Genomic DNA, 92239 nt, shown 5'->3' with positions numbered 1-92239 from the left:
TCGCCGTTTGGGCGATGCTCTAGGTTTACACATATGTCTGCTGATGTTGCGGTGCTGATTCTTCGGGTGGTGCTCGGGCTGACGTTGGCCGCGCACGGGTTGAACAAGTTCTTCGGCGGCGGGCGCATCCCCGGGACCGCCCGCTGGTTCGAGAGCATCGGCATGAAGCCCGGCACTTTCCACGCGGTGGTCGCGGCGAGCACCGAGACGGCGGCCGGGCTGGGGCTGGCCGCCGGGTTGCTCACGCCGATCCCGGCGGCGGGCTTCGTGGCGCTGATGTTCACCGCCGCCTGGACGGTGCACCGCCACAACGGCTTCTTCATCGTCAAAGAGGGTTGGGAGTACAACCTGGTGCTGGCCGTGACCGCGGTGGTCATCGCCACGTGGGGCGCCGGACGCTACAGCCTGGATCAGGTGATCTTCGGGCACAATTGGTTGAACGGCTGGACCGGGTTGTGGTTGTCGCTGGGGTTGGGCCTGGCCGGGGCGATCGGACAGCTGGTGATCTTCTATCGCCCGCCGGCCAAGCAGGCCGGGTAAATCTCTGGCCGAGCAGACGCAAAAGTGCCCATTTCGAGCCGAAATTGGGCACTTTTGCGTCTGCTCACGCGTAGTTGGCTCAGTGCTCCCAGACGATGACCGGTTTGATCACCCGCCCGGCCGCCTGATCGGCGATCGCGATGTTGAAATCGCCGGGGGCGTAGCGGGTCACGAGCTTGTCGATGGGGAACGACCCGTCCTGATAGAGCTCGATCAACCGCGGGATGAATTCCTGAATCCGGGAGTCACCCTCGATACACCCGCGAATGGTCTTGCCGTTGAACAACAGATCCTGGACGTCGACGGTGACCTGCGCGGCACCCAGGCCGACCACCGTCAGCATCCCGGTCGCGGCCAGCGATGCGACGGCCTGGCTGATGACAGCCGGCAGCCCGGTGGTGTCGAGGGCGTGCGTGGCACCGCCGAGCACCCGTTCGGCGTCGGGATCGGTGGGATCGACTGCGACAGCACCGAATTCGGCTGCCAGGGCACGTCGCTGCTCGGATAAATCGACCGCGACGATCCGTTCGACGCCCACGGCGCGTGCGGCCAGCAGCGCGGCGAACCCGACGCTGCCCGTTCCGTAGATGACCAGGCGAGACGACGGGTCGGGCCGCAGCACGTTGAGGACCGCGCCGGCCCCGGTCTGGAATCCGCACCCGAGCGCGGCGATCACCGCCCGGTCCGCCGAGCCATCCACCACCACCACGTTGTCGGGATGGGCGAGGGCGTATTCGGCGAAGCTGGATTGGCCGAAAAAGTCGCCGCGCACCGGCGCACCGTCGCAGCTGATCCGGGCCGAGCCGTCGGCGCGATGCCCGAGCGCATTCAGCTCGGTACCGCGGTCGCAATAGGCGGGTTGCTGCTGCTGGCAGTACCCGCAGTCGCCGCAACTGCGGTAGCTCAGCACGACCTGGTCACCCGGGACGACGCCGGTCACGTCGCCACCGACGGCAACCACCACCCCGGCGCCCTCATGCCCGAACAGGCACGGTCCCAGCGCCGCGGGCACCCGTGACTTGAAGAACAGGTCGGTGTGGCAGATGCCGGTCGCGGCCAGCTTCACCAGGATTTCGTCATCGCGCGGTTCGTCGACCTCGACGCTGCGGATGTCGAACGGGGTGTCCGGGCCGGTGGAGACCGCCGCGAGTGCGCGCATCGGAGAAACGTAGCAGTCCGGCGGCTGCGTATAGTGCGGCTATGTCGCAGTTGTTCCCTGATTACCGTCCGAGCTGGGAGACCGACCAGCATCGCGATCTGCGCACCCACGCCGCGCAGTTTCTGCGCAAGGAAGCCACCCCGAACCAGGAACGCTGGATCGCTCAGCACGCCGTCGACCGTGACTTCTGGACCAAGGCGGGCGACGCCGGTCTGCTGGGTCTGGATCTACCCGAGGAGTTCGGTGGGACGGGCGGGGACTATGCGATGCACGTCGTCGTGCAGGAGGAACTGGTCTACGCCCACGACCAGTGCTTCGGGTTCTCGGTGCACTCGCCGATCGTCGCGCACTACCTCTACAGCTACGGCAACGAGGAGCAGCGCAAACGGTGGCTGCCCAAGGTCATCAGCGGCGAAGCGGTGCTGGCCGTCGCCATGACCGAACCGGGCACCGGATCGGACCTGCAGTCGGTGCGCACCACCGCGGTGCGCGAAGGCGACCACTACGTCATCAACGGCTCGAAGACGTTCATCTCCAACGGAACCCACTGCGACCTGCTGGTGATCGTCGCCAAGACCGATCCGGCCAAGGGAGCAGCCGGGGTGTCGCTGATCGTTGCCGAGACCGCCGAGCTGCCCGGATTCGAACGCGGCCGGGTGTTGCAGAAGATCGGCCAGCACGGGCAGGACACCCGCGAGCTGTTCTTCTCCGACATGCGGGTTCCGGTCGCCAACCTGCTCGGTGAGCAGGAGGGGCTGGGCTTCTACCAGCTGATGGAACAGTTGGCCCGCGAGCGGCTGATCATCGGTGCGCTGTGCTCGGCGCTGGCCGAGGCCGCGGTGCTGGAGGCGATCAAGTACTCCAAGGACCGCGAAGCGTTCGGGCGCCCGATCGGCAACTTCCAGAACACGAAATTCGTGCTGGCCGAATGCAAGACCGAGACGTTGGCCATCAAGACCCTGGTCGACTACGCCATCCAGCAGTACGTGGACGGCAAGAACGACCCGATGACGGCGTCGATGGCCAAACTGTTCGCCGCCGAGAAATGCGACCAGGTGGTGGACAAGTGTCTGCAGATCTTCGGCGGCTACGGCTACATGGCCGAGTACCCGATCGCCAACATGTACACCGGCTCGCGGGTGAACCGAATCTACGGTGGCACCAGCGAAATCATGAAGGAAATAATCAGTCGCTCACTGTGAGCGACTCGCAGTAGGCCGGCAGTCGGCCCGCCCGGTCGTGGTGTGCGGCCCGGATGCCGGCGGCCCCGACGACGATGCCGGTGCCGATCTCGGCGACAGCGCTGACCCAGGAGAACCACGTCACGTTGATGTGCGGTGCCGAGATGAAGCTGTCCTGAAGGGCCGGCCAAAACGTCGGCAACAGATGCGCATAGGTGAACAGCAATGCGCTGCCGAACCCGACGACGGACGCGACCCGCGGTGCGCGCGGGCGCTCCCGTAGCACCATGGTCACCGCGGCCACCACGAAGACGCCCTGCACCATGCCGCCGACCATGATCGCCGGGGGAGATGCCGACATGCCACGGCGCAGATGGTCGAGGCCGTGGCTGGCGAAGCCGGTCGCGAAAGCGATTGCAGCCCAGCGCAAAAACCGATCCGAAGTGTCCTGATCGCGCATCACGATCACCGTCCTGCGGGTAGGTGCGGATGGTGGCGGGGCCCCGCAACCCTTCTTACTACTACGGCTGGTAGTAGTCAAGGGTGGCTAGACGCAGAGTTCCAAGCGGTCCAGCCGCCGCACCAAGAGGCTGGGCAGCCACCGTCCCGCGTCCGCGACTCCGATCTGCGAAGTGCGCTGTAGGAGTTGACCGATGACAATGCGGGCTTCCAGCCGCGCCAGTGCGGCACCGACGCAAAAGTGGGCACCCTTGCCGAAAGCGAGATGGCCCTGCCGATCACGGTCCAGCCGGAATTCATTGGGCGCATCGAATCGTGACGGGTCCCGGTTGGCTGCTCCCCACAGCAGCAGCAGACGCGTCCCGGCCGGCAGGTCCACCCCACCCAGCGTGCTGTCGCGGCGGACGTGGCGATAGTGGCCCCGGAACGGTGATTCGGTCCGCAGCACCTCTTCCAGGAAGGGCCCGAGGAGTTCCGGTGCCTCGCGGACCCGGCGCTGTACATCCGGGCGGGTCGCCAAAGTCCATGCCGCCGAACCGATCAGCGATGCCGTCGATTCGCCGCCGGCCGCGAACAGCGTGATCATCATGACCTGGGCGGTGACGGTGTCCAACTCGCCGCCGGCGCACGCGGCGGCCAGATCGCCGAGCAGGTTGTCCTGCGGATCTGCGGCCGCACGCTGGAAGTGGTCGGTGATGTAGCCGCCGAGCTCCATCACGGCGACACCCGCGGCGGCCAGCTGATCGGCACTGACCAGCCCCTCCAACAGCTGGGTGCCCGCATAACCCCACTGCACCAGCTGATCGATGTCCTCGTCCGGGACGCCGATCAGCCTCCCGACAATCGTCATCGGCAGCCGATTGGCGACCGCCACCATCCACTCGATCCTCCCGTCCCGAACACCGTGCTGCCACAGCCGATCCATCGTTTCGGTGATGAACGGCTCCATTGCGTGAATGCGCTTGGCGGCCAGCTGTGGTACCAGCATCTTGCGGTGTGCCGCATGGGCCGGATCATCGGCGGTGGCCAGCACCTGGGTGGGCCCGTCGAGTCCGTCCATCTCGAACGTGCTCACCGTGCCGTCGGGTTGGTACAGCATCGTTCCGGTCAGGTTCGAGGAAAAGTCTTGCGGCCGAGCGAGCACCTCGACGATCGCGTCCCAGCTGCACACCGCGTAGAACCCGGACTCACCGACCGCATGCACCGGTCCACCGGCCAGCATCCGTTCATAGAGCGGGTACGGATCCTGGATTCCGGTGTCGCGAAACAACTCGAGGCCGATCGCGCCGGTGACGGTTGTCATTGCTCCAGGTTGATCGGTGGTTTCACCCGACGTCAACGGTGATCGGAAGGTTGAAAACGGCCGGCCGGGACGCTCGCGGCCGCCTGTCTCAGCGCAGGCGACGGACCTGGCACGTTGATGAGAATTTAGACGATATCTATCTCAGGATGAGATGCTGGTCCCAACGAGGTAGGAGGCCGGCAGGTGGCAGGACACGATTGGCTGGTGGGCGCCGAGCGGCGCGCCGTGGCCGCGGAACGCATCTACGACGCCGCCACCGAACTGATCGCGCGCGACGGTCTCGACGCCCTCGACATCGATGTGCTGGCCGCCCGCGTGCACTGCTCGCGCGCCACCATCTACCGCCATGCCGGCGGCAAGTCCGAGATCCGCGACGCCGTGCTGGCCCGCGCCGCGCAGCACATCATCGAGACCGTGCGGCACACCGTCGCCGGCCAAAGCGGAGCCGAGCGGGTAATCACCGCGATCTCGACCGCCCTGCAGCGGATCCGGTCGGACCCGCTGGGCAAGCTGATCGTCGGCTCGCTGCGCGGTTCCCGGGAGATGAGCTGGCTGGCGGGCTCCCCGATGCTGGCCGGATTCGCCGGTGACCTCAGCGGGCTGACCGAGGACGACCGGCTGGCCGCCGAGTGGATCGTTCGGCTGGTGCTGTCGCTGCTGTGCTGGCCGGTCGACGACGATGCGACCGAGCAGCAGCTGTTGGAACGCTTCGTCGCACCCGCATTCGACTCCCGAAGTTGATCGAGACCGGGCATTTTGCCGGGACCGGGCCGGTTTCTGCGCGGACATCTAGAACACGTTCTAATCTGTCGATCATGGGATTTCTCAAACAGGACACCCCCGAGATCAACTTCGAGGAGTGGAGCAAGGGCACCCGTGCGGAGAAGATCATCCCGATGGCCCGGCATTGGGCCGAAGTCGGCTTCGGCACCCCGGTGCTGCTGCACCTGTTCTACGTCGTCAAGATCGGGCTCTACATCCTGGGTGCGTGGCTGATCGCGCTGAGCACCCACGGAATCGAGGGCTTCACCAATGTCGCGCACTGGTACGCCGAGCCCATCGTGTTCGAGAAGGTCGTGCTGTACACGATGTTGTTCGAGGTCATCGGCCTCGGTTGCGGTTTCGGTCCGCTGAATAACCGGTTCTTCCCGCCGCTGGGGTCGATCCTGTACTGGCTGCGGCCCGGCACCATCCGGCTGCCACCCTGGCCGGCGCGGATCCCGCTGACCGCCGGTGATCGGCGCACCCCGATCGACGCCTTGCTGTACGGCGCGCTGCTGGTGCTGCTCGTCGTCGCGCTCTTCTCCGACGGCACCGGACCGGTGGCGGCGCTCGGCACCACTGTCGGGGCGCTGCCGGCCTGGCAGATCTGGGCGGTGCTGGGAGTGCTGGCGGTGCTGGGCCTGCGCGACAAGGTCATCTTCCTGGCCGCCCGCGGCGAGGTGTATGCGTCGTTCACCGTCGCCTTCCTGTTCGCCGGCTACGGCGTGGACCTGATCCTGGGCGCCAAACTGGTGTGCCTGGTCATCTGGCTGGGTGCGGCGACCTCCAAGCTCAACAAGCACTTCCCGTTCGTCATCTCGACGATGATGAGCAACAACCCGGTGTTTCGGCCGCGGTTCATCAAACGCCGGTTCTTCGAACACTTCCCGGACGACCTGCGCCCCGGCCGCGCCTCGCGCTGGCTCGCGCATTTTTCCACCATGATCGAAGGCCTGGTCCCGCTGGTGTTGTTCTTCAGCCACGGCGGGTGGCCCACCGCGGTCGCCGCGTTCGTCATGCTGTGCTTCCACTTCGGCATCCTGTCGGCGATTCCGATGGGGGTGCCGCTGGAGTGGAACGTCTTCATGATGTTTTCCGTGGTGGCGCTGTTCGTCGGGCACGCCGGGGTCGGGTTGGGTGACCTGACGACCCCGCTGCCGATCGTGTTGTTCGCCGTCGTCGCCGGGACGGTGGTGCTCGGAAACCTGTTCCCGCGCAAGGTGTCGTTTCTGCCCGGCATGCGCTACTACGCCGGTAACTGGGACACCACGCTGTGGTGCATCAAGCCGTCCGCTGACGCCAAGATCGCCGACGGCGTCATCGCGATCGCCAGCATGCCCGCCGCCCAATTGGAGAAGTTCTACGGCAGCAAGGAAGCCGCGCAGATCCCCATGTACATGGGGTATGCGTTCCGCGCCTTCAACACTCACGGTCGGGCGCTGTTCACCCTGGCGCACCGCGCGATGGCAGGCCAGAACGAGGATGACTACGTGTTGACCGACGGGGAGCGGATCACCAGCACCGCGATCGGCTGGAATTTCGGCGACGGGCACTTCAGCAACGAACAGTTGATCGCTGCGCTGCAGCAGCGCTGCGGCTTCGAGCCGGGGGAGGTGCGGGTGGTGATCCTCGACGCCCAGCCCATCCATCGCCAAACCCAGCAGTACCGGCTGGTCGATGCCGCCACCGGCGAGTTCGAGCGGGGTTACGTGCAGGTGGCCGACATGGTGACCCGCCAGCCCTGGGACGACACCGTGCCGGTGCATGTGGAGGCCCCTCCCCGCCGAGCGTGACGCCAGCCTCACTCTCGACGCCGACCGTGAACCTGGCTTCACGCTCGGCCGGGACACGGGCAGTGTGACGCAGATAACTGGTCCAACCAGTTGACCAGTTGTGGGTCGGGCCGCGACGATGAACCGCATGGACTTCGCCCCGATTCCCCGCACGGCGGTCTCCGACACCGTCTTCGCCCGCCTGGTCGAGGAAATCCTGACGGGGCGGCTGGCGGCCGACGAACCGATTCCCTCCGAACGCGAACTGTCGCTGGCGTTGCACGTCAACCGGCACGCGGTGCGCGAAGCGCTCAAGCGGCTGCAGCAGGCCGGTCTGGTCCGGATCAGCCACGGCGGGAAAACCCGGGTGCTGGATTGGCGGACCAGCGCGGGGCTGGACGCGCTGACCGGGTTGGCCTTCGCCGGGGTGATACCGGCCGGGCAGATCGTCGGTGATGTCGCGGTGATGCGCCGCTCCATCGGCGCCGACGCCGCCCGGTTGTGCGCGATACACGCCTCCGGGGACCAGCGTGCCGCGATTTCCGCCGCGGCCGATGCCTACCCCGAGACAGGCGCGCTGGATCAGATCGGGGACGTCGATCTGACGTTCTGGAGCGTGGTCGTCGACGGGTCGGGCAACATCGCCTACCGGCTGGCCCTGAATACCTTGGTGGCCGCATTCGACGACATCGGCTACGACATCATCCACGCCCTCGGGGCCGCGGAATTCACCGACCGCGCCGCCCACGTCGACCTCGCCGCCGCGATTGCCGCCCGCGACGCCGGCACCGCCCACCGGCTCGCCGAAGAGCTGCTGACCCGATTCGTCTCCGCCTGCCAGAGCGCAGCCGAAAGCCAGGAGTAGTCACCGTGTTCGACGTCATCCAGCACGCGATTCCCGTCTTCGTGATCTTCTTGATCCTGGAAATGGTGTCGTTGCGCGTGCTGCCCGACGACGACGAGCGCGGGTACGAATTGCGGGATACCCGAACCAGCCTCGCGATGGGTATCGGCAACGTGATCATCAACATCGGCTGGAAGCTCGCGGTCCTGGCGGCCTATAGCGGGGTGTACCTGCTGGCGCCGATTCACCTACCCGCCGACCATCCGCTGACCTGGATCGCGTTGTTCGTCGCCGACGACTTCGCCTACTACTGGTATCACCGCACCCACCACACCATCCGGGTGTTCTGGGCCAGCCATGTCGTGCACCACTCCAGCCGGCATTACAACCTGTCCACCGCCCTGCGCCAGACCTGGACACCGTTCACCTCGGTTCCGTTCTGGCTGCTGCTGGCGTTTGTCGGGTTCGCCCCGTGGATGATCCTGCTGCAACAGTCCATCAACCTGCTCTACCAGTTCTTCATCCACACCGAACGCATCGGAAAGCTCTGGCGTCCCCTCGAATTCGTCTTCAACACGCCGTCGCACCACCGTGTGCACCACGGATCGAACGCGGAGTACCTCGACAAGAATTACGGCGGCATCCTCATCGTGTGGGACCGGCTGTTCGGCACCTTCGAACCCGAGGGCGAGCGCGTGGTCTTCGGGCTGACCAAGAACATCGACACCTTCAATCCCGTGCGGGTCGCCACCCACGAGTACGTGGCCATCTGGCGAGACATCACCGCGGCAGGCAACTGGCGCGCCGTTCTCGGGCACCTGTTCCGCGGACCGGGCTGGCAGCCCGCCTCCTAGAACCCGCGCGTTGCGGGGTTGACTCTGCCCCAGGGGGAGACGCCAGACTCGAACGCGTGCCGACATTGTTGCCCATCGGGGACTTCTCCCGAATGACTTACCTCACCGTCAAGGCGTTGCGGCTCTACCACGAGCGCGGCCTGCTGGCGCCGGTCCAGGTCGATCCGTCCTCCGGCTACCGCTACTACAGTCCGGAGCAGGTGCCGATCGCCCAGGTTATCCGTAGGCTGCGGGACCTGGGGATGCCGTTGGATGAGCTGACCGAGGTGGTGCAGGCCGAACGGGTCACAGACCGCAACCGCGCGATCCTGGCGCATCTGCAGCGACTCCAGGACAGTTTGGCGCAGACCCAAGCCAGCGTTGCATCACTGCAGGCGCTCCTCGAACAGTCCAGCGGGACAGGTGAGGTCGATTATCGGTCCGTGCCGGCGACGCCCGCCGCGGCGATCGTCGAGCAGGTCGCCATGGCCGATATCGAGGACTGGTGGTCGGAGGCATTTGCCGAACTCGACGCGCTCGTCGGGAATCCCGCCGGAGTCCGGGGCGCCCTGTACTCGGCGGAGTTCTTCGAAGCCGGCCGCGGCGAGGTGGTGGCGTTCCGGCCGATCGACGCGTCGTGTGCCGCCCGAGGGCGGGTGAAGTCACTCCACGTTCCGGCCGCCGAACTTGCGGTGGCGTTGCACCGCGGATCGTTCGGCGAGCTCGATCGCACCTACGCCGCGCTGGGCACCCACGTCGCCGAACGCGAAATCGGTGTCGACGGGCCGATCCGCGAGCACTACCTGGTGTCCGGCTACGACACCGACGACGAGGCGGCGCACCGCACCGAGGTGTGCTGGCCGATCTTCCGCACCAAATCCTAACCACCCAAAAGGAGTTCGTTGATGAACATCACACTGCACACCGTCACATTCGACTGCGCCGACGCGGACAAGCTGGCGCGATTCTGGTCGGAGTTACTGCGCCGCCCAGTCGACGACGGCGCCACCGCCGAATTCGCGTCCATCGGCATGTCCGCCGAGGCGCACCCGCACCTGGCGTTCGTCCAGGTCCCGGAGGGCAAACAGGTGAAGAACCGGGTGCACGTCGATCTCGTCACCGACGACCTGGCCGCGGGGGTGGAGCGGGCCGTCGAACTCGGCGCCACCTGGCTGGCCGACCGTGCCGACGACGGCTACCGGTGGAGCACGCTGGCGGACCCCGAGGGCAACGAGTTCGACATCGCGGCGGCCTGAAATGTCACCGCTGGCACCGGCATTGATCGCAGCCGGACCCGCCGACGACCGGGCCGACGCCATGGGTCTCTACGGCTGGCTGGTCGGCCGCTGGAACCTGGACGTCACGGTGCACGAGGACGACGGTACGCAGCACTACACCGGCTGGATGGCCGCCGACTGGGTGCTCGACGGCTGCGCGGTCCAGGACGTGTGGCACGCGGAGGGTTTCTTCCACGGGACCACGCTGCGGATCTATGACCCTGCGGTAAGCGCCTGGCACATCCTGTGGATCGAGCCGCGGTTGGGAATCCGGCTCACCCAACTGGGGACAGCGGATTCGGAGGGCATCGTGCAGGACGGCATGCTGCCGGACGGATCCGCGATCCGGTGGAGTTTCCGGGACATCGGGCCGGATTCGTTCCGCTGGTGCGACGAACGCAGCAACGACGGGCGGAACTGGCGGCTGTACCAGGAGTACCGGGCCCGCCGGGTGTGACGGCTAGCTGCCCTGCACCCACTCGTCGTAGAACGCGGGCATCTCGGATGCTTTCCCGCCGAACTGCGGGTCGCGCTTCTGCAGAAACGCGCGGACGCCGTCGTTGCCGTCGCCGATGCTGGTGTAGAACATCGCCAGCGAATCGATCCGGTGCGCCTCGATGGGGTGCGGTTGGGCCGAATTGCGGTAGAGCATCTGGCGCATGAAGGCCACCGACACCGGCGAGCGATTCTTGGTCCATGCGTCGGCCAGCGCCCGGGCCTCGGTGAGCAGCGCCTCCGGTTCGTGAACCGCGCGAACCAGCCCGACGTCGTGCGCGGTGGCGGCGTCGAGAATGTCGGCGCTGTACACCAGATCCAAAGCCGTTGGCATCCCGACGATCCGGGGCAGGAACCACGTCGAGCACGCTTCCGGGACGATGCCCAGCTTGCCGAAGACCAGGCCGATGCGCGCGGTGGTCGACATCAGGCGGGCATCCATCGCCAGCGTCATCGTGGCGCCGATGCCCACCGCCGGCCCGTTGATCGCCGCAATCACCGGTTTGCGGCAGGCGTAGATCGCCAACGTCACCTGGCCGCCGGTGTCGCGTACCCGGCGCAGCTCCGGATCGTCGGGGTTGGCCATGTCGGCCAGCGACGGGGTTTTCGATCCGTCGAGACCGAACACGTTGCCGTCGCTGGACAGGTCCATGCCGGCGCAGAATGCGCGGCCCGCACCGGTGACGATCACCGCCCGCACCGCGTCCTCGTCGTTGACGGCGGTGAAGGTGTGCTGCAGCTCCGCAGCCATCTCGACGGTGAAGGCGTTCAGGTTGGCCGGGCGATCCAGAACGACGGTGAGGATGCCGTCCTCGATTTCATGCCGCATCGTGGTGAAGTCCATGCCCTGAGGCTAGTAGCTGGTCGGTTTCCCCCGGCGAGCAGACGCAGAATCGCACTGGGACGGCTGTTTGTGTGCGATTCTGCGTCTCTCTCGAAAATAGAGGTGACCCCAAGCGGGTGACCCGGTGGCCCCCGGGTGTTAGGCAGCGTCGGTGAGTGGTTCGAGAGTGACTTTGTATCCCAAGGACTCCAGTTGCTTGATGGCTTTGGTCTTGGTTCGCCCGGGCTGGTGGCGGGTGTAGTAGTCGGCGCCCGGGTCTTGGTAGAAAGCACCGTTTACCAGCATGTTCCAGGCGTCGGTGAGCATCTTGTGTTCGAGGCTGACGAGCGCGATCTGGGCCCGCCCCGACGGGCCGCGGGTGGTGCGCCGGGTCTGTAAGGGCCGGTTGCCGGCGATGCGCCGGAAGCGGGCGCTGTAGTAGGTGTCCTTGCTGCGGGCCGCTGAGAGGGCCGCGACGCCGAGGGCAGCCTTGAGGTGACGGTTACCGGGGCGAATGGCCGCGGATTTGACGCGGCCCGCTGATTCGTTGCAGCCTGGCGCTACCCCGGCCCACGACGCCAACCGCTCAGCGGTAGGGAACACGCTCATGTCAGCGCCGGTTTCGGCGATGAACACATCGGCAACGATGCAAGAAAACCCCGGGATGCTCATCAGCAGTTCCCGGACGCCACGAAAGGGCGCAATCGCCTCCTCGATGCGCTCGTCGAGGCGGGCAATGTCGGCGCTGTGGGCGTCGATGCGATCCAAATACAGCCGCGTCATGAACGCGTGATGCTCATTGAACCGTCCGCGCAGCGCCTCGGTCAGCGCGGGGATTTTCTCCCGCAGCCGCTGTTTGGCCAGATCAGCCAGCACCGCCGGATCACGCTGTCCCGCGATCAGCGCCTCCAACATCGCCCGCCCGGAAACCCCCACGATGTTGGAGGCCACCGCTGAGAGCTTGATCCCGGCATCTTCAAGCAGCTTCTCGAGCCGCTGGATCTCTTTGGTGCGCTCACGGGTGATCACCGTGCGCACCCGGGTCAGATCCCGCAACACACGAATCGGTTCCGGCGGCACAAACGACGCCCGTACCAGCCCGTGCGCCCCCAGATCGGCCAGCCACATCGCATCCGAGACATCGGTCTTACGGCCGGGCACGTTGCGCACCGCATGGGCGTTGACCAGCATCACGGGCAGCGCGTCGTGGAGCAGATAGTAAAACGGCTTCCAATAATCCGACGTCGACTCGATCACCACACAGCTCACCTGCTCAGCGATCAAATGCTCCCGCAACGCCAGAATCTGCTCGGTCGTTGACCCCCACGTGCTCACCGACGTCGTCGTGGCGCGCCGACCCCGGCCCTGAACCCGCACACACACCTTGACGTCCTTCTTGGAAACATCAAGACCAGCACACCGCGGATGAACCACCTCCATGACCGATCACCCCTTCCCGACAAAACTGTTGTTATCCAGCGTGTTCCGGGGAGAGCGAAACAGAAACAGGAGTCTCTCTCGCGTGCTCGCAGGCAACAATCCACCACCCCCGCACAACACAGGGGCGCCCTCCAGCCACCAAGCTGCTCGCCGTGCTCACCGGCAACACAGACGCAACGGGGTCAACCGAAACACCCCTCAAGCGTCAACCCGGCCGACGCCCGCTGCAACCACTTCACCAAGCCGAACGCCGCACCAAATTTTCAGACTCCACCACGGGGCCAAGCCCCCTGGATAGCTGCTCGCGCGGAGTGGCGGCGCGGTGGAGAACTAGACGCCGGTGCGGGCTTCCTTGGCCGCGGCGACCATGTTGCGCAGCGAATCGGTCACCTCGTCGGTCCTACGGGTCTTGAGCCCGCAGTCGGGATTGACCCACAGCCGTTGCGCGGGGACCGCGTTCAGCGCTGCGCGCAGCGACGCCGCCATCTCCTCGCTGCTGGGCACCCGTGGTGAGTGGATGTCGTAGACCCCGGGCCCGACGCTGTTGGAGAACCCGATCGCGTTGAGGTCGTCGAGCACCTCCATATGCGAGCGGGCCGCCTCGATCGAGGTGACGTCGGCGTCCAGGTCGGCGATCGCCCCGATGACCTCGCCGAACTCCGAGTAGCACAGGTGGGTGTGGATCTGTGTGGAGTCAGCGACCCCGGAGGTCGCCAACCGGAACGCACCGACCGCCCAGTTCAGGTAGGCGGCCTTGTCCGCGTCGCGCAGCGGCAACAGTTCGCGCAGCGCCGGCTCGTCGACCTGGATCACCGCGATGCCGGCGTCCTGCAGATCCACCGTCTCGTCGCGGATGGCCAGCGCCACCTGGTTGGCGGTGTCGGCCAGCGGCTGGTCGTCGCGGACGAACGACCAGGCCAGGATGGTTACCGGACCGGTCAACATGCCCTTGACCGGCTTGTCGGTCAGCGACTGCGCGTAGGTGGCCCACTGCACCGTCATCGGATGCGGGCGGGCGACGTCCCCGTAGAGCACCGGCGGACGCACGCAGCGGCTGCCGTAGGACTGCACCCAGCCGTTGGCGGTGGCGAAGAAGCCGTCCAGCTGCTCGGCGAAGTACTGCACCATGTCGTTGCGTTCCGGCTCGCCGTGTACCAGCACATCCAGGCCAAGCTGCTCCTGCAGCTCGATCACGGCGGCGATCTCGGCCTGCATCCGGCGGGTGTACTCCGCGTCGTCGATCTCCCCGGCGACCAGCGCGGCGCGGGCCTTGCGGATCTCGACGGTCTGCGGGAAGGACCCGATCGTGGTGGTTGGCAGCGGCGGCAGGTCCAGCCGCTCGTCCTGTGCCTCGCGGCGCGCCGTCGCCGATCCACGGTGGGCGCCGGCGGCGGTGATCGTCTCGATGCGCGCCCGCACCTGTCCGTTGTGCAGGCGTGGATCGGTTCGGCGCGACGCCACAGCGGCCGCCGAGGCGGCGAACTCGTCGGCGACCGCGTCACGCCCGTCGCGCAGGGCGCGCGCCAACGTCACCACTTCGGTGACCTTCTCGGCGCCGAACGCCAACCAGCTGCGCAGGTTGTCGTCCAGGCCGGTTTCGGCGTCCAGGGTGTAGGGCACGTGCAGCGTGGAACACGACGTAGACACAGCCACCGCGCCCGCGCTGCCGAGGGTGGACAGCTTGCCCAGCGCGGCTTCCAGGTCGGTGCGCCAGATGTTGCGTCCGTCGACCACCCCGGCGACCAGGGTCTTGCCGGCCAATTCGGGCACCGTGGCAACCGAGGCCCCAGAGCCGTAGACCAGGTCGACGCCGATCGCCTCCACCGGGGTGCGGGCCAGGGCCGCCAGCCCCGCGCCCGGCTCACCGAAGTAGGTGGCGACGAAGATCGCCGGCCGGTTGGCCGCCGAACCCAGCACGGTGTAGACCCGCTCGGCCAGGGCGGGCGCCTCCGCGGCGATGTCGGTGACCAGCACCGGCTCGTCCAGCTGCACCCAGTCCGCACCGGCCTCGGCCAGCTTGCCCAACAGCTCGGCGTAGATGTCGGTCAGTTCGTCGAGGCGGAAGATCGGTGCCGGCGCATCGTCGACGGCCTTGCTCAACAGCAGGAAGGTGATCGGGCCGATGATCACCGGGCGGGCCGGAATACCTTGATCCTGAGCCTCTTTGAGCTCCGTCAGCACCTTGGTCGGATTCAGCGCGAACTTCGTGTCAGGCCCGATCTCGGGCACGATGTAGTGGTAGTTGGTGTCGAACCATTTGGTCATCTCCAGCGGGGCGATCTCGTCGGTGCCCCGGGCCGCGGCGAAGTAGCGGTCGAGGTCGTCGGCGACACCGGCCACCCGGGCGGGCAGCGCACCCAACAGGACCGCGGTGTCGAGCATCTGGTCGTAGTAGGAGAAGGTGTTCACCGGCACCGAATCCAGACCCGCCTGCGCCAGCGCCGCCCAGGTGTCGCGGCGCAGGGTGGCGGCGGTCGATTCCAGGTCGGCGCGGCTGGTGCGACCGGCCCAGTAGCCCTCGGTTGCACGTTTGAGCTCGCGCCGCGGTCCGATGCGCGGTGAGCCGATGATGGTGGCGGTAAACGGTTGAGCGCTCACAAGTTCGTCCTTCACTCGCGGGGGTGGTCACCGCCGGCGGACGCAAACCGATCCGGTCACGGCCCATGCTGACGGGATAGCAGGTGCAACCGTGACGGCCGGACGCCCATTCCACGAGGCGGTAAGCCGCCGGACGCGGCGCGCCCGGCACAGCTGGCAGGTCTTCGGACTCACAGGCACGCACCGCTGGGTGCTCCTACTAGCCGTCGCTTCCCAGTCCTTCGACCAGTGCCGTTGACGGCGGTCGTTCCTGCTTACCGCTGCGGGACAGTCCCGGATTCTCACCGGGTTCCCTCTCGCGACGCATACGCCTCGCTCGATGCTGACGCCGCACAGGCGCCGTCAGCAGACCAGCTGCGCTTTGGAGATTACCCCGTGAACGCACTGCCGCGATCACCCCTCCGATTTTCCGGCGAGGCCTTCGCACGCGCCTCGAGTCAAAGGTCCCGTCGGCTGGCCAGCGCCTCGGCGATGGGCACGTCACCGTCGTTGAATTCGATTGTGCGCCGGATCGTCGTGCCGTCAGCCAGGGCGGCGGCGACGACCCGTGCGACGTTCTCCCGTGACACCTCACCTTTCCCGGCCTCCGGACCCAACGCGATGCCGCCGGTGGCCGGCTCCAGGGTGAGCCGGCTGGGCCCGAGCACCGTCCAGTCCAGATCGCTGGCCCGCAGATGAGCATCGGCGGCGGCCTTGGCCTCGGCGTACGGGAAGAAGGAGTTAGCCTCGGGCACACCGTGATCGGGCCCAGCGCCGAAATAGGACACCATCACGAACCGGCGCACACCGGCCTGCCCGGCGGCATCGACGACGCGGATCGCCGCGTCCCGGTCCACCGCATAGGTGCGGGCCGGGTTACCGCCGCCGGCACCCGCGCTGAACACCACGGCATCGTGGCCGGCCAGCAGGTCGGCCAGCGCGGCGGTGTCCAGTTGCTCGATGTCGGCTACCAGGGGAGTGGCGCCGGTTGCCGCGACCTCCTCGGCGTGGTCGGGGTTGCGGAAGACCGAGGTGACCTGGTCTCCGCGGTCGCTCAGGATGCGGGTCAGCTGCAGGGCGACCTTGCCGTGACCGCCGATAACGACAATGCGTGCCATGTACCCGACGCTACCCGCCACGACGTGGGCACGCGATCGGCCGGACCCTTCCGATGGGAACAAATATTAGTTTATAGTCTGGCGTGATCCGCAAAGGAGCCACCGCGAGATGTTGACCCTGCGCTTCGACATGCGCGCTCCCGCGGCGGGAGCGCCGACCGCGGAGCTGTACGCCGCAGCGATTGAGATGTGTGGCTGGGCAGAGACGCGCGGCGCGATCGCCGCGGTGCTTTCCGAGCATCACGGGACCGAGGACGGTCACCTGCCGTCGCCGCTGGTGCTGGCCGCGGCGATCGCCGCCCGCACGAACGCACTGGCGATCATGCTCGCCGCCGTGGTGCTGCCATTCTGGGATCCGGTCCGGCTGGCCGAAGAGATGAGCGTCCTGGACATCATCAGCAAGGGGCGCGTGGCCTACGCCTTCGGCCTGGGTCACCGTGCCGAGGAGTACGCACACTTCGGCATCGACATGCACCGGCGAGGCCGCTTGGCTGACGACAAGTTGACCCTGCTGCTGCACCTGTTGCGCGGTGAGCCGGTGCACCACGATGGCCGCCGCATCCATCTGACGCCGCCGTGCGTGACGCCCGGCGGTCCGTCCATCATGATCGCCGGCGGCAGCGCGCCGGCGGCCAGGAGAGCGGCTCGTCACGGACTGGGATTCATCGCCCAGACGAATTCCGGTGGTCTCAAACAAATTTACGAGGACCAGTGCAGGGCCCACGGCAGGGAGCCGGGGCCGGCGCGGTTTCCCGACGACGACGCGCCGACCACGGTGTTCGTCGCCGACGACGTGGACCGCGCCTGGTGCGAGCTCGGCCCGTATCTGCTCCACGACGCGGTGACCGCCGCACAGTACCGGCACGGCGACGACACGGTTGCCAGCATCTCGCGGGCCGCCAGCGTGGACGAATTGCGTGCCGCGCCGGGCCCCTACCGGATTTTCACCGTGGACGAAGCCGTCGGGCATCTGCGCACCGGCCGCAGCCTGCCGCTGCTGCCGCTGTGTGCCGGTCTGCCACCCGCATTGGCCTGGCCGTATCTGGAACGTGCGGCGTCGGCTGTGGCTCGAGCTGGGGGTCACGCATGAATCCGAAGACCCGAGTGGTCGTGTGGGCGACCGGAGGCGTCGGCTCCATCGCCATCGACGCTGTCCGGCGTCGCCCGGACCTGGAACTCATTGGCGTCTGGGTACATTCCGCGGACAAGGTCGGGCGCGACGCCGGCGAGCTGGCCGGAGGCACCGCGATCGGGGTCGCGGCGACCCAGGATGCCGAGGCGCTGATCGGGCTGCGGCCGGACTGCGTCGTCTACGCCGCAAACGGGCCCGACCGCGACGCCGGCGCGGTGCCCGACTATCTGCGGCTGCTCGAGGCCGGAATCAACGTCGTCTCGACGACGTCGACCAGCCTGGTGTACCCGCCGAGCTATTTTCATCCCACCTGGCGAGAACAGCTCGAATCCGCGGCGTTGGCCGGTGGCGCCTCGTTCTACGTCTCCGGTGTCTTCCCGGGATTCGGCTCGGATCAGCTGGCACTGGTGCTGGCCACCCAATCAAAGACGATCCGAACTGTGACGGTGACGGAGATCGCGCTCAACGACCACTACCCGGTCGCCGACGTCATGATGGACGGGATGGGATTCGGGCGCCCACTGGACTTCGAACCGATGCTGAGCACTCCCGGCTTCATCGAAATGGCCTGGAGTGCACCGATTCACCTCATCGCGCAGGGGCTGGGCGTTGAGGTAACCGAGGTTCGCGGCTCGCTGGAGCGCCGCGTCACCTCGCGCGAGATCGAGGTTGCCTTCGGCACGATCACGGCTGGAACGTGCGGTGCCGTGTGCACCAGGGCGGCCGGCGTCATCGACGGTCGGGAAGCCATCGTGGTCGAGCACATCATCCGGATGGCTCGCGACGTGGCACCTGAGTGGGCGACCTCGGAGTGCGATGCCACCTACTGTGTCGACATCGACGGCGAGCCCGACATCCACTGCTCGATGACGCTGGGAGCTGCCGAAGGCCACGGCGCCGGCAGGGGCGCGATGGCCGCCACCGCCATGCGCGTCGTCAACGCGGTGCCCTACGTGGTGGACGCGGCACCGGGACTACTGAGCTCGCTTGACCTGCCGATCACGCTGCCCCGCAACGCGATCTGAGGCTACCTGCCGGGCCCGTTGGGCCACTTGAGCAGTGAACCCCCATCGACGCGGATCTGTTGTCCGGTGATGTAGCGGGCGTCGTCGCTGGCCAGGAAGACCCCGAGGTTGGCCATGTCTTCGGGCTCGACATACGGGATCGGCATCGCCTGGAAGATGGTGAACAACGGCTCGGCGTCGGCACGGGTGGCCTTTTTGCCCTCATTGGTCAAATCGGGGCGGAACATGGAATACATGCCGTCGTTCTGCAGCAGGTGGGTGTTGCAGTTGGTCGGATGGATCGCGTTGATCCGGATCATCCGCGGCGCCAGGTGCAGGCACATCTGCTCGACGTAGTCCATCACGATGCGTTTGCTCCACCCGTAGCCGGCGCCGCCGGGGCCCATGTTCGGGTTGTCGGTGGTGCCGGTGATCATTCCGGCGGTCGACCCGGTGACGATGATCGACGAGCCGTCGGGCAGGTGCGGAATCGTGACCGCGACGGTGTTCATCACGCCCAGCAGGTCGACGTCGGAGGCGTCGACGAACTGCATCGGGTCGGGTTTGCCCATCGCCATCGGCAGGATGCCCGCATTGGCGACGACGATGTCGATCTTGCCCAGATCGGCAATGCCTGCCTCGACCGCGTCGCGCAACTCGTGGCGCTCGCGGACATCGGCGATGCGGGCCACCACGCGCCGGCCGAGTTCTTTGACCGCTCTTTCGGTTTCGGCGAGGTCATCGGGTGTGGCCAGGGGATAGGGGTTGGAATCGATCTGGCGGCAGATGTCGATCCCGATGATGTCGGCGCCTTCTTTGGCCATCGCGATCGCATGCGCGCGACCCTGGCCGCGCGCGGCGCCGGTGATGAATGCGACCTTGCCGCTGAGTTTCCCGGACATGCACCCTCCATGGTTGCTGAACGCAGACCGAACCTATGTGATGCAGGCGGTTTAATCAATACCTTCTGGAACAAAACTTTGGTAGCGCCCTATGCGCCTCCCGCGGAACCGCTATGCGCTGGCGTCGCGAACGGTCACTCCGCGGACCACGGTGTCGCGGGCCAGCAGCAACGCCGCCCGGGTCCCCTCGGTACGGACAATGTTCTCCGGCATCCACAGCACGTCCATCACGCAGCGGGACAGCAACTCCAGAGACGGCGTCTCGATACGGATGTCGCCGGATCGGGTCCCGTCGGAGAGCAGCGATTTCAGTTGTCGCAGCCGGGTGGTGAACGCCAGGCCGGGGTTGGGGCTGTCCGGGGGAGTGTGGCGCATCCAGGCCAGCTGAATCTTCCACTCGTCGGGGAACTGATCGAGTGCGTTGATGTTGACCCAGATCAGCGCGTCGAGCTTCTCGATGGGTGTGGCCTCGGTGCGCAGCACGGCGGCGAATCCACCGCCGGCCTTGGTGCCGAAGGACTCCATGATCGACGCCAGCAGCTCGTCCTTGGAGCCGATCAGCCGGTACACGGTTCCGGTCCCCATGCCGGCCGCGGCGGCGATGTCGCGGATGGTGGTGACCTCGTAGCCTTTGCGGCCGAACTCCGCGCGGGCCACCGCGCGGACGTGGGCGGCCTTGTCGTCGGCTGCCGAGGTATCGGCCCAGGTCGCGATGGCTTCCTCGGCCGCCGCGAACGCCGCGGAGGCGTCCAGTTGGTCATCGCTGTGGGGCTGGCTGGCCAGTCCCTGCAACATGATTCGGCATAAGAGTGCCGCGGTTTGGTCGGCCGCGGCCTTCTGGCGGATCACGTCGAGCCCGACATGCATCATCGACTGACACATCCGGTCGGCCAGGATCGCGAGATCGAGGTCCGGCCTGATGTAGCCGCTCCACTTGCCGGCCCGCAGCGTCTGCAGCATCGCCAGCTGGACAGCGGTCGGCGGCTCCTGGAGCAGCTTGATCAGCTCCGGGTTGGAGCTGGGCGCGTCGTAGAACGACATCTGCAGGGCGGCCCGGTGCGCGACCGCGCAGCGCGCGATCTCCGACCCCAGGGCGATGATCGCCTCAGGGACCGGCTGGGCTCCGGGTTGGTCGAGTTTGCCGTCGGCGAGTTCGCCGATGCGTTCCAGATCGGCGTGATAGCGCCGGACCAACTCGACCAGGATCGCTTCTTTGGATTCGAAGTGGTGATAGAGGCTGCCGGGCAGGATGCCGGCGGCGTCGGCGATCTCCTGCAGGGAGGTGCGCAGACCCGTCGCGGCGATCAGTGCGGCAGCCGTCTGCAGGATCTCGGTGCGGCGGGTGCCGTCGTCGTAGGCCCCGGCGGAGGTTGCCGCCCCGGATGACTTTTGGCGCCCCACAACACCTCCACTGCTCCCGCTATCAGCTGGGATTCACCCGGGCCGTTGCTGACCGAACATTTGGTAAAACGCTACCAGAAGGTAACTGCGTGACCGGTGCACTCGCGCCGACGGCCGAGCGTGAAGTTAGGTTCACGCTCGGCGGTAGGGTCGGCGGTTACCGTGGCTGGTTCGGCACACCCGGAAACAGCTGCTCGGTGGGTCCGGCGGTCACATACCCGCCCAGCTTGGTGACGAGGTGGGGAGCGAAGACCGCGCCGTACAAGCCGTTGCCGATGACGACGACCGCGACAATGGACAGCAGCGACGCCTGCAGCCGGGACTTGGCCCGGCTGTCGGCCCACATCTCGATCACATTGCGGCCCTGGGCATCCGTGCGACCCAGCAAGTAGGTGAAGACCATCATCTGCACCCCCATCGCCACCGAGTCGTAGATCGGGTACTGGTGCACCGTGCCTTCCCGTAGCGCCAGCCCGGGAATCACGTAGCCGTAGTGGAAGATACCGAGCCGGGCACCGAGCATGGCGTTGAAGAAGAGCGCCCAGCAGAAGCCGACGACGAAGCCCACGGTCAGCAGCGTGGTGGGTCTGCGGCAGTGGAACCGTGCTGCCACCCAGCGGCCGAGCGCCGCACCCAGCACGGCCGGCAGCACGAAGTAGGAGATGTAGCCGACCGGCACCGACGACGGCAAGCCGCCCCAGGTCATGTTCAACGGCCACCAGGAGGGCATCCGGGGGAGGGCGGCCGGGAACTGTGCGTACATCGCCCAGTCGTAGGGCGCCTCGATCCACGAGAACGAGATCGCCGAAATGCAGAGCAGCAGCAGCGGATGCAGACGGTGCTGGCGGATGCTCAGGTACCCACCGATGAGGACGAACGAGATGCCGCCGAGGTAGGCGAACGCCAGACCCGCCTTCACCAGCGGCGTCAACTCGGAGATCATCGCCGCGCCTCCGGGTCGTAGCGCAATACCAGGCCGAATATCAGAGCGATCAGCCCGAACAGCGTGCCCAGCATGATGAGAGCGCCCATGACCCCACCTCTTTCGATCAGGTAGATAGCAGATGCTATCTTAAGAGGGTGCATCCGTCGAGTGTGTTCTCGGGAGTGAAATCCGGTGCCTCAGGCAGATAGGGAGCAACGTCCGGCGACGCGCCGGCCCCGTGGCGCGCCGCGCGGCCTGCTGCTCGATGCGGCCCGAGATCTGTTCGCCCGCCAGGACTACCGCAGCACCACGACACGCGAAATCGCCCAGGCGGCAGGCGTCACCGAGGCTGCCCTGTTCCGCCATTTCGGTTCGAAGGCGGCGCTCTTCCGGGAGGCCCTGGTGCTGCCGTTCACCGGGTTCATCGACGAATTCGGCCGGACCTGGCAGTCGCTGGTCCCCGAAGAAACCAGCGAGGCGGAACTCGCGCGGCATTTCGTCGGCCAGCTCTACGATGTCTTTGTCGAACACCATGGTCTTCTGGTCACGCTGATGACAGCGGATGCGCTCAGCCCGGAGGACATGGCCGACGCCGGCATCGCCGATGTCCGGCAGGCACTGGCCCTACTCGGCCGGATCAGTGCCGAGGGTATGAACCTGCGCGACATCGGGTCGGCGCACCCCGACCTTCCCGCCCACTCGACAGTTTCGATGATCGCCGGAATGGCTGCGTTGCGGTCGACCTACTTCGGGTCCGACCAACCGCCGCGCGAGGTGATCGTCGAGGAACTCACCCAGGCCAGCCTGCACGGCTTCCTGCATCGCAACGACTGAGCACCCCCGAAGGGACCCGAGATGACCAACGCCGGCACGACCGAGCTGTACTACGACCCCTTCGACTACGGCATCGATGACAATCCGTATCCGGTGTGGCAGCGGATGCGTGAGGAAGCGCCGCTGTACTACAACGAAAAGTACGGCTTCTACGCGCTGAGCCGGTATGAGGACGTGGCGCGCGAGCTGCCGAACTGGCAGACCTACCGGTCCGGCCGCGGCACCACCGCCGACATCCTGTTAGCCAATCTGGAGGTGCCGCCGGGCATTCTGCTGTTCGAAGACCCCCCGCTGCACGATCTGCATCGCCGTCTGCTGTCGCGGGTGTTCACCCCGCGGCGCATGCTCGCGGTGGAGGACCTGGTCCGCGACTTCTGCGCCGGTGAACTGGATCCGTTCATCGGGGCCGGCGGATTCGACTTCGTGGCAGACCTCGGTGCGATGATGCCGATGCGGACCATCGGTTACCTGCTGGGCATCCCGGAAAAAGATCAAGAGGCCATCCGTGACCGCAACGGTTCGCTGATCGAGATGGCGCAAAGCGGCCAGCCGGGTGATCTCACTCAGAAGATTTTCCAGGACAGCGTGGTCATGTTCGCCGAGTACATCGAATGGCGCGCCGCGCACCCGTCGGACGACTTGATGACCGAGTTGCTGCAGGCACAGATCGACGAACCCGACGGCACTCGGCGCCCGCTGTCGCGCACCGAAGTGCTGTCCTACACCGCGATGATCGCGGGTGCGGGCAACGAGACCACCGCCCGGCTGATCGGCTACCTCGGACAACTGTTGGCGGAGAACCCCGATCAGCGCCGTGAACTCGTCGCCGATCCGACCCTGATCCCCGGTGCGATCGAGGAAACACTCCGCTACGAGGCCCCCTCCCCGGTGCAGGCCCGCTATGTGGCCCAGGACGCCGAGCACTACGGGCACCGGGTGCCGGAGGGTTCATTCATGCTGCTGCTGAACGGATCCGCCAACCGGGACCACCGCCACTTCACCGACCCGGACCGTTTCGACATCCACCGCCAGGGCAGTCACCTCAGCTTCGGGCAGGGGGTGCACTTCTGCCTCGGCTCGGCGCTGGCCCGGCTGGAGGCCCGCGTCGCCCTCGAGGAGGTTCTCAAGCGCTGGCCGGAATGGGATGTCGACTATGCGGCGGCCGAACGCGCGCACACCGCCAGCGTGCGCGGCTGGGCTCGGCTGCCGATCGTGACCCGATAGGCCGGTGTGCTGCTGAAATCGACGTCCTAATTGACTTATAGCCCCGGATATCGGCTGTTTTCGAAATTTACGCGTCGATCTCAGCGGAAACGGATCATACGGCGGTGACGCCGAGGCGTTCGCACACGCCGAACACCTCCGCGAAGATGGAGTCGGGCACCGTGAACGGCTCAGTCGCGGAGATCTCGGCCAGATGCGACGCGACATCGTCAGCAGTCGGGTCGCTTCCCGGCTCGGCCAGCCAGCCGTCACCGAGACCGACGAACACCCGCGCGAACCGCCCCGCGCAGGCGGAATAGTTGTGATGCGTCAGGGTGCAGTCGCGACTGGCCAGGTACGTCACCATCGGAACCACCAGCTCGGGCTGAATGATCTTCAGGAATCCGGCCTCCTCAAGGGCTTTCGGGTCGCCGACGGTTTCGGTGACCATCCGCGAGTAGCCGAACGGCAGCACCGTATTCGCCAGGATGCCATGGGGCGCGCCCTCGATCGCGATCACATTCGCCAGCCCGACCAGCCCGGCTTTGGCCGCCGCATAGTGGGCTTCCAGCGGTTGGCCGAACATGCCACCCGATGACGAGATGAAGACGAATCGGCCATAGCCCTGTGCTTTCATCGCGCGATAGGCGGGCTGGCTCAGAAAGAAGCCGCCGTCCAGGTGCACGCGCAGCATCCGCCGCCAGTCGTCCACCGACATTTCATCGAACGGAACACTGTTGAAGATGCCGGCGTTGCTCACCACCGCGTCCACGCGGCCGAAACGATCGAGCGCGGCCGCCACGATCGCGTCCCCGCCCTCGGGGGTGTCCACCGAATCGTGCGAGGCCACCGCCACGCCGCCGGCAGCCAGGATCTCCTCCACGACCAGGTCGGCCACCCGGGTGTCCGCGCCGTCTCCGTGCATCGTCCCGCCGAGATCATTGACCACCACCGACGCGCCGCGGCGGGCGAGTTCGATCGCGTAAAGCCGGCCCAGGCCCCGACCCGCGCCGGTGACGACAGCGACCTGGCCCGCGAAATCGATCATCGGAGCCACCTACTCCCGTCATTGACTGCGGTCGCAGCGGACTTTACGGTGGAACAATAATTTGGTCAACCGGAGGGGTGAGGGAACGCGTGGCGCACCAGCTGGACGGGGTCGATGCCCTCAAGCGGTGGAACATGCTGGCGTCGGCACTTTCCGGGCGCGCATTGCAGGTGGCCGGCGCCGACGCCGGTCAGCCGGCGTGGACCGACGGCAAGACGGTATTCGTCGACGCCACCGCCGACCCGGGCCGCCAGCTGCGCGCCGTCACCGTGCAGGCATGCCTGCTGGCGGCGGGCAGCCTGCACGCCGACATCGTCCGGAAGCTGAGCGGCCGCCGGACACTGGCGAACCGGTATCTGGCGATCGAGGGACACCGGGCGCTGGCGGCCAGCGGTGACCTGTTGCCGCCCGGACTGCGTTCGCTGGTCGACCACGACGTCGCCGCTCGCAGCGACGCCCCGGCCAGCTCGCTGGCGTTGGCGCGCAGCGGTGCCGACATCACCAGCTGCCCAGACGCATTCGGGGTCATCCGGCCGCGAAAACTGCTGACCGCACGCGGCGAGAGCGAGGCGAACGGTGCGGCGGGCACGCACGCGCCACGCAGGCAGACCGCGTCACCGGCCGACCTCGACGATGACCGCGACGAGGCCGAAGACGTGAGGGATCCCTTCTCCAGCCCGGTCGGCGGGTCAGGTGCCGCGGGTCGGCTGGTCGCCAAGATGCTGGGCGTCGTGCGGCGCCTCGGCGGCAACGGCCCGCCCGGCGCGGATGCACCCACGCACCGGACCCGATCGGGCAGGCGCGGCGCCGGCTCGGTGATCTCGACCGCCGGCTACGGCGCCGAAGAAGACAGCGCACCCAGCCGCGGGGCCGGGACCTCGTATCCGGAATGGGATGTTCACCGCGGCCGGTACCGGCCGAACTGGTGCACCGTGCTGGATGGCGCCCCGCGCCACAACGAAGCCGCCCCACTGCGGCTGACCGAGAGCGGATTGCGGCGCCCGCTGGCGCGGCTGGGCGTGGGACTGGACCGATACCACCGCCAGCCTCAGGGCGACGACGTCGATATCGACGCGGCGGTGGAGGCCAGGGTGGAGGCGATCGCCGGTTCGGCGCCCGACGAGGCCGTCTACCTGGACAGCCTGCGTCGCCGCCGCGATCTTTCGGTACTCATCCTGCTCGATGTCTCCGGCTCGTCGGCTGAACCCGGTGCCGCCGGTCACACCGTCCATGAACAGCAACGGGCCGTGGCCGCCGCGTTGGCGAAAGCGCTGCACGATCTGGGAGATCGCGTCGCGCTCTACGCGTTTCATTCCCAGGGCCGATCGGCGGTCCACGTCGCGCCGGTCAAGCAGTTCGACGACGCGCTTGACGCGTCGGCGTTGCGACGGCTGGCCGGGCTTTCGCCGGGCGCCTATTCGCGACTGGGCGCCGCGATCCGGCACGGTGCGGCCGTGCTGGAACGTCGCGGTGGCACCCCGCGACGACTACTCGTCGTCCTGTCCGACGGTTTGGCCTACGACCACGGCTACGAGCGGGCCTACGGCGCCGCCGATGCGCGCCGTGCGTTGGCGGAGGCCCGCCGCCGCGGCACCGGGTGCCTGTGTTTGACCATCGGTGCGGCCACCGACGTCGAGGAGTTGCGCCGGGTGTTCGGCAGCGCCGCGCACGCGACCATTCCTCGGCCGGACCAACTCCACCAGGTCATCGGGCCGCTGTTTCGTTCGGCGCTGCGGTCCGCCGATCTGCGACGACGTGTTGCGTGAGCAGAAGGGTATCCACGACATGGCAACTGCGGCACCCGGTCCGCGCCCGTACTACGTCCCCGTCGCCGACGAGGAGCACGTGTTCAAAGCGGCCTTCCGGCAAGGGCTGTCGATTGTGCTCAAAGGCCCGACCGGATGCGGGAAGACCCGGTTCGTGGAGGCGATGGCCTACGACCTGGACCGGCCGCTGATCACGGTGGCCTGCCACGACGATCTGACCACCGCAGACCTGGTGGGCCGCTATCTGCTGCGTGGCGGTGAGACCGAGTGGGTGGACGGCCCGTTGACGCGGGCCGTCCGCGAGGGGGCGATCTGCTATCTCGACGAGGTTGTCGAAGCCCGCCAGGACACCACGGTGGTGCTTCACCCGCTGGCCGATCATCGCCGCCAGCTGCCACTGGAGCGCCTGGGGGTGACCCTGCAGGCCGCGCCCGGGTTCGGCCTGGTGGTGTCGTACAACCCCGGTTACCAAAGTGTCCTCAAAGACCTCAAGGACTCCACTCGCCAGCGCATGGTCGCCATCGACTTCGGTTTCCCCACTCCCGACGTCGAGGAGAAGATCGTTGCGTGCGAAGCCGGCATCGCGCACGACCAGGCAGCCGACCTGGTGCGGCTGGGACAGGCGATCCGCCGGCTGGAGACCGGCGGGCTGCGTGAGGTGGCCTCGACGCGGGTGCTGATCGCCGCCGGACGGCTGATCGCCGAGGGACTGGGTCCACGAGAGGCGGCGCGGGCAGCGGTAGCCGGTCCGCTCACCGACGACTCCCTGGTCACCAGCGGACTGGTCGAGATGATCGACGTGTACCTGGCCGGCCAAGCCCGACAGGATGATTGACGATGCGGCAGTCCGCGCGCTAAGGTCTGAACAAATTTTAGGTTCACCGCGCGGCGAGAGGGCCACGGCGCCGCGTCGATGGAGGTGAGATGTCGTACGAGAGCTCCGCCGAGCCGATCAAAATCGGCTATCTGATGGATTTCCGGCTTCCTGAAGGCTTTCCGAAGACCTATTTCGAAGACCTGACCCAGCCCTTCGACCTGGTCTTCCAGCAGGCCACCGAACAGGGTCTGCTGGACCGGCCGGTCCAGATCATCTACCGCGAGGTCGAGGGCCTGCCCAAGGGGTCGGTCAAGGCGGTCATCGACGCGTACGGCGAACTGTGCGACGAGGGGTGTCTCGCGGTGTTCGGCCCGCATATCACGGACAACTGCGTGCCGACCCGCGAGGCCATCGAGGACCGCTTCAAGGTGCCCTGCCTGAGCGTCACCGGATCGGACGCCGCGCTGGGGGAGTGGTTCTTCTCCTTCCCGCAGGGATCGCTGACCGACGAGCCGATCTTCTGGACGGACCTGTTGGCCAAGGCCGGCCACACCGAGGTCGGGGTGCTCAAGGAGCAGTCGCTGGTCGGCGAGACCTACCTGCAGAACTTCCGGAAGGCGTGCCAGCGCAAGGGCATCCGCATCGTCGCCGAGGCGACCATCGCGCAGACCGCGCAGGATGTTTCGCAGGCGGTGCGCGCCCTGCATGAAGCCAAGGCGCCGGCGATCGTGCACTGCGGCTTCGGATTCGGGATCGTCTTCATCAACCCCGCCTTGCAGGAACTGAACTGGGACCCGCCCCGGTTCACCAGCACCGCGTTTCAGAATGCGTGGATCAACCCGATCATGTGGAACGCGTTCATGGGCTGGGTCGGCATCGACCAGTACGACGAGGGCAACGCGGTGGGTCAGAGTTTCCTCGACGAATACCAGCAGGCGTACGGCCGGCGCCCGGAGTGGTGCGTGTCGGTGGTGAACCGCGACGTCGCGATGACGCTGGTGCGGGCCCTCAGCGATGCGCATCCGCTCAGTCCGCGGGGCGTCAAAGAGGCCCTGGAACGGGTGAAGATGATGCCCGCCGCCTCCGGCGCACCGGGAACCCGGGTGTCGTTCGGCAACTGGACACGCCGGGCCTGGATGGGCGCCGGCTATCTGGTGGCCCGCAGGCTCGACGCCGACGGCGTCAACTCCCATCTCGTCGACCGTTTCGGAGAGGAATAGACCGATGACCGCAGAGCAGACAGCGCCGTCCGCCACCGCGTCAGCCGTCGAACCCAAACGCGGCTCGCCGTGGGTTCGGGTCTGGGCCCTGGCCGGGCTGGGTGTGCTGGTCTTCTTTCTCGCCAATGCCCGCACCGGGTTGGACTCCGACCGGGTCCGCGTGTCGCCGATCACCGGGCCACCGGAACGGCCGGTGAAGGTGTTGTTCGGATTCGAGCACTGGCTCGGGCTGCTGGAGGCGTTCACCGTCGTCGTGATGGTGCTCATCACGGTCACCTACGTGGTGGCGTGGCGTCGGCACCCGTATCACCCGATCCTGCTGATGGGGATCGTCACGACGCTGATCGTCTGGCAGGACCCGATCATGAACTGGGGGCCGTTCGCGGTCTACAACCCCGAACTGCATCACCTGCCCGAAGACTGGCCGCTGGTGTCGCTGTCGCCGACCGTCGAGCCGTTTGTGGTGCTGGGCTACATCATGTTCTACCTGGCGCCCTACTTCCCGGGGATCTGGCTGCTGCGCAAGATTCAGGCGCGCCGGCCCGTCGACTCGTTCGTGTGGCGTCACCCGCTGATCAGCCTGGCGATCTGCATCCTGCCGTTCGGGATGATCCTGGATGCGGCCCTGGAGATCACCCTGGTGCAGACCGGAATGTACATCTATTCCCAGGTTCCGATCGGGTCGATCTTCGTCGGCCAGACCCACCAATTCCCGTTGATCGTGGAGATTCTGGCGGTCAACTTCGTGATGGTGCCGGCCGGGGTGCTGCTGTACCGCGACGACACCGGGCGCACCGTGGCCGAGAAGCTCGCCCAACGGGCCAAGATCTTCGCCAGCCGGCCGACGCTGGGGATGTTCATGGTGATGCTGGTGCTGATCAACATCGGCTACTTCTGCTACGGCGGTACCTTCGCCCTGGTCAAAGCGGCGCATCTGTCCCGCACCGTTGCCTGCCCGTGGCCGTATCCGGAAGCCAAAATCTATGACCCACAAGGCTTCTACGAGAAGGAAGGCCAGCCGGGTCCATACTCGGTCGGCAAATGGGCGACCTGGCAAAGCGGCCAGCCGAACGGACGGCCGGATGTCCAGCCGCCGGCCGACGGCGGCCGGTGCGGGCCGGGCAATGGGTGAGACGCGCAGCGTCGTCATCACCGGCGCCTCGCGCGGGCTCGGCTTCGCCTCTGCGGTCGAGCTGTATCGCAGGGGGTGGCGGGTCGTCGCCGCCATGCGGTCCCCGGAGACCGGGCTGGCGGCACTGCGTGAAGCCACCGGCGCGCGCGACGACGACCCCCGGTTGATCGGTGTTCCGTTGGACCTGACCGACTCCGCATCGGTAGCTGCCGCCGCCAAGGCCATCGAGGCGGCCGTCGGTGCTCCGCATGCTGTGGTGCACAACGCCGGGATATCAGCCGCCGGCATGGCTGAGGAGACACCGGCGGACCTGTGGGAGAGGATGTTTCGCACATCCGTGTTCGGACCGGTGGCATTGACCAACGCGCTGCTACCGGCGATGCGCGCGGCGGGGCGGGGACGCATCGTCGTGGTGTCCAGCGCGGGCGGTGTCCGCGGCATGCCCGCCACCGCGGTGTATTCCGCGGCCAAGGGCGCATCGGAGCGGTGGGCTGAATCGCTGGCCAACGAGATCGCACCGTTCGGGCTGGGCGTGACCATCCTGGTGACCGGAACCTACGACACCGAGATCATCACCGATGCCGGGACCACGGATTGCCGCGATCTCACCGGCCCCTACGCGCGCCACCACGGCACCATGGATCGGCGAGGACGGGCCGCGATGAAGCGTGCCGCCCGCTCGCCGCAGCGGTTCGCGGCCGGACTCGCCGCTGCCCTGGAATCCAGGGCGGCGTTCGTTCGGCGGCCGGTGGGCCCCGACGCGCGCATGTTGCTGATCGCCAACCGCCTGCTGCCCGCGGCGGGATTTCATCACATCATCCGCCTCATGATGGGGCTGCCTCGATTCGGTGCTCTCACGGACAGGGATACACATGGCTGACACCCCTCGGTTCGAGTCCAGGATGATGATCGACGGCCGGCTCGTCGACGGCCAGGCGGGCACGTTCGTCAACCTCAACCCGGCGACCGAGGAGCCCCTCGGCGAGGTCGCCGATGCGTCGACAGCGGACATGCGTCGCGCCATCGACGCCGCCCGCCGCGCCTTCGACGACACCGACTGGGCGGTCAATCACGCGTTCCGGCAACGCTGTCTGCTGCAGCTCCAGGACGCGTTGGAAGCCGAGCAGGAGGAGCTGCGCGAGGAGCTCATCCTCGAAGTCGGTTGCCCGCGGGCCATCACCGCGGGCCCCCAGCTCGACGCACCGCTGTCGGACGGGCTGCGATACCCGGCCCAGCTGATCGACAGCTATCCGTGGGAGACCTCGCTGGGTGACGCGTTCGTTTCGGTGACCGGTGTCAACACCACCCGCAAAGTCTGGCGCGAAGCCGTCGGGGTGGTCGGGGCCATCGTGCCGTGGAACTTCCCCTTCGAAGTCACCATCCACAAGATCGGTCAGGCGCTGGCGACCGGCAACACCGTCGTGCTCAAGCCCGCACCCGACACCCCCTTCAACGCCACCCGGCTGGGGCGGCTGATCGCCGAAAACACCGACATCCCAGCGGGTGTGGTCAATGTAGTCACCGCCTCCGACCATCTCGTCGGCGAAGAGCTGACGCTCTCACCCAAGGTGGATCTGATCTCCTTCACCGGGTCCACCGTCGTCGGGCAGCGGATCATGGAAAAGGGGGCCGCGACCATGAAGCGGCTCTTCCTGGAACTCGGCGGCAAATCGGCGACAATCGTGCTGGAGGACGCCGATCTCGCGCTGGGCTGCATGATGGGTATCGCGCCGTGCATGCATGCCGGGCAGGGCTGCGCCAACCCGACGCGGCTGCTGCTGCCGCGGTCACGCTACGACGAAGGCGTCGCCATGCTGGAGGCGATGTATGCCGGCATCGCGCCGGGTGACCCGCAAGACGCCGCCACGCTGTGCGGACCCGTCATCTCGGACAAGCAGCGCAACCGGATTCGCGGCTACATCCAGAAGGGCATCGACGAGGGCGCCCGGTTGCTGGTCGGGGGAACCGAGGCTCCCGATGGTTTGGACCGCGGGTATTACGTCCGGCCGACGCTGTTCGTCGATGTCGACAACGCGATGACGATCGCCCAGGAAGAGATCTTCGGCCCGGTGCTCGCCGTCATTCCGTACGACGACGAAGACGACGCGGTGCGTATCGCCAACGACAGCCCCTACGGTCTGGCCGGCAACGTCATGTCCGGGAGCCTGGACCACGCGCTCGCGGTGGCCAAACGCCTGCGCGCCGGCTTCATCGGCCTCAACGGCGCGGCCGGCTACGGCGCCGACACGCCGTTCGGCGGCTACAAGGCCAGCGGCGTCGGACGTCAGAACGGTACCGCCGGATTCGACCAGTACACCGAGATCAAGTCCGTCGCATATCCCGCCGGATAAAGGAGCAATTGTGCAGTTGTTTGACGATCTGGACGATTTCGGCGCGTTCGACGATGTGGTGTCCGGCGATGTCCGCGACCCCTACACCGAACTCGCCCGGCTGCGCCGCGAAGAGCCCGTGCAGCGCATCGACATGTCGGTGCTGCCGCACGAGGAATCCAAACCGGTGTTCATCGTGTACCGCCACGAGGACGTCATCGCGATGCTGCGCGACAACGAGACGTTCTCCTCGTCGATCATCATCGACGCGTTCGGTGACGTGCTGGGCAAGCACGTGATGTTGGGTATGGATGAACCCCAACACGGCCGGCACCGCGCCCTGGTGTCAAAGGCGTTCTCCCAGAAGGCGCTGGCCCGCTGGGAAGACGAGCTGGTGGGCCGGGTCGGCAATGAGCTGATCGACCGGTTCGTCGGGCGCGGCAGCGCGGATCTGGTCAAGGAGTTCACCTTCGACTACCCGACCCAGATCATCGCCGGGCTGCTGGGCTTGCCGCAGCAGGACTTCCCGCAGTTTCAGCGCTGGTCGATCTCGCTGCTGTCGTTCACCATCAACCCCGAACGCGGCCGCGCCGCGTCGGAGGCGTTGCGCGACTACTTCAGCCCGATTCTCGCCGCCCGTCGCGATGACCCGCGCGATGATCTGATCAGCGGACTGGCGCAGGCTGAGATCGACGGGGAGAAGTTGTCCGACGAGGAGATCTTCTCGTTTCTGCGGCTGCTGCTGCCGGCGGGCATCGAAACCACCTATCGGGCCTTGGGCAATCTGTTGTTCGGCTTGCTCAGCCACCCCGATCAGCTCGACGCGTTGCGCGCCGACCGGTCGCTGCTGGGACAGGCGATCGAGGAGGGGGTGCGCTGGGAGCCGCCGCTACTGACGATCACCCGGGTCGCCGCCCGCGACACCGAACTGGGCGGCGTGGCGATCCCGGCCGGTTCTTCGGTGATGCCGATGATGGGTGCCGCCAACCGTCAAGAGGACCGACACCCCGATCCCGACCGGTTCGACATCATGCGCCAGGCCCGGTCGCACACGGCGTGGGGCCACGGCGTGCACGTCTGCCTCGGCATGCACCTGGCCCGGCTGGAGATGCGGGTCGCCCTCAACCTGCTGTTCGACCGGCTGCCGAATCTGCGGCTGGACCCCGAGGGTGGCGACGTCTACATCCGCGGCCAGGTATTCCGTTCGCCGACAGCGCTTCCGGTGCTGTTCGGAGACTCATGACCGAGCTGCGGTTCGACGGGCGCGTGGTGGCCATCACCGGCGCCGGCCGTGGGGTGGGGCGCAGCCACGCCCAGCTGCTGGCAGCCAAGGGCGCGTGCGTCATCGTCGCCGACAACGGGGGAGGCATCGACGGGAGCGGCACCTCCTCGGCGCCGGCCGACGACGTGGTGCGCGAGATCACCGCCGGCGGCGGAAGCGCGGTCGCCTGCTGCGCATCGGTCGCCGAACAGGAAGGTGCACAAGCTATTATCGGCACCGCGATCGAGGCATACGGCCGTATCGACGCGGTGATCAACAACGCCGGCATCCACGACCCCGGGCTGTTCGCGGACCTGTCGGCGGAGCAATTCCACAGCATGCTGAACGTTCACTTCATCGGTAGCCTGCTGGTCGCCCGGGCCGCCTGGCCGCACTTCGTGCAGGCGGGGTACGGGCGCGTCGTCAACACCGTGTCCGAAGCGATGCTGGGCGGCATCACCGAATTGACCAGCTACGGCGCTGCCAAGGGCGCTGTTTTCGGGCTCACCCGTAACCTGGCGACCGAAGGCGCCGCCCACGGCATCCGGGTCAACGCCATCGCGCCGCGCGCCTACACCCGCATGTCGGCGTCGCACTCGGACTCGGTGGCGGCCCAGCTGTCCATTCCCAAAGAGCTGATGGACACCGTCAATGCCAGCATGCCCCCGGACTTGTGCGCTCCGGCAGCCGCATTCCTGGCGCATCACGACTGCCCGCTCAACGGCGAAGTGCTGCAGATCGGGATGGGCAACGTCGCACGCATCGCCGTCGTACGCACCGCAGGGATCACGAAATCCCCGCTCACCGCCGAGGATATCGCCGAAAACCTCGACACCATCATGAACGTTTCGGACGCCCAGGTGGCCGAGGTCACCGAAATGGTGCTGTGACTGGCTCAGGAGGCCTGCAATGAGCGACTTCGACTCGATCGACTTCTTTACCGACCAGTCGTTGATCCCGGATCCGTACCCGTACTTCGACCATCTGCGGGCCAAGTGCCCGATGGTGCACGAGCCGCATCAGGGAGTGCTCGCGGTCACCGGTCACGCCGAAGCCCTTGCCGTGTACCGAGACCCGGCGTTCTCCTCGTGTGTGTCGGTGGCCGGGCCGTTCTCCGGGCTGCCGTTCGAACCGTCCGGCGACGATATCGGGGACCTCATCGAGGCGCACCGCGAGCAGATCCCGATGAGCGAGCACATCGTCACCCAGGACCCGCCGTTACACACCCGCACCCGCGGGTTGTTGAGCCGGCTGCTGACGCCCAAGCGGCTCAAGGAGAACGAGGACTTCATGTGGCGGCTGGCTGACGAACAGCTCGACGAGTTCGTCGCGCGCGGCCGCTGCGAGTTCATCGAGGACTACGCCAAACCGTTCTCGATGCTGGTCATCGCCGACCTGCTCGGGGTGCCCGCCGCCGACCACCACGAATTCCGCCGGGTGATGGCCAGCGAACTGGTCGGTGCGGTCGACGAGGACGATCCGGTCCACCACAACCCGCTGCAGTGGCTCGACGACAGGTTCTATGCCTACATCGACGACCGCCGCAATCAGCCGCGCGACGACGTGCTGACCGAGTTGGCGCAGGCCAAATACGAGGACGGGTCGACCCCCGAGATCATCGACGTGGTGCGGGTTTCCACCTTCCTGTTCGCCGCCGGCCAGGAAACCACGGTCAAGTTGCTCAGCGCCGGACTGCGGGTGATCGCGGAGCGTCCCGAGATCCAGGCGCTGTTGCGCAGCGAACGCGACCGCATCCCGGTGTTTCTGGAGGAGACGCTGCGCACCGAAAGCCCGGTCAAATCACACTTCCGGATGGCGCGAACCACAACGAAAGTCGGCGACACCACGGTGCCCGCCGGCACCACCGTGATGTTGTTGCCCGGGGCCAGCAACCGCGACCCGCGCAAGTTCGAGGACCCCGACCAGTTCCGCGTCGACCGGACCAACGTGCGCGAACACGTGGCGTTCGGTCGCGGGGTGCACTCGTGCCCGGGTGCGCCGCTGGCCCGCGCCGAGGGCCGGATCTCGCTGAACCGCATCCTGGACCGGATGGCCGATATCCGCATTGACGAAGAAGTGCACGGCCCGCCGCAAGCCCGCCGCTACAGCTACGAGCCGACGTTCATCATGCGCGGCCTGCAAGAGCTGCACCTGCGGTTCAGGCCGGTCGAGTGAGCAGCACCAACCAGATGGGCCGGTCGGCGGATTGACAGAATCTGGGCTGCCGTCGCGATGAGTTTCGCCCTCCGATGAAGTCTGATCTGCATGGGCACACTCATCTATGGCTTCAACGTGTCGGTGGACGGGTACATCGCCGACGCACAAGGCAGCATCGACTGGTCCGAGCCGAGCGAAGAACTGCACCAGTACTGGAACGATTTCGAGAGGGAGACCGCCCTGTCGTTCTACGGCCGGCGGCTCTATGAACTGATGTCCGCGTACTGGCCGACCGCCGACACGGCCCCGGATGCCACCCCCTTGATCGTTGATTTCGCCCGCATCTGGCGCGACATGCCCAAGGTCGTGTTCTCGCGCACCTTGGAGTCTGTCGACTGGAACTCCCGGCTGGAACGCGGCGACCCGGTCGAGGTGGTGACGAAGTTGAAAGCCGAGACCGACGGCAGGCTCGAGGTTGCCGGCGCGACGCTGGCGGCACCGATCGTGCAGGCCGGACTGGTGGACGAATACCGCATCGTGGTCGCGCCCACCGCCGTGGGTGGCGGAACCCCGTTCTTCCCGACCCTGCCGTCATGGATCTCGCTGCGACTGCTGGAGAACCGCACCTTCCCGGGTGGCGCGGTCCTGCTCCGCTACGAGGCGAAACACGACTGATCGGACGGGACAAACGTCGGGTCCTCGGCCACCCCGGCTGCGGCCCTCCCAACCCGTTGGTCAACAATCGGAGGCACACCGAACATAAGGAGTGTGTCATGGCTGACGCCGTCATCGTCGAGGCAGTGCGTTCCCCGATCGGCAAGCGCAACGGCGGCCTGTCCGGGGTGCATCCCGCCGAATTGTCCGCCCAGGTCCTCAACGGCCTGGTCGCCAAGGCCGGCGTCGACCCGGAGCTCGTCGACGACGTCATCTGGGGCTGCGTGATGCAGGCCGGGGAGCAGGCGCTCGACATCGGGCGGACCGCGCTGCTGGCGGCCGGCTGGCCGGAGACCGTTCCGGGTGTGACCGTGGACCGGCAGTGCGGATCCAGCCAGCAGTCGGTGCACTTCGCGGCCGCCGGTGTGGTCGCCGGCCACTACGACGTCGTCGTCGCCGGTGGGGTGGAGTCGATGTCGCGGACCCCGATGGGGGCGTCCCTGGCCAACGGCGGGCACCCCTACCCCGAGGCGTTCCGGACCCGCTACACCCAAACCCCCAACCAGGGCATCGGCGCGGAGATGATGGCCGCGCAGTGGGGCTTTGACCGCAGCGCCGTCGACGAGTTCTCGCTGGCCTCGCACGACAAGGCGGCGGCCGCCCAGGACGCGGGCGCCTTCGACGACGAGATCGTCGGCATCAAGGACGCTGACGGCAACGTGGTGCTCAAGGACGAGGGCATCCGCCGCGGCACCACGCTGGAGAAGATGGCCCAGCTCAAGCCGGCGTTCAAGGAAGACGGCGTGATCCACGCCGGTAACTCCAGCCAGATCTCCGACGGCTCGGCGGCGCTGCTGTTCATGTCGGCGGAGAAAGCCAAGGAGCTGGGGCTCAAGCCACTGGCGCGGGTGCACACCGCCACCCTGGCCGGCGCCGACCCGGTGATGATGCTCAGCGCGCCGATCCCGGCGACGCAGAAGGCACTGAAGCGCTCCGGGCTGTCCGTCGACGACATCGGTGCGTTCGAGGTCAACGAGGCGTTCGCCCCGGTCCCGATGGCCTGGTTGGCCGAGATCGGTGCCGCCCCAGAGCGGCTCAACCCCAAGGGCGGTGCGATCGCGCTGGGCCACCCGCTGGGCGGGTCCGGCGCCCGGATCATGACGACCCTGCTCTATCACATGCGGGACAAGGGAATTCAGTATGGCCTGCAGACCATGTGTGAGGGTGGCGGCCAGGCCAACGCCACCATCCTGGAGCTGCTGTGAGCGAGGCGGGTGCGCTCACCGAGCGCCGCGGGAACGTTCTGGTCATCACCATCAACCGGCCCGAGGCGCGCAACGCGATCAACGGCTCGGTGAGCATCGCCGTCGGCGACGCGCTGGCGCAGGCGCAAGACGACCCCGAGGTCCGTGCGGTGGTGATCACCGGCTCGGGTGACAAATCGTTTTGCGCGGGAGCCGATCTCAAGGCGATCTCCCGCGGGGAGAACCTGTATCACCCCGAGCACCCCGAGTGGGGATTTGCCGGCTACGTGCACCACTTCATCGACAAGCCCACCATCGCCGCGGTCAACGGCACCGCGCTGGGTGGGGGCACCGAGTTGGCGTTGGCCAGTGACCTGGTGGTGGCCGAGGAACGCGCGCAGTTCGGGCTGCCCGAGGTCAAGCGCGGCCTGATCGCCGGGGCTGGTGGCGTTTTCCGCATCGTGCACCAGCTGCCCCGCAAGGTGGCCCTGGAGATGCTGTTCACCGGCGAGCCGATCAGCGCCGCCGATGCTGCCCGGTGGGGGATGATCAATCAGGTCGTCCCGGACGGCACCGTGCTGGAGGCGGCGCTGGCGCTGGCCGAACGCATCACCGGCAACGCGCCGCTGTCGGTGCAGGCCAGCAAGCGCATCGCCTACGGTGCCGACGAGGGCGTCATCCCCGACGAGGAACCCGGCTGGGATCGCACCATGCGGGAGTTCCGCACGCTGCTCAAGACCGAGGACGCCAAGGAAGGTCCGTTGGCGTTCGCGCAGAAGCGGGCCCCGGTCTGGAAGGCCCGCTGACTGAAAACGGCCCCGTAGCTGACATACCACCCCGAAAATGGGGGGGTGCGCGGCTGGGGCGGCAATCTCAGTCAGGCCACCGGCGACCGCGGCAGCATGTTGGGCCGCAACAGGAACCGGGTGTCCAGGGTGGCGCCGCCGACACCACGCGCCGCGGAATTGGTCAACGGCATCACCGGCGGCACGCCGCCGGCCGCTTCGGCTGCACTGACTGCGGGGGTCGCGGCGCTCGGTAGTGCCGCCGACACCGGATGGACCGCGGATGTCGCCGCGGTCCAGGTCTGCGGCACCGACATCCACCCGACGGTGCCGGCTTGACCGAGCCCCGCCGACACCGGAGCGACGCTGCCGATGCCCAGGCCGGTCAGTGCGGTCGAGCCCAGCGCGTTGGCCGCGGTACTGGCGGCCACGGTGGATGCCGCCGCGCCCACCCCGGCACCCATCGTCTTTGCACCGGTGGTGCTGCCCTGCATCAGCATCCGCATCAGCATGCTCATCGGCATCATTGCCATCCGCAGCGGCATGGTCAGCGAACTCAGTGAGGACAGCGACCCCAGTGACGACGAGCCCGAGGCCGTGCCCGGGTCGGCGCCCGGCGCGGCCAGGCCGCTCAGCGTCTGCGGCATGGTGGACACCAGCTGCGACAGCGCACTCTGGGTGCCCGCGTCCATCGAGGTGCCCACGCCCTGGTCGACGGCAGCGGCCGGGTTGGCGACCTGCTGCGGCGCGGTGAACGGCGTCAGGGTGGTGGCGGCCGCCGAGTTGGCGGCATAGCCGTACATCGCCGTCGCATCCTGAGCCCACATCTGGGCGTAGTGGGCCTCGGTGGCCAGGATCGCCGGGGTGTTCTGGCCCAGCAGATTGCTGGCGACCAGCGACATCAACAGGGCGCGGTTGGCTTCGATCACCGGGGGCGGCACCGTCATCGCGAACGCCGCCTCGTAGGCGGCCGCGGCGGCACGGGCCTGGGTAGCTGCCTGTTCGGCCTGGGCTGCTGTGGTGTTCATCCACGTCGCGTAGGGGGCGGTCGCGGCGGTCATCGCCGCGTACGACGGTCCCGTCCACTGCACACCCAACCCGGAGATCACCGATGAGTAGGAGGCCGCCGTCGTCTGCAGGTTGGCGGCCATCTCGTCCCAAGCCGCCGCGGCAGCCAGCAGCGGACTAGCGCCGGGGCCGGAATACATTCGGGCCGAGTTGATTTCCGGCGGCAACGCCCCGAAATCCATGCGTTCACCCCCAGCTGTGTTGACCTGTCCCTCACACGCTACGAAGGTGCTGGTCAGCGGTCGGCTAGCGAAAGGTAAACGGGTGATTTACCTTCGCCGGAACCCGCTTTGATGTGGATATGATCGCCGGCATGGCGCAACTGCTGGTGGTCGAGGACGACGAGACCATCGGCCGACTGCTCAGCGAGGGTCTGCGCACGCACGGTCACGAGGTGCGCTGGTGCCGGTCGGGTCGCACCGCACTACGCGAAGCCGCCGTGCAGGAATTCGATCTGGCGTTGCTGGACCTGGGCCTGCCCGACCTGGACGGGGTCGAAGTCTGCCGGCAGCTGCGTACCGCCCAGCCGGGTTGCGTGCTGGTGATCCTGACCGCCCGCGACGCCGAGATCGATGTGGTCGTCGGTCTGGACGCCGGCGCCGACGACTACCTCACCAAGCCGTTCCGCTACGCCGAGCTGCTGGCCCGCGTCCGCGCCCATCTGCGTCGCGGCACCGCTGCGGTGGCCCCGGCGGAGGCCTACGTCGTCGGTGACCTGGTGGTCGATCCCGCAGCCCGTACCAGCAGCTACGGACGTCATCCAATTGAGCTGCGGCCCAGGGAGTTCGACCTGCTCGCCCGGCTGGCGGCCGAGGCTGACACGGCGCTGTCCCGGGAGACGCTGATCGCCGATGTGTGGGATGAGAACTGGTATGGCTCAACGAAAACCCTGGATGTGCACATCGGGATCCTGCGCCGAAAGCTGACCGCGGCGGCCAAACTGCACGGCGCGGATCCCGCGGCCGCGCCGCAGATCACCACCCTGCGCGGTTACGGCTACCGCCTCGATTCCCCCGGGCAAGGCGATGCGTAGGCGCATCGTCACGCTGGCCATGCTGGCGGCGACCCTGGCGACCAGCTTGTTCGGGGTCCCGTTGGCGCTGTCGGCGGCCCGCTACTACCGCGTCTCGGAAGGCAACAAGGTCGAACGCGCCGCGAACAAGGCGGCGATCCAGGTTGCCGCCGACATGTTCCACGGCCGCTTCGTCGACCAGATCCCGCAGTTCGAACCCGGCACCGGGGTGGCGATCTACACCGCCGACGGCCGGCTGGTCGCCGGTGAGGGCCCCGCCCCCGCCGATTCCATCGTCAGCCGCACCCTGGCCGACAAACGCGTCCACCGCTCCACCCGGGACGGGCAGATTACCGCCGCGGTCCCGATCACCGACGGTCCGCGCATCGTGTTCGTCGCGCGCTCCGCGTCCTCCACCGACGAGTTGCGCAGCCGGATCGCGCAGGCGTGGGCGCTGATGCTGGGCCTGGAAGCCGTCGTGCTGGCCGTGACGTGGCAACTCGCGCGCTGGCAAGCCCGACGGCTGGCCCGCCCGCTGGAACACCTGGCCGGTGCCGCCGGCGCGCTCGGCGACGGTGATTTCAGCGTTCGGGCCCAGCCCAGCGGCATACCCGAGATCGACGCCGCCGGCTGTGCCCTCACCCAGACCGCCGAACGCCTCGGTGACCTGGTCGAGCGGGAGCGGGCCATCACCGCCAACGCCTCCCATCAGCTGCGCACCCCGTTGACCGGGCTGCGGCTGGGGCTGGAAGCCGCGCTGGACTCGCCGCATGCCGACCACCGCCAAGCCATCGTCGACGCGGTGGCCACCACCGAACGCCTCGCCGACACCATCGAGGATCTGATCGCCCTGGCCCGCGACGACACCAGCGGCAGCGACCCGCTGGCGCTGGACAGCCTGCTTTCCGAGGTTTCCGAGACGTGGCGTCCTCGCCTGAGCGCCGCCGGGCGAGAACTGCAGGTATCGGCCGATCCGGGACTGCCGCCCACGCTGGCCTCGACCGCCGCCGTACGCCAGATCCTTGCCGTGCTGATCGACAACGCCAGCCTGCACGGGGTGGGCACCGTCAGGGTTCACGCCCGCGACGCGAGCACGGTCACCGCGATCGACGTGGCGGACGAGGGAACCGGGCTCGACCAGGACCAGATCGATCTGCTGTATCGGCGCTCCACCCGCGGGCATGGCATCGGGCTGTCGTTGGCCCGCGACCTTGCTGAGGCCGAAGGCGGACGGCTACGGCTCAGTGGCCGCACCCCGACGACGTTCACGCTCTTCCTGCCGGCCGCGCCCGAGGAGGACTGAGCCTGCACCGTGGGGGCGGTCGGCGTTTCGGCCACCCGCTGACTCGTCGGCCGCTACGTTGGACCCTGTGCGGATTCTGGTGACCGGAGCCACCGGCTATATCGGATCACGACTGATCACACAACTTCTCGCGGAAGGCCACCAGGTCGTGGTCGCCAGCCGAAACCCGGCCCACCTGGGACGGTTCGGTTGGTGCGACGACGTGCGGGCCGTGCTGCTCGATGCGGCCGATCGTGCCTCAGCGTGGGCGGCGTTCACCGTCGCCGGCCCCATCGACGTCGTCTACTACCTGGTACACGGCATCGGTCAACCCGGCTTTCGCGCGGCCGACAACGCCGCGGCCGGCAACGTCGCCGACGCGGCCAAGGACGTCGGTGTACGACGCATCGTCTACCTCGGCGGCTTCGTGCCCGACGACACCAAGGACCTCTCTGAGCATCTGGCCAGCCGCGCCGAGGTCGCCGCCGCGCTGAGCATCGACGGCGGCCCCGAGGTGGTGTGGCTGGGCGCGGCGATGATCCTGGGCGCCGGGTCGACGTCATTCGAGATGCTGCGCTACGTCGGGGACCGGTTCCCGCTGCTCCCCAGCCCGAGCTGGATGGACCACGCGCTGGACCCGATCTCCATCCGCGACGTGTTGTATTACCTGGTGGCCGCCGCCGACGCGGCGGCGGTACCGCCGGGTGCCTACGACATCTGCGGACCCGACACCACGACCTACGCCGGGCTGCTGACGGCTTATGCCCGGGTGTCGGGCCGATGGCGCGCCCGGATTCCGGTGCCCGGCATCGATACCGCGGCGGCCTCCCGGTTTTCGACTGTCGCGCTTCCGGTGCCCGACGGGCTGGCAGCCGACCTGGTGGCCTCGATGAATCACCCGATGTCGGCCTCCGACACCCGGCTTGCTGATCTGGTCGCCGACCCGCCCGGCGGACTGCTGTCCTCCCAGGAGGCGATCACCCGTGCGCTCGCCAGTCCAGGACCCCGCCCCGTCAACGACCTGGACGACCCGCATCACCTCGCCGACAGCGACCCGACGTGGGCCGGTGGCGACACGTTGCGCATCCGGCGGCTGGCCGCAGCCATCACTCCGGCGTTGGTGCGGCCCGGCCTGGGATTGGTCAACGCCGTCCCCGGCCCGGTTGCCGGCCTGATCCGCACCGGCCTGGACACGCTGATCAACCTGGCGCCGGGACGGCCGGCATGACCACCCCGCAGCGGGGACTGATTGGGGAGTTCTGCGACATCATCACCAATGTGGCTGTGCCGCACCACGAGCCACCCGTCGTCGTGCTGCGCCGCCGGGTGGTGGTCGCCGTCGTGATGGTGGCCGGCGCGGGTGTGCTGGGCTACGCACTGACCAGGAATCCCGGTGAATCCTCCTTCTACTGGCTGACTTTGGCGCTGGCCGGGGTATGGAGCGTGGGTGCACTGGTGTCCGGGCCGCTGCATCTGGGATGTGTCCGGTTCCGTGGCCGCTACGAACGACCGGTGTTCACCGGTGTCGGGATCGGCGCTGTCCTGGGTGCGGTATTCGTGCTGGGCGGGCTGGTGGCCAAACAGATCCCGGCCGTGGCCGAATTGGTGAGCAAGGTGTTGGCGTTCGCCCACCAGGGTGAGTTGCGACTGGTAGTGGCGGTCACATTGGTCAATGCGGTCGCCGAGGAGATGTTTTTCCGCGGCGCGCTCTACACCGCGCTCGGGCGTCATCGGCCGGTCGTGGTATCGACGGTGCTCTACATCGTGGCAACCATGGCCAGCGGCAACCCGATGCTGGGTTTTGCGGCGCTGATCCTTGGTGCCGTGTGCGCCGTCGAACGCCGTGCGACCGGGGGAGTGCTGGCGCCGATACTGACCCACCTGGTGTGGGGGCTGATCATGGTGCTGGCGCTGCCACCCATGTTCGGGGTTTAACCCGGCGGCCGGGCCCAACACCTCTCGATCAGGTGTTGCAGCGATCACTTGAGTCTGAGCGGCGTGTTGGGTACCAAACCGCACACTCGGTCAGATTTTCATCCTCACCACGGGGCGAAGGCCCCTGGGGGGACAGCTCGCGCGGACTCAGCGGTCGGTGAACACCGGGTCCCGGCGTTCCTGGAAGGCCCGGGCCCCCTCGCGGAAGTCGTGGGCGTTCAACAGGATCGACTGCCCGACGTATTCGCGGTCCAGTGCGCCGTCCAGCTCACTCAGGGTGGCTGCGTTGATCGCCTGCTTGGTCTTGGCGAACGCCACCGCCGGCCCGCTGGTCAACCCGGCCAGCACCTTGTCCACCTCGGCGTCGAACTCCTCGGCCGGATACACCGCGCTGACCAGGCCCCACTCCAGGGCGTCGGCGGCGGGCAACCGCTCGGCCAGCAGCGCCATCCGCATCGCCCGGATCCGGCCGATCGCCGCAGCCACCAACGCCGATGCGCCACCGTCGGGCATCAATCCGATCTTGGTGAACGCGAGCATGAAAAATGCTTTGTCGGAAGCCAATACCAGGTCGCAGGCCAAGGCCAGCGACACTCCGACGCCCGCGGCCGGGCCCTGCACCACGGCTACCACCGGGCACGGCAGCGCCGCGATCGACCGGATCGCGCGGTTGGCTTCGACGATGATCACCGTCGGTACGCCGTCGGCGGCATCCTCTGCGCTGATGCCGGCACCCGAACTGAAACCGCGGCCGGCGCCGCCCAATCGCACCACCTTCACGCGCGGATCGGTGGCGGCGGCCTCCATGGCATCGGCGATGCCGGCCAGCACCGGGGTGGTCACCGAGTTGAGGCTGTCGGGACGGTTGATGGTCACCGACAGCACGCCGTCGGCCAAGGAGACGGACAACCCCTCGACGGGTGCCAGCGTGTCGATCCCGGAAGCAATAGCGGTCATGGGCCTCACCTTAAGCGGGCGGGTGCAGCCGCTTAACAGGTGGCTGCGAAGATGCAAAGCACACACCAGACGACGAGGAGGTCGGAGATGGCGGGACCGTTGGCGGGTTTGCGGGTTATCGAACTGGCGGGTATCGGACCGGGCCCACATGCGGCGCAGATTCTCGGCGACCTGGGTGCCGACGTGGTCCGCGTCGACCGGCCACCGAAATTCGGCTCTGAACCCTCCAAAGACACCATGCTGCGCAACCGGCGCTCGGTGACCGCCGACCTGAAGTCTCCGGAGGGCCGCGACCTGGTGCTTAAGCTGGTCGCCAAGGCCGACGTGCTGATCGAGGGCTTCCGGCCCGGCGTCACCGAGCGGTTGGGGCTGGGGCCCGAGGACTGCGCCAAGGTCAACGAGCGGCTGATCTACGGGCGGATGACCGGCTGGGGGCAGACCGGGCCGCGCAGTCTGCAGGCCGGCCACGACATCAACTACATCTCGCTCAACGGCCTGCTGAACTCGATCGGCCGCAAGGGCGAACGGCCGGTGCCGCCGCTGAACATGACCGGCGACTTCGGTGGCGGATCGCTGTTTTTGCTGGTCGGGATTCTCTCCGCGTTGTGGGAGCTGCAGACCTCCGGCAAGGGCCAGGTCATCGACGCCGCCATGGTCGACGGGTCGAGCATGCTCTCGGCGATGATGTGGAGCTTCCGTTCGCAGGGACTGTGGTCCGACGAGCGCGGGGTCAACATGCTCGACACCGGCGCACCGTATTACGACACCTACACCTGCGCCGACGGCCGCTACATGGCGGTGGGTTCGATCGAGCCGCAGTTCTACGCCGAGATGCTGGACAAGCTGGGGTTGGATCCCGCCGAGTTGCCCGCCCAGAACGACGTGAGTCGCTGGCCGGAGCTGCGCGCCAAGCTGACCGAGACGTTCGCCGCACACGACCGCGCCCATTGGGCCGAGGTGTTCGCCGGCTCCGACGCCTGCGTGACACCGGTGCTGGCGTTCGGCGAGGTCGAAATCGACTCGCACATCACCGAACGCAACACATTCTACGAAGTGGACGGTTACCTGCAGCCGATGCCGGCGCCGCGGTTCTCCCGCACCATCCCCGAGACGCCGCGTCCGCCGGTGGTACCGGGGGCCGACAACGACACCATTCTCACCGACTGGGTATAGTCCCAACCAACTGGTAGGTCGACACCGAGGTCGGCCGCGCCGGAGGGAAGGGATGGCGGGAAAAGTGCAGATCAAAGACGCGGTAGCGGTGGTGACCGGCGGGGCGTCGGGCCTGGGCCTGGCGACCACCAAGCGGCTGCTGGATGCCGGCGCGCAAGTGGTGGTGATCGACCTCAAGGGCGAGGACGCGGTGAAGGAGCTTGGCGACCGAGCCCACTTCGCGCAGGCCAATGTCACCGACCCCGACGCTGTCGGCGCCGCTCTGGATGTCGCGGAAACGCTGGGCCCGGTGCGGATCAACGTCAACTGCGCGGGCATCGGCAACGCGATCAAGACGCTGAGCAAGGACGGCGCGTTCCCGCTGGACGGGTTCCGCAAGGTCGTCGAGGTCAACCTGATCGGCACGTTCAACGTGCTGCGTCTGGCCGCCGAGCGGATCGCCAAGACCGAGCCCGTTGGAGAAGAACGCGGCGTCATCATCAACACGGCGTCGGTGGCCGCGTTCGACGGCCAGATCGGTCAGGCCGCCTACTCGGCGTCCAAGGGCGGCGTGGTCGGCATGACGCTGCCCATCGCGCGTGATCTGTCCCGCGAGCTGATCCGGGTGTGCACCATCGCGCCCGGTCTGTTCAAGACGCCGCTGCTGGGCTCGCTGCCCGAGGAGGCGCAGAAGTCGCTGGGTACGCAGGTGCCGCACCCGGCGCGGCTGGGCGACCCCGACGAGTACGGCGCGCTGGCGCAGCACATCGTCGAGAACCCGATGCTGAACGGCGAGGTGATCCGCCTCGACGGTGCGATCCGGATGGCACCCAGGTAAGGAATGACATGAGCATCACGACGAAGTTCACCGAGGTTTTCGGGGTTGAGCACCCGATCGCGCAGGGCGGTATGCAGTGGGTGGGGCGTGCGGAGTTGGTTGCCGCAGTGGCCAATTCGGGTGCGCTGGGGTTTCTGACCGCGTTGACGCAGCCGACACCGGCGGATCTGGCCCGCGAGATCGCCAAGACCCGCGAGCTGACCGACAAGCCGTTCGGGGTCAACCTGACCATCCTGCCGACGATCAACCCGCCGCCCTATGACGAGTACCGGCAGGTGATCGTCGACTCGGGCATCAAGATCGTGGAGACCGCAGGGTCCAACCCGGCGCCGCATCTGCCGATGTTCCACGACAACGGCATCAAGGTGCTGCACAAGTGCACCTCGGTGCGCCACGCGGTCAAAGCCCAGTCTTTGGGGGTGGACGGCATCAGCATCGACGGGTTCGAGTGCGCGGGCCATCCCGGTGAGGACGACATTCCCGGTTTGGTGTTGATTCCGGCGGCGGCGGCCAAGATCGACATCCCGATGATCGCCTCCGGCGGGTTCGCCGATGCGCGCGGTCTGGTGGCCGCATTGGCCTTGGGTGCTGACGGCATCAATATGGGGTCGCGGTTCATGTGCACGGTGGAGTCGTGCATCCATCAGAACGTCAAGGAAGCCATCGTGGCCGGTGACGAGCGTGGCACCGAGCTGATCTTCCGCCCGCTGCGCAATACCGCGCGGGTGGCGTCCAACACCGTCTCGCGTGAGGTCGTCGAGATCCTCGACCGGGGCGGCCAGTTCCCCGACGTGCAGGAACTGGTGGCCGGCGTGCGGGGCCGGCGGGTGTTCGACGACGGCGACGTGGAGGCCGGCATCTGGTCGGTCGGTACCGCGATGGGCCTGATCAACGACATCCCCACCGTCGCAGAACTGGTGTCGCGCATGGTTTCCGAGGCCGAGGAGATCATCGCCGGACGGCTCGGCGGCATGCTCGAGCCCGACGACGAGGAGAGTGTGGCGTAGCTGCTGAAAGCGACCTCCCAGCGGTCATACGACCCCGAAATCGGCGGGGTTGCGCCGCTGGGAGGTCGTTTTCAGTCAGTAGTCCGGGTAGCCGGCAGCCGCAGACCCTCCACGAGGACGGTCGACACGAGCTGCGCGTGCTCCTCGACGGCGGCCGGGTCGGTGGGCGAGGCCGCGTCGAACTTCATCGCCAGCGGCACCAACGCCTGCGGTGCGGTGGCGCCGTGAGCCAAGAGAAAGAAGTGGGTCCGCAACGGAATTCGGCGGATCATCCCGCGATCGGCGAGGTGCGTCAGCAGCCGGTCGACATCGGTGAGTAGCGGCTCGATGTAGGTGTCGTAGATGTAGGTCAGGCGTTCGGTGTCCTGGCGGCCCTCGATGTTCATCAACGCAACCAGCTCGGGATGGGCTGCCGAGAACACCACGTAGCGATATGTCGCCAGCCGCAGTTGCTCCAGCGGGTCGCTCACCGTCGGGTCGAACAGTCCCCGCATGTGCGCCACCAGGCGGCCGAAACCGAAATCGACTGCCGCCCGCCACAGCTCGTCTTTGGTGCCGAAACGCTGATAGATCAGGTTGTGGCTGACGCCTAGTTCCCGGTTGAGGGTCCTCAGCGACATCCCGTCGTACCCGACGGTGGCGAACATGGTCAGCGCCTTGTCCAAGATCTCCTCGATCGGCATCGCATCCGATGCCTTCGGGCGTCCGCGCGGCCGCTCGGCCTTGGTCTGGGTGGGCACCGGGTCCATGATGCCACAACACCTGACAATTTATATATTGACAACCAGCAATTTAATATCTACGGTGGGTTCAACCAGCCCGAAGGCACAGGAGCGATCGCATGACCCGAGCGCATCATTGACGGTGCGCGCGGCATGAACCACTCACCTAACGCTGGAGGATAACGATGAATACCGTGCTGTGGACCCTGCAAATCCTGTTGGCTGTCATTTTCGCCGGCGCCGGCACCGTCAAGCTGATCCAGTCGCGCGAGTGGCTGGCCGAGACGCTCGGCGACTGGATCACCGGCATCCCGGTGCCGCAGATTCGGCTGCTCGGCGCGGCTGAACTGCTCGGCGCGATCGGACTGATCCTGCCGCCGCTGGTGGGGGTGGCGTCGTGGCTGACGCCGCTGGCCGCCTGCGGACTGGTGGTCGTCATGATCGGTGCCGTCGCCACGCACGCCGGCCGTCGCGAGTACCCCAACGTCGCGATCAACGTGCTGTTGGCGGCCATGGCGGTCGTGGTCGCCTGGGGCCGCTTTGGGCCCCACGCGTTCTGAGCGCGGTCCGAGGAGGGAAGTGTCATGAATGTCCACCACGGCCTGCACAGCGATCACGGCGCGCGCAGCGGAGAACATCCGGGTCGGGTACCCAATCCGGTGATCAAGGTCGCGGACCTCGCCTGGCTGGAATTCGAGAAGCCAGACCTGCTGCGGGCCGAGGCATTTGCCGACGCCTTCGGGTTTGCCACCGTGGCGCGCACCGACACCCAGCTGCAGCTTCGCGGCGCCGACGCGGGCCCGCCCTGTGTGATCATCCGGCGCGGTGCCCGCACCGGTTTCCGTGGGATGGCCTTCACCGCCCAGGACGAGGCGGACCTGACACGGTTGGCCGAGGCGACCGGCACCGGGATCCGCAGATTGCCTGACTCCATCGGCGGACTCAGCGTTGACCTGGTGGATCCCAGCGGGATTCCGGTACGCGTGGTCGCCGGAACCCATCGACTCGACGCACTGTCGACGCAGGTGCCGCACACCTTCAACTTCGGTGCCGCGCGACATCGCATCAACGACACCCAGCGCCCGTCTCGGGTGCCGACGACCGTGCAGCGCCTCGGGCATGTGGTGCTGCAGAGCAACCGCTACACCAAAGCGCTGAACTGGTATCTGGAGACGCTCGGCATGATCGTCAGCGACTTCCAGTACTTCCCCGGTCAGCGCGACCGCGGTCCGACGATGAGCTTCATCCGCTGCGACCGCGGCATGACGCCGACCGACCACCACACGGTGGCGGTGGCGCTGGGGCCGCAGAACCGCTACGTGCATTCGGCGTATCAGGTGTGCGACCTCGACGCGCTGGCCGCCGGCGGGGAGTACCTCAAAGAGCACGGCTACCAACGATCCTGGGGGATCGGTCGGCACATCCAGGGCAGTCAGATCTTCGACTACTGGCGCGACCCGGACGGCTTCCTCGTCGAGCACTTCGCCGACGGCGACCTCTTCGACTGCACCCTGGAGCCTGGGTGGGCGCCGTTCACCGCCTCGGGGCTGGCCCAGTGGGGACCGCACGCCACCAAGGATTTCCTCGGTATCGACCCTAAATCCATTCCGCACGAGGCGCGTTCGATCCTGACGGCGCTGCGCGGCCGCGACAATGAATTCACCCCCACCCGCCTGATCGGCCTGATGAAAGTGGCTCAGTCATGACGCTATCCGTCCTGCGCACCGTCGACGCCTGGTGGGTGCACACCGGCGCCGGGGCAGCCAAGATTGCCACCGCCGCGGGCACCACCGCGGAACTGCTGGCCGACCGGCCCGCCATCGAGACCGCCGCACACAGCACCGACACCGTGCCGGTGGACAGCCTGGCGCTGGTGTCCCCGGTGACCAAACCGTGCCGGGTGATCGCACAGATGACGAACTTCGCCTCCCACGTCGCCGACGCCGGGATGGACCCCAAGACGGTCCCGTTGACGTTCTTCCGCAAGTCGTCGGCGTCGATCGCCGGGCCGTTCGACGACATCATCAGACCCGACCACGTCCGCTTCCTGGATTACGAGGTCGAAATCGGGCTGGTCATCGGCCGCGAGATCCCGGTCGGAACCCCGGTTTGCGAGGCGAACCTGGCCGACTTCATCGCCGGCCTGGTGATCACCAACGATGTGTCGGCACGTGACATCCAACTCCCGCAGACCCAGTTCTACGAAGCCAAGTCCTATCCCACCTTCACCCCGGTCGGCCCGGCGCTGCTGCTGCTCGACGCCGGGGAACTGCAGCGGTTCGACGACCTGCGGCTACGGCTGCGCGTCAACGGAGAAGTGCGCCAGGACATGGTGGTTGCCGGCGACATGCTCTACAGCCCGGTGCAAGCGCTGTGGTCGCTGAGCAGATTTCAGGACCTTGCCCCGGGCGATCTGATCCTCACCGGCACCCCGGTCGGCACCGCGCTCAGCGCACCGCCGAAGCTGGTCGCCCTCATCGGCAACCTGCTGCCGCCCGCGCTGAAATGGAAATCCTTCTTCAAACGCCAGGCCACCAACCCTCGCTACCTCAACGAAGGTGACGTGGTGGAGGCCAGCGTCGCCACCGACGACGGCGCCATCGATCTTGGCGCCCAGCGCAACACCGTGCGCCATGCGTGAGCCGTGACGACATCGGCGATGACCTCTGGTGGTATCAATCTGGTATCATCGACGTCATGGGGATGACACTGCGAACCAGCGAGCAGCAGACCGAAGCGCTGCGCCGCCAAGCCGCCGTCGAGGGGCGGTCGATGCAGGCTGTCGCGCTGTCGGCCATCGACGAGTACATCGCCCGGCACACACACCAGGCCAAAGTCGGTGAGGCCCTGCAGCGTGTGATCCGCGAAGAGGCCGGCGTTCTGGAGCGCCTCAAGGACGCATGATCGAATACCTGGATCTCGACGACCTGATCGAGATCGCGCGTGCCGCGATCGGTGCGGACGTCGCCGTCGGAGACTACGGCTTGCTGGAATCTGCGTTGGCGCGTCCGCGCGCGTCGGTGTTCGGCGAGGACGCCTACCCGGATCTGCATCTCAAGGCCGCGGCCCTGATGCACTCACTGGCGCGCAACCATGCCCTGGTGGACGGAAACAAGCGGTTGGCGTGGACGGCTTGTCGCACATTTCTTGCCGTCAACGGCCAAGGGATCGGCGCACCCGAGGATGACCGCTTCGATTTCGTCATCCGGGTCGCCACCGGCGCACTGGCAGACCTCATCGGAATCGCCGCACAAGTGCGCACCTGGAGCTACCAGGACGGGTGACCCGCTGCGTGAACCTGACCGCGCAGCCCCCGGACGAACTGGGCCACGGCGGCCCCGATCTCGTCGGGACTGTCCTCCTGGATGAAATGGGAACCGGCGACCGTGGTTTCAGTGAGATTCGGCCAGCTGCGCACGAACTCGCGGATTCGCCCTCGGACGATCGCGCCCGGCTCGGCGTTGACGAACAGCTTCGGCACCTCGCTGGTGGCCAGCCAGCTGCCGTAGTCTTCGACGATGGCAACGACGTCGGCGGGTTCGCCTTCGATCGGGATGTTGCGCGGCCACGACAAGGTGGGACGCCGGTCTTCGCCGGGATTGGCGAACGGCTGTCGGTAGTGGTCCATCTCCTCGTCGGACAGCGTGCGATTGATGGCCCCGGGTAAGACGCCTTCGACGAAAACGTTCTGTTCCAGCACCATTTGCTCGCCCCCCGGCGAGCGAAAGCCCTGAAACACTTCCCGCACCGGCCCGGGAAACTCCGGCCAGGTCATCGGGGCGACGATGGACTCCATGAACGCAATCCCGGCGACCCGGTCGCGATGCTGGTTGGCCCAGTCGAACCCCAGTGCCGAGCCCCAATCATGCAACACCAGTACCACGTTGTCGCCGAGATCCAGGGCGTCCCACAGGGCGAACAGGTACTCGCGCTGCTCGGCGTAGTGGTAGCGATCCGGCCCGGAATCGTCGAGCTTGGCCGAGGCTCCCATGCCGATCATGTCGCAGGCGACCAGCCGGCCCAGACCCTCCAGGTGCGGCATCACGTTGCGCCACAGGTATGACGAGGTGGGGTTGCCGTGCGCGAACACGATCGCGTCGCCGGCGCCCTCGTCGATATAGGCCATCCGCTTGCCCCGGATGTCCTGGTACTGCAGCTGCCCATACGGTTTGGTGCTGAGCATCGGTGTTCTCCTCAGTTCGGCCGGGTGTCGGCGAGTGTGGCTGCAACCTCGCGCGCGACTCGCAGAATTCGCGCCGAGAACTTGGGGTCGGCGACGGCGCGGGCCAGCGACATTCCGCCCACGCACACCGTCATCAGGGCGATGGCGTCGTCGAGCCGGTTGTCGTCGCCGTCGCAGATCGCCGCCAGCGATATCCGCAGTTCCCGCTCGTAGGTGGCGCGGAACTCCTCGGTCGAGTGCGCGGCGTCCGAACTCAGCGCGGCAAAAGCGCAGCTGCTCGAAAGATTGTCGCGGTGCGCCGGGGTGAGATACCGCTTGGCCAGACCGGTCAGCCTGCTCGACCACGATTCGCCGCGCGGCGGTTTGATCCAGCCCGGCCGTCCGGTGCTGATCGCATGCGCGAATGCGGCATTGGCGAGCTCGTCTTTGGTGGCGAAGTGCGAGTAGAACGCCCCGTGGGTCAGTCCGGCATCGCGCATCACCGGGACGATCGCGGCACCGTCGAGACCTTCTTGACGGAGCCGGCGGGAGGCGGCCTCCAGGATTCGATCGAGCGACTCCCGCTTGTTGTCGGCCCGCTTCGTTGAAGTTCGCATGATGTGCATCATGTTATTCACATGACGTGCATCATGCAAGAGTTGATTAGTCGCAGGTGGTTAGGTCCAGCGCGATGTCGACCAGCATGTCTTCCTGCCCGCCGACCATGCCCCGGCGACCGGCCTCTTCGAGCAGGGTCCGCGCGTCGACGCCGAATCGGTCGGCGGCTGCCTCGGCGTGGCGCAGGAAGCTGGAGTACACCCCGGCATAGCCCAGCGTCAACGTCTCCCGGTCGACGCGTACCGGGCGATCCTGCAACGGCCGCACCAGGTCGTCGGCGGCGTCCTGCAGCGCGTGCAGATCGCAGCCGTGCACCCAGCCCAGCTTGTCGGCGGTGGCGATGAACACCTCCAACGGTGCATTGCCGGCGCCGGCGCCCATACCGGTCAGTGACGCATCGACGCGATGCGCGCCGTGCTCCACGGCCACAATGGAATTCGCCACGCCCAGCGACAGGTTGTGGTGGGCGTGGATCCCGATCTCGGTTGTCGGAAGCAACGTTTGGCGCAGCGCGTCAACGCGCTCGGCTACATCGCGCATGGTCATGGCACCGCCGGAGTCGACCACGTACACCCCCGTGGCGCCGTAGCTCTCCATGAGCTTGGCCTGCCCGGCCAGTGCATCCGGTGTGGTGAGGTGGCTCATCATCAAGAAACCGAGGGTGTCCATCCCCAGCCCGCGGGCGGCGGCGATGTGCTGCGCGGAGATGTCGGCCTCGGTGCAGTGGGTGGCCACCCGCACCACGCTGGCCCCGGCGCGGTGGGCGTCGTTGAGATGCCGGACGCTGCCGATGCCGGGCAGCAGCAGGGTCGCGATCCGGGCGCGTCGCACGGCCGCGGCGACGGCCTCGATCCACTCCAGGTCGGTGTGAGCGCCGAAGCCGTAGACACAACTGGATCCGCCCAGGCCATCACCGTGCGCGACTTCGATGGAGTCGACGCCGGCGGCATCCAGGGCTGTGGCGATGCTGACCGCCTGCGCGATGCTGTACTGGTGGCGCACGGCGTGCATGCCGTCGCGCAGGGTGACGTCGCTGATGTAGATACTCATGCCACGGCTACCGCGAGACGCTCGGCGGTGGCCTTGGCCGCCGAAGTCATGATGTCGAGGTTGCCCGCGTAGGCGGGCAGATAGTGTGCGGCGCCGGCGACTTCGAGCAGGACACTCACCCGGGTCCCGACGAACTTGCCGGTCTCCGGGATGTAGAGCGGGTGCTGCGCGGTGAACGCCTCGAACTGCACCCGTTGTTTGAGCCGGTAGCCCGGGACGTAGCCATTCACCCTCTCGACCATGGCGAGCACGTCGGCTTCGATCCGCTGGTGATCGGTGTCGCCGTCGACGAGGCAGTACACCGTGTTGCGCATCAACACCGGTGGCTCGGCCGGGTTGAGGACCATCATCGCCTTGCCGCGCTGGGCACCGCCGACGGATTGCAGGGCGGCTGCGGTGGTTTCGGTGAACTCATCGATGTTGGCGCGGGTGCCCGGTCCGGCTGATCTCGCCGAGATCGACGACACGATCTCGGCGTACGACACGATGCCGCTCTGGGCCACCGCCGCGACGATCGGGACGGTGGCCTGCCCGCCGCAGGTCACCATGTTCAGATTCGGAGCGCCGAGATGGCCCTCGAGATTGACCACCGGCACACAGAACGGGCCGACAGACGCGGGGGTGAGGTCCAGCATCCGCACCCCGGTGCCGGCCAGCTTGGCCCAGTTGGCCCGGTGCGCGCCGGCCGATGTCGCGTCGAAAACGAGTTTGATGTCACCGAAGTTCGGCAGGTCGAGTAGACCGTCGACACCCTGGGCGGTGGTCTGCACCCCCATGCGGGCGGCGCGGGCCAAACCGTCGGAGTCCGGGTCGATGCCCACCATGGCGGCCATCGTCAGCGGGCCCGGATCGCGAAGGATCTTGATCATCAGATCGGTGCCGATGTTCCCCGACCCGATGACGGCCACCGGCCAGTCGCGCTGCCCCATCATTGGCCGGCATTCGCCGAGAGCAGGCGCAGCGCCGTGCTGTAGAGGGCATGGGCGTGCAGGTCGAACAGCTCGATGAGGTCAACCGCGTCGCCGCCGATCTCCTTGGCGATGAAAAGGCCGTCGGCGCCGGCCATTGCGTAGGTGACCAACTGGTGGATCTGGGCGTCGGTGAGCCCGGGGGTGAGCTCACCCAGGGTTGCAATCAGCGCACGGTGGGTCTGCGCCCGGACCCGGACGAACATCGATCGCGCTCGGGCTTCGACCGGCCGACGTTCCAGCCCCAACATCAGCCCGAGCCGAATGAAGTCCGGTGAGTCCAACAGAGCCTTGGCGATCTGCATCGCCAGACCCTGCACCCGCTCGAGCACCGTGCCGTCGTCGGGGACTTCCCAGGCGCCGAGCCAACTGGCGAAACTGCGCTCGATGACCGCCGCGATCAGGTCGTCCTTGTTCTTGAAGTGCCAATAGATCGAACTGGCCGGCAAGTCGCACTTGGCGCTGACCAACGCGATGCTGGTGCCTTCGTAGCCGCGTTCGGCGGCGATCTCGGTGGCCGCGTCCAGGATGCGTTCGCGGGATAGTTCGCCGTCGACGCGCTTGCGTCGCTTAGGCTGCCCATCCGTCGCCATTCGTGTCTCCTCGGGTCTTGACTCTGTAGTGATCGCTACATTACCGTAGCGATCACTACAGGACAAGTCTCTCGAGGATGAGGGTGAAACGTGACTACCAAAGACACCTACGACGTCGCGGTCATCGGCTACGGGCCGACCGGCGCCACCGCCGCGAACCTGCTGGGTCTGCTCGGCGTGAAGGTCCTTGTGGTTGAGCGCGATCCCGACGTCTATGGCCGCGCGCGGGCGATCTCCACCGATGAGGAGGTGATGCGGGTATGGCAATCGGTCGGCTTGGCGGACCGGCTGCAGCAGGACATGCTGCCCGACCGCCCGTTGAACTTCGTCGATGCTGCCGGTGTCCCGTTCATCGATCTGAAGATCGCGCCGCGCGGTTGCGGGCACCCGCCACAGCAGTTCCTGTATCAGCCGGCCGTCGATCAGGTGCTGCGCGACGGCGTGCGGCGTTTCGCCGGCGTCGAAGTCTTGCTGGAACACGAATGCCTGCGGGTACTGCCGACCGACGACGACGTCGAGCTCATGTGCGCCGATCTGCGCACCGACACGTTCAAACGATTCCGCGCCCGCTATGTGATCGCCGCCGACGGCGGGTCCTCGCCGACGCGCGCGCAGTTGGGGGTCGGCTACTCGGGTCGCACCTACGCCGAGCGGTGGGTCGTCATCGACACCAAGGTGATCAACGAATGGGACGGCATCGACCGGTTGCGGTTCCACGCCAACCCCGCTCGCCCGATGGTCGACTGCCCGACTCCGCTGGGCCACCACCGCTGGGAGTTTCCGGCCCGAGCGGGTGAGGATGAGCAGAAGTTGCTGCGCCACGAGGAGATTTGGAAGGTGCTCCGGTGTCAGGGCATCACGGCCGAGCACGTCAAGATTCTGCGGGCGGTGATCTACAGCCATCATGTGCGTGTCGCGGACCGATGGCGGATCGGGCGGGTCTTTCTGGCCGGCGATGCCGCGCATGCCATGCCGCCGTGGATCGGGCAGGGGATGTCGGCCGGAGTGCGCGACGTGGCCAACCTGTGCTGGAAGCTTGCTGCCGTCCTCAACGGCCACGCGCCGGACGCGCTGTTGGACTCCTACCAAACCGAACGTAAGCCGCATGTCACCGAGACCACCCGGCGCGCATGCATGGTCGGCCGGCTCATCACCGAACGCAACCGGATCATCGCCGCGCTCCGTAACCATGGCATGCGAGCGCTGGCGCTTCTGCCCGGCGCAGAGGCAGCCGGGCAGAAGCGGATGTGGGTTCCCGACGCCCGCTACACCGCGGGGTTCCTGGCCCGCGGCCGGCACCGGGCGGTCGGCTGGCAGATCCCCCAACCGTGGGTGACCGACGCCGACGGCGCCACGGTACGGCTCGACGATGTCCTCGCTGGGCGATGGGCTGTCCTGCACACCGGGGAGATTCCGCCCGGTGCGGGGGCCTGGACCCAGCTGGGTGTCCGCACCATCCGGGTCGACGAACCCACTCTCACCGGTTGGTTGCGCCGCAACAGGGCGGCCGCGGTAGTGCTGAGACCGGACGGATTCATCTACGCCGCAGCCAAATCCGGCCAGCGGTTACCAGCGCCCCCGACCGGCCACACCCTGGCCGTCCCCACCCGAGCCGAGGCGATCGCATGACCACCACCAACGTGACCGAGCGCACCGTCAGCGTCGCCGGCAAACCCGTCTTCGTCGCCGAAGCAGGCGGCGGACCGCCGGTCGTGCTGTTACACGGCGGGGGACCGGGCGCCTCCGGGGTATCGAACTACTCCCGCAACATCGACGTGCTGGCCCAACACTTCCGGGTCATCGTCCCCGACATGCCGGGGTACGGCCGGTCATCCAAAGGCGTGGACCGCAACGACCCGTTCGGTTATCTCGCCACCATGATCCGCGGCACGCTCGATGAGCTCGGCGTCGACACGGCACATCTGGTCGGCAACTCCTATGGCGGTTCGGCTGCGTTGCGGCTGGCGCTGGACACCCCGGAGCGGGTCGGCAAATTGGTGCTGATGGGACCCGGCGGCATCGGAACCACCAGGGGCGCACCGACGGCCGGACTCAACAGCCTGCTGTCGTACTACGGTGGCGGCGGACCCAGCCGGGACAAACTCGAAGCCTTCATCCGCACCTACCTGGTCTACGACGGGGCCTCGGTCCCCGACGAACTGATCGATCTGCGCTACCGGGCCTCCATCGACCCGGAAGTGGTGGCGGATCCACCGCTGCGGCGGCCGTCGGGACCGATGGCGCTGCGCACCCTGTGGCGGATGGACCTGACCCGCGATCGCCGGCTCAAAACCCTCCCCACACCGACCTTGGTGCTGTGGGGCCGCGACGACAAGGTCAACAAACCCGCCGGCGGCCCGATGCTGCTGAACCTGATGCCCAACGCGAACCTGGTGATGACGTCGCGCACCGGCCACTGGATGCAGTGGGAACGTGCCGCGTTGTTCAACCGGGTCGTCACCGAATTCCTGCAATCATGAGCATGTTCGGTAGCGTGCGGCTGGGATATCTGGTCGTCGAGACCGAGAAGTTCGCCGATTGGCGGAGATTCGGTCGTGACGCCGTCGGCATGCACCTCGACGACACCCTGCCCGAGGCGATCCGATTCCGGCTCGATGACAACCAATGCCGGTTCCTGCTGCAGCGCGGGCCGGCCGAGGACGTGACCGCACTCGGCTGGCACCTCGACGACCACTCCGGCTTCGACGAGGTCCTTCGCCGGCTGACCCGGCACGGCGTGCCGCTCACCGAAGGCAGCGCCGAACAGGCCGCGTTGCGCGGGGTCGAGCGTCTGGCCCGGTTCCCCGGCCCCAATGGGCTGGTGCAGGAGATCTTCACCAGTGCCCGCATGGCTGACACGCCACTGCGGACCGGCCTGCGCGGCGGCTTCGTCACCGGCGACGGCGGCATCGGACACGTCGCCGTCACCACCAAACATCCGCAGCAGATGCGCGGCTACTACACAACGCTGTTCGACGCGCGGCTCTCGGACTACATCGACGAAACCATCAGCGGCGTCAAACTCAAGATCCGTTTCCTGCGGGTTAACTAGCGCCACCACACCGTGGCGATCGCCGCCGCAACACGGCTGCCCATCAACCCGATCCGTACCCGCGTCCAGCACCTCAACATTCAGGTCGGCGAGCTGGACGATCTGACAGCGGCCTACCAGCGGGTCAAGGACCTGGGCTTCGACATGGCGCTGGGGATCGGGCAGCACACCAACGACCGCGAACTGTCGTTCTACGCACGCACACCGTCGGGTTTCGAATGGGAAGTCGGATGGAACCCTGTGGTCGTCGACGAGACCACCTGGCAGACCGCCACATATCAAGGCATCAGTTGCTGGGGCCACACCCCCGAGGGCCAGAGCCTCATGGACAAACTCAGTCAATTCCGGACCGGCGTGACGTCAGTGCTGCGCCGCGAAGACACCATCCCGGCGTTATCCGGCGCAGGAATCCCCGACTACCAGGAGCAGTTGTGCCGCGCATCGACACCCACCACCACCTGATCCCACCCGACTACCGCAAAGCGCTGCGTACAGCCGGAATCGACGAAGCCGGCGGCCGCGCTCTGCCGGACTGGAGCCCCGAGGCGTCCCTGCAGGCCATGGACGAACTCGACATCGGTACCGCAATCGTCTCGGTGTCCACCCCCGGGACCACCTTCCTGCCCGCGGCGGCCGACGCGGCCGCGCTCGCACGCGACCTCAACGACTACACCGCACACCTGGTCGCCGACCACCCGGACCGGTTCGGCTTCTTCGCCACCGTCCCGATGCCGCACATCGGCGCCGCGGCGGCAGAAGCCGTGCGCTGCTTGGACGAACTCAAGGCCGACGGCGTGGTACTGCTGGCCAACGCCGCCGGTGTGTACCTGGGCCAGAACGGTCAAGACGAGCTGTTCGCCGCCTTGGACGCGCGATCGGCCGTGGCCTTCATCCACCCCGCCGACCTTCCGGGGCCGACCGTCGCGGGCGTGGCGCCGTTCGCGGCCGACTTTCTACTCGACACCACCCGCGCCGCCTACCTGCTGGTGCGCAACGGTATTCGACGTCGTTACCCCAATATCCGCTTCATCCTGAGCCACGGCGGCGGCTTCGTTCCCTACGCCAGTCACCGGATGGCGGTGGCGATTACCGGCGACACCGGCCGTAGCCCCGCCGACAGCCTCGATGACTTCGCCGGCTTCTACTTCGACACCGCACTGTCGTCCAGCGCGGCCGCGCTGCCGACCTTGCTCGCCTTCGCTCAACCCGGTCACATCACCTTCGGCTCGGACTGGCCGTTCGCCCCGGTGGCTGCCGGCAGGCTCTTCGCGGCCGGCCTGGAAACCTACCCTGGGCTCGACCCCGTCACCCGTGCGGCGATCGAGCACACCAATGCGCTGGCGCTGTTTCCGCGGTTGGGCCGGGCTCCGGTGCCGACCCGGCAGCCGGTGGGTAAGCGCGTCCGCCATGCCGTGAGCCGTCGGGCGATCCGGATGCTGTCCCGCGCGATCAGCACCGGCTAAGGGGTCGCGGTCAGCCGATCCCCAGCGCCCCGGCGGTCAACCGCCACAGCCGTTCGGTGGTCTCGTCAGGGTCAGGGGAGGGGGTGGCTCGCAGTTGCTGGGCGATGCCGCGGCGTAGTCCGCCGATCACGAAGGCGCCGGCGCTGTCGGGTTCGATGTCGGCCGGCAACTCACCCGACCGCTGGCCGCGGCGAATGTTGTCCGCCGCGTGGTCGCTCATATTCTGCAGGTGAACCGATTCCAGCTCGGCCAGCTGCGGATCGAGTGCGGACCGGCTGAGCAGGATCGGCGCCAGCCGATCGTCGAAGTGATACGCGACGAACCGGCGGGTGCGCTCGTGCTCGCGGGTGCCCCAGTCGGCGTCGGCGGGCAGATGCACGTCGGCAATGGCGTGGCGAAGCCCGTCGTAGAAGGTGTCGTAGATCGCCGCCAGCAGACCGCCTTTGGAGCCGAAGTGATGGTAAAGCGCGCCGGTGGTCAGTCCGGCGCGGCGGGTCAGCGCGCTCAGTTCCATCGCGCCGTTGCCGCGGACCAGTTCGGATCGGGCGGCGTCCAGTAGTTGTTGACGTCCCGCGGGGGCGCGTGCCATAGTCAGTAACATAACACAATTAGGTTATGTCGTGATCTCGTGAGGAGCCCGTCATGAGCACCGAAGTACGGTCCTTGGCCGACCTGGGTGGCGATCTGGCCGGGACCTATCGACGCACCGCCAGCAGTGGCGAGAGCATCGACCCGGCGGTGGCGGACGCGGATCTGGCCGCGATCCGACGCGACGGGTATGTCATCCTGCCCGGGCTGCTGGCGTCGCACGAGCTCCGCGAGATTCGCGACGCCGTGTCCCCGCTGCTGGATCGGCAGGGCCGCAACCGATTCGAAGGACACGCCACCCAGCGGGTGTACAGCGTGTTGAACAAGACCCGCGCGTGCGACCGGATCGCCGACCATCCACGGGTGCTGGCGTTGCTGGATCGGTTGTTCTTGCCCAACTACCTGTTGTCGATGCTGCAGGTGATCAACATCCTGCCCGGCGAGCAGGCGCAGATGCTGCACAGCGACGACAGCTTCTATCCGATTCCGCGCCCGCGCGCCGCGCTCAGTGCGGCCACCATCTGGGCGATCGACGATTTCACCGCCGACAACGGCGCCACCGATATTATTGCCGGCAGCCATCTTTGGGGCGACCGCATCCCCGGGGAGTCCGAGGAGCGTAAGCCGGTGGTGATGCCCGCCGGTTCCTGCGTGTTCTTCCTGGGCACGCTGTGGCACGGCGGCGGCGCCAACAGATCGTCGGGCTCGCGGTTGGCGCTCACCGCCCAGTATTGCGAACCATGGCTGCGCCCCCAGGAGGCCTTCACGCTGTCGATCACCCGGGATACCGTGCGGGCCGTATCGGAGGACATCCGCCGCATGCTCGGCTACAGCATCCATCCGCCGTTTGTCGGACAAGTCGACGGCATGCATCCCAAACGGCTGCTGGAATCCCCGCATCCCTGAGCGGGGCGCCCGTCTACGCCGAGAGTGCAACCGCGCAGGGGGCCTCTCGCACTTCTCCTAAGTGAGCGCACCCTCGCGGTGTGATCGGGCCGAACAAAACAGACGTGGCGGACGGCCACAAAAAACGACGAATCTCAAAACCGCGGGCGCTCGGAGCCCGGGAAGGCGCGACCACCGAGGTGTGTCGCGCCGCGCCCAGTGTCAGCTGGCGTTTGCGAGGGGGTGCCCGTCCTCAAGCTGCTCCGAGGTGTCGCCTTCCACCAGCACGTCGCCGTGGTACAGCGCGTCGAAGTCAACTTTGATGACGTCGGCACTCGAGTCGTCGATCCACATGTCACTGAGCGTATGGGTAACCTTTAAGGAATCTTTGAGTCACGTTTCGGAAAATGGTGGCAATCCTACTGTTGAGTAGCATCTCGCCGGCCGCCTCCGCTGACGCAGCCCGCGCACCCTCCCCCGAATCCGCATCAGGTCACGTCAGGCGGGCTTGACCGCATTGGTTATCAACGGTAAGTTACCGCCGATAACCCCCGGGAGGAGCGCCATGCTGCAACGAATCGCACAAATGGCCATCGCCGCGCCGCGGCGCGTCATCGCGGTCGCCGTCCTGGTCTTCATCGGAGCCGCGATATTCGGCATCCCGGTGGCCAAGAGCCTGTCCGCCGGCGGCTTCCAGGACCCGTCGTCCGAGTCGGCCAGCGCGACCCGGCTGCTGACCGAGAAGTTCGGACAAAGCGATCAGCCGATGGTGATCGCCGTGACCGCACCCGACGGCGCCTCCAGCCCGCAGGCCCGCGCGGTGGGAACCGACATCGTCCGCCACATCACCGAATCCGGGCTGGCCTACACCGTGACGCCGTGGCCGTCGCCGCTGGTCAGCAAGGACGGCAAGACCGGGCTGATCGTGGCCAACCTGAAAGGCGGCGAGAACGACGGGCAAAAACACGCCCGAACTCTGGCCGACGACGTCGTGCACGACCGGGATGGGGTCACCGTCCGGGCAGGCGGCGCGGCGATGGTGTACGCCCAGATCACCAGCCAGACCCAGCACGATCTGGTGCTCATGGAAGCTTTGGCGATCCCGCTGAGCTTCCTGGTGCTGGTCTGGGTGTTCGGCGGCTTGATGGCCGCTGCCTTGCCCATCGCGGTCGGCGGGCTGGCGATCGTCGGGTCGATGGCGGTGCTGCGGCTGATCACCTTCGGCACCGACGTGTCGATCTTCGCGCTGAACCTCACCACCGCAATGGGTTTGGCGCTTGCGATCGATTACACCCTGCTGATCATCAGCCGCTATCGCGACGAACTCGCCGACGGCGCCGACCCGCATCGCGCGCTGGTGCGCACCATCGTGACGGCCGGGCGCACGGTGCTGTTCTCGGCGGTGACCGTCGCGCTGTCGATGTCGGCGATGGTGCTGTTCCCGATGTACTTCCTGAAGTCCTTCGCCTACGCCGGGATCGCGACGGTGGTGTTCGCTGCGGTGGCCGCCGTGGTGGTGACGCCGGCAGCGATCGCGGTGCTCGGCCCGCGGTTGGACGCGATGGACGTGCGGCGGTTGGTGCGGCGGGTTCTGGGCCGGCCCGATCCCGAGGTGCGCGGGGTGCAGCAGCAGTTCTGGTATCGCTCGGCACGGCTGGTGATGCGCCGCGCGCTGCCGGTCGGGCTGACCGTGGTGACCGTGCTGGTGCTGCTCGGCGTCCCGTTCTTGAGCGTGAAGTGGGGCTTCCCCGATGAACGGGTGCTGCCGCGCTCGGCGTCGGCGCACCAGGTGGGCGACCAGCTGCGCACCGACTTCACCGAGGACTCGGCCACGAACATCCAGATCGTGGTGCCCGACGCCGATGGCCTGGTACCGGCCGACTACGACCGCTACGCCGGCACGCTGTCTCAGATTCCCGACGTGACGTCGGTGAGCGCGCCGACCGCGACGTTCGTCGCCGGGCACAAGGCCGGTCCGCCCCGGTCGGGGACCGGCGTCGCGCAGGGCAGCGCGTATCTGACCGTGTCCAGTTCGGCTCCGCTGTTCTCGCAGGCCTCGGAAACCCAGCTGGACCGGCTGCACGAGGTCAGCGGGCCGGGCCGGCGGGCGGTCGAGATGGCGGGGCTCGCGCAGATCAACCGGGACAGCGTGCACGCCATCACCACCCGGCTGCCGATCGTGCTCACGGTGATCGCCGTCATCACCTTCCTGCTGCTGTTCCTGCTGACCGGCAGCGTGGTGTTGCCGATGAAGGCACTGGTCCTCAACGTGCTGTCGCTGACGGCCGCGTTCGGGGCCCTGGTGTGGATCTTCCAGGACGGTCACCTCGGCGCGTTCGGAACGACGCCGATCGGGACGCTGGTGGCCAACATGCCGGTGCTGTTGTTCTGCATCGCGTTCGGGCTGTCAATGGACTACGAGGTGTTCCTGATCGCCCGAATCCGGGAGTACTGGCTGGAATCGGGCCGAACCCGGGCCGACAACGACGAGAGCGTCGCGCTGGGCCTGGCCCGTACCGGGAGGGTGATCACCGCCGCCGCGCTGGTGATGTCGATTTCGTTTGCGGCGCTGATCGCGGCGCAGGTGTCGTTCATGCGGATGTTCGGGCTGGGGCTCACCCTGGCGGTGCTGGTCGACGCCACCCTGGTGCGCATGCTGCTGGTTCCGGCGTTCATGCACCTGATGGGACGGTGGAACTGGTGGGCGCCGGCGCCGCTGGTGCGGCTGCACGAACGGATCGGGATCAGCGAAGCCGGTGACACTCCCAAAGATGGCGAGCGCGTGCATGTCTAGAACCCGCCGGCACCGCGCACCGCGCGGATCGGGTGATCTGCTGCGGGACGAAATAATCGATGCCGCAACCGAACTGCTGTTGGAAACCGGAAACGCGAAAACCGTGTCGATCCGGTCGGTGGCCCAGCGTGTCGGCGTGACGTCGCCGTCGATCTATCTGCATTTCGACGACAAGGACACCTTGCTGGATGCGGTGTGCTCGCGCTATTTCGAGAAGCTCGACGCCGAGATGCAGCAGGCCACGGTCGGGCAGTCCTGCACGATGGATGTGCTGCGGGCTCAGGGACTGGCCTACGTGCGCTTCGCGGTGGCGACGCCCGAGCTGTACCGCATCGCCACCATGTCGGAGGGGCGTCCCGGCAGCGATGTCGATGGCACACTGGCCAGCTCGGCGTTCAAGCATCTGCGCGACTCGGTGCAGGCGCTGATGGACGAGGGGGTCTACCAGCCCGGGGACCCGACCGCCGCGGCGCTGGAGCTGTGGACTGCAGCCCACGGTGTGGCCGCCCTGCTGGTCGCCAAACCGCACCTGCCGTTCGGCGACGTCGAGGCGTTCACCGACCGGGTGCTCAAGGCGGTGTGCTGCGGGCATATCGTGGTCGGATTGGTTGGTGAGGACGCCACACCTCAGCAATACATGGACTGGCTGGCGACCCGCGGAGGCAGATGATGAGCAGCCCGACGAGCATTGACAACCCGCTTTTCGCGCGGATGTGGAAGTTCATGTCCAGCCACGAGACGGAATGGCTGCACGACCGGCGCCGGGAGAACCTGGCAGGGCTGTCCGGGCGGGTGCTGGAGGTCGGCGCCGGCACCGGCACCAACTTCGCGTTCTACCCCGACACCGTGACCGAAGTCGTGGCCGTCGAACCCGAGCCGCGGCTGCTCGAGGTCGCCGCGGGGGCTGCGGCGGCCGCGCCGGTCCCGGTGACGGTGACCGCGGGCACCGCCGAGACGCTGGATGCCGCAGAGCCATTCGACGCGGTGGTGTGCTCGCTGGTGCTGTGCTCCATCGACGATCCGGAAACCGTCCTGCGGCAACTGCTTTCCCGGCTGCGGCCCGGCGGCGAGCTGCGGTACTTCGAGCACGTCGCCTCCAGCGGCGCGCGAGGCGGCCTGCAACGGGCCGTCGATGCGACGTTCTGGCCGCGGCTGTTCGGTAACTGCCACACCCACCGCGACACCGAACAGGCGATCAAGGCGGCCGGGTTTGCGACGCAGACCTCGCGGCGGGGCTGGCAATTCCCGGCGTGGGCGCCGGTACCGGTCTCGGAGTTCGCGCTGGGCCGAGCCGTCCGCCCCGCCTGATCCGTTGACTCTGCGCCGGCGGCGCAACCTGCTCGACGTTTTGCGTCCTGGGCGCAGAGTCAGCGAGAAGAAAGCAGGGCGGGCAACCGTTGCAGCAGCGTGGGCAGCGCCGCACTCGCGGAATCGCGCACCGTCGCGGTCGCCTGAGCGGACAGCGGCGTCGGCTCCGGGTTGACCTCGACGACCGCGGTGCCCCGAGCCAACGCGAGCTCGGGCAGGCTGGCGGCGGGATAGACCAGCGACGAGGTCCCCACCACCACGACGACATCCGCGGACTGCACCGCCGCGACCGAGTGCTGCCACGGGCCTTCCGGCAACGCCTCTCCGAACCACACGATGTCGGGCCGGATCAGGCCGCCGCACGCACACACGGGCGGCTCCACCTCCAACGCCGGCTCGGCCATGTCGGGCACCGGCCCGTGATAGGGAATCGCGCATTCCGCGCAGCGGAACTCGAACAGGCTGCCGTGTAGATGATGCACGGGATGGCTGCCGGCCCGCTCATGCAGATCGTCGACGTTCTGGGTGATGACGGTGACCTCGGCATGGTCCTGCCAGGCCGCCACGGCGCGGTGGCCGGCGTTGGGTTCGACCCGGCCGACCAGGTGATGCCGCCACAGGTACCAGCCCCAGACGCGCTCGGGATGTTGCAGCCAGCCGTCGACGCTGGACAGCTCATAGGGGTCGAACTTCGCCCACAGCCCGTTCTTGTCGTCGCGAAAGGTGGGCACTCCGCTTTCCGCGGAGATCCCCGCACCGCTGAGCACTGTGACCCGCACCCCATCAACATAGCGGGCCTGGGCGATACTGGGCAGGTGGATTTGGGGCAGACGCTGTCGGCCGACTGGGACCGGGGCAAACCGCTGTTCGACCAGCTCAGAACCCGAATCATCGACGCTGTCCGGGCCGGGACGCTGCCGGCGGGCACCCGGCTGCCGACGGTGCGCGAGTTGGCCGGTCAACTCGACTTCGCCGCCAACACGGTGGCGCGCACCTACCGCGAACTGGAGACGGCCGGCATCGTCGAAACCCGGGGGCGGTTAGGAACTTTCGTGGCCGGCGCTGATCCCGCCGCTACCGCGATGGCGCACGCGGCACGCAGCTACGCGGAGGCGGCGCGGTCGTTGGGAATCGGGAAGGCCGACGCACTGCGTTACCTGGACGCGGCGTTCGACGCCGGCTGAGCACGCTCAGCCGAATTCCAGCAGGGTCAGCGCCGGGCGGAAGGAATCCAGCGCCCGAACCCGGTAGAGGGCCGAGATCACCGTGCCGAACAGCAGCCCGCGGCCCGGCGGCAGGGTCAGGTCGTGCACGGTCCGGATACCCGGGATGGTGTTTGCCAGATCCGCGATTTCGGCCGGGGACAGGCTGAACGGCATCGAGGGCACCTGGTAGCGCAGCGAAGTCCGCATCCCGCGCCGGGCGATACCGTTGAATGCCCGCGGGGGCAGGTCGAACATCAGCTGACCGCCGGGAAAGCGCTTCGCGCACTCGGCGATCAGGCTCAACGACTGCTCGGGCTGCAGGTACATCAGCAGGCCCTCGGTGGTGATGAACACTCCCCGCGACGGGTCGACCTGATCCATCCAGCTGAAATCCAGCGCGGACTGCGCGCACACCGACATCCTCGGCGAGTGCGGCAGCAAACTGGTGCGCGCGTCGATCACCGGTGGCAGATCGTCGGTCAGCCAACGGAATTGGGCATCGGGGATGGCGGCGTCCAGGCGCCAGAAGCTGGTCTGGAATCCTTCGGCCACCGCGACCACCGTCGCCGCGGGATAGCGGTCCAGGTAGCGGCGGGTGTGGGCGTCGAACGCCAGCGCCCGCACCGCCATGTCCTGGCGAGTCGGACCGAACTTGTCGAAGTCGAAGTCGATCGCATCCAGCAACGCCACCGCCATCGGGTCGTCGATGATGCGGTCAGCGCGTCGGGCCTCGCGGGCGCGGGAACGCAACGTCAGCAGGGCGGTTTCAGAAACACCGGTGAGCATCGGGGAAACCTACCGCAGCACCTTGGTCAGGGTGCGCAGGTTGCGGGTGGTGATCGACGGCTTGTAGCGCTGCTTGCTCATCGCCTTGCCGATGGCGCTGTCCAGCGTGGTGCCTTTGGGCGTCTGCCAGTACAGCACCCCGTCGCCGCGGGCGATCCGCTCCGCGGAGTCACCGCCCACCTCGGCAAGCTCGGCCAGCATGGCGTCGTCGGCGACGAACGTGACATAGGAGTGATACCCGTCGACCTCCGGGGTGAACGGGTAGGCATCGACGATGGCGCGCACCGTGGCGAGCTCGTAGACCAGCACCCAGGCGTCGTAGCCGAACCGCTTGCGCAGCGTCGACTCGGCCGTCGTACGCACGGTGTCCACCGCCAGGTTCGAATCCAGCAGCACGTTGCCGCTGGCCAAGATGGTGCGCACGCCGTCAAAACCGGCATCGGTGAGTGCGGCGGCGACGTCGGCCATCTTGAGGTTGACGCCGCCGACATTGACTCCCCGCAGGAACGCGGCGTAATGCGTCATCCGAAGTCCAGCAAGGTGATGCTGGTGCGCCGGCGACGCAACGCGCCGATCCGGTCCGCCCATTGCCACAGCGCCTGCCCGGCCGGGCGCACCAGCTGGGAGACATCGCGGGCCGCCCGCACCCCGGGAATCTGGCCGGCCAGCGCCACCGCCTCGTCGGGACTGAGCCCGAACGGCATCGGCGGCGCAATGCAGCGATCCGACATCCGCCACCCCTTCAACGTCCGCTTGCTGAACCAGCGCGGAATCGCATCGAAGATGAAACGCCCGCCGGGAAAGCGTTGGGCGCAGTCGGCGATCAGCGCGTGCACCTCGTCGGGATCCAGGTACATCAGCAGGCCTTCGGCGGTGATGAACACACCGTGATCGGTGTTGACCTGATCCATCCAGCGGCGGTCCAAGGCGGACTGGGCCACGTTGACGATGCGGTCGTCGTGGGGGAGAAGCTGCTCGCGCAGCTCGATCACCGGCGGCAGGTCGACGCTGTACCAGGTCGCCTCCTGCAGCACCCCGGCCCGGTCCAGCCGCCAGAAACTGGTCTGCAGGCCCTCGGCCAACGCCACCACCGACGCCTTGGGATGGGTGCGCAGATAGTCGGCGACGGTGGCGTCGAACGTCAGCGCCCGCAGCGGATGAAAGGGGTCCGGGGGGCCGAATCTGTCGTAGTCGTAGGCGATCGCGTCGAAAAGCGTTACCGCCCAGGGGTCATCGATCACGCCCTTGGGAAGCGCGGCCTCGACGGCACGGTTGCGTAACGTCCACAGAACGGTGGCCGAAACCCCGTCCAAGGTGTTGCCGTCGACTCGGGCCATAGCGCGATCGTAGCGACGTAGGCTGTCGGGATGGGACGCGATGTCTTCGACGACAAGCTGCTGGCACTGATCTGCGGGAACTCCATCGGTGTGTTGGCCACCATCAAACGCGACGGACGTCCACAGCTGTCCAACGTGTCCTATCACTTCGACCCGCACGATCACGTCGTGCAGGCGTCGATCACCGAGCCGCGTGCCAAGACCCGCAACCTGCGCCGCGACCCGCGGGCGTCGCTGCTGGTCAGCTCCGATGACGGCTGGTCGTACGCGGTTGCCGAGGGTACCGCCGAGTTGACGCCGCCCGCCGCGTCCCCCGACGACGACACCGTGGAAGCGCTGATTGCCTTGTACCGCAACATCGCCGGGGAACACCCGGACTGGGACGAATACCGCCAGGCCATGGTCACCGATCGGCGGGTGCTGTTGCAGCTGCCGGTCTCGCATCTGTACGGCATGCCCCCGGGTAAGCGTTAGCGTGCCCGCCGGTCGGCCGCCGCGGCTGTTCGCGTTGCTGGCCCCGCGGCTGGTGAAGTGGTACTCCAAAAGCAATGTGGTGATCTACCGGGCCACCGGTGGCCGCATCGGCGGGCGCGAGTTGGGCAAGCCGGTGTGCCTGCTGACCACGACCGGGCGAAAGAGCGGATTGTCGCGCACCAGTGCGCTGGTGTACCTGGCCGACGGCGCCCGGGTGGTCCTGGTGGCCGCCCAGGGCGGTCTGCCCAACCATCCGCTGTGGCTGCTCAACCTGCGGGCCAATCCGCAGGTGCAGGTGCAGATCGGCGCGCGCACGCAGCCGATGCTGGCCCGGGAGGCCGACGCGGCCGAGCGCGCGGTGCTGTGGCCGCGCGTGACCGCAATGAATCCGCGGTGGGCCACTTTTCAGTCGTGGACCGACCGGGTGATTCCGGTGGTGGTCTGCGAGCCGGTGTAGCGGGCAATTACGCCGTCGCCACGTTAGGCTCCTGGCATGGCCGCAGCAGACTCCGACTCCGCCCCGGAGGACGACACCAAGCGCAAGTTCCGCGAAGCCCTGGAACGCAAGAACGCGAAATCCGCCGGTGGTTCCGCGCATCAGGACGGCGGCGCCAAGCAGTCGCGGACGCACGGGCCGGTGGAGAACCGCCGGGAATTCCGCCGCAAGAGCGGATAGCACGACGTGGCCCCGGCAGAAACCGGGGCCACGCGCGCAGACCGCCTAGCCGAGGCGAGCAGGACGGACTGCCAGCACCCGCGCCGCGGCCAGTCCGACGAGCATCACGGCCACGCAGTACAACCCGTCGTCCTTGAGGCCCCACTTCACCGACGCCAGGGTCGCCGCCGAGGCCACGCACAGCAACACACCCACGGCGATGCTGCGCGACCCCGGTGCGCTCACCTGCCCGCCGTCCCAGCCCGGCAGCGGCGCATTCTCCAGCGGGCGCAACGCCATGAACAGCGCACCGACCAGGCCCGCCATCACCAGCACCTGCACGATGCTGAGCGCCACCAGATGCGGTTGCCCGGGGAAGCGGTACCAACCCAGGCTGTCGAACGCCAGGTGCACGCCCAGCAGCGCCGGCATGTGCCACAGGTACAGCGTCATCGCCCCGGAATTGCCGATCACGGTCAGCCACCACACCCGAGGCCGCTGCGCCCACCGTGCGATCGCCGGTGCGGCAGCGGTGATCAGGGCGCACATCATGATGGCGTGCCCGGCCATCAGCAGTGACGGCGGCGCCATGTTCGCCAGCCGCTGGCCCTCGATACCGACCAGGCTCACCTCATACGGGCCGTAGTGGCACAGCGCGATGTTGACGGCGAGCATCCCCAGCCCGATGCGCAGCGCGGCGATCTGAGTGAGCAGTCCGCGGCGGTAGGCGACGCCGAACATGCCCGGGATCGCCCAGGCCGCCATGTTGAGGTAGCCCAGCAGCCCCAGGCCGATGGTGTGCAACCGGACGGCGTCGACCAGCGCCACCACCGCGTAGACCCCGGCGACGCTGAGCGCCAGGTGGGTGGTGGTGGTGATCCGGTACAGCAACGGCACTCCTGCCAGCACCAGCACATAGGCGCCCAGGAACCACAGCAACTGGATGCTGATCCCGGCGATCGGCTGGTAGACGTGCGCGGGCAGGACCTGATGCAGGCAGACCAGGGTGATCGCCCAGAAGCCCAGGTAGTAGAACACCGGCCGGTAGAGCCGGGTGCAGCGCTTGAGCAGCCAGCCGCCCCAGCTCGCGCCGGGCCGCCAGGACCCGATGCTGGCGGCGGCCCCGGCGAAGAAGAACAGCGGCATGATCTGGAAGACCCAGGTCAGCGCTTGGAACACCGTCGACGTGGTGAGCAGGTTGTCCCAGATCAGGACGCCGCCCCGGATCATGCTGGTGGCCATGACGGTGTGGCCGGCCACCACACCGATCAGCGAGACGATGCGGATGACATCGATGGCGCGGTCGCGGTCGGCGGGCGTCTGCGCGGCCACCTCCGCCGGGGCGGGAAAACTCAGCAGTTGGGTCATGCGAAAACGCTAACCAGGGTGGTGGTGAGTAGTTTCCCCCAACTTTTCCGGTTCGCGTTGGTGTCGGTGGGCTGGGCTAAACAGTGTGTATGACCGTCAGATCCCTACTGGCCGCAGCCCTGGTGGGCGCCGCGCTCGTCACCGCCCCGGTCGCCGGGGCTGATCCGGTGCGCGCGGTCGGTGATGGCCCAGGACCGATGGCAGACGTCGTCTGCGGCACCCTGAACAACGATCCCAGTGTGGCCGGGGTGCGCCAGATGATGGAGAACTTCACCGGCTTCATGCTGTTCCCGCAGCTGGCGTGGGAGGCCATCCTCAACGGGGTGGTATGGAACTGCCCGGAGCATGCCGATCTACTCAAGGAATACGCCAGGTTCTACGGCGACCACTGAGCAGCCGGGATGCGGGGTAGCCGGTCGGCAACTGTGTTGCCTACAGTCGGGGTGTGCATCTTTGCCTGACGCAAGATTCCGAGGCCGATCGCCTGCTGGCCGAGAACCCGTTCGCGCTGCTGGTCGGGATGCTGCTCGACCAGCAGGTGCCGATGGAGACCGCGTTCGCCGGCCCCAAGAAGATCGCCGACCGGATGGGCGGGCTGGACGTGCGCGAGATCGCCGACCACGACCCCGAGCAGTTCGCCGCGCTGTGTTCGCAAACGCCTGCGGTGCACCGGTTTCCGGGGTCGATGGCGGCCCGGATCCAGAGCCTGGCGCAGACCCTGGTGGACCGCTACGACGGTGACGTCGCGGCGTTGTGGACATCCGGCGACCCGGACGGGGCCGAGGTGCTGCGGCGGCTCAAGGCGTTGCCCGGCTTCGGTGACCAGAAAGCGCGGATCTTTCTGGCGCTGCTCGGCAAGCAGTACGACGTCACCCCGCCGGGTTGGCGCGACGCGGCCGGCGACTACGGCAAGGCGGGCGTGCACATGTCGATCGCCGACGTCGTCGACGCCGGGTCACTGGTCAAGGTGCGGACCTACAAGAAACAGATGAAACAGAAGCAGGCGGCCCAGAAATCCGCTCCCTAGGGAAAGGCGACACCGTGAAGACACACCTGAACTGCCCGTGTGGTGAGGCCATCGTCGGTACCGACGAGGACAACCTGGTCGAGCTGACCCAAAAGCATCTCGCCGACGTTCACCCGGGCATGGAGTACGACCGGGACGCCATCCTTTTCATGGCCTACTGAGCCGGCCAAAGCGCGCCCGGCCAAAGCACGCCCGGCCAAAGCGCGCCCGGCCAAAGCGCGCCGAGTGTCGGGTTAAGGCACGCTTTTCGCGAAGCAGCGTGCCTTAATCCGACACTCGGCGGGAGGGGGCAGGGAGGTCAGGGAACCACCGTCGAGCCGATGGTGGGCATGAAGTTGCACTGCTTGTCCTTGGTGCTCACCTGCCCGAAGATCGTCGACATGATGCTGCCCGAACCGGTGTCGACGATTGCGGTCAGCGTCGTCGGTCCGTCGGGGTTGATGTCGGCGCGGGGTTGCAGGGTGGCGGTCCCGGACTTGCCGGTGGTCAGGTTCACCCAGGTGACGTTCAGCGGCAGCTTCTGCACCTCGGCGGGACCGGGGGTGCCCACGGCGGTGAACACGTAGGCGGTCTGGCCGGCTCCGGGCCCGGGGGCCGGAATCTTGGCCGGGCCCGCCACCGACAACGCGGGGGCGATGACGCTGCCGCCGTCGGACAGGCAACTCTGGCCGATGGACGGGTACATGAAGTCCTGGGTGGGCGGGGAGTCCGGGCTGAACGCGGCGGGCGCGGCAGCGGGTGCGGCGGCCGGCGGCGCTGCGGGCGGAGCCACCGGCGGAGCCACCGGGGCGGCGACCTCCGGGACCGGCGGAGCCGGGGCGGGTCCGGGTGCGGCGTCGGGCGCCGGCGTGTGCGGCTGAGCCTGCGGAACCGCCTGCTGGCCCGGTCCGGCCGCGTGGGCCGGGTCGATGCCGGCGGGCAGATGGGCGGGGACACCCGGGACCGCCCCCGGCGCCGGGACGTGGGCGACCGGAGGACTGTCCGGGCCCGGCACCGTGACAGCGGCCGGTGCAGCCACGAACTGGCTCACCGAGTCGGCGACCTGCTTGGAGCCCGCCGGTGCCGCCGAATTGCCGGCGAAGGCCGCAGCGGCCGCCATCAGCAGCGACGAAGCGCCGGCCGGGTCGGCCGCGGCCTGCTGGATGACCGGGCTGAGCTGTTCGATGGCCGGTAGTCCGGGCAGCTGCGCGCTGGGGATCGGCTGCGGGGGAGCGACCGGGTCGGCAGCACAGACGCCACTGAAGACCAGCGCCGTTGACGAGCCGACCGCGAAAGCAGTTGCGGCGAACATCGTGCGGGTGCGCGACATGATTTCTCCCAATCGTCGACAAGCAGGTCTGCAACCCGAAGCTAGTTTGTTACTGGAGTGGCTCAAGTGACACGTGTGTGATTTATGGATCCGTTACGGAAGCGATGCGGTTCCGCATACTTGGCGCCGACGGTGCACGAGGCGGCCCCGGAGGGATCGTTAAAGTCTGTCGGATAGACACAGACGCGCCCCCCGCCGCCCGCCGCACCGACCAGCAGACCTCGTGGCCGGTGCGGCTGGCTCCGCTGCTGTTGGTGGCCAGCGTCGGCGCACGGCTGGCCTGGACCTATCTGGTTCCCAACGGCGCCAACTTCGTCGACCTGCACGTCTACATCGGCGGTGCGGCCGCGCTGGATCACCCGGGCACCCTGTACAGCTACGTCTACGCCGACAAGACCCCGGACTTCCCGCTGCCCTTCACCTACCCGCCGTTCGCGGCGATCGTCTTCTACCCGCTGCACCTGCTGCCCTGGGGTGTGGTGGCGTTCGGCTGGACCATCGGCGCGATGGCCGCGCTCTACGGTGTGGTCCGGATCAGCCAGCGGCTGCTGGGGGTGCCCGCCGGTGCCGGTCACCGCATCGCCATGGCCTGGACGGCGGTCGGGATCTGGACCGAGCCGTTGCGCAGCACCTTCGACTACGGCCAGGTCAACGTGGTGCTGGTGCTGGCCGCGCTGTGGGCGGCCTACAGCACCCGATGGTGGTTGTCGGGACTTCTGATCGGGGTGGCCGCCGGGATCAAGCTGACCCCGGCGATCACCGGGGTCTTTTTCGTGGGTGTCCGCCGGTGGGCCGCGACAGCGGCCGCGGCGGCGACGTTCCTGGCGACGATCGGATTGTCGGCCCTGCTCATCCGCGACGACACCCGCTACTACTTCACCGAGCTGATCGGCGACCCCAAGCGCATCGGGCCGGTGGCGACCTCGTTCAACCAGTCCTGGCGCGGGGGCATCTCCCGCATCGTCGGGCACGACGCCGGCTACGGCGTGCCGGTGCTGGTGGTCCTGGCCGTCACGGCGCTGCTGGCGATCCTGGCCTGGCGCGCGCTGGACTCCGACCGCACGCACCAAGACCGCCTCGGGTTGCTGTTGGTGGTCGAATTGTTCGGGCTGCTGCTGTCCCCGATTTCCTGGACGCACCACTGGGTGTGGCTGCTGCCGCTGATGATCTGGCTGATCCACGGCCCGTTCGGCGATCGGCTGGGGGCACGCATTTTGGGCTGGGGATGGCTGGTGTTGATCCTGATCGGGGTGCCGTGGCTGTTGAGCTTCGCGCAGCCGTCCATCTGGCAGCCCGACCGGCCCTGGTATCTGGCCTGGGCCGGATTGGTGTACCCGGTGGCCACGGTGGCGACGCTGGGTTGGATGGCCTGCACCGGCCGGCGAACCCGAGCCGCCGACGGCTAACCCGCCAGAACCCCGTCGATGGTGCGGGCCATGGCGAGGTCTTTGTCGGTGATCCCGCCCTCGGAATGCGTCACCAACGCAAACGTCACCGTCCGCCACCGGATATCGATATCGGGATGGTGATCGGCCGCCTCGGCCTGCTCGGCGACCCGGCGCACCGCGTCGATGCCGGCGAGGAACGCCGGAAACTTCACCGACCGGCGCAGGGCACCGTCGACGCGCTGCCAGCCGTCCAGACCGGGAAGAGCCGAATCCACCTGTTCGTCTGTTAACACAGCCATACCCCGACGGTAGGACGGTATAGCGTCACACGCCATGTCCCACCAGATTGTCGTCGCCGGCGCCGTGGTCCGCGGATCCGAACTCCTGGTGGCGCAGCGGCTGCGTCCCCCGGAACTGGCCGGCCGCTGGGAACTGCCCGGCGGCAAGGTCGCGGCGGGGGAGACCGAGGCGGCCGCCCTGGCGCGGGAGCTGGCCGAAGAGCTCGGGGTCGCCGTCGAGGTGGGCGACCGGGTGGGGGACGACGTCGCGCTGGGCGACACCGCCACGCTGCGGGCCTACCGGGTACGGCTGGTCGACGGTGACCCCCGCCCGCATGATCACGGCGCCCTGCGCTGGGTGACGGCGGCCGAGCTGCCCGGTCTGGACTGGGTGCCCGCCGACCGCGCCTGGCTGGCCGATCTCGTCGAGCTGCTGCAATCCCGCTGACCGGGCAGTACCGACGGGCCGGCTTTGGGCTGCTCTAAGGTACTGGCATGTGTTCGCGACCGCTGGGATGTAGCCGATGATCGTCGGAGTGCTTGCCGAGGCGCGCCCGGGTGAGACCCGGGTATCGGCGACACCGGCGACGGTCACCCAACTGCTCAAGCTGGGCTACGAGGTGGTGGTGGCCTCCGGTGCCGGGGTGGCGTCGTCGTTCCCCGACGATGCCTACGTCAAGGCGGGCGCCTCGATCGGCGAGGCCGGTGCCGCCGACATCGTGCTGGGCGTCAACCCGCCGTCGACCGATCAACTGGACGGCCTCAAACCGGGTGCGACGCTGATCAGCCTGCTGTCACCGGGGCTGGACCCGGATCTGGTGACCGATCTGGGCAAGCGTCCCATCACCGCGCTGGCGATGGATGCGGTGCCGCGGATCTCCCGGGCGCAGTCGCTGGACGTGTTGTCCTCGATGGCCAATATCGCGGGGTATCGGGCCGTGGTCGAGGCCGCCCACGCCTTCGGCCGGTTTTTCACCGGACAGGTGACCGCCGCCGGCAAGGTGCCGCCGGCCAAGGTGCTGGTGGTGGGTGCCGGTGTCGCGGGCTTGGCGGCCATCGGTGCCGCCGGCAGCCTGGGTGCGATCGTGCACGCCACCGATCCGCGGCCGGAAGTGGCCGATCAGGTCAAATCGCTTGGCGGGGAGTACCTGTCGATCGAAGATCCCGAGGCGCAGGTGTCGGCGACCGGCTACGCCAAGGAGATGAGCGACGACTACAAGGCCCGCGAGGCCCAGCTGTACGCCGAGCAGTGCACCGATGTCGACATCATCATCACCACCGCGCTGATCCCGGGCCGTCCCGCTCCGCGCATCATCACCGCCGAGATGGTCGCGTCGATGAAGTCGGGGAGCGTGATCGTCGACATGGCGGCCGCCAACGGCGGCAACGTCGAGGGAACCGTCAAGGACCAGGCGGTGCTGACCGACAACGGTGTGACGATCATCGGCTACACCGACCTGGCCGGTCGGCTACCCGCGCAGGCCTCGCAGTTATACGGCACCAACCTGGTCAACCTGCTCAAACTGATGACGCCCGAAAAAGACGGGCAGCTCGTGTTGGACTTCGACGACGTGGTGCAACGCTCGATCACCGTGGTCCGCGACGGCGAGACCACCTGGCCGCCGCCGCCGGTGCAGGTCTCTGCCGCCCCGGCCGCCGCGGCGGCCGTCCAGCCGGTGGCGCCCTCGACGGCCAAGGCACCCATGTCGGCCGGGCGCCGGCTGGGTGTGGTGCTCAGCGCAGCGGCGCTGCTGTTCGGGCTGGTGGCGATCGCGCCGGCCGCCCTGCAGGTGCACCTGACGGTGTTCGCGCTGGCGATTGTGATCGGCTACTACGTCATCGGGCATGTGCACCACGCCCTGCACACCCCGCTGATGTCGGTGACCAATGCGATCTCCGGGATCATCGTGGTCGGTGCGCTGCTGCAGATCGGCCACGGCGACCAGGCGGTCACCGGGTTGGCGGCGGCGGCGATCCTGCTGGCCAGCATCAACATTTTCGGTGGTTTCGCGGTCACCCGCCGCATGTTGGCCATGTTCTCCCGCAGCTGATATCCGCGCACAACAACGTCGGAGTAGACCTCAATGTCCTTTATCGAGACCGCCCCCACGGCGGCCTACGTCGTCGCGGCCCTGTTGTTCATCCTGGCGTTGGCCGGGTTGTCCAAGCACGAGACGTCGCGGGCCGGCAACACCTTCGGCATCGTCGGGATGGCGGTCGCCCTGGCGGCCACCATCGCCCTGGCGGTGCACAACGGGATCGACTCGGCGCGCCTGGGCCTGCTGATCGGTGTCACCGTGATCGGCGCGGCGATCGGGCTGTGGCGGGCCAAGGTGGTCGAGATGACCGGCATGCCTGAGCTGATCGCGCTGCTGCACTCGTTCGTCGGTCTGGCCGCGGTGCTGGTCGGCTGGAACGGCTACCTGCACGTCGAGGCGCAACCCAGCGGCGAGGAGGCGCTGCGGCTGGGATCGGAGGGCCTGGCCGGGATTCACTCGGCCGAGGTGTTCATCGGCGTGTTCATCGGCGCGGTCACCTTCACCGGTTCGATCGTGGCCAACCTCAAGCTGTCGGCCCGGATGAAGTCCGCGCCGCTGATGCTGCCGGGCAAGAACTATCTCAACGTCGGTGCGCTGGTCGCGTTCGTCGCCCTGACCGTGTGGTTCGTGATCGACCCGCAGCTGTGGCTGCTCGGGCTGGTCACCGCGCTCGCGCTGCTGCTGGGCTGGCACCTGGTCGCCTCGATCGGCGGCGGCGACATGCCGGTGGTGGTGTCCATGCTCAACAGCTACTCGGGCTGGGCGGCCGCCGCATCGGGCTTCCTGCTGTCCAATGACCTGCTCATCATCACCGGTGCCCTGGTCGGCTCCTCGGGTGCCTACCTGTCCTACATCATGTGCAAGGCGATGAACCGGTCCTTCATCTCCGTGATCGCCGGCGGCTTCGGTATCGAGGCCGGCCCGGCCGACGACAAGGACTACGGCGAGCACCGCGAGATCACCGCCGAGGGTGTCGCCGAGATGCTCGGGTCGGCCGACACGGTGATCATCACGCCCGGCTACGGGATGGCGGTGGCCCAGGCGCAGTACGGCGTCGCCGAACTCACCCGCAAGCTGCGTGAGCGCGGCGCCACCGTCCGCTTCGGTATCCACCCCGTCGCGGGCCGGCTGCCCGGGCACATGAACGTGCTGCTCGCCGAGGCCAAGGTGCCCTACGACATCGTTTTGGAAATGGACGAGATCAACGACGACTTCAAGGACACCGCCGTCGTCCTGGTCATCGGCGCCAACGACACCGTCAACCCGGCCGCGGCCGAGGACCCGTCCAGCCCGATCGCCGGCATGCCGGTGCTCACGGTGTGGGACGCCGACAACGTCATCGTGTTCAAGCGGTCCATGGCCTCGGGCTACGCGGGTGTGCAGAACCCCCTGTTCTTCCGGTCGAACTCCGCAATGCTGTTCGGTGACGCCAAGGACCGGGTCTCCGACATCCTGCAGGCGCTCTGAGACGACTCCGAAGCGGTCCTGTACAGCGCTCTGGTAGCACAGTCACAGCACCTGTACAGATTGCTTTCGTGAACTCTTCGCAACTTGGTCGTAACCTGTAGTTAGCGCTCTGTTGGTTACCCTGCTGCTTTGCCAGGTGTTGAAAGTATGCCGCTGAGCAGGGCATTAACGTCTCGCAGAGGAGGATCGCACGCTAACGATCCGGTATTCCACCGGTGACGTACCGGCGGCGAAGATGGGGCTTTCCGAGACCGTGCATGAAACAAGCGGACTCTATGCTGAACCCATTGCTGGACCGTGCACAGCCCGTCGTCGGCCAGTAGAACAGTCAGCGTCGTGCTGACGGAATTCGGGCGTGCGGCGACGTGGCCGCGCCGCTCCGGTCCTGCGTCCGATCGTTCCGCGGTGTGTAAGGAGGTGCTGGCATGACGGTTACCCCCCATGTCGGTGGCGCGCTGGAAGAGCTGCTGGAACGCAGCGGCCGGTTCTTCACCCCGGGCGACATCTCGAAGGACCTGCGCACCGTGACGCGGCGCGGCGGCCGCGACGCCGACGTCTTCTACCGCGACCGGTGGAGCCACGACAAGGTCGTGCGCTCCACCCACGGGGTGAACTGCACCGGGTCGTGCTCGTGGAAGATCTACGTCAAAGACGGCATCATCACCTGGGAAACCCAGCAAACCGACTATCCGACGGTGGGCCCGGACCGGCCGGAATATGAGCCGCGCGGCTGCCCCCGTGGCGCGTCGTTCTCCTGGTACTCCTACTCGCCGACCCGGGTGCGCTACCCGTATGCCCGCGGTGTGTTGGTGGAGATGTTCCGTGAAGCCAAGGCCCGACTCGGTGACCCGGTGCTGGCGTGGGCCGACATCCAGGCCGACCCGGAGCGGCGCCGCCGATACCAGCGGGCGCGCGGCAAGGGCGGCCTGGTCCGGGTGACCTGGGCCGAGGCCACCGAGATGATCGCCGCCGCGCATGTGCACACGATCAAGGAATACGGCCCGGACCGCATCGCCGGCTTCTCGCCGATCCCGGCCATGTCGATGGTCTCCTACGCGGCCGGATCGCGGTTCTTCGAACTGATCGGCGCGCCGATGACGTCGTTCTACGACTGGTACGCCGACCTGCCGGTCGCCTCGCCGCAGGTATTCGGTGACCAGACCGACGTGCCCGAATCCGGCGACTGGTGGGACGCCGCGTACCTGATGATGTGGGGCTCCAACGTCCCGATCACCCGGACCCCCGACGCGCACTGGATGGCCGAGGTCCGCTACCGCGGTACCAAGGTCGTCAGCGTGAGCCCCGACTATGCCGACAACACGAAGTTCGCCGACGAATGGATTCCGTGTGCGGCCGGCACCGATGGCGCGCTGGCCATGGCGATGGGGCATGTGATCCTGTCGGAATGCTATGTGCAACAGCAGGTCCCGTTCTTCGCAGACTATGTGCGGCAATACACCGACCTGCCGTTCCTGATCAAGCTGGAACGCCGCGGCGACCGCCTGATCCCGGGTAAGAACCTCACCGCGGCGGACCTCGGCCAGAACGTCGAGAATGCCGCGCTCAAACCCGCGCTTCTCGACGAGACCACCGACTCCGTCGTCGTTCCGCACGGCTCGTTGGGATTCCGCTTCGGCGAGGACGGCGTCGGCAAGTGGAACCTGGACCTGGAGCAGCTGACCCCGGCACTGTCGGTGCTGGGCGAGGACACCGACGCCGTGCTGGTCGACCTGCCCAACTTCGACACCATCACCGGCGCGGGAGACACCATCGCGCGCGGTGTTCCGGTGCGCCGCGTCGGAGAGCACCTGGTCTGTACCGTCTTCGACCTGATGCTGGCCGGTTACGGTGTGGCGCGCCCGGGACTGCCCGGCGTGTGGCCGACCGGATACGACGACCCGACCCAGCCCAACACGCCGGCCTGGCAGGAACCGATCACCGGGGTGTCGGCCGGCCAGGTGATCCGCATCGCCAAGGAATTCGCCCGCAGCGCCGAGGAATCCGGCGGCCGGTCGATGATCATCATGGGCAGCGGCATCTGCCAGTGGTTCCACGGCGACACGATCTACCGCGCGGTGCTGGCGCTGCTGATGCTGACCGGGTCGATGGGCCGCAACGGCGGCGGCTGGGCCCACTACGTCGGCCAGGAGAAGGTGCGCCCGCTCACCGGTTGGCAGGCCATGGCGATGGCCACCGACTGGGTGCGGCCGCCGCGCCAGGTGCCCGGTGCCTCCTACTGGTACGTCCACACCAACCAGTGGCGCTACGACGGCTTCGGCGCGGACAAGCTGACCACCCCGTTGGGTCGCGGCCTGTTCGACGGCAAGCACACTATGGATCTGCTGGCGTCGGCCACGGCGATGGGCTGGAGCCCGTTCTACCCGCAGTTCGACAAGTCCACCCTCGATGTGGCCGACGAGGCGAAGGCCGCCGGCCGTGACCCCGCCGAGTACGTCGCCGAACAACTCGGGGAGCGCAAACTCAAGCTGGCCGTGACCGATCCGGACGCGCCCGGGAACTGGCCGCGCCTGCTCACCGTGTGGCGGGCCAACCTGATCGGCTCGTCGGGCAAGGGCGGTGAGTACTTCCTCAAGCACCTGCTGGGCACCGACTCCAACGTGCTGGGCGAGCCGCCGACCGGGGGCGTGCAGCCGACCGATGTCGTCTGCGAGGGCGAAATCCCAGAGGGCAAGCTCGATCTGATGATGTCGATCGACTTCCGGATGACCTCGACCACCCTGGTGTCCGATCTGGTTCTGCCGGCTGCGACCTGGTACGAGAAGGTCGACCTCTCCAGCACCGACATGCACCCGTATGTGCACTCGTTCTCCGCGGCGACCGACCCGCCCTGGGAAACCCGCAGCGACTACGACGCTTTCGGTGCGATCGCCCGTGCCTTCTCCGAACTGGCCAAGGTCCACCTGGGCACCCGCACCGACGTGGTGATGACCGCGCTGGCCCACGACACCCCGGACGCCATGACGTATCCGGACGGGACCGAACGGGATTGGCTGACGACCGGTGCGACCCCGGTGCCCGGTAAGACGATGGCCAAGCTGGCCGTGGTGGAACGCGACTACACCGCCGTCTACGACAAGTGGCGTACCCTGGGCCCGCTGGTGGACAAGTTCGGTATGACGGTCAAGGGCTACACCGTGCAACCGCACCAGGAGGTCAAGGAACTGGCCGCCAGGTTCGGTGTGATGAATTCCGGTGCGGGGCAGGGCCGTCCGGCGATCACCACAGCGCAGCGGATGTGCGATGTGGTGCTGGCCCTGTCCGCCACCACCAACGGCCGGCTGGCCGTCGAGGGCTGGCGGGAGTTGGAGAAGCGCACCGGCCAACGGCTGGCGCACCTGGCCGAGGGCAGCGAAGAGAAGCGCATCACCTACGCCGACACCCAGGCGCGACCCGTCCCGGTGATCACCAGCCCGGAATGGTCGGGCAGCGAGACCGGCGGGCGTCGGTATGCGCCGTTCACCGTCAACATCGAGAACCTCAAGCCGTTCCACACCCTGACCGGGCGCATGCACTTCTACCTGGCGCACGACTGGGTCGAGGAACTCGGCGAGCACCTGCCGGTCTTCCGGCCGCCGCTGGACATGACCAGGTTGTACGGCGAGCCCCCGCTGGGTGAGACCGCCGACGGGATCGGACTCACCGTGCGGTATCTGACCCCGCACTCGAAGTGGTCGTTCCACTCCACCTACCAGGACAACCTCTACATGCTGTCGCTGTCGCGCGGCGGCCCCACGATGTGGATGAGTCCGGGCGATGCGGAGAAAATCCAAGTCCGCGACAACGATTGGGTGGAAGCGGTCAACAACAACGGTGTCTTCGTGTGCCGCGCGATCGTCAGCCACCGGATGCCCGACGGGGTGGTGTTCGTCTACCACGTGCAGGAACGCACCGTCGACACCCCACGCTCGGAGACCACCGGCAAGCGCGGCGGCAACCACAACGCCCTGACCCGGGTGCGCATCAAGCCCAGTCATCTCGCCGGCGGCTACGGACAGCACTCGTTCGCGTTCAACTACATGGGCCCCACCGGCAACCAGCGCGACGAGGTGACCGTGGTACGCCGCCGCAGCCAGGAGGTTCAGTACTGATGCGGGTCATGGCGCAGATCGCGATGGTGATGAACCTCGACAAGTGCATCGGGTGTCACACCTGCTCGGTCACCTGCAAGCAGGCCTGGACCAACCGGGCCGGTACCGAGTACGTCTGGTTCAACAACGTCGAAACCCGCCCCGGCCAAGGCTATCCGCGTACCTACGAGGATCAGGAGCGCTGGAACGGGGGATGGGTGCGCGACCGCGGCGGGCGGTTGAAGCTGCGCGACGGCGGCCGATTCTCCAAGCTGCTGCGCATCTTCGCCAACCCGAAACTGCCGGGCATCCGCGACTACTACGAGCCGTGGACCTACGACTACGAGAACCTGACGTCCGCGCCGCTGTCGGACACCTTCCCGGTGGCCGCCCCCCGCAGCCAGATCACCGGCGAGCCGATGAAGATCGAGTGGGGCCCCAACTGGGACGACAACCTGGCCGGATCGGCGGCGACGTTGGCCAACGACCCGATCCTGAAGAAGGTGTCTGACGAGGTCAAGGACAAGCTCGAAGAGACCTTCATGTTCTACCTGCCGCGGATCTGCGAGCACTGCCTCAACCCGTCGTGTGTGGCGTCGTGCCCGTCGGGCGCGATGTACAAGCGCACCGAGGACGGCATTGTGCTGGTCGACCAGGACAAGTGTCGCGGCTGGCGGATGTGTGTGTCGGGATGCCCGTACAAGAAGGTGTATTTCAACCACCGAACCGGCAAGGCCGAGAAGTGTACGTTCTGCTATCCGCGCATCGAGGTCGGTCTGCCGACGATCTGCTCGGAGACCTGCGTGGGCCGGCTGCGCTACATCGGGCTCATCCTCTACGACGTGGACAAGGTGCTGGAGGCCGCGTCGGTCGAGAACGACACCGACCTGTATGAGGCGCAGTGCGGAGTGTTCCTGGATCCCAACGACCCCAAGGTGATTGCCGGTGCCCGGGCTGAGGGTATCTCCGAGGAGTGGATCGAGGCGGCGCAACGCTCGCCCATCTACGCACTGATCAACCGTTACAAGGTGGCGCTGCCGCTGCACCCGGAATACCGCACCATGCCGATGGTTTGGTACATCCCGCCGTTGTCCCCGGTGGTCGACGCGGTCAGCCGCGACGGGCACGACGGTGAAGACCTCGGCAACCTGTTCGGCGCGCTGGACGCGCTGCGTATCCCGATGCAGTACCTGGCCGAGCTGTTCACCGCCGGCGACACCGTCCCCGTGGAAGGCGTACTGCGCCGGCTGGCGGCGATGCGGTCCTACATGCGCGACATCAACCTCGGACGTGAGACTCAACCGCACATCGCCGAATCGGTCGGCATGAGCGAAGAAGACATCTACGAGATGTACCGGCTGCTGGCGATCGCGAAATACGAAGACCGGTATGTCATTCCGACCGCCTACCGTGACCAGGCCCATGAGCTTGAGCATCTCGGCTGCTCCCTGGACACCGACGGCGGACCGGGCATGTATGAAACAGGTCCGTTCGGTGAGGGCAGTGGTGCACCGGTGCCGGTGGCCGCCGAGACATTCCACATCATCAAGGACCGGCAGACCAGCGCGGGCGGCGGCGGCGCCCAGCGGGTGAACCTGCTCGAGTGGGATGGCGGTGAGGCGCCGCCGGGAATGTTCCCCGGACACAAGCCATGAAACTGCTGAACCGCTCAGGGGCGCGGGCCCGTGGAAATGCGTTGCGCGACCGGCTGGTGTGGCAGGCCGCCTCGCTGTTGTTGGCCTACCCCGACGAACAGCGTGCCGACCGATTCGACACCGTCGAGCGCCTGCTGGCCAACATCGATGGTGCGCCGGCTGAATTGTTGGCGCGTGCCTTGGCCTCGCTACGGGCCACCGACGCGATGACCGCCGCCACCGAATATGTCGAAACGTTCGACATGCGACGGCGCTGCACGATGTACCTGACGTATTGGACGGCGGGCGACACCCGAAACCGGGGCCGCGCCATGCTGGTGTTCGCCGGTGCCTACCGGGCGGCCGGCGTGGAGCCGCCCAAGTCCGAGGGGCCCGACCACCTGCCGGTGGTGCTGGAGTTCGCCGCCACCGTCGACCCGGAAGGCGGCCGGCAGCTGCTGATCGACAACCGGGTGCCCATCGATGTGGTGTTCGGCGCGCTCGCCGAGGCGGGTTCCCCGTATGCCGACGTGATCGCCGCGGTGGCCGAGACGCTGCCGCCGGTCACCGACCAGCAGGTGCGCCGGGCGCGCCGGCTGGCCGAATCCGGTCCACCCGCCGAAGCAGTCGGACTGGAGCCTTACACACTGACGGTGCCGCCGCGGCCAAGCGATGGAGGATGAGTTGGTCGAGCTGAATCTCCACGAGATCTACTGGGACGACGCACCGTACGTGGTGCTGGCCATCGCCCTGGTGGGCAGCTGGTGGCGTTACCGTTACGACAAGTTCGGCTGGACCACCCGCTCGTCGCAGCTGTATGAATCCAAGCTGCTGCAGATCGGCAGCCCGATGTTCCACTTCGGCAGCCTGGTGGTGATCGTGGGCCACGTCGTCGGCCTGATGGTCCCGGAGGATCTGACCGAAGCGCTGGGCATGAGCGATCACTTCTACCACATCCAGGCGTTGGTGCTCGGATTGCCGGCCGGGATCGCGACACTGATCGGGATCGGGCTGCTGATCTATCGCCGCCGCACCCAGGCCGCGGTGTTCAAGGCGACCAACAAGAACGACAAACTGATGTACGCCGTCTTGGTCTGTGCGCTGCTGGCCGGCATGGCCTGCACACTGATGGGCGCCACGCATTACGGCGAGGTGCACGACTACCGGCAAAGCGTCTCGGTGTGGTTCCGCTCGATCTGGATCCTGGACCCGCGCGGCGACCTGATGATGCAGGCGCCGTTCTATTTCCAGGTGCACGTGACCATCGCGCTACTGCTGTTCGCACTGTGGCCGTTCACCCGGTTGGTGCACGCGTTCAGCGCACCGATCGGCTACCTGTTCCGGCCCTACATCGTCTACCGGAGCCGCACGGTGACGCCGGCCAACACCTGGGCCGGGTCGGCGCCGCCGCGTCGCGGTTGGTGACGACCGAGGCCCGCGGCCGGGCTCAGGAGTCGATGTCGAGATAGCCCGGCTCGCCGTGGGCGGTGGTGAACGCGGTCAGGGCGCGGACCAACCCGCGGCGTTCCGGCGGCGGCATCTGTTCCACGATGCGGGCGATCTCGCCGCGCCGGTGCGTGATGACCCGTTGGACCACGTCATGTCCATGCGGGGTGAGCGCGGCCAGCGTCTCGCGCCGTGAGGTGGGGTGCGGCGTCCGGTTGATCAGCCCGGTGCTGACGAGCCGGTCGATCATCCGGCCGGTGGTCGACGGTTGCACATGCAGCAGACCCGCCAGCGTGCCCAGGTTGAGCGCGTCGTGCTTGGACAAGATCAGCAGCGTCCGGAACTGCGGAATCGTGATCGTCTCGTCCACTCGGGCGATGGAGTCAGCCGAGATGGCCATCAACAGACGCGACGCGGTCAGCAGCGCGTCGGTGATCGCGTCCAACGACTCGTCGTCGATCTCGGTGTTCACAGGTTCACAGCCAAGCTCCAGAACTCTAGCAGCGGCCTACTATAGCAGTCCGCAACTATTGCGGAGTACTACGGTAGCTATGACGAAGTATCCACTGATAGACGCGCCGGCGGACGGTAGCCAGTCATGAGGTTCACCCCCTTCGGCGTGGCGGCCGGCTGTGTCGCCGTGTTTGTGTCGTTGGCGCCGCTCGCCCACGCCAACCCGATCGACCTGGACCCGCACGATCCGGATATGACGAGGAACCACTGTCCCGGCGGGCAATGGGGCTTCGGCCGGCTGCGGGTGTGCGATGGCGAGGAGTACCCGGACGGGTCGTACTGGCACCAGTGGAGGGGCGGCAACGGCTGGATCGGGCCGACCTGGAACTACGACTGCGTCGGTGACAGCGGCAACCACATATTCCCGGCGCCCCCGCCACCCGGCGGCTGCGACGGGGCGATTCCGCCCGATCCGCCCGCCGGGGACCCGCCACCGCCGGGGGAGCCACCACCGGCCGGCTGAGCGCTGCGGGCGCCGCCCGCTGTGACGCCCGCCACCGTGGCGGCCCGCGTTTTCGCGATCGGCGGCCTGCGCTGCGAGAATCACCAGGTGAACTTCCGCAATGTCGCCATCGTCGCCCACGTCGACCACGGCAAAACCACCTTGGTCGATGCCATGCTGCGGCAATCCGGCGCGCTGCACGTGCGCGGTGACGACGCCAAAGAACGCATCATGGACTCCGGGGATCTGGAGCGCGAAAAGGGCATCACGATCCTGGCCAAGAACACCGCGGTGCACCGCCACCACGGCGACGGCACAGTGACCTGCATCAACGTGATCGACACGCCCGGGCACGCCGATTTCGGTGGCGAGGTGGAGCGTGGCCTGTCCATGGTCGACGGGGTGCTGCTGCTGGTCGACGCGTCGGAGGGCCCGCTGCCGCAGACCCGGTTCGTGCTGCGCAAGGCGCTGGCCGCGCACCTGCCGGTGATCCTGGTGGTCAACAAGACCGACCGGCCCGACGCGCGCATCGCCGAGGTCGTCGAGGAGAGCCACGACCTGCTGCTCGACGTCGCCTCCGATCTCGACGGCGAGGCACAGGCGGCGGCCGAGAAGGCGCTCGATCTGCCGACGCTGTACGCCTCCGGCCGTGCCGGGATCGCCAGCACCACCGAACCGGCCAACGGCGAGAACCCCGACGGGGACAACCTGGATGCGCTGTTCGACGTCCTGCTCGAGCACATCCCGCCGCCCCAGGGGGATCCCGAGGCCCCGTTGCAGGCCCTGGTGACCAACCTCGACGCGTCGTCGTTCCTCGGCCGACTGGCGCTGATCCGGATCTACAAGGGCCGCATCCGCAAGGGCCAGCAGGTGGCCTGGATGCGCGAGGTGGACGGCCATCCGGTCATCACCAACGCGAAGATCACCGAACTGCTGGTCACCGAGGGCGTCGAGCGGACCCCCACCGAGGAGGCCACCGCGGGCGACATCGTGGCGGTCGCCGGTATCCCCGAGATCATGATCGGCGACACGTTGGCCGATCCGGACCACGCCCACGCGCTGCCGCGCATCACCGTCGACGAGCCCGCCATCTCGGTGACCATCGGTACCAACACCTCTCCGCTCGCCGGCAAGGTGTCCGGACATAAGCTCACCGCGCGGATGGTGAAGTCGCGGTTGGACTCCGAACTCGTCGGCAACGTGTCCATCAAGGTCGTCGACATCGGCCGCCCCGACGCCTGGGAGGTCCAGGGCCGCGGCGAGCTGGCGCTGGCGGTGCTGGTCGAACAGATGCGTCGCGAGGGCTTCGAGCTGACGGTCGGCAAGCCGCAGGTCGTCACACAGACCATCGACGGCAAGCTGCACGAGCCGTTCGAGGCGATGACCATCGACTGCCCCGAGGAGTTCGTCGGCGCGATCACCCAGCTGATGGCCGCCCGCAAGGGACGCATGGAGGAGATGACCAACCACGCCGCCGGCTGGGTGCGGATGGACTTCATCGTGCCGAGCCGCGGTCTGATCGGTTTCCGCACCGATTTCCTGACGCTGACCCGCGGCACCGGTATCGCCAACGCGGTTTTCGACGGCTACCGGCCGTGGGCGGGCGAAATCAAGGCACGGCACACCGGTTCGCTGGTGTCGGACCGCAGCGGGTCGATCACCCCGTTCGCGATGATCCAGCTGGCCGACCGCGGCCAGTTCTTCGTCGAACCCGGTGAGGACACCTACGAGGGCCAGGTGGTCGGGATCAATCCCCGCGCCGAGGATCTCGACGTCAATGTGACGCGCGAGAAGAAGCTGACGAACATGCGATCTTCGACAGCCGACGTGATGGAGACGCTGGCCCGGCCGCTGGAGCTCGGCCTGGAGCAGGCGATGGAGTTCTGTGCCGAGGACGAGTGCGTGGAGGTGACGCCGGAGGTGGTGCGGGTACGCAAGGTGGAACTCGACGCCACCCTGCGGGCGCGGGCCCGGTCTCGCGCCAAAGCCCAGGCCCAGGCCTAGGGGTGCGCCGCCTGCGCGCGAACATGCTGCGAGATTTGCGGCGATTCTTCGCAACAGGTTCACGCTCGGCGACGCGATGGGCGGCCGATACCCTGAGGGGCGTGCCGACAGTCGCCCCTCGTGCCCGTCTGACGTGCGCGGTGTTGGCGTCGTTGATGCTGGCCGGCTGCACGGTCAGTCCGCCGCCGGCACCGCAGAGCACCGAGACTTCCAAGAGCACCGTTCCGCCGCCGCGGCGGGCCTCCCAGATCATCGTGGGTATCGACTGGATCGGTCCGGGGTTCAACCCGCACCTGGTGTCGGACCTGTCGGCGGTCAACGCCGCAATCAGCGCGCTGGTACTGCCCTCCTCGTTTCGTCCGATTCCCGACCCGGCCAGCGCGACGGGCTCGCGCTGGGAGATGGATCCGACGCTGCTGAAGTCGGCTGAGGTGACCGCACAGCACCCGTTCACGGTGACCTACAAGATCCGGCCGGAGGCGTCGTGGACGGACAACGCCCCGATCGCCGCGGACGACTTCTGGTACCTGTGGCAGCAGATGGTCAGCCAGCCCGGCGTGGTGGACCCGGCCGGCTACGACCTGATCACCGGGGTGCAGTCGCTGGAGGGCGGCAAGACGGCAATCGTCACGTTCGCCCAGTCCTACCCGGCCTGGCGGGAGCTGTTCACCAATCTGCTGCCCGCGCACATCGTCAAGGACATGCCCGGCGCGTTTCCGGCCGGGCTGGCGCGCGCACTTCCGGTCACCGGCGGGCAGTTCCGGGTGGAGAACATCGACCCGCAGCGCGACGCGATCCTGCTGGCCCGCAACGACCGGTACTGGGGTCCGCCGGCCAAACCCGACCTGATCCTGTTCCGCCGGGCCGGGGCGCCCGCCGCGCTGGCCGACTCGATCCGCAACGGCGACACCCAGGTCGCGCAGGTGCACGGCGGCTCGGCGGCATTCGCGCAGTTGTCGGCCATCCCCGAGGTGCGCACCGCCCGGATCGTCGCACCGCGGGTGCTGGAGCTGGCGCTGCGCGCCAACCAGCCCAAACTGGCCGATGCCCAGGTGCGCAGAGCGATCCTCGGGTTGCTCGACGTCGACCTGCTGGCCGCTGTCGGCGCCGGCAGCGACAACACCGTCACCCTCGACCAGGCGCAGGTCCGTTCGCCCAGTGACCCCGGCTACGTGCCCACCTCGCCACCGGCGATGACCACCGTGGCGGCGCTGGCGCTGCTGGAGGGGGCCGGGTACGTGATCGAGAAGGACGCGCCGCCGGCGTCGGTGACACCGCCGGCGGGCGCGCCGGACCCGTCGGTCGAACCGCACCCGCCGGAGGTCACCCGTGGCCGGATCAGCCGCGACGGGGAGGCGCTGACCTTCGTGATCGGGGTGGCGTCCAACGACCCCACCGCCATCGCCGTTGCCAACACCGCCGCCGACCAGTTGCGCAACGTCGGCATCGCGGCCACGGTGCTGGCGCTTGATCCGGTGGTGCTCTACCGCGAGGCGCTGACCAACAATCAGGTCGACGCCATCGTCAACTGGCGCCAGGCCGGCGGCGATCTGGCGACGCTGCTCGCCTCGCGCTATGGCTGCGACGCGCTGGAGGCCACCGCGGTGCCGATGCCGGAGAACGAATCGACCAGCAGCACGTCGGCGCCGGCACCAGTGCCGCCGCCGCCCTCGCCGACCCACCCACCGTCGAAATCGGCTGCCGGAGAACTGGTTCAGGCGCCATCCAATATCACCGGTATCTGCGATCGCAGCATCCAGTCGAACATCGCGGCGGCGCTGGACGGCAGCAAGAAGATCGACGAGGTGATCACCGCGGTCGAGCCACGGCTGTGGAACATGGCAACCGTGCTGCCCATCCTGCAGGACACCACGATCGTGGCCGCCGGACCCAGCGTGGCCAACGTCAGTCTGTCCGGCGCGGTGCCGGTCGGCATCGTCGGTGACGCGGCGGAGTGGGCGAAGACGCCCTGATCTGCGGGTGGCCGCGGCGCCCCGGCCGCAACGCAGCTGACCCACATCGACGACGCGTTGCCGGCCATCGCAGCATGGGAGCGGGTGAAACCGACTTCTCAGCATGCACTCAGCTGCTGGGAAAATATCCGTCAGCAACGACTGCTGATGCGATGGTTGCCTGTTCGGAATAGATAAGGATGCTTGTCGGCAAATTGTCAAGCTATCCGCGCGTGGCGATTGGCGGGTGCCCAGCCGAACTGCCGTGGTGAACACGGTCGATACGACGCAGAAAGCCCTGCTGAACTGGGCATCGCCGCGCCCGGGCGGGGCGTCGCGCAAAAAGTCCATGCCTGATTGGAAAAATATGAGTATTTCTCTTGTGGCGGAGCTATCTCTTATCTAGGCTTAAGCAAGCTGTTTCGAGGTTGTCGGGAAGGGGGCGTGGAGTTCCGGCCACGTCATCGATCTGACCAGCGAGAACATCCGCAGCGGGGCCGACCCGCTCGGGGGTCGCCGGGGGACCGCCGTTCATCACCGTCACAGCTACGACAACATTGCTGACTATCGAAGGGGAGATCCAGCCATGAGTCGATCACAGAACCAACGTCGAGGGATTGCTGCCGGGCTCGCGGTGGTCACGGCCGGAGCCGCAACCGTGGCATTCGCTGCCGTCGGGGCCCTTCCGCAGGGCGATGTGACGCTGGCGCAGCGTGACGTCGCGCTGGTGAACGCCGCCGACGACGCCCACAACATTTTGATCGATGCGCAGGTGGCGCAGAATGAGAGCCTGTTCAACCAGAACGTCCTCGGTCTGCAGGAGAGCATCTACTACTGGGTGCAGCGACCGGTCGATGACGGTGGCTTGGGTGCCGGTGACAACGTCAACAACTGGCTGTTCGTCGACCCGGAGTCGGACCCGGAGTCGACGAACATCTGGAACGGCGCGTTCACCCGCGGCGCCGAGGCGATGCT

The 92239-nt window shown here is 67.5% G+C and carries 92 protein-coding genes, 1 pseudogene and 1 riboswitch (1 of these 94 running past the window's edge); of the genes and pseudogenes, 64 read left to right on the top strand and 29 right to left on the bottom strand.

The features are described from left to right. Positions 1–33: 33 nt before the first annotated feature. Positions 34–540, top strand: coding sequence for a DoxX family protein (locus AC5Y36_RS11215; protein WP_500040959.1), 507 nt, complete (start codon positions 34–36; stop codon positions 538–540). A 79-nt stretch (positions 541–619) separates the two neighbouring features. On the opposite strand, the gene AC5Y36_RS11210 is transcribed toward AC5Y36_RS11215, so the two are convergent. Continuing rightward, positions 620–1699, bottom strand: a complete 1080-nt coding sequence (locus tag AC5Y36_RS11210) for an NAD(P)-dependent alcohol dehydrogenase (protein WP_500040958.1) — start codon at positions 1697–1699, stop codon at positions 620–622. Positions 1700–1740: 41 nt separating this feature from the next. On the opposite strand from AC5Y36_RS11210, the gene AC5Y36_RS11205 reads away from it, so the two are divergent. Beyond that, positions 1741–2901, top strand: coding sequence for an acyl-CoA dehydrogenase family protein (locus AC5Y36_RS11205; RefSeq protein WP_500040957.1), 1161 nt, complete (start codon positions 1741–1743; stop codon positions 2899–2901). On the opposite strand, the gene AC5Y36_RS11200 is transcribed toward AC5Y36_RS11205, so the two are convergent. Continuing rightward, the gene (locus AC5Y36_RS11200) at positions 2885–3340 is read right to left on the bottom strand and encodes a hypothetical protein (RefSeq protein WP_500040956.1); all 456 of its coding nucleotides are present in this window, start codon (positions 3338–3340) and stop codon (positions 2885–2887) included. The genes AC5Y36_RS11205 and AC5Y36_RS11200 overlap by 17 nt on opposite strands. An 87-nt stretch (positions 3341–3427) precedes the next feature. After that, positions 3428–4642 carry a cytochrome P450 gene (locus AC5Y36_RS11195; RefSeq protein ID WP_500040955.1) on the bottom strand — a complete coding sequence of 405 codons (1215 nt, stop codon included), beginning with the start codon at positions 4640–4642 and terminating at the stop codon, positions 3428–3430. A gap of 183 nt (positions 4643–4825) precedes the next feature. Between AC5Y36_RS11195 and AC5Y36_RS11190 the strand changes: the two genes are divergently transcribed. The 7 genes from AC5Y36_RS11190 to AC5Y36_RS11160 all read left to right on the top strand — a co-directional run bounded on the left by AC5Y36_RS11190 (position 4826) and on the right by AC5Y36_RS11160 (position 10587). Next, the gene (locus tag AC5Y36_RS11190) at positions 4826–5383 is read left to right on the top strand and encodes a TetR/AcrR family transcriptional regulator (RefSeq protein WP_500040954.1); all 558 of its coding nucleotides are present in this window, start codon (positions 4826–4828) and stop codon (positions 5381–5383) included. 74 nt (positions 5384–5457) lie between these two features. After that, a complete protein-coding gene (locus AC5Y36_RS11185) occupies positions 5458–7197 on the top strand; it encodes a DUF3556 domain-containing protein (RefSeq protein WP_500040953.1) in 1740 nt (579 codons plus the stop codon). A 127-nt stretch (positions 7198–7324) separates the two neighbouring features. Then, positions 7325–8041 (top strand): FadR/GntR family transcriptional regulator, encoded by a 717-nt coding sequence (locus tag AC5Y36_RS11180; protein ID WP_500040952.1) that lies wholly within the window; start codon positions 7325–7327, stop codon positions 8039–8041. 5 nt (positions 8042–8046) lie between these two features. Next, positions 8047–8874, top strand: a complete 828-nt coding sequence (locus tag AC5Y36_RS11175; RefSeq protein ID WP_500040951.1) for a sterol desaturase family protein — start codon at positions 8047–8049, stop codon at positions 8872–8874. A 56-nt stretch (positions 8875–8930) separates the two neighbouring features. Next, the gene (locus AC5Y36_RS11170) at positions 8931–9737 is read left to right on the top strand and encodes a MerR family transcriptional regulator (protein WP_500040950.1); all 807 of its coding nucleotides are present in this window, start codon (positions 8931–8933) and stop codon (positions 9735–9737) included. Positions 9738–9758: 21 nt separating this feature from the next. Next, positions 9759–10109: a VOC family protein gene (locus AC5Y36_RS11165; protein WP_500040949.1), complete on the top strand. Its 351-nt coding sequence runs from the start codon at positions 9759–9761 to the stop codon at positions 10107–10109. 1 nt (position 10110) lies between these two features. Then, positions 10111–10587, top strand: coding sequence for a hypothetical protein (locus AC5Y36_RS11160; protein WP_500040948.1), 477 nt, complete (start codon positions 10111–10113; stop codon positions 10585–10587). Between the two features lie 3 nt (positions 10588–10590). Here the strand turns inward: AC5Y36_RS11160 and AC5Y36_RS11155 are convergent, their stop codons facing one another. The 4 genes from AC5Y36_RS11155 to AC5Y36_RS11140 form a co-directional block, all read right to left on the bottom strand. Next, positions 10591–11469, bottom strand: coding sequence for a crotonase/enoyl-CoA hydratase family protein (locus AC5Y36_RS11155; RefSeq protein WP_500040947.1), 879 nt, complete (start codon positions 11467–11469; stop codon positions 10591–10593). Positions 11470–11607: 138 nt separating this feature from the next. Continuing rightward, a complete protein-coding gene (locus AC5Y36_RS11150; RefSeq protein WP_500040946.1) occupies positions 11608–12888 on the bottom strand; it encodes an IS110 family RNA-guided transposase in 1281 nt (426 codons plus the stop codon). Positions 12889–13218: 330 nt separating this feature from the next. After that, positions 13219–15486 carry a 5-methyltetrahydropteroyltriglutamate--homocysteine S-methyltransferase gene (gene metE, locus AC5Y36_RS11145; RefSeq protein ID WP_500040945.1) on the bottom strand — a complete coding sequence of 756 codons (2268 nt, stop codon included), beginning with the start codon at positions 15484–15486 and terminating at the stop codon, positions 13219–13221. Between the two features lie 138 nt (positions 15487–15624). Continuing rightward, positions 15625–15854, bottom strand: a riboswitch (cobalamin riboswitch). 69 nt (positions 15855–15923) lie between these two features. After that, positions 15924–16583: an SDR family oxidoreductase gene (locus AC5Y36_RS11140; RefSeq protein WP_500040944.1), complete on the bottom strand. Its 660-nt coding sequence runs from the start codon at positions 16581–16583 to the stop codon at positions 15924–15926. 109 nt (positions 16584–16692) lie between these two features. On the opposite strand from AC5Y36_RS11140, the gene AC5Y36_RS11135 reads away from it, so the two are divergent. Both AC5Y36_RS11135 and AC5Y36_RS11130 read left to right on the top strand, forming a co-directional pair. Then, positions 16693–17673, top strand: coding sequence for an LLM class flavin-dependent oxidoreductase (locus tag AC5Y36_RS11135; RefSeq protein ID WP_500040943.1), 981 nt, complete (start codon positions 16693–16695; stop codon positions 17671–17673). Beyond that, complete coding sequence (locus AC5Y36_RS11130; RefSeq protein ID WP_500040942.1) at positions 17670–18740, top strand: NAD(P)H-dependent amine dehydrogenase family protein; 1071 nt, start codon at positions 17670–17672, stop codon at positions 18738–18740. Before AC5Y36_RS11135 ends, AC5Y36_RS11130 begins: the two co-directional genes overlap by 4 nt. A gap of 2 nt (positions 18741–18742) precedes the next feature. On the opposite strand, the gene AC5Y36_RS11125 is transcribed toward AC5Y36_RS11130, so the two are convergent. The 3 genes from AC5Y36_RS11125 to AC5Y36_RS11115 all read right to left on the bottom strand — a co-directional run bounded on the left by AC5Y36_RS11125 (position 18743) and on the right by AC5Y36_RS11115 (position 21965). After that, the gene (locus AC5Y36_RS11125; protein WP_500040941.1) at positions 18743–19621 is read right to left on the bottom strand and encodes a mycofactocin-coupled SDR family oxidoreductase; all 879 of its coding nucleotides are present in this window, start codon (positions 19619–19621) and stop codon (positions 18743–18745) included. 111 nt (positions 19622–19732) lie between these two features. Beyond that, positions 19733–21022: a TetR/AcrR family transcriptional regulator gene (locus tag AC5Y36_RS11120; RefSeq protein ID WP_500040940.1), complete on the bottom strand. Its 1290-nt coding sequence runs from the start codon at positions 21020–21022 to the stop codon at positions 19733–19735. Positions 21023–21179: 157 nt separating this feature from the next. Continuing rightward, the gene (locus AC5Y36_RS11115) at positions 21180–21965 is read right to left on the bottom strand and encodes a spirocyclase AveC family protein (protein ID WP_500040939.1); all 786 of its coding nucleotides are present in this window, start codon (positions 21963–21965) and stop codon (positions 21180–21182) included. A 174-nt stretch (positions 21966–22139) separates the two neighbouring features. Between AC5Y36_RS11115 and AC5Y36_RS11110 the strand changes: the two genes are divergently transcribed. Both AC5Y36_RS11110 and AC5Y36_RS11105 read left to right on the top strand, forming a co-directional pair. Continuing rightward, positions 22140–22781: a TetR/AcrR family transcriptional regulator gene (locus AC5Y36_RS11110; RefSeq protein WP_500040938.1), complete on the top strand. Its 642-nt coding sequence runs from the start codon at positions 22140–22142 to the stop codon at positions 22779–22781. A 21-nt stretch (positions 22782–22802) separates the two neighbouring features. Next, on the top strand, positions 22803–24005 hold the full coding sequence (locus AC5Y36_RS11105; protein WP_500040937.1) for a cytochrome P450: 1203 nt from the start codon (positions 22803–22805) through the stop codon (positions 24003–24005). A 94-nt stretch (positions 24006–24099) separates the two neighbouring features. Here AC5Y36_RS11105 and AC5Y36_RS11100 read toward each other — a convergent pair whose 3' ends face one another. Beyond that, entirely contained in the window at positions 24100–25032 is a 933-nt protein-coding gene (locus AC5Y36_RS11100; RefSeq protein ID WP_500040936.1) for an SDR family NAD(P)-dependent oxidoreductase, read from the bottom strand. Between the two features lie 134 nt (positions 25033–25166). Here AC5Y36_RS11100 and AC5Y36_RS11095 point away from each other — a divergent pair, with 134 nt between their 5' ends. From AC5Y36_RS11095 to AC5Y36_RS11040, 12 genes are all read left to right on the top strand, one after another. Continuing rightward, positions 25167–26798, top strand: coding sequence for a nitric oxide reductase activation protein NorD (locus AC5Y36_RS11095; RefSeq protein WP_500040972.1), 1632 nt, complete (start codon positions 25167–25169; stop codon positions 26796–26798). A 19-nt stretch (positions 26799–26817) separates the two neighbouring features. Beyond that, positions 26818–27633, top strand: a complete 816-nt coding sequence (locus AC5Y36_RS11090; protein ID WP_500040935.1) for a CbbQ/NirQ/NorQ/GpvN family protein — start codon at positions 26818–26820, stop codon at positions 27631–27633. A gap of 89 nt (positions 27634–27722) precedes the next feature. Continuing rightward, positions 27723–28835 (top strand): ABC transporter substrate-binding protein, encoded by a 1113-nt coding sequence (locus tag AC5Y36_RS11085; RefSeq protein ID WP_500040934.1) that lies wholly within the window; start codon positions 27723–27725, stop codon positions 28833–28835. A gap of 4 nt (positions 28836–28839) precedes the next feature. Then, entirely contained in the window at positions 28840–29967 is a 1128-nt protein-coding gene (locus AC5Y36_RS11080; protein WP_500040933.1) for a spirocyclase AveC family protein, read from the top strand. Then, the gene (locus AC5Y36_RS11075; RefSeq protein WP_500040971.1) at positions 29960–30847 is read left to right on the top strand and encodes an SDR family NAD(P)-dependent oxidoreductase; all 888 of its coding nucleotides are present in this window, start codon (positions 29960–29962) and stop codon (positions 30845–30847) included. The genes AC5Y36_RS11080 and AC5Y36_RS11075 overlap by 8 nt, the downstream gene beginning before the upstream one ends. 22 nt (positions 30848–30869) lie before the next feature. Beyond that, positions 30870–32318, top strand: a complete 1449-nt coding sequence (locus AC5Y36_RS11070) for an aldehyde dehydrogenase family protein (RefSeq protein WP_500040970.1) — start codon at positions 30870–30872, stop codon at positions 32316–32318. Between the two features lie 7 nt (positions 32319–32325). Next, a complete protein-coding gene (locus tag AC5Y36_RS11065) occupies positions 32326–33540 on the top strand; it encodes a cytochrome P450 (RefSeq protein WP_500040969.1) in 1215 nt (404 codons plus the stop codon). Beyond that, entirely contained in the window at positions 33537–34448 is a 912-nt protein-coding gene (locus tag AC5Y36_RS11060; protein ID WP_500040932.1) for an SDR family NAD(P)-dependent oxidoreductase, read from the top strand. The genes AC5Y36_RS11065 and AC5Y36_RS11060 overlap by 4 nt, the downstream gene beginning before the upstream one ends. Before the next feature lie 19 nt (positions 34449–34467). Beyond that, complete coding sequence (locus AC5Y36_RS11055) at positions 34468–35733, top strand: cytochrome P450 (RefSeq protein WP_500040931.1); 1266 nt, start codon at positions 34468–34470, stop codon at positions 35731–35733. Positions 35734–35823: 90 nt separating this feature from the next. Next, positions 35824–36390 (top strand): dihydrofolate reductase family protein, encoded by a 567-nt coding sequence (locus tag AC5Y36_RS11050; RefSeq protein WP_500040930.1) that lies wholly within the window; start codon positions 35824–35826, stop codon positions 36388–36390. A 98-nt stretch (positions 36391–36488) separates the two neighbouring features. Continuing rightward, a complete protein-coding gene (locus AC5Y36_RS11045; protein WP_500040929.1) occupies positions 36489–37634 on the top strand; it encodes a thiolase family protein in 1146 nt (381 codons plus the stop codon). Beyond that, positions 37631–38419, top strand: coding sequence for a crotonase/enoyl-CoA hydratase family protein (locus AC5Y36_RS11040; RefSeq protein WP_500040928.1), 789 nt, complete (start codon positions 37631–37633; stop codon positions 38417–38419). Before AC5Y36_RS11045 ends, AC5Y36_RS11040 begins: the two co-directional genes overlap by 4 nt. A gap of 71 nt (positions 38420–38490) precedes the next feature. On the opposite strand, the gene AC5Y36_RS11035 is transcribed toward AC5Y36_RS11040, so the two are convergent. Then, positions 38491–39648 carry a PPE family protein gene (locus AC5Y36_RS11035; protein ID WP_500040927.1) on the bottom strand — a complete coding sequence of 386 codons (1158 nt, stop codon included), beginning with the start codon at positions 39646–39648 and terminating at the stop codon, positions 38491–38493. Between the two features lie 131 nt (positions 39649–39779). Between AC5Y36_RS11035 and AC5Y36_RS11030 the strand changes: the two genes are divergently transcribed. Genes AC5Y36_RS11030 through AC5Y36_RS11015 form a run of 4 tightly spaced genes read left to right on the top strand, consistent with a single transcriptional unit; the run spans position 39780 to position 43695 of the window. Further along, positions 39780–40499 carry a response regulator transcription factor gene (locus AC5Y36_RS11030; protein ID WP_500040926.1) on the top strand — a complete coding sequence of 240 codons (720 nt, stop codon included), beginning with the start codon at positions 39780–39782 and terminating at the stop codon, positions 40497–40499. After that, positions 40492–41781, top strand: coding sequence for a sensor histidine kinase (locus tag AC5Y36_RS11025; protein WP_500040925.1), 1290 nt, complete (start codon positions 40492–40494; stop codon positions 41779–41781). The genes AC5Y36_RS11030 and AC5Y36_RS11025 overlap by 8 nt, the downstream gene beginning before the upstream one ends. A gap of 58 nt (positions 41782–41839) precedes the next feature. Then, positions 41840–42988: an NAD(P)H-binding protein gene (locus AC5Y36_RS11020; RefSeq protein ID WP_500040924.1), complete on the top strand. Its 1149-nt coding sequence runs from the start codon at positions 41840–41842 to the stop codon at positions 42986–42988. Further along, positions 42985–43695 (top strand): CPBP family intramembrane glutamic endopeptidase, encoded by a 711-nt coding sequence (locus tag AC5Y36_RS11015; protein WP_500040923.1) that lies wholly within the window; start codon positions 42985–42987, stop codon positions 43693–43695. Before AC5Y36_RS11020 ends, AC5Y36_RS11015 begins: the two co-directional genes overlap by 4 nt. A 147-nt stretch (positions 43696–43842) precedes the next feature. On the opposite strand, the gene AC5Y36_RS11010 is transcribed toward AC5Y36_RS11015, so the two are convergent. Then, positions 43843–44652: an enoyl-CoA hydratase gene (locus AC5Y36_RS11010; protein ID WP_500040922.1), complete on the bottom strand. Its 810-nt coding sequence runs from the start codon at positions 44650–44652 to the stop codon at positions 43843–43845. Positions 44653–44739: 87 nt separating this feature from the next. On the opposite strand from AC5Y36_RS11010, the gene AC5Y36_RS11005 reads away from it, so the two are divergent. From AC5Y36_RS11005 to AC5Y36_RS10995, 3 genes are all read left to right on the top strand, one after another. After that, the gene (locus AC5Y36_RS11005; RefSeq protein WP_500040921.1) at positions 44740–45825 is read left to right on the top strand and encodes a CaiB/BaiF CoA transferase family protein; all 1086 of its coding nucleotides are present in this window, start codon (positions 44740–44742) and stop codon (positions 45823–45825) included. Positions 45826–45889: 64 nt separating this feature from the next. Beyond that, the gene (locus tag AC5Y36_RS11000; RefSeq protein WP_500040968.1) at positions 45890–46642 is read left to right on the top strand and encodes a 3-hydroxyacyl-CoA dehydrogenase; all 753 of its coding nucleotides are present in this window, start codon (positions 45890–45892) and stop codon (positions 46640–46642) included. Positions 46643–46650: 8 nt separating this feature from the next. Next, positions 46651–47649, top strand: coding sequence for an NAD(P)H-dependent flavin oxidoreductase (locus AC5Y36_RS10995; RefSeq protein WP_500040920.1), 999 nt, complete (start codon positions 46651–46653; stop codon positions 47647–47649). Between the two features lie 71 nt (positions 47650–47720). Here AC5Y36_RS10995 and AC5Y36_RS10990 read toward each other — a convergent pair whose 3' ends face one another. Further along, complete coding sequence (locus AC5Y36_RS10990) at positions 47721–48389, bottom strand: TetR/AcrR family transcriptional regulator (protein WP_500040919.1); 669 nt, start codon at positions 48387–48389, stop codon at positions 47721–47723. Positions 48390–48556: 167 nt separating this feature from the next. Between AC5Y36_RS10990 and AC5Y36_RS10985 the strand changes: the two genes are divergently transcribed. The 5 genes from AC5Y36_RS10985 to AC5Y36_RS10965 are packed head-to-tail and all read left to right on the top strand — an operon-like array spanning position 48557 to position 51655. After that, entirely contained in the window at positions 48557–48931 is a 375-nt protein-coding gene (locus AC5Y36_RS10985) for a DoxX family protein (protein WP_500040918.1), read from the top strand. Positions 48932–48955: 24 nt separating this feature from the next. Continuing rightward, positions 48956–50077 carry a VOC family protein gene (locus AC5Y36_RS10980; RefSeq protein ID WP_500040917.1) on the top strand — a complete coding sequence of 374 codons (1122 nt, stop codon included), beginning with the start codon at positions 48956–48958 and terminating at the stop codon, positions 50075–50077. Further along, a complete protein-coding gene (locus tag AC5Y36_RS10975; RefSeq protein WP_500040916.1) occupies positions 50074–51012 on the top strand; it encodes a fumarylacetoacetate hydrolase family protein in 939 nt (312 codons plus the stop codon). Before AC5Y36_RS10980 ends, AC5Y36_RS10975 begins: the two co-directional genes overlap by 4 nt. A gap of 56 nt (positions 51013–51068) precedes the next feature. Further along, positions 51069–51275: a CopG family transcriptional regulator gene (locus AC5Y36_RS10970; protein ID WP_500040967.1), complete on the top strand. Its 207-nt coding sequence runs from the start codon at positions 51069–51071 to the stop codon at positions 51273–51275. Then, positions 51272–51655, top strand: coding sequence for a type II toxin-antitoxin system death-on-curing family toxin (locus tag AC5Y36_RS10965; RefSeq protein ID WP_500040915.1), 384 nt, complete (start codon positions 51272–51274; stop codon positions 51653–51655). The genes AC5Y36_RS10970 and AC5Y36_RS10965 overlap by 4 nt, the downstream gene beginning before the upstream one ends. Here AC5Y36_RS10965 and AC5Y36_RS10960 read toward each other — a convergent pair. The 5 genes from AC5Y36_RS10960 to AC5Y36_RS10940 are packed head-to-tail and all read right to left on the bottom strand — an operon-like array spanning position 51640 to position 55762. Continuing rightward, entirely contained in the window at positions 51640–52554 is a 915-nt protein-coding gene (locus AC5Y36_RS10960; protein WP_500040914.1) for a haloalkane dehalogenase, read from the bottom strand. The genes AC5Y36_RS10965 and AC5Y36_RS10960 overlap by 16 nt on opposite strands. A gap of 11 nt (positions 52555–52565) precedes the next feature. Further along, positions 52566–53150, bottom strand: a complete 585-nt coding sequence (locus AC5Y36_RS10955) for a TetR/AcrR family transcriptional regulator (protein WP_500040913.1) — start codon at positions 53148–53150, stop codon at positions 52566–52568. Between the two features lie 46 nt (positions 53151–53196). Beyond that, on the bottom strand, positions 53197–54201 hold the full coding sequence (gene dmpG, locus AC5Y36_RS10950; RefSeq protein ID WP_500040912.1) for a 4-hydroxy-2-oxovalerate aldolase: 1005 nt from the start codon (positions 54199–54201) through the stop codon (positions 53197–53199). After that, positions 54198–55133, bottom strand: a complete 936-nt coding sequence (locus tag AC5Y36_RS10945) for an acetaldehyde dehydrogenase (acetylating) (RefSeq protein WP_500040911.1) — start codon at positions 55131–55133, stop codon at positions 54198–54200. Before AC5Y36_RS10945 ends, dmpG begins: the two co-directional genes overlap by 4 nt. Further along, positions 55130–55762 carry a TetR/AcrR family transcriptional regulator gene (locus AC5Y36_RS10940; protein ID WP_500040910.1) on the bottom strand — a complete coding sequence of 211 codons (633 nt, stop codon included), beginning with the start codon at positions 55760–55762 and terminating at the stop codon, positions 55130–55132. The genes AC5Y36_RS10945 and AC5Y36_RS10940 overlap by 4 nt, the downstream gene beginning before the upstream one ends. A 90-nt stretch (positions 55763–55852) precedes the next feature. Here AC5Y36_RS10940 and AC5Y36_RS10935 point away from each other — a divergent pair, with 90 nt between their 5' ends. The 4 genes and pseudogenes from AC5Y36_RS10935 to AC5Y36_RS10920 all read left to right on the top strand — a co-directional run bounded on the left by AC5Y36_RS10935 (position 55853) and on the right by AC5Y36_RS10920 (position 60277). Continuing rightward, positions 55853–57391, top strand: coding sequence for a bifunctional 3-(3-hydroxy-phenyl)propionate/3-hydroxycinnamic acid hydroxylase (locus AC5Y36_RS10935; protein WP_500040909.1), 1539 nt, complete (start codon positions 55853–55855; stop codon positions 57389–57391). Beyond that, positions 57388–58242 carry an alpha/beta fold hydrolase gene (locus AC5Y36_RS10930; protein ID WP_500040908.1) on the top strand — a complete coding sequence of 285 codons (855 nt, stop codon included), beginning with the start codon at positions 57388–57390 and terminating at the stop codon, positions 58240–58242. Before AC5Y36_RS10935 ends, AC5Y36_RS10930 begins: the two co-directional genes overlap by 4 nt. Continuing rightward, positions 58239–59276: pseudogene (locus AC5Y36_RS10925) on the top strand (VOC family protein). Before AC5Y36_RS10930 ends, AC5Y36_RS10925 begins: the two are co-directional and overlap by 4 nt. After that, positions 59246–60277, top strand: coding sequence for an amidohydrolase family protein (locus tag AC5Y36_RS10920; RefSeq protein WP_500040907.1), 1032 nt, complete (start codon positions 59246–59248; stop codon positions 60275–60277). Before AC5Y36_RS10925 ends, AC5Y36_RS10920 begins: the two are co-directional and overlap by 31 nt. Positions 60278–60287: 10 nt before the next feature. Here AC5Y36_RS10920 and AC5Y36_RS10915 read toward each other — a convergent pair whose 3' ends face one another. Further along, positions 60288–60866 carry a TetR/AcrR family transcriptional regulator gene (locus tag AC5Y36_RS10915; RefSeq protein WP_500040906.1) on the bottom strand — a complete coding sequence of 193 codons (579 nt, stop codon included), beginning with the start codon at positions 60864–60866 and terminating at the stop codon, positions 60288–60290. A gap of 53 nt (positions 60867–60919) precedes the next feature. On the opposite strand from AC5Y36_RS10915, the gene AC5Y36_RS10910 reads away from it, so the two are divergent. Continuing rightward, positions 60920–61771, top strand: a complete 852-nt coding sequence (locus tag AC5Y36_RS10910; RefSeq protein WP_500040905.1) for a phytanoyl-CoA dioxygenase family protein — start codon at positions 60920–60922, stop codon at positions 61769–61771. Between the two features lie 201 nt (positions 61772–61972). Here the strand turns inward: AC5Y36_RS10910 and AC5Y36_RS10905 are convergent, their stop codons facing one another. Further along, positions 61973–62104, bottom strand: a complete 132-nt coding sequence (locus AC5Y36_RS10905; RefSeq protein WP_500040904.1) for a hypothetical protein — start codon at positions 62102–62104, stop codon at positions 61973–61975. 211 nt (positions 62105–62315) lie between these two features. On the opposite strand from AC5Y36_RS10905, the gene AC5Y36_RS10900 reads away from it, so the two are divergent. Genes AC5Y36_RS10900 through AC5Y36_RS10890 form a run of 3 tightly spaced genes read left to right on the top strand, consistent with a single transcriptional unit; the run spans position 62316 to position 65852 of the window. Then, positions 62316–64544: an MMPL family transporter gene (locus AC5Y36_RS10900; RefSeq protein WP_500040903.1), complete on the top strand. Its 2229-nt coding sequence runs from the start codon at positions 62316–62318 to the stop codon at positions 64542–64544. Beyond that, entirely contained in the window at positions 64537–65214 is a 678-nt protein-coding gene (locus AC5Y36_RS10895; RefSeq protein ID WP_500040902.1) for a TetR/AcrR family transcriptional regulator, read from the top strand. The genes AC5Y36_RS10900 and AC5Y36_RS10895 overlap by 8 nt, the downstream gene beginning before the upstream one ends. Further along, a complete protein-coding gene (locus AC5Y36_RS10890; protein WP_500040901.1) occupies positions 65211–65852 on the top strand; it encodes a class I SAM-dependent methyltransferase in 642 nt (213 codons plus the stop codon). The genes AC5Y36_RS10895 and AC5Y36_RS10890 overlap by 4 nt, the downstream gene beginning before the upstream one ends. A 59-nt stretch (positions 65853–65911) precedes the next feature. Here the strand turns inward: AC5Y36_RS10890 and AC5Y36_RS10885 are convergent, their stop codons facing one another. After that, positions 65912–66631 carry an NAD-dependent deacylase gene (locus AC5Y36_RS10885; RefSeq protein WP_500040900.1) on the bottom strand — a complete coding sequence of 240 codons (720 nt, stop codon included), beginning with the start codon at positions 66629–66631 and terminating at the stop codon, positions 65912–65914. Positions 66632–66667: 36 nt separating this feature from the next. Here AC5Y36_RS10885 and AC5Y36_RS10880 point away from each other — a divergent pair, with 36 nt between their 5' ends. Further along, positions 66668–67036, top strand: a complete 369-nt coding sequence (locus AC5Y36_RS10880; protein ID WP_500040899.1) for an Rv1152 family transcriptional regulator — start codon at positions 66668–66670, stop codon at positions 67034–67036. A gap of 6 nt (positions 67037–67042) precedes the next feature. On the opposite strand, the gene AC5Y36_RS10875 is transcribed toward AC5Y36_RS10880, so the two are convergent. The 3 genes from AC5Y36_RS10875 to AC5Y36_RS10865 are packed head-to-tail and all read right to left on the bottom strand — an operon-like array spanning position 67043 to position 69180. After that, positions 67043–67843 carry a class I SAM-dependent methyltransferase gene (locus AC5Y36_RS10875; RefSeq protein WP_500040898.1) on the bottom strand — a complete coding sequence of 267 codons (801 nt, stop codon included), beginning with the start codon at positions 67841–67843 and terminating at the stop codon, positions 67043–67045. 9 nt (positions 67844–67852) lie between these two features. Then, positions 67853–68368, bottom strand: coding sequence for a DUF1697 domain-containing protein (locus AC5Y36_RS10870; protein ID WP_500040897.1), 516 nt, complete (start codon positions 68366–68368; stop codon positions 67853–67855). Beyond that, complete coding sequence (locus AC5Y36_RS10865) at positions 68365–69180, bottom strand: class I SAM-dependent methyltransferase (RefSeq protein ID WP_500040896.1); 816 nt, start codon at positions 69178–69180, stop codon at positions 68365–68367. The genes AC5Y36_RS10870 and AC5Y36_RS10865 overlap by 4 nt, the downstream gene beginning before the upstream one ends. A gap of 30 nt (positions 69181–69210) precedes the next feature. Here AC5Y36_RS10865 and AC5Y36_RS10860 point away from each other — a divergent pair, with 30 nt between their 5' ends. The 3 genes from AC5Y36_RS10860 to AC5Y36_RS10850 are packed head-to-tail and all read left to right on the top strand — an operon-like array spanning position 69211 to position 70330. Beyond that, the gene (locus tag AC5Y36_RS10860; protein WP_500040895.1) at positions 69211–69654 is read left to right on the top strand and encodes a PPOX class F420-dependent oxidoreductase; all 444 of its coding nucleotides are present in this window, start codon (positions 69211–69213) and stop codon (positions 69652–69654) included. A gap of 1 nt (position 69655) precedes the next feature. Further along, a complete protein-coding gene (locus AC5Y36_RS10855; protein WP_500040894.1) occupies positions 69656–70111 on the top strand; it encodes a nitroreductase family deazaflavin-dependent oxidoreductase in 456 nt (151 codons plus the stop codon). 36 nt (positions 70112–70147) lie between these two features. Continuing rightward, entirely contained in the window at positions 70148–70330 is a 183-nt protein-coding gene (locus tag AC5Y36_RS10850) for a DUF5302 domain-containing protein (RefSeq protein WP_500040893.1), read from the top strand. A gap of 45 nt (positions 70331–70375) precedes the next feature. Here AC5Y36_RS10850 and AC5Y36_RS10845 read toward each other — a convergent pair whose 3' ends face one another. Next, on the bottom strand, positions 70376–71677 hold the full coding sequence (locus AC5Y36_RS10845) for an acyltransferase family protein (RefSeq protein WP_500040892.1): 1302 nt from the start codon (positions 71675–71677) through the stop codon (positions 70376–70378). A gap of 89 nt (positions 71678–71766) precedes the next feature. On the opposite strand from AC5Y36_RS10845, the gene AC5Y36_RS10840 reads away from it, so the two are divergent. Genes AC5Y36_RS10840 through AC5Y36_RS10830 form a run of 3 tightly spaced genes read left to right on the top strand, consistent with a single transcriptional unit; the run spans position 71767 to position 72865 of the window. Then, on the top strand, positions 71767–72069 hold the full coding sequence (locus AC5Y36_RS10840; RefSeq protein ID WP_500040891.1) for a hypothetical protein: 303 nt from the start codon (positions 71767–71769) through the stop codon (positions 72067–72069). Positions 72070–72122: 53 nt separating this feature from the next. Next, on the top strand, positions 72123–72704 hold the full coding sequence (locus tag AC5Y36_RS10835; protein WP_500040890.1) for an HhH-GPD-type base excision DNA repair protein: 582 nt from the start codon (positions 72123–72125) through the stop codon (positions 72702–72704). A 14-nt stretch (positions 72705–72718) separates the two neighbouring features. After that, positions 72719–72865: a DUF1059 domain-containing protein gene (locus AC5Y36_RS10830; RefSeq protein ID WP_500040889.1), complete on the top strand. Its 147-nt coding sequence runs from the start codon at positions 72719–72721 to the stop codon at positions 72863–72865. A 137-nt stretch (positions 72866–73002) separates the two neighbouring features. Here AC5Y36_RS10830 and AC5Y36_RS10825 read toward each other — a convergent pair whose 3' ends face one another. Continuing rightward, on the bottom strand, positions 73003–74013 hold the full coding sequence (locus AC5Y36_RS10825; RefSeq protein WP_500040888.1) for an Rv1157c family protein: 1011 nt from the start codon (positions 74011–74013) through the stop codon (positions 73003–73005). Between the two features lie 104 nt (positions 74014–74117). Between AC5Y36_RS10825 and AC5Y36_RS10820 the strand changes: the two genes are divergently transcribed. After that, positions 74118–75419, top strand: coding sequence for a mannosyltransferase (locus AC5Y36_RS10820; RefSeq protein WP_500040887.1), 1302 nt, complete (start codon positions 74118–74120; stop codon positions 75417–75419). On the opposite strand, the gene AC5Y36_RS10815 is transcribed toward AC5Y36_RS10820, so the two are convergent. Further along, positions 75416–75700 carry a 4a-hydroxytetrahydrobiopterin dehydratase gene (locus AC5Y36_RS10815; protein WP_500040886.1) on the bottom strand — a complete coding sequence of 95 codons (285 nt, stop codon included), beginning with the start codon at positions 75698–75700 and terminating at the stop codon, positions 75416–75418. The two genes, AC5Y36_RS10820 and AC5Y36_RS10815, sit on opposite strands and share 4 nt — an antisense overlap. Positions 75701–75734: 34 nt before the next feature. On the opposite strand from AC5Y36_RS10815, the gene AC5Y36_RS10810 reads away from it, so the two are divergent. The 7 genes from AC5Y36_RS10810 (at position 75735) to narI (ending at position 86332) form a co-directional block, all read left to right on the top strand. Next, entirely contained in the window at positions 75735–76127 is a 393-nt protein-coding gene (locus tag AC5Y36_RS10810; protein WP_500040885.1) for an NUDIX domain-containing protein, read from the top strand. 76 nt (positions 76128–76203) lie between these two features. Beyond that, positions 76204–77730: a Re/Si-specific NAD(P)(+) transhydrogenase subunit alpha gene (locus AC5Y36_RS10805; RefSeq protein ID WP_500040884.1), complete on the top strand. Its 1527-nt coding sequence runs from the start codon at positions 76204–76206 to the stop codon at positions 77728–77730. 33 nt (positions 77731–77763) lie between these two features. After that, entirely contained in the window at positions 77764–79185 is a 1422-nt protein-coding gene (gene pntB / locus AC5Y36_RS10800) for a Re/Si-specific NAD(P)(+) transhydrogenase subunit beta (protein WP_500040883.1), read from the top strand. 425 nt (positions 79186–79610) lie between these two features. After that, positions 79611–83294 carry a nitrate reductase subunit alpha gene (locus AC5Y36_RS10795; protein ID WP_500040882.1) on the top strand — a complete coding sequence of 1228 codons (3684 nt, stop codon included), beginning with the start codon at positions 79611–79613 and terminating at the stop codon, positions 83292–83294. Further along, positions 83294–84928 (top strand): nitrate reductase subunit beta, encoded by a 1635-nt coding sequence (gene narH / locus AC5Y36_RS10790; protein ID WP_500040881.1) that lies wholly within the window; start codon positions 83294–83296, stop codon positions 84926–84928. The genes AC5Y36_RS10795 and narH overlap by 1 nt, the downstream gene beginning before the upstream one ends. Then, a complete protein-coding gene (narJ, locus tag AC5Y36_RS10785; RefSeq protein ID WP_500040880.1) occupies positions 84925–85590 on the top strand; it encodes a nitrate reductase molybdenum cofactor assembly chaperone in 666 nt (221 codons plus the stop codon). Before narH ends, narJ begins: the two co-directional genes overlap by 4 nt. Position 85591: 1 nt before the next feature. Next, positions 85592–86332 carry a respiratory nitrate reductase subunit gamma gene (narI, locus tag AC5Y36_RS10780; RefSeq protein ID WP_500040879.1) on the top strand — a complete coding sequence of 247 codons (741 nt, stop codon included), beginning with the start codon at positions 85592–85594 and terminating at the stop codon, positions 86330–86332. 22 nt (positions 86333–86354) lie between these two features. Here narI and AC5Y36_RS10775 read toward each other — a convergent pair whose 3' ends face one another. Beyond that, the gene (locus AC5Y36_RS10775; RefSeq protein ID WP_500040878.1) at positions 86355–86825 is read right to left on the bottom strand and encodes a MarR family winged helix-turn-helix transcriptional regulator; all 471 of its coding nucleotides are present in this window, start codon (positions 86823–86825) and stop codon (positions 86355–86357) included. Between the two features lie 126 nt (positions 86826–86951). Here AC5Y36_RS10775 and AC5Y36_RS10770 point away from each other — a divergent pair, with 126 nt between their 5' ends. The 4 genes from AC5Y36_RS10770 to AC5Y36_RS10755 all read left to right on the top strand — a co-directional run. Then, positions 86952–87329, top strand: coding sequence for a hypothetical protein (locus AC5Y36_RS10770; protein ID WP_500040877.1), 378 nt, complete (start codon positions 86952–86954; stop codon positions 87327–87329). Between the two features lie 87 nt (positions 87330–87416). Then, positions 87417–89312 (top strand): translational GTPase TypA, encoded by a 1896-nt coding sequence (gene typA, locus AC5Y36_RS10765; RefSeq protein WP_500040966.1) that lies wholly within the window; start codon positions 87417–87419, stop codon positions 89310–89312. 155 nt (positions 89313–89467) lie between these two features. Then, positions 89468–91285, top strand: coding sequence for an ABC transporter family substrate-binding protein (locus tag AC5Y36_RS10760; protein ID WP_500040965.1), 1818 nt, complete (start codon positions 89468–89470; stop codon positions 91283–91285). 565 nt (positions 91286–91850) lie between these two features. Further along, positions 91851–92239: the 5' portion of a hypothetical protein gene (locus AC5Y36_RS10755; RefSeq protein ID WP_500040876.1), read on the top strand. 286 nt of this gene lie beyond the right edge of the window; 389 of the gene's 675 nt are visible here — the first part of the coding sequence; the start codon lies at positions 91851–91853; its stop codon lies beyond the right edge, outside the window.

It is taken from the genome of Mycobacterium sp. NGS50 (assembly GCF_059812545.1).
Note: the sequence above shows the minus strand (reverse complement) of the source record. Positions and strands in the feature narration are given on the sequence as shown.

Excerpts from the sequence above, each read along its gene's own strand:
- AC5Y36_RS11215 (WP_500040959.1), top strand. The coding sequence starts at position 34 with ATGTCTGCTGATGTTGCGGTGCTGATTCTTCGGGTGGTGCTCGGGCTG.
- AC5Y36_RS11210 (WP_500040958.1), bottom strand. The coding sequence starts at position 1,699 with ATGCGCGCACTCGCGGCGGTCTCCACCGGCCCGGACACCCCGTTCGAC.
- AC5Y36_RS11205 (WP_500040957.1), top strand. The coding sequence starts at position 1,741 with ATGTCGCAGTTGTTCCCTGATTACCGTCCGAGCTGGGAGACCGACCAG.
- AC5Y36_RS11200 (WP_500040956.1), bottom strand. The coding sequence starts at position 3,340 with ATGCGCGATCAGGACACTTCGGATCGGTTTTTGCGCTGGGCTGCAATC.
- AC5Y36_RS11195 (WP_500040955.1), bottom strand. The coding sequence starts at position 4,642 with ATGACAACCGTCACCGGCGCGATCGGCCTCGAGTTGTTTCGCGACACC.
- AC5Y36_RS11185 (WP_500040953.1), top strand. The coding sequence starts at position 5,458 with ATGGGATTTCTCAAACAGGACACCCCCGAGATCAACTTCGAGGAGTGG.
- AC5Y36_RS11180 (WP_500040952.1), top strand. The coding sequence starts at position 7,325 with ATGGACTTCGCCCCGATTCCCCGCACGGCGGTCTCCGACACCGTCTTC.
- AC5Y36_RS11165 (WP_500040949.1), top strand. The coding sequence starts at position 9,759 with ATGAACATCACACTGCACACCGTCACATTCGACTGCGCCGACGCGGAC.
- AC5Y36_RS11160 (WP_500040948.1), top strand. The coding sequence starts at position 10,111 with ATGTCACCGCTGGCACCGGCATTGATCGCAGCCGGACCCGCCGACGAC.
- AC5Y36_RS11155 (WP_500040947.1), bottom strand. The coding sequence starts at position 11,469 with ATGGACTTCACCACGATGCGGCATGAAATCGAGGACGGCATCCTCACC.
- AC5Y36_RS11150 (WP_500040946.1), bottom strand. The coding sequence starts at position 12,888 with ATGGAGGTGGTTCATCCGCGGTGTGCTGGTCTTGATGTTTCCAAGAAG.
- AC5Y36_RS11140 (WP_500040944.1), bottom strand. The coding sequence starts at position 16,583 with ATGGCACGCATTGTCGTTATCGGCGGTCACGGCAAGGTCGCCCTGCAG.
- AC5Y36_RS11135 (WP_500040943.1), top strand. The coding sequence starts at position 16,693 with ATGTTGACCCTGCGCTTCGACATGCGCGCTCCCGCGGCGGGAGCGCCG.
- AC5Y36_RS11130 (WP_500040942.1), top strand. The coding sequence starts at position 17,670 with ATGAATCCGAAGACCCGAGTGGTCGTGTGGGCGACCGGAGGCGTCGGC.
- AC5Y36_RS11125 (WP_500040941.1), bottom strand. The coding sequence starts at position 19,621 with ATGTCCGGGAAACTCAGCGGCAAGGTCGCATTCATCACCGGCGCCGCG.
- AC5Y36_RS11115 (WP_500040939.1), bottom strand. The coding sequence starts at position 21,965 with ATGATCTCCGAGTTGACGCCGCTGGTGAAGGCGGGTCTGGCGTTCGCC.
- AC5Y36_RS11105 (WP_500040937.1), top strand. The coding sequence starts at position 22,803 with ATGACCAACGCCGGCACGACCGAGCTGTACTACGACCCCTTCGACTAC.
- AC5Y36_RS11100 (WP_500040936.1), bottom strand. The coding sequence starts at position 25,032 with ATGATCGATTTCGCGGGCCAGGTCGCTGTCGTCACCGGCGCGGGTCGG.
- AC5Y36_RS11095 (WP_500040972.1), top strand. The coding sequence starts at position 25,167 with ATGCTGGCGTCGGCACTTTCCGGGCGCGCATTGCAGGTGGCCGGCGCC.
- AC5Y36_RS11090 (WP_500040935.1), top strand. The coding sequence starts at position 26,818 with ATGGCAACTGCGGCACCCGGTCCGCGCCCGTACTACGTCCCCGTCGCC.
- AC5Y36_RS11085 (WP_500040934.1), top strand. The coding sequence starts at position 27,723 with ATGTCGTACGAGAGCTCCGCCGAGCCGATCAAAATCGGCTATCTGATG.
- AC5Y36_RS11080 (WP_500040933.1), top strand. The coding sequence starts at position 28,840 with ATGACCGCAGAGCAGACAGCGCCGTCCGCCACCGCGTCAGCCGTCGAA.
- AC5Y36_RS11075 (WP_500040971.1), top strand. The coding sequence starts at position 29,960 with ATGGGTGAGACGCGCAGCGTCGTCATCACCGGCGCCTCGCGCGGGCTC.
- AC5Y36_RS11070 (WP_500040970.1), top strand. The coding sequence starts at position 30,870 with ATGATGATCGACGGCCGGCTCGTCGACGGCCAGGCGGGCACGTTCGTC.
- AC5Y36_RS11060 (WP_500040932.1), top strand. The coding sequence starts at position 33,537 with ATGACCGAGCTGCGGTTCGACGGGCGCGTGGTGGCCATCACCGGCGCC.
- AC5Y36_RS11055 (WP_500040931.1), top strand. The coding sequence starts at position 34,468 with ATGAGCGACTTCGACTCGATCGACTTCTTTACCGACCAGTCGTTGATC.
- AC5Y36_RS11050 (WP_500040930.1), top strand. The coding sequence starts at position 35,824 with ATGGGCACACTCATCTATGGCTTCAACGTGTCGGTGGACGGGTACATC.
- AC5Y36_RS11045 (WP_500040929.1), top strand. The coding sequence starts at position 36,489 with ATGGCTGACGCCGTCATCGTCGAGGCAGTGCGTTCCCCGATCGGCAAG.
- AC5Y36_RS11035 (WP_500040927.1), bottom strand. The coding sequence starts at position 39,648 with ATGGATTTCGGGGCGTTGCCGCCGGAAATCAACTCGGCCCGAATGTAT.
- AC5Y36_RS11030 (WP_500040926.1), top strand. The coding sequence starts at position 39,780 with ATGGCGCAACTGCTGGTGGTCGAGGACGACGAGACCATCGGCCGACTG.
- AC5Y36_RS11025 (WP_500040925.1), top strand. The coding sequence starts at position 40,492 with ATGCGTAGGCGCATCGTCACGCTGGCCATGCTGGCGGCGACCCTGGCG.
- AC5Y36_RS11015 (WP_500040923.1), top strand. The coding sequence starts at position 42,985 with ATGACCACCCCGCAGCGGGGACTGATTGGGGAGTTCTGCGACATCATC.
- AC5Y36_RS11010 (WP_500040922.1), bottom strand. The coding sequence starts at position 44,652 with ATGACCGCTATTGCTTCCGGGATCGACACGCTGGCACCCGTCGAGGGG.
- AC5Y36_RS11005 (WP_500040921.1), top strand. The coding sequence starts at position 44,740 with ATGGCGGGACCGTTGGCGGGTTTGCGGGTTATCGAACTGGCGGGTATC.
- AC5Y36_RS10995 (WP_500040920.1), top strand. The coding sequence starts at position 46,651 with ATGAGCATCACGACGAAGTTCACCGAGGTTTTCGGGGTTGAGCACCCG.
- AC5Y36_RS10985 (WP_500040918.1), top strand. The coding sequence starts at position 48,557 with ATGAATACCGTGCTGTGGACCCTGCAAATCCTGTTGGCTGTCATTTTC.
- AC5Y36_RS10980 (WP_500040917.1), top strand. The coding sequence starts at position 48,956 with ATGAATGTCCACCACGGCCTGCACAGCGATCACGGCGCGCGCAGCGGA.
- AC5Y36_RS10975 (WP_500040916.1), top strand. The coding sequence starts at position 50,074 with ATGACGCTATCCGTCCTGCGCACCGTCGACGCCTGGTGGGTGCACACC.
- AC5Y36_RS10970 (WP_500040967.1), top strand. The coding sequence starts at position 51,069 with ATGGGGATGACACTGCGAACCAGCGAGCAGCAGACCGAAGCGCTGCGC.
- AC5Y36_RS10965 (WP_500040915.1), top strand. The coding sequence starts at position 51,272 with ATGATCGAATACCTGGATCTCGACGACCTGATCGAGATCGCGCGTGCC.
- AC5Y36_RS10960 (WP_500040914.1), bottom strand. The coding sequence starts at position 52,554 with ATGCTCAGCACCAAACCGTATGGGCAGCTGCAGTACCAGGACATCCGG.
- AC5Y36_RS10955 (WP_500040913.1), bottom strand. The coding sequence starts at position 53,150 with ATGCGAACTTCAACGAAGCGGGCCGACAACAAGCGGGAGTCGCTCGAT.
- dmpG (WP_500040912.1), bottom strand. The coding sequence starts at position 54,201 with ATGAGTATCTACATCAGCGACGTCACCCTGCGCGACGGCATGCACGCC.
- AC5Y36_RS10945 (WP_500040911.1), bottom strand. The coding sequence starts at position 55,133 with ATGATGGGGCAGCGCGACTGGCCGGTGGCCGTCATCGGGTCGGGGAAC.
- AC5Y36_RS10940 (WP_500040910.1), bottom strand. The coding sequence starts at position 55,762 with ATGGCGACGGATGGGCAGCCTAAGCGACGCAAGCGCGTCGACGGCGAA.
- AC5Y36_RS10930 (WP_500040908.1), top strand. The coding sequence starts at position 57,388 with ATGACCACCACCAACGTGACCGAGCGCACCGTCAGCGTCGCCGGCAAA.
- AC5Y36_RS10915 (WP_500040906.1), bottom strand. The coding sequence starts at position 60,866 with ATGGCACGCGCCCCCGCGGGACGTCAACAACTACTGGACGCCGCCCGA.
- AC5Y36_RS10910 (WP_500040905.1), top strand. The coding sequence starts at position 60,920 with ATGAGCACCGAAGTACGGTCCTTGGCCGACCTGGGTGGCGATCTGGCC.
- AC5Y36_RS10905 (WP_500040904.1), bottom strand. The coding sequence starts at position 62,104 with ATGTGGATCGACGACTCGAGTGCCGACGTCATCAAAGTTGACTTCGAC.
- AC5Y36_RS10900 (WP_500040903.1), top strand. The coding sequence starts at position 62,316 with ATGCTGCAACGAATCGCACAAATGGCCATCGCCGCGCCGCGGCGCGTC.
- AC5Y36_RS10895 (WP_500040902.1), top strand. The coding sequence starts at position 64,537 with ATGTCTAGAACCCGCCGGCACCGCGCACCGCGCGGATCGGGTGATCTG.
- AC5Y36_RS10890 (WP_500040901.1), top strand. The coding sequence starts at position 65,211 with ATGATGAGCAGCCCGACGAGCATTGACAACCCGCTTTTCGCGCGGATG.
- AC5Y36_RS10875 (WP_500040898.1), bottom strand. The coding sequence starts at position 67,843 with ATGCTCACCGGTGTTTCTGAAACCGCCCTGCTGACGTTGCGTTCCCGC.
- AC5Y36_RS10870 (WP_500040897.1), bottom strand. The coding sequence starts at position 68,368 with ATGACGCATTACGCCGCGTTCCTGCGGGGAGTCAATGTCGGCGGCGTC.
- AC5Y36_RS10865 (WP_500040896.1), bottom strand. The coding sequence starts at position 69,180 with ATGGCCCGAGTCGACGGCAACACCTTGGACGGGGTTTCGGCCACCGTT.
- AC5Y36_RS10860 (WP_500040895.1), top strand. The coding sequence starts at position 69,211 with ATGGGACGCGATGTCTTCGACGACAAGCTGCTGGCACTGATCTGCGGG.
- AC5Y36_RS10850 (WP_500040893.1), top strand. The coding sequence starts at position 70,148 with ATGGCCGCAGCAGACTCCGACTCCGCCCCGGAGGACGACACCAAGCGC.
- AC5Y36_RS10845 (WP_500040892.1), bottom strand. The coding sequence starts at position 71,677 with ATGACCCAACTGCTGAGTTTTCCCGCCCCGGCGGAGGTGGCCGCGCAG.
- AC5Y36_RS10840 (WP_500040891.1), top strand. The coding sequence starts at position 71,767 with ATGACCGTCAGATCCCTACTGGCCGCAGCCCTGGTGGGCGCCGCGCTC.
- AC5Y36_RS10825 (WP_500040888.1), bottom strand. The coding sequence starts at position 74,013 with ATGTCGCGCACCCGCACGATGTTCGCCGCAACTGCTTTCGCGGTCGGC.
- AC5Y36_RS10820 (WP_500040887.1), top strand. The coding sequence starts at position 74,118 with ATGCGGTTCCGCATACTTGGCGCCGACGGTGCACGAGGCGGCCCCGGA.
- AC5Y36_RS10815 (WP_500040886.1), bottom strand. The coding sequence starts at position 75,700 with ATGGCTGTGTTAACAGACGAACAGGTGGATTCGGCTCTTCCCGGTCTG.
- AC5Y36_RS10810 (WP_500040885.1), top strand. The coding sequence starts at position 75,735 with ATGTCCCACCAGATTGTCGTCGCCGGCGCCGTGGTCCGCGGATCCGAA.
- AC5Y36_RS10805 (WP_500040884.1), top strand. The coding sequence starts at position 76,204 with ATGATCGTCGGAGTGCTTGCCGAGGCGCGCCCGGGTGAGACCCGGGTA.
- pntB (WP_500040883.1), top strand. The coding sequence starts at position 77,764 with ATGTCCTTTATCGAGACCGCCCCCACGGCGGCCTACGTCGTCGCGGCC.
- AC5Y36_RS10795 (WP_500040882.1), top strand. The coding sequence starts at position 79,611 with ATGACGGTTACCCCCCATGTCGGTGGCGCGCTGGAAGAGCTGCTGGAA.
- narH (WP_500040881.1), top strand. The coding sequence starts at position 83,294 with ATGCGGGTCATGGCGCAGATCGCGATGGTGATGAACCTCGACAAGTGC.
- narJ (WP_500040880.1), top strand. The coding sequence starts at position 84,925 with ATGAAACTGCTGAACCGCTCAGGGGCGCGGGCCCGTGGAAATGCGTTG.
- AC5Y36_RS10770 (WP_500040877.1), top strand. The coding sequence starts at position 86,952 with ATGAGGTTCACCCCCTTCGGCGTGGCGGCCGGCTGTGTCGCCGTGTTT.
- AC5Y36_RS10760 (WP_500040965.1), top strand. The coding sequence starts at position 89,468 with ATGCTGGCCGGCTGCACGGTCAGTCCGCCGCCGGCACCGCAGAGCACC.